Source organism: Salegentibacter maritimus (genome assembly GCF_016236975.1).
Taxonomy (GTDB): Bacteria; Bacteroidota; Bacteroidia; order Flavobacteriales; family Flavobacteriaceae; genus Salegentibacter; species Salegentibacter maritimus.
The window spans coordinates 42,025-157,367 of sequence record NZ_JAEHNY010000007.1 but is presented as its reverse complement, the minus strand read 5'-3'; the positions used below and the strand labels follow the sequence as shown (position 1 = coordinate 157,367).

General features: G+C 37.3%; 96 protein-coding genes, 1 tRNA gene and 1 riboswitch (1 of these 98 running past the window's edge). Of the genes, 52 read left to right on the top strand and 45 right to left on the bottom strand.

The features are described 5' to 3' along the window. The 6 genes from I6U50_RS09420 to I6U50_RS09395 all read left to right on the top strand — a co-directional run. Positions 1 to 958 carry the 3' portion of a sensor histidine kinase gene (locus I6U50_RS09420; protein ID WP_193711833.1) on the top strand. The gene continues 614 nt to the left of window position 1, outside the view, so 958 of the gene's 1,572 nt are visible here — the last part of the coding sequence; its start codon lies off the left edge, out of view; the stop codon is at positions 956 to 958. Between the two features lie 4 nt (positions 959 to 962). Next, a complete protein-coding gene (locus I6U50_RS09415) occupies positions 963 to 1,685 on the top strand; it encodes a response regulator transcription factor (protein ID WP_193711832.1) in 723 nt (240 codons plus the stop codon). A gap of 440 nt (positions 1,686 to 2,125) precedes the next feature. Next, positions 2,126 to 5,584 carry a T9SS type A sorting domain-containing protein gene (locus tag I6U50_RS09410; RefSeq protein ID WP_198638657.1) on the top strand — a complete coding sequence of 1,153 codons (3,459 nt, stop codon included), beginning with the start codon at positions 2,126 to 2,128 and terminating at the stop codon, positions 5,582 to 5,584. Between the two features lie 496 nt (positions 5,585 to 6,080). Beyond that, on the top strand, positions 6,081 to 6,989 hold the full coding sequence (locus I6U50_RS09405) for a L,D-transpeptidase (protein WP_232805911.1): 909 nt from the start codon (positions 6,081 to 6,083) through the stop codon (positions 6,987 to 6,989). 38 nt (positions 6,990 to 7,027) lie between these two features. Next, positions 7,028 to 7,792 (top strand): hypothetical protein, encoded by a 765-nt coding sequence (locus tag I6U50_RS09400; RefSeq protein WP_198638656.1) that lies wholly within the window; start codon positions 7,028 to 7,030, stop codon positions 7,790 to 7,792. Between the two features lie 176 nt (positions 7,793 to 7,968). After that, positions 7,969 to 8,355: a hypothetical protein gene (locus I6U50_RS09395; protein WP_198638655.1), complete on the top strand. Its 387-nt coding sequence runs from the start codon at positions 7,969 to 7,971 to the stop codon at positions 8,353 to 8,355. 546 nt (positions 8,356 to 8,901) lie between these two features. On the opposite strand, the gene I6U50_RS09390 is transcribed toward I6U50_RS09395, so the two are convergent. From I6U50_RS09390 to I6U50_RS09360, 7 genes are all read right to left on the bottom strand, one after another. Beyond that, a complete protein-coding gene (locus I6U50_RS09390; RefSeq protein ID WP_198638654.1) occupies positions 8,902 to 10,179 on the bottom strand; it encodes a hypothetical protein in 1,278 nt (425 codons plus the stop codon). A gap of 585 nt (positions 10,180 to 10,764) precedes the next feature. After that, the gene (locus I6U50_RS09385; RefSeq protein ID WP_198638653.1) at positions 10,765 to 11,166 is read right to left on the bottom strand and encodes a hypothetical protein; all 402 of its coding nucleotides are present in this window, start codon (positions 11,164 to 11,166) and stop codon (positions 10,765 to 10,767) included. A 48-nt stretch (positions 11,167 to 11,214) separates the two neighbouring features. Continuing rightward, the gene (locus I6U50_RS09380) at positions 11,215 to 11,649 is read right to left on the bottom strand and encodes an RDD family protein (RefSeq protein WP_193711826.1); all 435 of its coding nucleotides are present in this window, start codon (positions 11,647 to 11,649) and stop codon (positions 11,215 to 11,217) included. Between the two features lie 479 nt (positions 11,650 to 12,128). After that, positions 12,129 to 12,665 carry a 2'-5' RNA ligase family protein gene (locus I6U50_RS09375; protein WP_198638652.1) on the bottom strand — a complete coding sequence of 179 codons (537 nt, stop codon included), beginning with the start codon at positions 12,663 to 12,665 and terminating at the stop codon, positions 12,129 to 12,131. Between the two features lie 87 nt (positions 12,666 to 12,752). Next, a complete protein-coding gene (locus I6U50_RS09370; protein WP_198638651.1) occupies positions 12,753 to 13,130 on the bottom strand; it encodes a hypothetical protein in 378 nt (125 codons plus the stop codon). Between the two features lie 6 nt (positions 13,131 to 13,136). Then, positions 13,137 to 14,369 (bottom strand): diaminopimelate decarboxylase, encoded by a 1,233-nt coding sequence (gene lysA / locus I6U50_RS09365; RefSeq protein ID WP_193711823.1) that lies wholly within the window; start codon positions 14,367 to 14,369, stop codon positions 13,137 to 13,139. Between the two features lie 120 nt (positions 14,370 to 14,489). Further along, positions 14,490 to 15,662, bottom strand: a complete 1,173-nt coding sequence (locus tag I6U50_RS09360) for an MFS transporter (RefSeq protein WP_198638650.1) — start codon at positions 15,660 to 15,662, stop codon at positions 14,490 to 14,492. A 359-nt stretch (positions 15,663 to 16,021) separates the two neighbouring features. Between I6U50_RS09360 and sucC the strand changes: the two genes are divergently transcribed. Next, on the top strand, positions 16,022 to 17,215 hold the full coding sequence (gene sucC / locus I6U50_RS09355; RefSeq protein ID WP_193711821.1) for an ADP-forming succinate--CoA ligase subunit beta: 1,194 nt from the start codon (positions 16,022 to 16,024) through the stop codon (positions 17,213 to 17,215). Positions 17,216 to 17,543: 328 nt separating this feature from the next. Next, complete coding sequence (locus tag I6U50_RS09350; protein ID WP_198628112.1) at positions 17,544 to 17,876, top strand: hypothetical protein; 333 nt, start codon at positions 17,544 to 17,546, stop codon at positions 17,874 to 17,876. Positions 17,877 to 17,950: 74 nt separating this feature from the next. On the opposite strand, the gene I6U50_RS09345 is transcribed toward I6U50_RS09350, so the two are convergent. The 6 genes from I6U50_RS09345 to I6U50_RS09320 all read right to left on the bottom strand — a co-directional run bounded on the left by I6U50_RS09345 (position 17,951) and on the right by I6U50_RS09320 (position 24,054). Next, on the bottom strand, positions 17,951 to 18,760 hold the full coding sequence (locus tag I6U50_RS09345) for an MBL fold metallo-hydrolase (protein ID WP_198638649.1): 810 nt from the start codon (positions 18,758 to 18,760) through the stop codon (positions 17,951 to 17,953). A gap of 63 nt (positions 18,761 to 18,823) precedes the next feature. Continuing rightward, positions 18,824 to 19,282, bottom strand: coding sequence for a GNAT family N-acetyltransferase (locus tag I6U50_RS09340; protein ID WP_198638648.1), 459 nt, complete (start codon positions 19,280 to 19,282; stop codon positions 18,824 to 18,826). Between the two features lie 31 nt (positions 19,283 to 19,313). Beyond that, positions 19,314 to 20,321: a formimidoylglutamase gene (locus I6U50_RS09335; protein ID WP_198638647.1), complete on the bottom strand. Its 1,008-nt coding sequence runs from the start codon at positions 20,319 to 20,321 to the stop codon at positions 19,314 to 19,316. Further along, positions 20,321 to 21,559: an imidazolonepropionase gene (hutI, locus tag I6U50_RS09330; RefSeq protein WP_198638646.1), complete on the bottom strand. Its 1,239-nt coding sequence runs from the start codon at positions 21,557 to 21,559 to the stop codon at positions 20,321 to 20,323. The genes I6U50_RS09335 and hutI overlap by 1 nt, the downstream gene beginning before the upstream one ends. 425 nt (positions 21,560 to 21,984) lie before the next feature. After that, the gene (locus I6U50_RS09325) at positions 21,985 to 22,737 is read right to left on the bottom strand and encodes an SAM-dependent methyltransferase (RefSeq protein WP_198638645.1); all 753 of its coding nucleotides are present in this window, start codon (positions 22,735 to 22,737) and stop codon (positions 21,985 to 21,987) included. Between the two features lie 267 nt (positions 22,738 to 23,004). Further along, positions 23,005 to 24,054, bottom strand: coding sequence for an NAD(P)-dependent alcohol dehydrogenase (locus I6U50_RS09320; RefSeq protein ID WP_198638644.1), 1,050 nt, complete (start codon positions 24,052 to 24,054; stop codon positions 23,005 to 23,007). A gap of 181 nt (positions 24,055 to 24,235) precedes the next feature. Between I6U50_RS09320 and I6U50_RS09315 the strand changes: the two genes are divergently transcribed. From I6U50_RS09315 to mazG, 4 genes are all read left to right on the top strand, one after another. Then, positions 24,236 to 25,390, top strand: coding sequence for a trans-sulfuration enzyme family protein (locus I6U50_RS09315; protein ID WP_198638643.1), 1,155 nt, complete (start codon positions 24,236 to 24,238; stop codon positions 25,388 to 25,390). A gap of 76 nt (positions 25,391 to 25,466) precedes the next feature. Next, positions 25,467 to 26,183 carry a bacillithiol biosynthesis deacetylase BshB1 gene (gene bshB1 / locus I6U50_RS09310; RefSeq protein WP_198638642.1) on the top strand — a complete coding sequence of 239 codons (717 nt, stop codon included), beginning with the start codon at positions 25,467 to 25,469 and terminating at the stop codon, positions 26,181 to 26,183. A gap of 139 nt (positions 26,184 to 26,322) precedes the next feature. Then, positions 26,323 to 26,398, top strand: a tRNA-His gene (locus tag I6U50_RS09305). 317 nt (positions 26,399 to 26,715) lie between these two features. Then, the gene (mazG, locus tag I6U50_RS09300; protein WP_193711812.1) at positions 26,716 to 27,489 is read left to right on the top strand and encodes a nucleoside triphosphate pyrophosphohydrolase; all 774 of its coding nucleotides are present in this window, start codon (positions 26,716 to 26,718) and stop codon (positions 27,487 to 27,489) included. Between the two features lie 67 nt (positions 27,490 to 27,556). On the opposite strand, the gene I6U50_RS09295 is transcribed toward mazG, so the two are convergent. The 8 genes from I6U50_RS09295 to I6U50_RS09260 form a co-directional block, all read right to left on the bottom strand. Then, positions 27,557 to 28,183, bottom strand: coding sequence for a class I SAM-dependent methyltransferase (locus I6U50_RS09295; protein ID WP_198638641.1), 627 nt, complete (start codon positions 28,181 to 28,183; stop codon positions 27,557 to 27,559). Between the two features lie 11 nt (positions 28,184 to 28,194). Further along, positions 28,195 to 30,441 (bottom strand): DUF349 domain-containing protein, encoded by a 2,247-nt coding sequence (locus I6U50_RS09290; protein WP_198638640.1) that lies wholly within the window; start codon positions 30,439 to 30,441, stop codon positions 28,195 to 28,197. Positions 30,442 to 30,553: 112 nt separating this feature from the next. Continuing rightward, positions 30,554 to 31,282, bottom strand: coding sequence for a shikimate dehydrogenase family protein (locus I6U50_RS09285; protein WP_193711809.1), 729 nt, complete (start codon positions 31,280 to 31,282; stop codon positions 30,554 to 30,556). Next, positions 31,279 to 32,304, bottom strand: coding sequence for a DUF368 domain-containing protein (locus I6U50_RS09280; RefSeq protein ID WP_198638639.1), 1,026 nt, complete (start codon positions 32,302 to 32,304; stop codon positions 31,279 to 31,281). The genes I6U50_RS09285 and I6U50_RS09280 overlap by 4 nt, the downstream gene beginning before the upstream one ends. Continuing rightward, the gene (locus tag I6U50_RS09275; protein WP_193711807.1) at positions 32,291 to 33,229 is read right to left on the bottom strand and encodes a DUF368 domain-containing protein; all 939 of its coding nucleotides are present in this window, start codon (positions 33,227 to 33,229) and stop codon (positions 32,291 to 32,293) included. The genes I6U50_RS09280 and I6U50_RS09275 overlap by 14 nt, the downstream gene beginning before the upstream one ends. A gap of 40 nt (positions 33,230 to 33,269) precedes the next feature. Beyond that, positions 33,270 to 34,667, bottom strand: coding sequence for a tetratricopeptide repeat protein (locus tag I6U50_RS09270; RefSeq protein WP_193711806.1), 1,398 nt, complete (start codon positions 34,665 to 34,667; stop codon positions 33,270 to 33,272). A 179-nt stretch (positions 34,668 to 34,846) separates the two neighbouring features. After that, a complete protein-coding gene (locus tag I6U50_RS09265) occupies positions 34,847 to 36,046 on the bottom strand; it encodes an aspartate aminotransferase family protein (protein WP_198638695.1) in 1,200 nt (399 codons plus the stop codon). Beyond that, positions 36,042 to 37,904, bottom strand: a complete 1,863-nt coding sequence (locus tag I6U50_RS09260; protein WP_198638638.1) for an OstA-like protein — start codon at positions 37,902 to 37,904, stop codon at positions 36,042 to 36,044. The genes I6U50_RS09265 and I6U50_RS09260 overlap by 5 nt, the downstream gene beginning before the upstream one ends. A 272-nt stretch (positions 37,905 to 38,176) precedes the next feature. Here I6U50_RS09260 and I6U50_RS09255 point away from each other — a divergent pair, with 272 nt between their 5' ends. Beyond that, on the top strand, positions 38,177 to 38,917 hold the full coding sequence (locus tag I6U50_RS09255; RefSeq protein ID WP_193711805.1) for a ferritin-like domain-containing protein: 741 nt from the start codon (positions 38,177 to 38,179) through the stop codon (positions 38,915 to 38,917). Between the two features lie 27 nt (positions 38,918 to 38,944). Continuing rightward, on the top strand, positions 38,945 to 39,778 hold the full coding sequence (locus I6U50_RS09250) for a ferritin-like domain-containing protein (protein ID WP_198638637.1): 834 nt from the start codon (positions 38,945 to 38,947) through the stop codon (positions 39,776 to 39,778). Between the two features lie 111 nt (positions 39,779 to 39,889). On the opposite strand, the gene I6U50_RS09245 is transcribed toward I6U50_RS09250, so the two are convergent. The 8 genes from I6U50_RS09245 to I6U50_RS09210 all read right to left on the bottom strand — a co-directional run bounded on the left by I6U50_RS09245 (position 39,890) and on the right by I6U50_RS09210 (position 51,868). Continuing rightward, complete coding sequence (locus I6U50_RS09245) at positions 39,890 to 41,161, bottom strand: adenylosuccinate synthase (RefSeq protein ID WP_198638636.1); 1,272 nt, start codon at positions 41,159 to 41,161, stop codon at positions 39,890 to 39,892. A 12-nt stretch (positions 41,162 to 41,173) separates the two neighbouring features. Continuing rightward, positions 41,174 to 41,629, bottom strand: coding sequence for a Fur family transcriptional regulator (locus I6U50_RS09240; protein ID WP_057481434.1), 456 nt, complete (start codon positions 41,627 to 41,629; stop codon positions 41,174 to 41,176). A gap of 29 nt (positions 41,630 to 41,658) precedes the next feature. After that, positions 41,659 to 43,869, bottom strand: a complete 2,211-nt coding sequence (locus I6U50_RS09235; protein ID WP_198628123.1) for a RelA/SpoT family protein — start codon at positions 43,867 to 43,869, stop codon at positions 41,659 to 41,661. 35 nt (positions 43,870 to 43,904) lie between these two features. After that, a complete protein-coding gene (locus I6U50_RS09230; RefSeq protein ID WP_198638635.1) occupies positions 43,905 to 45,143 on the bottom strand; it encodes a M48 family metallopeptidase in 1,239 nt (412 codons plus the stop codon). A 49-nt stretch (positions 45,144 to 45,192) separates the two neighbouring features. Next, positions 45,193 to 45,987 (bottom strand): TrmH family RNA methyltransferase, encoded by a 795-nt coding sequence (locus I6U50_RS09225; protein WP_198638634.1) that lies wholly within the window; start codon positions 45,985 to 45,987, stop codon positions 45,193 to 45,195. Between the two features lie 106 nt (positions 45,988 to 46,093). Next, on the bottom strand, positions 46,094 to 47,401 hold the full coding sequence (locus tag I6U50_RS09220; protein ID WP_198638633.1) for an amidohydrolase family protein: 1,308 nt from the start codon (positions 47,399 to 47,401) through the stop codon (positions 46,094 to 46,096). An 11-nt stretch (positions 47,402 to 47,412) separates the two neighbouring features. Next, the gene (locus tag I6U50_RS09215; protein ID WP_198638632.1) at positions 47,413 to 50,409 is read right to left on the bottom strand and encodes an amidohydrolase family protein; all 2,997 of its coding nucleotides are present in this window, start codon (positions 50,407 to 50,409) and stop codon (positions 47,413 to 47,415) included. A gap of 385 nt (positions 50,410 to 50,794) precedes the next feature. Next, complete coding sequence (locus I6U50_RS09210) at positions 50,795 to 51,868, bottom strand: DUF3810 domain-containing protein (protein ID WP_198638631.1); 1,074 nt, start codon at positions 51,866 to 51,868, stop codon at positions 50,795 to 50,797. 145 nt (positions 51,869 to 52,013) lie between these two features. On the opposite strand from I6U50_RS09210, the gene I6U50_RS09205 reads away from it, so the two are divergent. Then, positions 52,014 to 53,474: an aminoacyl-histidine dipeptidase gene (locus I6U50_RS09205; protein WP_198638630.1), complete on the top strand. Its 1,461-nt coding sequence runs from the start codon at positions 52,014 to 52,016 to the stop codon at positions 53,472 to 53,474. Positions 53,475 to 53,683: 209 nt separating this feature from the next. Here the strand turns inward: I6U50_RS09205 and I6U50_RS09200 are convergent, their stop codons facing one another. From I6U50_RS09200 to I6U50_RS09190, 3 genes are read right to left on the bottom strand one after another with little or no spacing between them, the layout of a single operon-like run. Continuing rightward, the gene (locus I6U50_RS09200; RefSeq protein ID WP_198638629.1) at positions 53,684 to 54,805 is read right to left on the bottom strand and encodes a peptidylprolyl isomerase; all 1,122 of its coding nucleotides are present in this window, start codon (positions 54,803 to 54,805) and stop codon (positions 53,684 to 53,686) included. Between the two features lie 44 nt (positions 54,806 to 54,849). After that, a complete protein-coding gene (gldI, locus tag I6U50_RS09195; RefSeq protein WP_198628131.1) occupies positions 54,850 to 55,410 on the bottom strand; it encodes a gliding motility-associated peptidyl-prolyl isomerase GldI in 561 nt (186 codons plus the stop codon). Next, the gene (locus I6U50_RS09190) at positions 55,407 to 56,420 is read right to left on the bottom strand and encodes a DHH family phosphoesterase (protein ID WP_198628132.1); all 1,014 of its coding nucleotides are present in this window, start codon (positions 56,418 to 56,420) and stop codon (positions 55,407 to 55,409) included. Before I6U50_RS09190 ends, gldI begins: the two co-directional genes overlap by 4 nt. A 231-nt stretch (positions 56,421 to 56,651) precedes the next feature. Between I6U50_RS09190 and I6U50_RS09185 the strand changes: the two genes are divergently transcribed. Both I6U50_RS09185 and I6U50_RS09180 read left to right on the top strand, forming a co-directional pair. Further along, on the top strand, positions 56,652 to 57,692 hold the full coding sequence (locus I6U50_RS09185) for an alkaline phosphatase D family protein (RefSeq protein WP_198628133.1): 1,041 nt from the start codon (positions 56,652 to 56,654) through the stop codon (positions 57,690 to 57,692). A 115-nt stretch (positions 57,693 to 57,807) separates the two neighbouring features. Then, positions 57,808 to 58,227, top strand: coding sequence for a nucleoside-diphosphate kinase (locus tag I6U50_RS09180; RefSeq protein WP_193711791.1), 420 nt, complete (start codon positions 57,808 to 57,810; stop codon positions 58,225 to 58,227). Between the two features lie 148 nt (positions 58,228 to 58,375). Here I6U50_RS09180 and I6U50_RS09175 read toward each other — a convergent pair whose 3' ends face one another. Together I6U50_RS09175 and I6U50_RS09170 are read right to left on the bottom strand one after the other, a co-directional pair. Beyond that, complete coding sequence (locus tag I6U50_RS09175) at positions 58,376 to 59,194, bottom strand: hypothetical protein (RefSeq protein WP_198638628.1); 819 nt, start codon at positions 59,192 to 59,194, stop codon at positions 58,376 to 58,378. A 161-nt stretch (positions 59,195 to 59,355) separates the two neighbouring features. Next, positions 59,356 to 61,497, bottom strand: a complete 2,142-nt coding sequence (locus tag I6U50_RS09170; protein WP_198638627.1) for a M3 family metallopeptidase — start codon at positions 61,495 to 61,497, stop codon at positions 59,356 to 59,358. Between the two features lie 179 nt (positions 61,498 to 61,676). Here I6U50_RS09170 and azu point away from each other — a divergent pair, with 179 nt between their 5' ends. Next, on the top strand, positions 61,677 to 62,219 hold the full coding sequence (azu, locus tag I6U50_RS09165; protein ID WP_198638626.1) for an azurin: 543 nt from the start codon (positions 61,677 to 61,679) through the stop codon (positions 62,217 to 62,219). Between the two features lie 311 nt (positions 62,220 to 62,530). Then, positions 62,531 to 64,423, top strand: a complete 1,893-nt coding sequence (serA, locus tag I6U50_RS09160) for a phosphoglycerate dehydrogenase (protein WP_198638625.1) — start codon at positions 62,531 to 62,533, stop codon at positions 64,421 to 64,423. A 160-nt stretch (positions 64,424 to 64,583) separates the two neighbouring features. Here the strand turns inward: serA and I6U50_RS09155 are convergent, their stop codons facing one another. The 3 genes from I6U50_RS09155 to I6U50_RS09145 form a co-directional block, all read right to left on the bottom strand. Next, positions 64,584 to 65,078: a MepB family protein gene (locus tag I6U50_RS09155; RefSeq protein WP_198638624.1), complete on the bottom strand. Its 495-nt coding sequence runs from the start codon at positions 65,076 to 65,078 to the stop codon at positions 64,584 to 64,586. A gap of 330 nt (positions 65,079 to 65,408) precedes the next feature. After that, positions 65,409 to 66,092 carry an aspartate/glutamate racemase family protein gene (locus I6U50_RS09150; protein WP_198638623.1) on the bottom strand — a complete coding sequence of 228 codons (684 nt, stop codon included), beginning with the start codon at positions 66,090 to 66,092 and terminating at the stop codon, positions 65,409 to 65,411. Positions 66,093 to 66,113: 21 nt separating this feature from the next. Beyond that, a complete protein-coding gene (locus tag I6U50_RS09145) occupies positions 66,114 to 66,347 on the bottom strand; it encodes a cation transporter (RefSeq protein ID WP_198638622.1) in 234 nt (77 codons plus the stop codon). A gap of 299 nt (positions 66,348 to 66,646) precedes the next feature. Between I6U50_RS09145 and I6U50_RS09140 the strand changes: the two genes are divergently transcribed. Both I6U50_RS09140 and I6U50_RS09135 read left to right on the top strand, forming a co-directional pair. After that, positions 66,647 to 68,029 carry an MATE family efflux transporter gene (locus tag I6U50_RS09140; protein WP_198638621.1) on the top strand — a complete coding sequence of 461 codons (1,383 nt, stop codon included), beginning with the start codon at positions 66,647 to 66,649 and terminating at the stop codon, positions 68,027 to 68,029. A gap of 80 nt (positions 68,030 to 68,109) precedes the next feature. Continuing rightward, a complete protein-coding gene (locus I6U50_RS09135) occupies positions 68,110 to 69,258 on the top strand; it encodes an MFS transporter (RefSeq protein WP_198638620.1) in 1,149 nt (382 codons plus the stop codon). An 18-nt stretch (positions 69,259 to 69,276) separates the two neighbouring features. On the opposite strand, the gene I6U50_RS09130 is transcribed toward I6U50_RS09135, so the two are convergent. From I6U50_RS09130 to I6U50_RS09120, 3 genes are all read right to left on the bottom strand, one after another. After that, entirely contained in the window at positions 69,277 to 69,870 is a 594-nt protein-coding gene (locus I6U50_RS09130; RefSeq protein ID WP_198638619.1) for a hypothetical protein, read from the bottom strand. Positions 69,871 to 70,039: 169 nt separating this feature from the next. Then, positions 70,040 to 72,589 carry an ABC transporter permease gene (locus I6U50_RS09125; RefSeq protein WP_232805909.1) on the bottom strand — a complete coding sequence of 850 codons (2,550 nt, stop codon included), beginning with the start codon at positions 72,587 to 72,589 and terminating at the stop codon, positions 70,040 to 70,042. Next, complete coding sequence (locus I6U50_RS09120) at positions 72,589 to 73,275, bottom strand: ABC transporter ATP-binding protein (RefSeq protein WP_198628143.1); 687 nt, start codon at positions 73,273 to 73,275, stop codon at positions 72,589 to 72,591. Before I6U50_RS09120 ends, I6U50_RS09125 begins: the two co-directional genes overlap by 1 nt. A 72-nt stretch (positions 73,276 to 73,347) precedes the next feature. On the opposite strand from I6U50_RS09120, the gene I6U50_RS09115 reads away from it, so the two are divergent. Further along, positions 73,348 to 74,046 carry an arylesterase gene (locus I6U50_RS09115; RefSeq protein WP_193711779.1) on the top strand — a complete coding sequence of 233 codons (699 nt, stop codon included), beginning with the start codon at positions 73,348 to 73,350 and terminating at the stop codon, positions 74,044 to 74,046. Between the two features lie 11 nt (positions 74,047 to 74,057). Here the strand turns inward: I6U50_RS09115 and I6U50_RS09110 are convergent, their stop codons facing one another. Beyond that, positions 74,058 to 74,477, bottom strand: a complete 420-nt coding sequence (locus I6U50_RS09110) for a hypothetical protein (RefSeq protein ID WP_193711778.1) — start codon at positions 74,475 to 74,477, stop codon at positions 74,058 to 74,060. Then, positions 74,478 to 75,029, bottom strand: coding sequence for a hypothetical protein (locus I6U50_RS09105; RefSeq protein ID WP_193711777.1), 552 nt, complete (start codon positions 75,027 to 75,029; stop codon positions 74,478 to 74,480). 216 nt (positions 75,030 to 75,245) lie between these two features. On the opposite strand from I6U50_RS09105, the gene dinB reads away from it, so the two are divergent. Further along, positions 75,246 to 76,463 (top strand): DNA polymerase IV, encoded by a 1,218-nt coding sequence (gene dinB, locus I6U50_RS09100; protein ID WP_193711881.1) that lies wholly within the window; start codon positions 75,246 to 75,248, stop codon positions 76,461 to 76,463. Next, entirely contained in the window at positions 76,463 to 79,435 is a 2,973-nt protein-coding gene (locus tag I6U50_RS09095) for a DNA polymerase III subunit alpha (RefSeq protein ID WP_232805908.1), read from the top strand. Before dinB ends, I6U50_RS09095 begins: the two co-directional genes overlap by 1 nt. Positions 79,436 to 79,733: 298 nt before the next feature. Here I6U50_RS09095 and I6U50_RS09090 read toward each other — a convergent pair whose 3' ends face one another. Together I6U50_RS09090 and I6U50_RS09085 are read right to left on the bottom strand one after the other, a co-directional pair. Further along, on the bottom strand, positions 79,734 to 80,681 hold the full coding sequence (locus tag I6U50_RS09090; protein ID WP_198638618.1) for a phosphoribosylaminoimidazolesuccinocarboxamide synthase: 948 nt from the start codon (positions 80,679 to 80,681) through the stop codon (positions 79,734 to 79,736). Positions 80,682 to 80,735: 54 nt separating this feature from the next. Next, the gene (locus tag I6U50_RS09085; protein WP_193711773.1) at positions 80,736 to 81,689 is read right to left on the bottom strand and encodes a PhoH family protein; all 954 of its coding nucleotides are present in this window, start codon (positions 81,687 to 81,689) and stop codon (positions 80,736 to 80,738) included. A gap of 220 nt (positions 81,690 to 81,909) precedes the next feature. Here I6U50_RS09085 and I6U50_RS09080 point away from each other — a divergent pair, with 220 nt between their 5' ends. The 5 genes from I6U50_RS09080 to dnaN all read left to right on the top strand — a co-directional run bounded on the left by I6U50_RS09080 (position 81,910) and on the right by dnaN (position 86,888). Then, the gene (locus I6U50_RS09080) at positions 81,910 to 82,749 is read left to right on the top strand and encodes an SAM hydrolase/SAM-dependent halogenase family protein (protein WP_198628156.1); all 840 of its coding nucleotides are present in this window, start codon (positions 81,910 to 81,912) and stop codon (positions 82,747 to 82,749) included. After that, positions 82,746 to 83,042: a putative quinol monooxygenase gene (locus I6U50_RS09075; protein WP_198638617.1), complete on the top strand. Its 297-nt coding sequence runs from the start codon at positions 82,746 to 82,748 to the stop codon at positions 83,040 to 83,042. The genes I6U50_RS09080 and I6U50_RS09075 overlap by 4 nt, the downstream gene beginning before the upstream one ends. A gap of 116 nt (positions 83,043 to 83,158) precedes the next feature. Further along, positions 83,159 to 83,896 (top strand): gliding motility-associated ABC transporter permease subunit GldF, encoded by a 738-nt coding sequence (gene gldF / locus I6U50_RS15930; RefSeq protein WP_232805907.1) that lies wholly within the window; start codon positions 83,159 to 83,161, stop codon positions 83,894 to 83,896. A 3-nt stretch (positions 83,897 to 83,899) separates the two neighbouring features. Next, positions 83,900 to 85,570: a gliding motility-associated ABC transporter substrate-binding protein GldG gene (gene gldG / locus I6U50_RS09070; protein ID WP_317192022.1), complete on the top strand. Its 1,671-nt coding sequence runs from the start codon at positions 83,900 to 83,902 to the stop codon at positions 85,568 to 85,570. A gap of 199 nt (positions 85,571 to 85,769) precedes the next feature. Beyond that, positions 85,770 to 86,888 carry a DNA polymerase III subunit beta gene (dnaN, locus tag I6U50_RS09065; RefSeq protein WP_198628159.1) on the top strand — a complete coding sequence of 373 codons (1,119 nt, stop codon included), beginning with the start codon at positions 85,770 to 85,772 and terminating at the stop codon, positions 86,886 to 86,888. Between the two features lie 241 nt (positions 86,889 to 87,129). Here dnaN and I6U50_RS09060 read toward each other — a convergent pair whose 3' ends face one another. Further along, positions 87,130 to 87,468, bottom strand: coding sequence for a DUF4870 domain-containing protein (locus I6U50_RS09060; protein ID WP_198638692.1), 339 nt, complete (start codon positions 87,466 to 87,468; stop codon positions 87,130 to 87,132). Positions 87,469 to 87,807: 339 nt separating this feature from the next. Here I6U50_RS09060 and mnmE point away from each other — a divergent pair, with 339 nt between their 5' ends. From mnmE to I6U50_RS08945, 23 genes are all read left to right on the top strand, one after another. Then, positions 87,808 to 89,244, top strand: coding sequence for a tRNA uridine-5-carboxymethylaminomethyl(34) synthesis GTPase MnmE (mnmE, locus tag I6U50_RS09055; RefSeq protein ID WP_198638616.1), 1,437 nt, complete (start codon positions 87,808 to 87,810; stop codon positions 89,242 to 89,244). Between the two features lie 413 nt (positions 89,245 to 89,657). After that, positions 89,658 to 91,337, top strand: coding sequence for a S41 family peptidase (locus tag I6U50_RS09050; RefSeq protein WP_198638615.1), 1,680 nt, complete (start codon positions 89,658 to 89,660; stop codon positions 91,335 to 91,337). Between the two features lie 432 nt (positions 91,338 to 91,769). After that, a riboswitch (TPP riboswitch) is annotated at positions 91,770 to 91,869 on the top strand. A gap of 96 nt (positions 91,870 to 91,965) precedes the next feature. Further along, positions 91,966 to 92,169: a sulfur carrier protein ThiS gene (thiS, locus tag I6U50_RS09045; protein ID WP_198628162.1), complete on the top strand. Its 204-nt coding sequence runs from the start codon at positions 91,966 to 91,968 to the stop codon at positions 92,167 to 92,169. 59 nt (positions 92,170 to 92,228) lie between these two features. Then, complete coding sequence (gene thiC / locus I6U50_RS09040; RefSeq protein ID WP_198638614.1) at positions 92,229 to 94,085, top strand: phosphomethylpyrimidine synthase ThiC; 1,857 nt, start codon at positions 92,229 to 92,231, stop codon at positions 94,083 to 94,085. Positions 94,086 to 94,096: 11 nt separating this feature from the next. Then, complete coding sequence (locus I6U50_RS09035; protein WP_198638613.1) at positions 94,097 to 94,693, top strand: thiamine phosphate synthase; 597 nt, start codon at positions 94,097 to 94,099, stop codon at positions 94,691 to 94,693. After that, on the top strand, positions 94,656 to 95,441 hold the full coding sequence (locus I6U50_RS09030; protein WP_232805906.1) for a hydroxymethylpyrimidine/phosphomethylpyrimidine kinase: 786 nt from the start codon (positions 94,656 to 94,658) through the stop codon (positions 95,439 to 95,441). Before I6U50_RS09035 ends, I6U50_RS09030 begins: the two co-directional genes overlap by 38 nt. Further along, on the top strand, positions 95,438 to 96,073 hold the full coding sequence (thiE, locus tag I6U50_RS09025; protein WP_198628165.1) for a thiamine phosphate synthase: 636 nt from the start codon (positions 95,438 to 95,440) through the stop codon (positions 96,071 to 96,073). The genes I6U50_RS09030 and thiE overlap by 4 nt, the downstream gene beginning before the upstream one ends. Next, positions 96,070 to 96,849 (top strand): thiazole synthase, encoded by a 780-nt coding sequence (locus I6U50_RS09020; protein ID WP_198638612.1) that lies wholly within the window; start codon positions 96,070 to 96,072, stop codon positions 96,847 to 96,849. The genes thiE and I6U50_RS09020 overlap by 4 nt, the downstream gene beginning before the upstream one ends. Next, complete coding sequence (thiH, locus tag I6U50_RS09015; RefSeq protein ID WP_198638611.1) at positions 96,842 to 97,951, top strand: 2-iminoacetate synthase ThiH; 1,110 nt, start codon at positions 96,842 to 96,844, stop codon at positions 97,949 to 97,951. Before I6U50_RS09020 ends, thiH begins: the two co-directional genes overlap by 8 nt. A 3-nt stretch (positions 97,952 to 97,954) precedes the next feature. Continuing rightward, entirely contained in the window at positions 97,955 to 99,025 is a 1,071-nt protein-coding gene (gene moeB / locus I6U50_RS09010) for a HesA/MoeB/ThiF family protein (RefSeq protein ID WP_198638610.1), read from the top strand. Between the two features lie 398 nt (positions 99,026 to 99,423). Further along, on the top strand, positions 99,424 to 100,020 hold the full coding sequence (locus I6U50_RS09005) for a Crp/Fnr family transcriptional regulator (RefSeq protein WP_232805905.1): 597 nt from the start codon (positions 99,424 to 99,426) through the stop codon (positions 100,018 to 100,020). Between the two features lie 59 nt (positions 100,021 to 100,079). After that, positions 100,080 to 100,607 (top strand): DinB family protein, encoded by a 528-nt coding sequence (locus I6U50_RS09000; protein ID WP_198638609.1) that lies wholly within the window; start codon positions 100,080 to 100,082, stop codon positions 100,605 to 100,607. Between the two features lie 323 nt (positions 100,608 to 100,930). After that, positions 100,931 to 101,314: a VOC family protein gene (locus I6U50_RS08995; RefSeq protein WP_198638608.1), complete on the top strand. Its 384-nt coding sequence runs from the start codon at positions 100,931 to 100,933 to the stop codon at positions 101,312 to 101,314. 9 nt (positions 101,315 to 101,323) lie between these two features. Next, positions 101,324 to 101,719: an SRPBCC family protein gene (locus I6U50_RS08990; RefSeq protein WP_198638607.1), complete on the top strand. Its 396-nt coding sequence runs from the start codon at positions 101,324 to 101,326 to the stop codon at positions 101,717 to 101,719. Between the two features lie 71 nt (positions 101,720 to 101,790). Next, complete coding sequence (locus I6U50_RS08985; RefSeq protein ID WP_193711751.1) at positions 101,791 to 102,189, top strand: VOC family protein; 399 nt, start codon at positions 101,791 to 101,793, stop codon at positions 102,187 to 102,189. 32 nt (positions 102,190 to 102,221) lie between these two features. Further along, a complete protein-coding gene (locus tag I6U50_RS08980; protein WP_232805904.1) occupies positions 102,222 to 102,644 on the top strand; it encodes a VOC family protein in 423 nt (140 codons plus the stop codon). Positions 102,645 to 102,662: 18 nt separating this feature from the next. Continuing rightward, positions 102,663 to 103,040: a nuclear transport factor 2-like protein gene (locus tag I6U50_RS08975; RefSeq protein WP_198638606.1), complete on the top strand. Its 378-nt coding sequence runs from the start codon at positions 102,663 to 102,665 to the stop codon at positions 103,038 to 103,040. 49 nt (positions 103,041 to 103,089) lie between these two features. Next, positions 103,090 to 103,848: an alpha/beta fold hydrolase gene (locus I6U50_RS08970; protein ID WP_198638605.1), complete on the top strand. Its 759-nt coding sequence runs from the start codon at positions 103,090 to 103,092 to the stop codon at positions 103,846 to 103,848. Positions 103,849 to 104,064: 216 nt separating this feature from the next. Then, on the top strand, positions 104,065 to 106,197 hold the full coding sequence (locus tag I6U50_RS08965) for a sensor histidine kinase (RefSeq protein WP_198638604.1): 2,133 nt from the start codon (positions 104,065 to 104,067) through the stop codon (positions 106,195 to 106,197). Next, positions 106,185 to 106,838 (top strand): response regulator, encoded by a 654-nt coding sequence (locus I6U50_RS16085; RefSeq protein WP_193711746.1) that lies wholly within the window; start codon positions 106,185 to 106,187, stop codon positions 106,836 to 106,838. Before I6U50_RS08965 ends, I6U50_RS16085 begins: the two co-directional genes overlap by 13 nt. Positions 106,839 to 107,407: 569 nt before the next feature. Beyond that, on the top strand, positions 107,408 to 107,779 hold the full coding sequence (locus I6U50_RS08955; protein WP_193711745.1) for a hypothetical protein: 372 nt from the start codon (positions 107,408 to 107,410) through the stop codon (positions 107,777 to 107,779). Positions 107,780 to 107,783: 4 nt separating this feature from the next. Further along, a complete protein-coding gene (locus tag I6U50_RS08950; RefSeq protein ID WP_193711744.1) occupies positions 107,784 to 108,308 on the top strand; it encodes a phage tail protein in 525 nt (174 codons plus the stop codon). Between the two features lie 100 nt (positions 108,309 to 108,408). Continuing rightward, on the top strand, positions 108,409 to 115,343 hold a 6,935-nt coding region (locus tag I6U50_RS08945; protein ID WP_317192021.1), incomplete at its 3' end, for a beta strand repeat-containing protein.

The following is a 115,343-nucleotide window of genomic DNA, read 5'->3' as shown; positions in this document are numbered from 1 at the left end:
GTTTGAGTATGGGGTTTATAGCAATAGTATTTCTACAAATTTGCATAGCGATGATTTTTCGCTTAGCCACCCGGCCACCTATGGTGTGCCACTTTTTGCAGACGACCTTGGGAATAGCAATTACCAGTTGTTGGTTAATTTCACCGAAAAGAAAAAAGTAGTGCTCTCTTCGGTAACTTTAATGGCATCACTTTCTATAATTTTTACCCTAATTATTGTAGTTGCGTATTCCAGCGCATTATCGCAATTGATAAAACAACGGCAAATTTCCCAGATAAAAACCGATTTTATCAATAATATGACCCACGAATTTAAAACACCTATCGCCACGATTAACCTGGCTTTAGATGCGATAAAAAACCCTAAGATTAGCGAAGATGAAGAAAAGAAAAGGCGCTATCTTAAAATGATTCGTGACGAAAATAAACGTATGCACGCCCAGGTAGAAAATGTTTTGCGCATTTCCAAACTTGAAAAAAACGAGCTGGACCTTAAAAAAGAAAGGCTGCAGTTACATGAAATTGTGGAAGATGCCATTACCCACATAGAACTTATAGTAGAAGATCGCGGCGGTTATGTACAAACCCATTTTGGAGCCTTACGCTCTTCAATTTTGGCCAATCAGGATCATTTTACCAATGTAATGGTTAATATGCTGGACAATGCTGTAAAATACTCAGACGATCGCCCCAAAATTGATATTTATACCGAAAATGTTAAGAACTACATCATTCTAAAAATCCGCGATCAGGGAATAGGAATGTCTAAGTTGGTTCAAAAGAAAATATTTGAAAAATTTTATCGCGAACATACCGGAGATATCCATAATGTAAAAGGCCACGGCTTAGGTTTGGCGTATGCCAAGCGAATTATAGAAGACCATCATGGACAGGTTTGGGTGGAAAGCGAAAAAGGAAAAGGAAGCACATTTATAATTAAATTACCTCTAATATCTTAAATATATGGAAACTGAAGACAAGAAAATTTTGTTAGTAGAAGACGATCCAAACTTTGGAACGGTCTTAAAAGATTATTTGGCGATGAACGATTACGAAGTTACACACGCCAAAAACGGAATGGAAGGATTTGAAAAGTTTAAAAAAGACGATTTCGACCTTTGTATCCTGGATGTAATGATGCCTTACAAAGATGGTTTTACCCTGGCTAAGGAAATAAGGGAGAAAAACGAAGATATTCCAATTATTTTCCTAACCGCTAAAGCGATGAAGGAAGATGTACTTAAGGGTTATAAGGTAGGAGCAGACGATTACCTAAACAAACCTTTTGATAGTGAAGTATTGCTTATGAAGATTAAAGCCATTATGCAGCGTAAAGCTACAGATAGTGTGGCAGACTCTAAGCAGTTTGAATTTGAAATTGGTTCGTTTCATTTAAACTCTAAATTAAGGTTCTTAACTTTTAAAGAGGAAGAACCACAAAAACTATCTCCAAAAGAGAACGAGTTGTTGCGTTTGCTGGCCCTGCACGAAAACGATTTGATGCCAAGGGAGCTGGCACTTACCAAAATTTGGAGAGACGATAATTACTTTACTTCCAGAAGTATGGATGTATATATCGCCAAACTGCGTAAATACCTTAAAAAAGACGAGAATGTTGAAATTTTAAATATTCACGGCGAAGGATTTAGGTTGGTGGTAAAAAACCAGGAAAACGCCGAAGCATAAGGCAAGGCGGTTTTTTCAGTTTCCGGGAATAATGAGAGTGGCGTAAATGTATATTTTCGTCCATTTAAGATTTATCGTAATGCTGAGTTATTTCGGCGTCACATGTTTCGTTCTATCGTCATTCTGAATTTATTTCAGCATCTAAGTTGATAGGGATTCTAACATGTTAGATCGCCGAAAGAATTCGTGGCAGGCTCTGTAACTAGCACGCCTGAACGGATATGCAATTAAGCATGACGATATTTAGACGAAGAGTCTTAAGCAAAAAGGCTACTCTCATTGTTTTCCTCCCCGGGATTTTTTGTTAAGCTTTACGAGCTATGCCCGGAGAGCGGTTTTCGGCTGCTTTTAAATTACGGAAAGCCGTAGAATTAACGTTATTTTTTAAGCTTTCCCATTACAAGTTTTATCTTTACTGCCGGAGGTGCTAATACCCGGCTATGAAACACGATTACTTTACATTACCCGGCTTTTCTTTTCGGCTAAGGCCGTGCAGTCTTTCTATAGCACTTTTTTTACTTGTTTTTTTATTGAATTTTACGCTTGGGTTTGGGCAGGGAGTACCATTCTATGATTGGGAAAAAGTAGAGCCTATGGGGCAGGCAGATATCGGTAGTTTAGATCAAATAGTTATTGCGACTGCAACAGACACCGAAGATAATATATATGCTTTGAAATTTGGTGGCGATGTACTTGTTTTTGACAGTAATGGTAACCCGAATGGATCTTTTCAACTTGAAGGTTCTTTTGAAGGGTTAGTGGATATGGCTATAAGTTCTAATAATGAAATTTATGTAGCTCATTATGAAGGAAGAGAAGTTCGTGTATTTGATTTAAATGGAAATGAACTTCTGGCTAAAAGAAAAAGTTCAGGGTACTTTAAACCTTTGGGGTTAACATTTGATCAGAATGATAATTTATACATTTTAGATTATAATGATGGAACAGGAGCCGAAAGTAGTGTTAGTAGTAGGTTGAAAATTTATTATGACAATGGTACTGTTAGCTCTGATCTTTTAATAAATCAATTAACTCAGCCCTATAGAATTGCGGTTGCCGCCTCAGGAGATGTCTATATTAGTCACGCTGCTAATAACGGAGAAACATTAGTTTTTGATAAAAATTTTACTTTTTTACAAACTATGCCTAGTTTGGGATCACCTGGAAGTATTGAAATCGATGATGCTGGCTTTATTTACATAATAGATTATTCAGATAAAGTTGACTTTGCTAAAATTTTAGAGGCAGATCCAATTTATTTATTAAGTGCATTGGACGATATTAAAAACGGAATTCAGAATAGTGAATTCTCAATTAAATTATTCAATTCCAATAATTCTTTAGAAAAATCTTTGAGGGATAAAATTCAGTTGCCTTTGGATTTAACCTTTACTTATTGTACTAATAAAATGGGAGTTAATAATACTAATATAGAAGGACGGTTATTTTCAACTAAATTAGTTTTCGATTTAGAGTTGTATGACCGAACCCCATCACTTGATACTGAAGAACCAGAGGCTATTTGCAAAAGCGGATTAGAATTTACGTTAGAAAATGGAGAAGTTACGATTACAGCCGAAGAAATTGATGGCGGTTCTGCCGATAATTGCGAAATAAAAAGTTTAGAACTTTCACAATATACTTTCGAAAATACTGGAGATTTTCCAGTAACATTAACTGTTACAGATGCTGCTGGAAATTTTGATACGTGTGAAACTACAATTACGATTTTACCTGGAGATGAAGAACTTTTTATAGATTGTCCTGGCACTCAAACAGCAGATTTTCAAGGAAATTGTGAATTCGAACTTTTAGATTATACCGGTGATGCTGATTTTACTTCGGGAGCGAATGTTACACAATCTCCGGTGGCAGGAACTTTTATAACCGAAAATACAGAGATCACTTTAACGGCAGAACTGGATGGGGAAACTCAGGATTGTACTTTTATCGTTGAAGCTACCAATAAGCGTTCGGCATTAGCAGTTTCCTGTCCTGGAGACCAAACAGAGGAGGCTGACACTAATAATATTTTTGAAATACCTGACTATACCTATTTAGCCAATGTGACAAATAGTTGCGGTAATATTAATGTAACTCAGAGCCCAACTGCAGGTACTGTGGTAGAAGAAGATACGACTGTTACTCTTAGTGTAGTTGATGAACGGGGAGTCTCAATAGAATGTGAGTTTGAAGTGATTTTAAATTTTCAGGAAGAACTTTTTATAGATTGTCCTGGCACTCAAATAGCAGATTTTCAAGGGAATTGTGAATTCGAACTTTTAGATTATACCGGCAACGCTGATTTTACTTCGGGAGCGAATGTTACACAATCCCCGCTGGCAGGAGCTTTTATAACCGAAAATACAGAGGTCACTTTAACAGCTGAACTTGATGGTGAAACAAAAAGCTGTAGTTTTTTGCTAGAGGCCACGAATGTCCGACCAGCTTTGGCAATTTCCTGTCCCGGTGATCAACAAGAAAATGCAGACGTTAATGATATTTTTGAAATACCTGACTATACCAATTTAGTCAATATAGCAAATAGTTGCGGTAATATTAATGTAACTCAGAGCCCAATTGTGGGAACTGATGTTGGCGAAAACACAACTGTTACTCTTAGCGCAGTTGATGAGAGGGGAGTTTCGGTAGATTGTGAATTCGAAGTGATTTTAAACTTCATTGATCCCAACGCACCGGAAATAGATTGTGTAAACCACGAGCTTTTCCTTGATGAAAACGGACAGGCAGTTTTAAATCCCGGGGATCTTTTGGTTGGCGAGCCCGGTAACTTGTTAATAACTGCAGATAAAGTGAATTTTGACTGTACTAATTTAGGAGCAAATGATGTGATTTTAACAGCAACCGATCCTGAAACCGGTTTAAGCAGTACTTGTTCCGCCAGTATTTTTATAATAGATGAGATGTTTCCGGTAGCAAGCTGTAAAATAGATTATAAAGTGTATCTGGACAACAGCGGCAATGCCACTTTAGCTCCCGAAGACTTAAATAACAATTCTACCGATAATTGTGGGATTGTTTCCATGGCTTTAAGTCAGACTGAATTTACCCGCGCCGATCTTGGAGAAGTACCTATAACTTTAACCGTGCGCGACGAAGCCGGAAATATGGATTTCTGTGAAACTACCGTAGAAGTAGTAGAGGAAGCTTCGGGTAATTTTGAATGCCGCGAGAGCATAGTGGTTTATCTAGATGAAAACGGAGAGGCCGGCCTGGGCCTGGAAGAGCTTTATACCGGTAATGCAAGTGGAATAACCCTGGAAGCAAGTCAGTTAAGATTTAACTGTAACGATGTGGGGGAGGTTTCTGTTCAACTGGATTATTCTGGTGCGCAAACCGGGAGTTGTAGCATTAGTGTAGAAGTGCGGGATGAAATCGCCCCAGAGATTATTACAGACGTGGTAGAACTTAGTCTGGATGCTGAAGGTTTTGCTTATTTAGAAGAAAACGATGTTTTAGTGCAGGATAATTGTAGCCGGGAGTTTGTTTATCGTTTCGGGAAATCGGTTTTTAGCTGTGAAGATGTAGGCTCCAACACTATAAATGTTGAGGTGGAAGATATAAATGCTAATATCGCTACTAAAAATATTGAAGTGAGGGTAAATGGAGAAGCTTGCGAAACTCCAGACGATTTAAAGTTTTTATTTATCTATCCAAACCCCAATAACGGTATTTTTACCATTGTGACCCCCGATGGCATGACAGTAGAAAAGGTACGTGTTTTCGATTCCCGGGGGCGTTACATTCTACAGCAAAATTATAATGTGAGTGGCCGATTTTACCGAATGAGCATCGAAGCAGTGGCCGAATCGGTTTACACCCTGCAAATTTTCACCAACAAAGGCATTGTTGTAAAACGAGTGATTGTTAGTAGGTAGGGCTCGGTAAGCAGTAAGCAGTTGGTAGTTGCAGTTTGCAGAATTACCGTGATAGCGAACACGCTGTAACTTCGAGTAGCCCAGCGAGAGTCGGGATATATCGAGAAGTGTTTTTAGTTCCCACTTCAAAAGCTTCCCGACACGCCCTTATTTTCGTTTCCACTCCAATATCGCCACTCGAATTGACGCTCTCCACTTAGTAACAAACCTGGAATTATAAAAGCACAGCTTGCCACAATGGCTAACGCTGCTTCGCATTGAAGAAACAAAAAATTTTCGTGTATTCGTGGCGAAAAACAACAAACCCCAGACTTGACAAACCGTCAACCCATAACTCACAACCGACAACTCAAAACTAAGAACCACCAACTTATTTTACCAAACCAACAACAAACTCTTAACGCTTTTTTGGCAGTGAAAATTAAGCTTACTGCCTAATTTCGTTAAGTGTCCCAAAGAGATGTCCTACCGGGAACCTGAATTAAAACTATACGAATTGAAGCAAAAATACATAAAACCAAATTGGCTCTTTTTGGGCCTTTTTATCCTCATTGTTGCGGCCTGTAATCAACATAAACAAGAAAAAATAGAAGAAACGGCACCTGTTCAATTAGATACTATTTCTTTAGAACCACCGGTTTTTAAAATAACTTACAGTTTAGACTCTATTTCCGATAGGCAACATTTAGACAGTCTTAAATCTAGCCTGTCTAAAACAGAAAGAAAATTGGTGTATGCACTAAATAGAATTGATGAACACCGAATAAAGCCGGGTTCAAAATTAATAATTCCTGATTCGCTGGTAGCTGATATAAATTTGTATTCCCCATTTCCCTCAACTTTAAGTTTGCTGGATTCTATACAAAAAACGGTATTGATTTCGCAGCGTATACAAGCGTTTGCGCTTTACGAAAATGGCGATTTATTGCGATGGGGTCCGGTTAGTACCGGCAAACAAAGCACAGGTACACCTTCAGGTCTTTATTATGGAAATTATAAAGCAAAGCGAAAAATAAGTACCATAGACGAATCCTGGGTGTTGCCTTATTATTTTAATTTTATGAATTTTGAAGGTATAGGCACCCATGAGTATACACTTCCGGGGTATCCCGCCAGTCATGGATGTGTAAGAATGTACCGGGAGGATGCGCAAGCTATCTACCAATGGGCCAATATGTGGAAATTGGAAAGTGATGTGATTGTTCAAAACGGAACTCCCTTTATGGTAATAGGGGAATATAATTTTAAGGGGGAACTGCCCTGGTTAAAACTTGTAGAAGATAATACAGATAACGATTTAAATCTTCAGGAAATAGACACGATTAAAGTCTATGCTCAGCGTTATAAAAACGATCCTTTAAACTTGAAACTGGAAGATATGGGTGAAAAGGAAATAGTGCTTTAAGTTATTTTTCATTTTGTATTTTAGAGAAAAATAAATTTATGAAACTTAGATTAAGCTTTATTGGTTTGTTAAGTGTTTTTTTATGTAGTTTCGGAAGCCTGGTGGCACAAGAAGAAACCACAATTATGGTAAGAGCTTTGGCAAAAGATGCAAAATTTATAGGAAGCTCTATTGGCGGTGCTAAAATTATTGTGAGCAATGCTGAAACGGGCGAAATCCTGGATCAGGGTTTTACCACGGGAAGTACTGGAAATACAGAACTTATTCTTAAAACTCCCCATAAGCGTTACGATAATATTACCGATGAAAAGACCGCAGGCTTTAAAGCGGTGCTTTCTATCGAGGAACCTACATTTATAAACGTAGAAGCCCATGCTCCTTATAATAAAAAGCAGTCCAGGGTAGTTTCCAGTACACAACTTTGGGCAATACCAGGTAAAAATATAACAGGCGATGGGGTAGTACTGGATGTTCCGGGTTTTGTGGTAGATATTCTTGCCCCCCAAACCCACGAGCGAATTAAATCTTCAAGCAAAATAAACCTTAAAGCAAATATTGTAATGATGTGTGGTTGTCCCGTAACCGAAGGTGGTACATGGGATGCCAATCAATATGAAGTGAAAGCTATAATAAAAGGAGAAGGTCAGAAAGCCCAGGAAATCACATTGAAACCAACAGACAAGCCCAGTACTTTTGAAGCAGCAATAAACTTAGACAAAGCTTATTATACCATTACTGTTTATGCATTTGATCCGTTAACAGGCAACAGCGGAGTAGACAAAACCAATATTATTGTGAATTAACTCACTAAGTTAGATTTGATAATGGAGGGCCTTACCGTCATTTAGTGAATAAAATGAGCGCAGCAATCTTTTGTAGTGAAAAGTGGGTATTGATGAGTTAATAGTTAGAAGTGAAGAGTTAAGAGTGAATACCTTCCGTCATTTTTATTTCTATGTTACCAAACAGTTGAAACAAAATGAAAATAAAATTTACAAGAAAGCGACTTAAACATTATCTGATTTTTGGAATTATATGGTTGGCTTTAGGTACAACTGCTTTTTACTTTAATCCGGATAATATTTTCAATTACGGATATTTGATAATTGGTGTTTTATACTTTGGGACATTTTTATTTGAAAATACCAAGCAGTACTTGACTATTGAGAATGGAACACTAACAAAGCACCATCTGATCCCCAAAAAGATTAATTTGGAAGAAGTTAAGCGAATCAAAAAGTTTGCTGGTGATTTAACGTTAATATCGGACTCAACTCATTTAAAAATCAATACGGAGCTGATTGAGGAAAAGTCTCTTGCAAAACTCAATTATTTATTGGAAAATTTGGATATAAAACAAAAATAAACCGTTTGGTAACAATATATAAAAACAATGCTTAAACCTGTCTCAATTCGAAAGGTCGTGCTCGCTTGCCTAGCGGATTGTCCTGCGGAAAATTACGCTCACCCATTCGCACAGTTTTTATACGGGACGACAAAACAACTCATAACCCACAACCCATAACCGATAACTCATAACCGAGAACCGCTAATCGCCTCCTCGCAATGACGAAACAAAAAAAATTGTGTATTTGTGGCGAAAAACAACAAACCTCAAACAACAAACACCAGAGGCTACCAATACCGGATTTTCAGAAAATCATAACTCAAACTCATAACCCATAACCGATAACTCATAACCGAAAACCGCCAATCGCCTCCTTACAATGACGAAACAAAAAATATTCGGGTATTCGTGGCGAAAAACAACAAACCTCAAACAACAAACCTCAAACAATAAACACCAGAGGCTACCAATACCGGATTTTCAGAAAACCATAACTCAAACTCATAACTCACAACTCATAACCGATAACTGCTAATCGCCAATCGCCACTTCGCAATGACGTCACTAATTACTACACTCAAAACATTTCATTAATCCTGGACTTATTTTAATGTCTTCAGAGCCTTTAAGAGGTTTGTTTAGTAATTCTCTTTCGGTAATAATTCGGTGAAACTCTTTTGCATATTCCACTAAATTATCTCTACGGGATTTTATTTTTCCAGTGATCTCTTTGCTGCTTTGTTTAGCAATATTTTTTGGCCAAACTTTAAATGAATTGGCAATGGCTTCATCGGTTAATAGGTTCTGCAGATTTTTTGCTTCCGTAGTAAAGATTTTAACCGGGGTATTGGTAAGGAAATAAATATCGTTAGGATAAACCAACCCGGGCATATGCTCGATCTCTTTTTCAAAAGGTCTTACTTTTGGCTCAATATTTTTATTGGAAATGATCCCGGGAATTACACCGCCTAAATTAAAGAAAGCATTATCGCGATCTCCAGCCAAAGGTATAGCTTTAAAGTTTTTGTCTTCCTTTTGAACTACCCAACCCCATTGCTTGGTATGGCGGTCCCAATCGCCAATGAGCATATCGAATAAACGCGCTCTTACAAAGGCATTTTTATCTATGGAAACCTTTTTCGGATTTTCCTCTTTTAATTCTTGCAGGTTTTTGGTGTCTAAGATTTGATATACATTTTTATAGTCTGTCCAGTTCTCTTTGCCTTCGGTTTCGTATTCCAGCAGAAATAAACGATTTCCATATTTTTCATTGTATTGTTTTCCTAAAAACTCCTGTTTCGGCACAAAAACTACTTTGGGATGGGTGTGCAAAATTCCTGCTTTTTCAGAAAGAGATGCTGCCAGAATTGCGCCATAGGGATGCGAAGCCGAAATGGCGTCTATTACAATATTTTTAAGACCCAGGTTGCGAGCCCACTCTGGAACGTGGGTAGAGGGATCTTTGTTAACACTGCGTAGGGAATATAAAAATCCGTTTTTATCCTTTAAGCGAAGCGAGTGGGTTTGTGTGCCGCCACCTTCTTTTACGATCTTCATTCCCCCATACAGGCTGTCCAGAAAAAGTACCGGAACTTTTATCGGGCTGATCCAGGCTTCACGGTAATTCGCTCCCTGCATGATATTCTTAAGTTCATTTGCTTTGTATAAGCTACTGGCAGCAACTTCTACCGAATCATATCTTCGAAAATCTATGTTTTCCAGATCATCAAAATCCTGTATAGTGACCGTTTCAAATTCTTTATCTGTGCTGGAAACCGAAAAATATACCAGTGTTATAAACCCAATAATAAGTATAAAAACTAACCAAAGTAGTTTTTTCATTTTCTGTTATTTTAAATAGGTTTAAAAATACAGATTTATGAGTTATTCTAATGAGAAAAAAGGATTATACCTGTTGAGATTTTATTAGATAATCGTGATTATATAATCCTGGACTTGCTTTAAAATTGAAATTTTCCAGTGAATAGCAAAGGCTACTTTACCGGCAAACAAGCCAACAAAGAAATTTAGATATACAGATTTGAAATTACATTTACAGAAAAATTTTCCTGTAAACAGAAAAGCGCTTTAATAAGATTTTGTAAAAAGAAACGATAAGCCTAGCCTAAAACAATAGTTTTTAAGGCAAAATCCAGGAAGATAACAAGCATAAGGGCGGTAAAAATAATTCCAACTAATTTTAAGATATTAATACGATCTTTCATATTTTAAATATTGGTTATACATAGGTTTAAATAGAACATTCTGTAACCAAAGTAGGTTCTTTACAGAAATATAAACCTCTTTAAAATTGTGTTTTAATAGAACATTCTATTAAAATTAACTATAAATATAACTAAAATTAATTATTTTATCCAAATTAGATGTGAATCTTGTGGTTTTTTACACTGGATTGATGTGGTGTTTTTAGATGTTCTTTTCTTGTTCGAGTTTTAGTTCAATTTCTTCTAAAACCTTGTTGAGCTTATAAAAAGACTCCTCTTCAATTATATCTTTGTTGATTTTTATCTTCTTGCTTTTTGTTTCCAGGATATAACTTTTCTCAAGCTTTACAATAGTCTCAATTTCATTAAGTTTTACACTTTTTGGAAAGATAGAGTTTTTGGTTAGGTTATTCTTGTCTATGCTAAGGTATTGATGCTTCCTTTCATAATACCAAACGGCTAATTGTAGTAGGCCAAAAATAATCCAGCTAAAATAAATTAGCGAAAAATTGTTTAGGGGAACTAGAATAATTCCAATTGCTAAAAAGCCTATTCCAAAATAAAGTTGATAATTAAGCCTTTTCTTTTTATAATATATAATCACGGTTTAGGATATTTTTAAAGGTGAATTATTAAAATTTCTGTGGATAATTTAAACCTTCTCAACCACTAAAGTTTTGGATAGTTTATCATAAAGATTCTGTTTTTTATCATCCCAAAGCAACCAAATAAGAGGAATTAACAGGTAGCCCAATACATATTTAAGCATTTCTCTAATGGCACCTTCCTGCCCTTTATTTATATCTTTACCGGTTTCAGCAGAAATAACTTTTAGATCAAAAATACGATGGCCTAGATTTCCTGAGAAAATGGGATAGAAAATGGCGCCTACAATTAATCCCGTGACTGCTGAAATCGGGATGTCTATAAGCTCTAAATCCTGCTCCCAGTAATAGCTAAAAGATTTCCCAAATAGTAGGTAAATGCCAATTATTACAATTGTATATAATACCCCTTCTGTAATTGTGGCTGCCAGTCTTTTGCCTCTTGAGGCCAGTTTATAGCCGTGAACTTCTTCTTGTTTCATATATTATTATATAAATTACAAAGTAATTGTTACAGTTTTAAAAAAACAGCAAGCCAGACTTTGGAATAAAAATAAATTTAGTCCCAGGACGGTAGCTGCCAACTGTATTTTTTCTCAATAATAGAGATTTATACCGATAGGTGTGGCGATTGAGAGGCTTTCACCGCAATCGAAAACAGCTATCGACTTGATATGTTGTTGGCTTGCCACCAGGTCATTTACTTTTTATAGTAAGACTTTAAAAGGAATCGAGTAGGTAAATTATAATCATTATAATTTCGATGCCCCGGTAATTTTAGAAAAATAAATACTTTTTTGCAAGCTATGCCAAAGTTTCCCCAGTTTAAAAGTAAGCTACACTCAAATATTATTTTTTAGAATAAATGCTTTAGAGCAATTTATTGTCTTCATAATTGTTTTTGTAATAAGTGACCAAAAATAATAAAATGTTATACAAATAACTAAAATATAGAAATGGATCAATTAAAATAAATATCGATACAATTTTCCCAAACTTTGCCATTATGTTTTAAAAGGCTAAAGTTCTTAACCGAAAAGGAATCAGTGAATTTACGTGTTTTAAAATCTGCCCAGGCTTTGGGAAATTCTTTATAATGAAGATCGCGAGATGCGATGCTAATATGGGGGTGGATTTTAGAAAAAGTTTCGTGCTTTTTAAAGCTGAAATTTTTATGAAGAATTGCTTGTAAATCCTTGTGCAGGTTAATAAGTTCTTTATGGTCTTCAATATTTATAAAAATTACTTTTTGACTAAATCTTCCAAAATCTTTTAATTCCACCTGAAAATTGTTTTGGGTTTCGGCAAAACCCTGTAAAGCTTCTATGAGTTTTTCTTCTTCGGTTTCCGGAATCTTAAATGGAATTTGCAGCGTAATATGCGCCGGGAGTTTTAGTGCATGTTTTGCCTCATATTTTTCGGCAATCTCCAGCTTCAGCGATTTTATTCGCATACTTATTTCTTCCGGGAGTGTTATGGCTATAAAATACAGTGGCATTTCAGTTGAAATTGCGATTAAACCTGCTTTAATTTCCGAAGAAAATTTTAGAAAACACTTTAATTACCTGCAAAAACTCACACAGCTTTAAAACCGATTTTTTTCAGCAATAAAAACGCTTGTCTTATTACAATAATAGATAATCAAACCAAAGGTAAACAGCAGTAAATTTTGTGCCAGGCTGTTTACCATTAAATTTAAATCGTCTCCAGTGACTACTTTTATAAGTTTTCCAATTATGGAAAGTCCGGGGCCAATCATCATTATAATAGCCCAAAAGTGTATGGCCGTTTTTGCCAGTTTGTGCTTATTAAATAGTAGGTATAAAAGTGCTAATTCTATAACTACTGCAATTAGTCCCATGAGATTGCCGGTAACAACCATATAGGTGTTCCATATTAGTAAAAGAAAGATATAAGTAATTAGGAGCCAGTAAAACCACTTATTTTTGAAAACCGCTTCCACGAGGACTTATTTTGCAGCTTTTTTTGCTGGTACCTCTAAATCTATAATTTTTTGATGTCTTAATAAATCTTCAAAGCTTTCGCGTTCTCTAATTAAATGTGCTTTGCCGTTATACCATAATACTTCGGCAGGACGGTAGCGGGAATTAAAATTACTGGCCATAGAAAAAGAATAGGCGCCGGCATTGCTAAACGCCAAAATATCGCCTTCAGTAATTTCGGCAATCCTACGATTGTTTGCAAAAGTATCGGTTTCACAAATATAACCTACCACCGAGTAAAACCTGAATTTCCCATCGGGATTGGAAATATTGTGAATGTCGTGATGTGAGCCATAAAACATTGGGCGGATTAGATGATTAAAACCTGTGTCTACCCCGGCAAAAACGGTAGAAGTGGTTTGTTTTATCACGTTTACTTTAGTTAAAAACTTTCCTGCTTCACTAACCAAAAATTTTCCCGGTTCAAAAACAAGGGTTAACTCCCGGCCATATTCTTTACAGAAATTCTTAAAACGTTCGCTTAGTTTTTCTCCCAGTTCTTCTATATCAGTCTCAATGTCATTTTCGCGGTAAGGCACTTTAAATCCGCTTCCAAAATCAAGAAATTCAAGATTTTTAAAGTTTTTAGCCGAATCAAAAAGAATTTCAGAAGCACGCAGAAAAACTTCAATATCAAGAATATCACTTCCCGTGTGCATATGAATCCCATTTATGGTCATTCCTGTATTTTCAACTATGCGCAACAAAAGTGGCATTTGGTGAATAGAAATTCCAAACTTAGAATCTACGTGGCCTACCGAAATTTTAGAATTACCACCTGCTAAAATATGCGGATTTATACGTATACATACGGGAACCTCGGGGTGTTTGGCCCCAAATTGTTCTAAAATAGAAAGGTTATCTATGTTGATTTGTACACCCAGTCGTACCACCTGTTCAATCTCTTCCAGGGAAACCCCGTTTGGAGTGTAAATAATATCTTTTGGCGTAACCCCCGCTTCCAATGCAAGCCTAACCTCTTGTATAGAAACGGTATCCATACCGCTCCCCAGGGAGTTTAGATATTTTAAGATAGAAATATTAGAAAGAGCCTTCACTGCATAGTGAATACGTAAATCTTTAATTTCTGAAAATGCACTTTTTAGTCGGTTGTACTGAAAAGCAATCTTTTCAGCATCATACACATATACGGGGCTTCCAAATTCCCGGGCAACAGCTAGTAAATCTTGATTAGTCATAACAGCTAAAAAATTAGTTGGCAAAAAAGAGGAGAAATTTCAACTTCCACAAACACAAGCTCCAAAAATAACGAATTCTTTGAAATTGTTAAGATTATAGAAAAACATCTTTTATGGCTCTTAGCTCACTGCAGCTAGTTCAATTTTTCTTTTTCTTCTAATAAGAATAATAACTATAGCAATAAAAACTCCCATTCCTGCCATCACAGCTCCTACTAAAGAAGCAGCGGTGAAACTATATCCAAAAGCAATGGGGAGACCGGCAAAATAAGCTCCCGAAGCGTTTCCCATATTAAAAGCGCTTTGGTTCATAGAAGATCCAAGGCTTTCTGAACCTTTAGCCGAGTTGATCATAACCATTTGTATAGGCGTAGAAAGGCAAAAAGCGATCGTAGCAATAAGGAATGTCATTACTAAAATTGCGATTTGATTTTCGGCTACGTAGGCATTGGTAATTAATGCTAAAGCCATTAGAACCATGCTCATCAATACTGCGTAAATAGGAGAAAATCTTTCGGCGAGTTTGGCGCCAATAAGGTTACCTATTACCATGCCCAATCCTGCTAAAATCATAACATAGCTTACAATTCCTTCTGGATGGCCGGCCACTTTGGTAAGTAATGGCGCAATATAACTATACCAGGCAAAAAAGCCCCCGGTGCCAATAGTAGTAAGTAAAATAACCATCCATAGTTCACCGCGTTTTAGTACTTTAAGGTCTTTTTTTATTCCTTCAGAAGAAGATTTTGGTAATTCGGGCATCCATAATTTTATACTGGTAATAGCCATTAAGCCTACTACACCAACCAACATAAAGGAAAGGTTCCAACTAAAGTTTTGTCCCAAATAAGTGCCCAGGGGGACCCCAATAACATTCGCCATGGTTAAGCCCGTAAACATGGTAGCAATTGCCCTGGCAGCTTTGCCCGGTCTGGCCAATTGCCCGGCAACTACAGCACCAATTCCAAAGAATGCACCGTGGGGTAGACCAGATAAAAACCGGGAAACCAATAAAAGCTCATAAGAATTTGCAAAAGCCGAAAGCGAGTTAAATAGGGTAAACCACAGCATAAGAAGAAATAGGGTTTTATGTGCCGGCCATTTACTTCCAAAAGCGGTTAATAAAGGGGCGCCAATTACGACACCCAAAGCATAGGCTGAAATAAAATGCCCTGCCTGCGGAATACTAATATCTAATGCCGAAGCTACTTCCGGGAGGATTCCCATTATTACAAATTCTGTCATTCCAATACCAAAACCTCCAATGGCCAGGGCAAAAAGTGCTTTATTCATTTCTAGTTTCAGATTTTAACAAGCGGCAAAAGTAATGGGAGTAGTGCTAATAAAATATAAAATCACGCAAAATCTACGATAAGCTTATAGTGCTTACATACCAGTAATAGCTTGCTTTTTTAAAATGACTTCCTTAATAAAAAGCTAAATTTTACAGGATAAATGAAATTCTGTAGCTCGGGTTACCAACTTGAAATTCAAAACTTTCTTCAATTAGATAGCTTGTGAGCTCGTTGCGAGCGAGTTTAGCCGAAAAATAGATTATAGAAGAGTATGGGATATCCTAAAAAAGATTGGTACAATAGCTATACATTTGTTACTTTTGCTAACCATAAAAAATACTGAAGAAATAGCTGATTATGAACATACACGAATATCAAGGAAAGGAAATTTTAAGCAGTTTTGGCGTACGTATTCAACGTGGCCTGGTTGCGCATAATGCAAAAGAGGCTGTAGACGCTGCTAAGGAGTTAACCGAACAAACCGGTACCGGGTGGCACGTTATTAAGGCTCAGGTACACGCAGGTGGCCGTGGAAAAGGTGGAGGTGTAAAACTAGCCAAGAACCTAAAGGAAGTTGAAGAAGTTGCAGGAGACATTATTGGGATGAACCTGGTAACGCCGCAAACTTCTGCCGAGGGTAAAAAAGTACATCAGGTTTTAATTGCCGAAGATGTGTATTATCCAGGAGATAGCGAACCCGAAGAATATTATATGTCTGTATTGCTTAACCGTGCCACAGGACGTAACATGATTATGTATTCTACCGAAGGAGGAGTGGATATTGAAACTGTAGCCGAAGAAACTCCGCATTTGATTTTTACCGAAGAGATAGATCCTGCTACCGGATTAATGCCTTTTCAGGCTAGAAGAATAGCTTTTAACCTTAAGTTAAGCGGTGCTGCTTTTAAAGAGATGACCAAATTTGTGATGTCGCTTTACAAAGCATTTGAAAAATCTGATTCTTCACTTTTTGAAATCAACCCGGTTTTAAAAACAAGTGATGATAAAATTCTTGCAGTAGATGCAAAAGTAACCCTTGATGATAACGCGCTTTTCCGTCATAAAGACTATGCTGAAATGCGTGACATTCGTGAGGAAAATCAAACTGAAGTTGAAGCCAAAGAAGTTGGACTTAACTATGTAGACCTTGATGGTAATGTGGGCTGTATGGTAAATGGCGCCGGACTTGCCATGGCTACTATGGACCTTATTAAACAAGCGGGAGGAGAGCCGGCAAACTTCCTTGACGTTGGTGGTACAGCTGATGCGAAAAGAGTAGAAGAAGCTTTTCGTTTAATCTTAAAAGATGAGAAAGTAGAAGCTATCCTGGTAAATATCTTTGGAGGTATAGTTCGTTGTGACCGTGTGGCACAGGGAATTGTAGATGCATATAAGAATATGGGAGACGCGGTTAACGTGCCAATTATTGTACGTTTACAGGGTACCAATGCTGATATTGCCAAGAAATTAATTGACGATAGCGGATTTAAGATCCACTCGGCAGTGCAATTCCAGGAAGCAGCAGATAAAGTACAGGAAGTACTTAAATAATATATTTTTCAGGATTAGTTATCCTGATTAAATAAGGACTGTCTAAAGTTTGATTTTGACTGTCTGAGAAGTTTTACAATTCGTCATTCTGTCCCGAAAGCTTTCGGGACTATTTCAGAATCTAAGTTGATAAGAATTTTTAGAGGCTGAAATAGGTTTAGCTTGACGTATAAGAAAGTTTTTCCGGATAGTTATAACATATCAAACCTTAGACAGTTTTTTTTATGCCTAATTTTTATTTGTTAAAGTGTGTTAAAAATAATATAAGCCTGTAACATATAGAGTTTTAAGTTGGTCTTTAATATGTATAACCTTAAAATTTTATATTATGAAAACTTTAAAATTCGTATTATGTGCTTTAGCCATTAGCGCCGGAACTTTACTTCACGCTGCTCCTGAAAAATCAACTGAAACTTCTGTAGCTTTTAATAAGGAGATTCAGCAATTATTAAAAAATATTGATCTTGAAGTAAGTGAAGATGTGGAGGCTTATTTAATAGTTAGATTTAACTGTAAAAATGAAATGGAGGTGCTTTATGTAGGATCAAAAAACGCTGAGGCCCGTAAGAAAATCAAAAAATGTTTAAATAATAAAGAGATAAAAACTGTTTTAGATCCATCTGTAGAAAATTATAAGCTTCCTATAAGGCTGAAAGCTTAAAAGTTGCTTCAATCAAAAAATGAAAAAGAATAAAAAAACCCGGCTCATCACCGGGTTTTCGTTTTTTAGAATTTCTATTTTTCTTTGTCTGGATACCAATCCAACATTTCTACTTCAATTTCCGGGTTTCCTTTGTTCACCAGGGTTTTAAACTTTTCTATATCAGCAAAACCATCTTTACCTCTAAAATGATAAGGAATTACCTTTTTTGGGGCAAAAGCCAGCACTCCATCGGCGGCAGCTTCTACCGTCATGGTATAAGGTAAATTCATAGGAATTAAAGCCAAATCTATATTTTCCAGGTTTCGCATTTCAGGAATATCTTCGGTATCTCCGGCTATATAAAGCCGCTTACCATTCTTTTCCAGCACATATCCATTACCGCGCCCTTTGGTATGAAAAGCCTCAGGGTCTTCCGGTAAGTTATACATGGGAATGGCTTCAATATTAAAGTCCATCACTTTTGTGTTAGCTCCATTTTTCAAAGTCTCCAAAATTGTATCTAATTCCTTAGGTAGGTTTTCTTTTACAGCCTTTGGTACAATAACAGGAATCTCTTTAAGATTTAGAGCTTGCAAAGTCTCAGCACTCATATGGTCTCCGTGAATATCGGTTATAAGAATGAAATCTGGCTTTTCCATTCCTTTAAATGCCTCAGCACCTCCTACAGGGTCTATATAAAAAGTCGCGTCGCCCCAATTTATTACGGCAGTAGCGTGAGAGATGGGGGTAATGTTTATAGATGCTGTTTCCTCTTCATCTTGTTGCTGACTTATTTTAGAGGAATTTTCTGTTTCTGCTAAGGGGTTTTCGTCTTTTTTACCTTCATTTTTACAGCCGGAAAATAAAATTCCAAAGCTAATTAGTGTTAGTAAGTATTTCATATTTAGTTGTTTTCTATTAAAAATAAGGAACGACGACCAAAATAGCTTAAGATTTGTAAAACTTTAAGAAAGGTTCAGGCGCATTTTAATGTCTCCACGAGAATAGGGGTTGTTTTCTCCCATGGGAATTTCTTTAAATCCATATTTCTCATAAATATAGATTGCGTTTTCAAGCTTTCGGTTTGAAAATATAATAAGCTGATCCCAATTTTGTTTGGCTGCAAACTCTAAGGTATGCTCCATTAATTTCTGCCCTATTTTCTTTCCCTGGTGTTCAGGGCTAATTGCCATTTTAGTAAGCTCAAAAATTCCTTCCTCAATTTTCATAAGGGCCACACAGCCAATTATTTTTCCTTCTTCTTTTACTAAAAAAATTGTACCCCCTGGGTCTATAATGTGTTTTTGTGGATTTCCTAATACTTCTTGATCCTGAGGCTCTACCCAAAAATATTCTTCTAACCAGGCAATATTTAGAGCTTTAAAATCAGTAGCGTAAACTGGACTGTATGCGATTATTTTCATTTTTAAATTACATTTTTTATTTGGGCAGGGGTTAATTGTTTGTTTTCTCTATAAAGTCGGTAACAAAATATGATAGGGCTTTTCCTACTTGTGCCGGATTATGGGATCCAGGAGCAGCTTCACAAATGTGTAAATACTTGCAATTTTTTTCTTTAGAACTAAGTTGAAGAAAACTTCTAAGCGTATTTAGATCGAAGCCTGAAGGCGATTGTGCACTGCTTGGGAAGTTTATAATTGCATCGCAATCTACTTCTAAACCAAAGGCATCTTTATTTATAAACTCCAGCTGAGAACTAAAGGCTCTTAATATTTTCTGGCGGGATTGCGAAATAAGATCGTCAAAAAGACAAAATTTAATATGGGAGTTTGCTTTTAACTCGTTAAAAATATATTGAGGTGTATAGTTTTTATGTAAACCAAAAATTGCATATTTCTGCAGGAATCCATTGTGTTTGGCAAAGCTAAAACCGTTGCCACTATGTCTATGCTCTAATTTTCTAAGATCGGTATGTGCGTCTATGTTTAAAACATTAATCGGGTTTTTTAGAGCCCTGGAAGTGCCTTTTATATTTCCAAAAGCGTTGTTGTGGCCACCCCCTATAATTATGGGAGTTTTACCTGCAGCAACTATTTTTTCTACAAGCAAGCTTACTTTTTTATCTATTTCTGATACGAGGTCACCAAGTTTCACAAAATAATTAGGATCACTAGCATCTATATTGGCTGCTTTTTGCATTTCGCCTTTACACTCAATTTCACCAAGGAGTAAAATATTCTTAGCATTGGTAAAAACATTCTCCTGTATATTCAAAAAAGAACTTAAAAAAACTTCCCAGGCTTTGGAAGCACCGGGTTTTCCGTAATTAGCCCTAATCCCAATATCTTCCGGAATCCCAACAAGCACAAACTTAGCTTTGCTGTTTGTAATTTCTTCCAGATTTTCAATAAAAGCGATTTTTTCGCCTAAGCGCGTCTCGCCTTCTCTTCTGGAAATTAACTTTTCTATGGTTTTGTAAGCGTATAATTTCAAAACTTCCATTAGCCTACAATTTTCCCGTTAATAAAAACCGATTCTATAGCATTAGTGCCAAAGGCATAGGGCAGATAGGTATAAGACGGAATTTCTTTAGTAAGTATAAAATTGGCTTTTTTGCCCCTGGTAATGCTTCCGTGGGTTTTGCTGAGGTCCATTGCGTAAGCACCGTTTATAGTAGCTGCATTTATGGCCTCTTCGGGGGTCATTTTCATTTTTATGCATGCCAGGGAAACTACCAGGTTCATATTTCCGCTTGGGGTGCTTCCCGGATTAAAATCGCTTGCAAGTGCTAATGGCAATCCTGCATCCAGCATTTTACGCGCCGGGGTGTAGGGAATACTAAGAAATAATGAGCAAGAGGGAAGCGCAACCGGCATAGTATCAGTTCCTTTTAAACTTTCAATATCTTCAGGTCGCATTACCTCTAAATGGTCTACACTTAAAGCATCATACTCAATACCCGCCTGAATACCACCAATAGCATGAAATTGATTGACATGTATTTTGGGTTTTAAGCTAAATTTTTTCGCTGCTGAAAGTAGTTTATGTGTATCATCAACGCTGAAATATCCTTTTTCACAAAAAATATCTATATATTCTACCAGGTTTTCTTTGGCAACTTTTGGTAAGATTTTTTCAATTACCAGGTCCATATAAGCATCCGGGTTTTCTTTGTATTCCCTTGGGATAGCGTGTGCACCCAAAAATGTTGCTTTAATTGGAAGGGCGTAATTTTCCTGAAGCTTTTTTATTACCCGAAGCATTTTTAGCTCACCTTCTTCGGTTAATCCGTAACCCGATTTAATTTCAACCGCACCGGTACCCAGTTTTATTACTTCTTCCAGCCTTTTAGCAGATTGCCGGTAGACTTCTTCTTCTGAAGTTTCCTGTAGGGTTTTGGCAGAGTTTAAAATCCCGCCACCGCGATTAGCTATTTCTTCGTATGAAAGTCCGTTAATACGGTCTGCGAATTCCTGCTCCCTATTGCCGGCATAGACGATATGCGTGTGAGAATCGCACCATCCGGGCAGGATTATCTTTCCTTTGGCATCAATAGTTTTATCTACTTCAAGTTTAGGTAGTGAAGACATTTCACCATAATTGGCAATCGTATCATTTTCAATAAGCAACCAGGCATTTTTAATAGTTGGCAACTCTTTCATTTCGGCACCAGATAATTTGGTAATGTTGTCTTCCCTTATTTGAAGAAGTTCTTTTATGTTGATAAATAATTGTTTCATTGTGGTTTGTTTTTGTGTAGGTTTTATGCCGATTTTCGGCCTTAAACAAATATAAAAACTAAGCCGGGAAAACCGACTTTTAACTACAAACAAAAAAGCTTACAGAAAAATCTTTTTTAATTATAAAAGCGTTTTTAATTTCTTAGTTGACACAAGTAAAAATACTTGTCGAAAAAAAAATCGTCACCTTAAATTAAATCAGGGTGACGAATTATAAAAGTATACTAACGGTTAGTATATGGCAAGTAGGGCAGTAGAAAGCGATAAACTTTCAAGTTTGCACTGAGCCAAAACGTTGTATTTTGTTTTTAATTTATTCATTCTTAAAAGCCAAATCAACGATTTGGCGGTGTTTGTTAAGAGCACTGAACTTGCGTAAACCACCGAAAGCCCTATTTGCTATATACAGTGTTGTGTGCTGCCTTTTATTCATTTTTTCGAGCTATGTAAAACCCGTAACTGTAATAATCCTTGAATTTTTGATACAAGTCGATTTCAGCTTGATTATCTTCAACTACTTTTCTTGCAAGTTCTGAATTGTTGTGACGTTTCAGAAAGTTCTCAAATCTTGCTTGCATAGGCTTGTAATAGGTCTCAATCCAACTGTCTTGACTTAAATAAAAATACCCAACAAGGGAATAACCATTATTTTCCAATTGTTTGATTTTGTTTGAAGCAACATTGATTTCTGGATATTCAGATTTCCAAAATTCTTCAATTTCTTTTGGTCGAGTTTGGGTTATCCAAGTGATTTCACTTACAGCCAAATAGCCACCGACTTTCAAATAGTCCTTCCATTTTTTAAGTCCGTTTTCAAATCCAATGTTGTAAATCGCTCCTTCGGACCAAATGAGGTCAAATTCGCCTTCGGTAAATGGCAAATCGTCCATTGATTTTTCAAGCGTTAAGATTTTGTCTGTCAATCCTAAATTTTGAGATTTTTGGTTGAGTTCATTTAAAAACTCTGGAAACAAGTCAACTGCGGTTATTTGTCCGTTTAAGTTTTTGGCAAGTGAAATCGTCTGTCCACCTGAACCACAACCAATATCAGCCACTTTCAATTTTTGGTCAGACGGTAAATTCAAAATTTCAAGTGCTTTCAGCGTGTCGTTTTCGCTTCCTGGTCCTTGTCTCTCGGAATTTTTATGTAAGTCAATTATTAGTTCTAATTCTGTCACTTGTTCGTTTTTTTAGGTTGCACACAACTCGGGTTAAGCCCAAGAGACATTGCTTGGAAACAAATTTTAATTTTGAGCTAAGCCTTGGGCTATTATATCTTTTAGCGGTGCTAATAAAGTAATTTTTGATTCACACCTAATATAGAATTTGTTTTATAGCTTGCCCCGATTTCTATCGGAGATCTAAGTAGCATATTAGAAGCTGAAACCTACCGTACGTTTAGCCGGGCAGGTTTCAGCTTGATGCTACTAAAACTTTTGGAAACTCTAATTTTTTAGGGATTTCATATCTATTACGAAGCGATATTTAACATCAGATTTTACAACTCTGTCAAAAGCTTCATTTATATTTTGCATATCAATCATTTCAATATCTGAAACAATATTATGTTTCCCACAAAAATCCAGCATTTCCTGTGTTTCTTTAATTCCGCCAATTACCGAACCGGCAATACGTTTTCGCCCGGTAATTAATCCGCCTCCATGCACCGGGTCTAGCGGTTCAATGGCTCCTACCAGTACCATGGTGGCATCTCGTTTTAACAAAGCTACATAAGGATTCATATCATGACCAACCGGAACGGTATTCAACAGAAAATCGAAAGTACCGGCCTGTTTTTTCATGTCTTCTTCGTTTTTAGAGATCAGTACTTCATCGGCACCCAATTTTTTGGCGTCTTCAGATTTTGAAGGAGAAGTAGTAATCATAACTACGTGTGCTCCCATGGCATGGGCAAATTTTACTCCCATATGCCCAAGTCCGCCTAAGCCTATTACACCAACTTTATCTCCTTTTTTTACATTCCAATGCCGTAATGGAGAATAAGTAGTAATACCTGCACAAAGTAATGGGGCAGCAGCTTTAGCGTCTATATTTTCCGGTACTTTAAGTACAAATTCTTTATCCACTACAATTTGTTCGGCGTAACCTCCAAAGGTATGTCCTCCCAAATGTTTGTCTTTGCTATTGTAAGTTAAAGTAGCCCCGTTTTCACAAAATTGTTCCAGGTCTTCCTTACAGGAATCACATTCCTGGCAGGAATCTACCATACAACCAACCCCTACAAGGTCTCCCTCTTTAAAGTTGTTTACGTTTTCTCCAACCTGGGTAACACGGCCTATAATTTCGTGCCCGGGTACTACAGGGTATACAGAATTTTTCCAGTCGTTTCTAACCTGGTGTATATCACTATGGCAAACCCCACAGTAGTCTATTTCAATCTTTACATCGTTGGGGGTTATTTCCCTGCGCTCAATATCTAAGGCTTCTAAATTGGCATCGCTGGCTTGCGCACCAAATGCTTTTACTTTACTCATAATCATTCAATTTTTCTTAAAGATAAAGAATTGATGGCGCAATTATTAATAGGATAATTGCTTTAACTTTATTTAACTTTTGTTTTAAAAAATAATTCTTTCAACACAGGAAACAGCTTTAAAACCCGAAGTATTTAGATTATTTATTTTTACATTAGGGCGAATTTTGAATGTATTATAAATGACAAAGAAAAATCCGGGATTAAATACCATTTGTACCCATATTGGAGAATTGGAAGACAAGCAGTTTAAGGGTGCAGTTTCGCCCTTATATATGGCTACTTCTTATGCTTTTGAAGATGTAGAGGTAAAACGTTACCCGCGTTATTTTAACACGCCAAATCAGGTAGCTTTAGCTCAAAAAATGGCAGCTTTAGAGCACGCTGAAGCCGCTTTGATCTTTGGTAGCGGTATGGCTGCAGTAAGTACCGCTCTTTTGGCTTTTGCACAAAAGGGAGACCACGTGGTGTTTCAAAATACGCTTTACGGGGGAACCAGTAATTTAGTGACAGAAGAGTTTGAGAAATTCGGGATGGAATATTCTTTTACAAAAGACGCTACACCTGAATCTTTTGAAGCTGAAATAAAAGAGAATACCAGGGTGATTTATATTGAGACACCTTCAAATCCCTTACTTACCGTAACCGATATAAAAGCAATTGCCGAAATTGCTAAAAAACATAACCTGGTAAGTATGATAGATAATACTTTTGCTTCGCCGGTAAACCAGAACCCTATAGATTTTGGGATAGATATTGTTTTGCATTCGGCTACAAAATATATGGGTGGCCATAGCGATATTCTTGCGGGAACTGCCATAGGTTCAGAAAAGCATATAGACAGGGTTTTTCAATTGGCTAAGAATTTTGGCGGAAGTTTAAGTGATTTTACGGTTTGGATGTTAGAAAGAAGCTTAAAAACCATGGGCTTGCGCGTGCGTGCGCAAAATGAAAATGCGCTTGAATTAGCTAAGTTTCTTGAAGAGCATAAGGATATTTCCAGGGTTTATTATCCGGGATTAGCATCGCATCCAGATCATAACCTTGCTAAAGCCCAAATGAAAGGTTTTGGAGGGATGATGTCTTTTGAATTACGCGAAGGTTTGGATTATGATCTTTTTCAGAAAAAATTAAAACTTATAAAATCTTCTATGAGCCTTGCGGGTGTAGAATCAACTATACTTTTACCAGCAAAAACATCACACGGGTTGCTTTCTCCTGAAGAACGGGAAGCCCAGGGAATCAAAGATGGCTTAATGCGATTTTCTGTGGGAATAGAGGAGAAGGAAGATTTAATAGAAGACCTGGGACAGGCTTTAAAGGAAATACAAGCTTAGAAATACGAGATGTAAAGTTTGAAAGATTAACTTAAAATTAGATTTCCGCGGCAGCGGAAATGACAAAGTAAATATTATGAAATTAGATATATTGGCTATAGGTGCGCATCCAGATGATGTAGAGCTAAGTTGCGCCGGTACTATAGCAAAAGAAGTAGATAGAGGAAAGAAAGTAGGAATTTTAGATCTTACCCGTGGCGAGTTGGGCACCCGGGGCACAGCTGAGACCAGAGACCAGGAAGCTAAAAATGCGGCTAAAATTTTAGGCGTTTCTGTTCGGGAAAACCTTGAATTTAGTGATGCTTTTTTTATGAATAACGCTGCACATCAGCTGGAAATAATAAAAATATTAAGAAAATATCGTCCGGAAATTGTGTTGTGTAATGCGATAGATGATAGGCATATAGATCATGGAAAAGGAGCAAAACTAACCAGTGATGCGTGTTTTTTAAGCGGACTTCGTAAAATTGAAACCATATATGAGGGAGAAAGCCAGCAAGAATGGCGGCCAAAGCATGTATATCATTATATTCAATGGAAAAATCTAAAGCCCGATGTAGTAGTTGATATTTCGGGATATATCGATAGAAAGATGGCGTCGGTAAAAGCCTACAGAACCCAGTTTTACGATGAGGATTCCAAGGAGCCCGAAACGCCAATTTCCAGTAGTAACTTTTTAGAAAGTATTACTTACAGGGCAAGAGACCTGGGAAGGCTTATTAATACCGAACACGCCGAAGGCTATACGGTAGAACGCTACCCTGCTGTAGATTCTATTTTCGATTTAATTTAAAAAATACTTTTTAGCTAAATTGTTCGTTTAAAGCTTTTTATAATTGTTGCTCAAAAATAAACTTGAATTTCAATTTAATATTGATTTTTTTCTTTGGGAAATTGCTAAAATAGCTTACATTTGCAACCGCAATTAAAATGGTGGTTGTAGCTCAGCTGGTTAGAGCGCCGGATTGTGGTTCCGGAGGTCGCCGGTTCGAAACCGGTCTTCCACCCTTTATTCAGCCCTTCGGAAACGAAGGGCTTTTTTATTTTTTAGAGTTGAGGTTTTGAATATTACGGTTGAGAAGCCTGTCCCGATTGGAGTTCCTGGAACGGAATATCGTGAAAACCGGTCTTCCTCCCTTTATTCAAGCTTTCAGGTTGCTGACCAGAAGCTTCGGGATTGTTTTAGCATTTTTTAAGCCTTGAATTCGATGAGCTTATATTCTGAAATTAATTCAGAATGCCGATTTCAAGTATTTATTTCCCGCCTAAGATTCTAAAATCCTATTAGCAATCCTTATTTTTGCCAAAATCAAAATTCTTATTTCATGAACTCCAGAGAAGCACAGCTAAAAGCATTTGATCGTTTATTAACTATTATGGACGAGCTTAGGGAGCAATGCCCCTGGGACAGGAAGCAAACCATGGAGTCGCTAAGGCACCTTACTATTGAGGAGACTTACGAGCTTGGAGATGCGATTTTGGATAAAGATCTGGAAGAAGTTAGAAAAGAATTGGGCGACCTGTTGCTTCACCTGGTTTTTTATGCGAAAATAGGTAGCGAAAGCGAGGATTTTGATATTGCCGATGTAGCTAATGGTATTTGTGACAAACTAATAGACCGTCATCCGCATATTTATGGAGATGTTAAAGTAACCGATGAAGCCGAAGTTAAAAAGAACTGGGAAAACCTAAAGTTGAAGGAAGGTAAAAAAAGTGTATTGGAAGGCGTACCACGTTCCCTGCCGGCTGTAGTAAAAGCCAGTAGAATTCAGGAGAAAGTTGCCGGGGTAGGATTTGATTGGGAAAAGCCCGAGCAGGTTTTTGAAAAACTTCAGGAAGAATTAGGGGAATTACAGCACGAGATAAATACAGCCAATAAGGATAAAATGGAAGCCGAATTTGGCGATGTGATGTTCTCTATGATAAATTATGCCAGGTTTCTTGGAATAAACCCCGAAAATGCCCTGGAACGAACCAATAAAAAGTTTATAAACCGATTTCAATATCTGGAAGAGAAAGCCAAAGAACAAAATAAAGCTTTAAAAGATATGAGCTTGGCTGAAATGGATGTCTTTTGGAACGAGGCCAAGTTGAAGTAATTCTTCTTCAGTTTTATTCTTATTTTGCTCTAAATTTTGAGAAATAACTATCAAGGGCTTTCTTGGTCTATTTACTAAAAACAATAGAATCAGCCCTAATTTCCAGGCCTGAAAAACCTAAATTCTCTTTTATCCACTTCAAACTTTTTTCAGTATAGAAAAAGACGTGCGTGGCGTCGTTTTTATAATACCAGTTATTAAAATCAATTTTATCTGAATAGAGAGCGGTTTTACAGTAGAGTTTTCCTCCCGGTTTTAAAAGAGATGCCAGTGTTTTAAATTCTTCTTTCGGTTTATAGAAATGCTCCATCACTTCACAGCATATTATAAAGTGATATTGTGACTTTAGAGCCTCTTTGTTGGGGTGAAAATACGGGTCGTATAAAGTAGTTTTATAGCCTGCTTTTTCTAATTGAATACTAATTACGGGGCCTGTTCCACAACCATAATCAAGGCCGTTATCCTCTGGAGAAAAATCCTGAAGAATACGGGAAGTTATAGGTTTAACAAAATCCTGGTAACCGGTGTTTTCTACATCATTGTTATGGGTAAGGTAGCGTGCCTCTTCTGCTTTTTTGGAAATATAATATTCAGGTAATAGTTGAATGCTCCCACAATGGGTGCATTCAACAAATTCCCTGTTTTTATCTGACCAAGATTTTTTAGTTGCTCCCTTACAAAGAAGACAATTCATAGCTGCCGTGCTTAGTAGAGTGATTTGATTTTACGCAGCTTTTCTTTCCAAATCTCAAGCTGTTCTTTTTGGGCGGCTATATTTTTATGAACATCCTGTACCAGCGGGTTATCTTCATCTACATTAGAGAAAAACTGTAAGTTATTCTCCAACTGTCTAATTTCAGCCTTTGTTTCTTCTATTTTCTTAGTTAGGAAATAATGTTCGTTACGAAGTTTTTTATCGTCATCGGCATCGTTTAAAGCCTGTACCTTATTTTCATATTTAAGCATTTCGGCCTTGGTATGATCTACATCAAGCTTATTGAAAAGTTGATCTAAAGCCTTATTGAATTTTCCTTCAATAAAACGCTTGTTATAAGGTACTGATCCTAAATTTTTCCAGTCTTCGATAAACTGTTTTATTTTAGGCAGGTCTTCTTTTTTATCGCCACTAAGTTCAAAAGATTTAACCTGTTCCAGGAGGTCTTTTTTCTTGTCGAAAGCTTCAAATTCTTCTTTGTTCTCTTCTTTGCGCGTTTCGTGCAGGCGTTCAAAATAGTGATTACAGGCTGCTTTAAACTGTTTCCAAACCTTATCGCTATCTTTTCTTGGAACATGGCCTATTTTCTTCCAATCTGCCTGTATTTTTTTCATTAAAGGCGTCACGGTTTTAAAATCCTCACTATCCTTGTTGTCTTCAGCAATTTGAATAAGCTCTTTTTTCTTCTCGAGATTATCGTATTGTTGCTTTTTAAGGTTCTTATAGAAAGCATTTTTATTACGGTTAAATCGGCGAACACTTTGTTTAAAATCAGTCCAGGTTTCTTCATTCTTATTGCGTGGAACCTTACCTGCATTAAAGAACGCTTCCCTTAGTGCTTCAATCTCTTTAATCTTCTGTTGCCACTTGTTATGGCCTTTATATTCTTCAGCTGCAATTGCTTTTATCTTTTCGATAATAGCCTGCTTGGCTTTCCAGTTTTCTTCGTAACGCTCATCTAAGGTATTAAAATACTCCTGGCGTTTATCGTGGATTTGCTTGGTAGCATTGCTAAATCGGTTCCAGATATCTTCCCGAAATTCTTTGGCAACAGGTCCAAGTTCTTCTTTCCACATTTTATGAAGCATTTGCAGCTCCCTAAACGCACGGTTTATGTCATTTTCCTGTGCTAATTCCTCAGCGCGGTCAATAACCTTTAATTTTTGATCTAAATTGTGTTTAAAATCCAGATCCCTAAACTCGCGGTTTAAATGAAGAAAATCATAAAAATTCTCTACATGATGGTGATAAGTGTTCCAAACATCGTTGTATTTTTCTCTTGGAATTGGTCCCGCAACGCGCCAGCTGTCCTGAAGATCTTTAAAATGCTTGTAGGTGGTATTTATATTTTCTTCCACATCTATAAGCCCCTTTAACTCTTCAATAATTTCCAGGCGTTTGGAAAGATTTTTATTAAGGTCTTGTTTAAGTTGCTTATAATAATTATTGCGTTTCTCCCTATAATCAAAATAAAGGGAATTGAAACGCTTTTTAAGTGGGGTAGAGTAGTGGAAGTCTATAATATTACCGCCATCGGCAAGAAATTCTTCTTTCTTCTCCTCTTCCTCTTCATTAAACTTGGCATTAAATTCGGCACGAATTTCAATAACGTGATCTTTAATGGCCTGTACCTTTTCATTTTTAAGCAAAGTTTCAAATTCATCTACCAATTGCTCTTTGCTCATCGCATGGTAATCTTTCTTCGGAATATTGTGCCGTTCTGCCTTAGATTCATCTTCACTATCTTCGGCAACCGAGTTATCTATATGTTCCTGATGGTGTTTAGAGTCTCTTTCTTCCTCTTCAGAAGTTTTTTCATGATCATCATTATCATCTTCAAGAGTCTTATTTTCTACTTCAGATTCAGACTGATTTTCTTCTTGCGGCCGGGTTTGTTTTCGGCTTTCCTCCAGAATAGCATCATTATCATCATCTTCTTCGCTATTGGCTTTATTTTCTTCTGAAGTGTTCTTTTTATCACTGGCTTCTGCAATCATGGCATCTTCCAGTTTATCGTCTTCAGTTTTGATTTCAGAAGCAGTTTCTGCAGGTTCAACCACCGTATTATCTGTGGGCTTGGTTGTTTCGTTTTCAGACTTTTCAGAAAATGATTGTTCTGCTACATTTTCATCCCGGTTTTCTACCTGTTGCTTTTCGTTATTCCGAGTTTTTTCAGAATTTTTGGCAGCTTCATTAGAAAACTCCTCTTTATTTTTATCATCTTCTTGCTGAGACATATCTTTCAATGTTAAGGTTCTTGTAAATTAATTAGGCTGAAAGATAGTAACTCCAACAAAATTGGGCAAACAATTCGCTTTTTTTGTAAGATTTAAAATAAAAAAAAGGGCTTTATTTATTCCAAATGCGCCAGGCACTTTCAGCTTGTAATTCAAGCATTTCCAATCCGTTTTTAATTTTGGCTCCCTGTTCTTTTGCCAGGACCAGGAGTTGGGTGGTTTCGGGGTTGTAAATAAGGTCGTAAACCAGGTGTTTGTTGGTTAAATGCTCAATGGGGAATTTGGGATATTTTTCTACGTTGGGGAAGGTACCTACAGGAGTAGTGTTAATAATAATGTTGTGGTCATTAACTATTTCCTGTGAAAGATCCTGATAGCTTAATTTTAGCTCTCCCGAAGTTCTTGAAACAAATTTATAGGCAATTCCCATTTTTTTAAAGGCATATGCTATGGCTTTTGAAGCTCCACCGGTTCCCAGGATAAGGGCTTTTTTATGATGAGGTTTTAGCAAGGGTTTTATAGATTCAGAAAAGCCTATATAGTCTGTATTGTAGCCAATAAGTTTATTGCCATTTATTTTTATGGTATTTACTGCGCCAATTTCTTCAGCCTCAGGAGCCAGATCGTCCAAAAAATTAATGATTTCTTCTTTGTAAGGAATGGTGACATTCAGGCCTTGTAGGTTTGGTGTCTCTTTTATAACATCCCGAAATTGGTTTATATTTTGTAAATCGAAATTAAGATACTCGGCATCAATATTTTCTTTTTTAAATTTTTTGCTGAAATAAGTTCGGGAAAATGAGTAACTAATATTTTTACCTAATAAGCCAAAAGTTTTCATTTGATTGCGGGTTTTTGGTTTTTCTTTTCGTACCAGGCGAGTCCTAATACAATGAGTATTCCTATTAAGATAAAGAAAATTGCCAACCAGGTTTCAGCTGAAGAAAAAGTTGGAAAATAGCGGTCGTAATAATCTATTACCCCATTCCCCTGGCTATCCAGAATTATTTCCCCTTCTTTATCTAACTTAAAAATTTTTTCTTTCCATGGCCAAACCACTCCAAGTGATCCTGTAATAAAGCCAATTATGGCGGCAAAAGTATCTTTTTTATAATGTTTTAAAACAAAGCCAAGAACATGCGAGAGTGTTACCAGGCCGGCCAGAGAGCCTGCGCCAAATACCAGGAGTACTTCTAAAAGCCTTATTCTTTCCAGATCTTGTGTAAAGCTAAAATCAAGTAAAATTAGTTCAGACAGGGTGTCGTAAAGGGCATTTACCGAGTCTACGAGCAGTAATACATAATTTCCAAATAGAATAAGAATAAAAGATCCCGAAAGTCCCGGCAGCGTCATTCCCGATACGCCTACCATACCGCAAAAAAATACAAACCAAAGATTGTCGTTTTCTTTTGCAGGTTCAAGGAAACTAATGGCTACCCCGGCCAGTATTCCCAGGAAAACAAATATTAGGGAGCGTTTGCTCCATTCGTCAAAATCTTTACTTATGTAATATATAGAGCCTATAATCATGCCGAAGAATGAAGCCCAAACATATAATTCGTAATGAAGAATTAGGTAATCCAGTAATTTTGAAACACTAAAATAGCTAATAAGCATTCCTAAAATAAGTAAGCTTAGGAATCTCCCGTTAGTATAATGAAACAGACTTCTAAATCGCCCATTTATAAGCAATATAAAAGCCTTGTAATTTATTTTTTGAAGTGAATAAATAAATTCTTCGTAAAACCCGGCCACAAAAGCCACAACACCTCCAGAAACACCGGGAACTTTATTAGCAGCTCCCATGGCCAGACCTTTAAGGACTAAAAGTACTTTATCTGTAAAGGTTCTAGTTTGTTGCATGGGTGTTTTCTGAGCTTTTTGCGGCAAAAGTTTCTAAGCCTAGAATTAAGAAAAATCCTGCGAGCATCAAAATAATAGCAACTAATGTTTGTGGTTCTCCATTAAAATTCCATGGTAAAACTGATGCTTCTTTAAGAACAACTTCTTTGTCTCCATACATTTCGGTTTGCAACACATGCTTCCAGGGCCATATTTTATTGAGAGAACCGGCAATAAACCCGGTTAATACGGCAAGTGTAAGACTACTATAATGTACAAAAAGCCATTTAAGGATCTTAGAGAAACTAAGTAACCCAACTACGGCTCCTATAGCAAAAATGCCCAGGGTTTGAAAATCGAAATCGTGTACAGCATCGGTAAGCTTTTTATAGGCCCCCAGTAAAACCAGGATAAATGCACCCGAAATACCGGGAAGTATCATAGCACATATTGCGATAGCTCCAGAGAAAAAGATGTATATGTTACTATCTTTTGCGGCCATAGGGGGCAGGGATACAATATAGAATGCAATGGCTGCACCAATAACCAGGGCCAGTGCTATTTTAAAATTCCATTTGGGAATTTGCTTGCCTACATACCAAATACTGGCAAATACAAGGCCGAAGAAAAAAGACCATATCATTATGGGATGATTTTCCAGCATATATTTCGCAGCCCTCATAAGAGAGAAAAAACTGATAAGGATTCCAGTAAAAAGTGCTAAAATAAAAGGGCCGTTAAGCTGTTGCCACATGGCTTTAAAACCTTTTTCTTTCCAGGTAGTGACCAATGAAAAATTTACACCGCTTATGGTAGAAATTAATTCTTCATAAATTCCGGTAATAAAAGCAATGGTTCCTCCAGAGACCCCGGGAACAACGTCTGCCGCACCCATTGCCATACCTTTTAAAGTTACAGGTAGATAATCTTTAAACCTTTTTCGCATGTGAACAAATTAAAATTCCGGCTCAAAGTTAGCAAAATAACTAAGAGAGATTTATAAAGGAATTTATAATTTGCTTTACACTTTTTCGGTTAAAAACATTTGGAAATAATTCTTCGATAACAATATAATACTCGGCATCTAATTTTAATCCTCTATTCAAATGAAAATAAGCTTTTTCACCTTCATTTTCACTAAAATATAATCCTGCCAAACGAAATTCAATCTCTGCGGTATTCGGATAAAATTCCACTGCCTGGTTTAGGTTTTTAATAGCGGTATCAAATTCTCCAAGATCTATTAAAATATCACAACGTCTAATCCAGGTCTCCAATTCATAGTTCCCCAGGTCTAAACTTTTTTTATAGCCTTTTTCTGCTTCTTCAAAAAACTTTAGACGATTATTGATTTTGGCGTAGCGTTTCCAATACAGCACATTGTCTTCGTCAATATTTATGGCTTTGTTGATGTAGTACAGGGCTTTCTGGAAATTTTTCTTTTTTATGTAAAAATCGGTGATGGCAATCCAACCTTTATCCAAAAGCGGATCTTCATGTACGCAATCTTTGTAATGTTTAAGCGCAAGCTCATTTAAGCCCAGTTTTTCGAAGCATTTTCCAATTCGTAAATAAGTAAAAGACGTAGGGTCGTCTAATTCTAAGGTTAATCGGTAATTTTCTATAGCTTCGTGATAGCGGCCTAGCTTCTCCAGTACTTTTCCTTTTTCCAGGTAAGCGCCAATAAAATACTCATCGCTTATTATCGCAAAATCGAAAGCCGATAATGCTTTTTCATAATTTTTTAAATCAAAATACTGTTTGCCTACCTGGTGCCAGGCTACTTCACAATACGGATTTTTGTCTAAATACATGTTTAGATATGCGATGGCTTCTTTTTTTTGATCCAGAAAATCAAAACAATACATTACATTGTATAAAGCCGAATAATCTTCTTCATCGGCTTCTAAGCATTTCATAAAACTAAACTTGGCATTTTCAAAGTCTTCAAGGAAGAGATATTCCATTCCAATTAAAGAGTAGATCTCTGCCGGGTCCAGGGTTATATCAAGTGCCATCTTTAACACCTGTATGGCTTTAGCGTGAAGGTCGCGTTTAGAGAGAATTTGTGCTTTTTGAATATAAACTTCTTCGTTAGAAGATTCTAGTTGCTGTAATTCGCTTAGCATAGACTCGGCTATATCCAGCTTATCTTCAAAAACAAGAATTTCAATCTTAAAGAGTTTTAAATTGGTAGAAGTTGGATGTTGCGCCAGGCCTAATTTAACAGCCTTTTTGGCCAGGGCAAATTTCCCGTTCTCTAAATAGTAATTGATAATATCTTCAAATTCGGCCGAATCAAAGAATAAAACATCATTTGTTTTAAGCATAGATTCAAAGCGTGAAAGTGAGAATTTGTTTTCGTCGTTATGGCTTAACTGCATACGTGGGTAATTACGGGATTTCTACTTGCTCACTAAGTGAGACTTAAAATATTTCAACACTTAAATTGAAATTGCCTGATCTTTTAAACTTAATATCTTGAGACGAGCCCAAAGACATTTCTTAAAAATAAAAATGATTATGTTTTAAAAAATCAAAAATCAATATTCTTGTTAACAAATTAATGAACAGTTTGTTGCTGTCTCATTATTTCATCCAATACGTCAATAATGATGCCACAGCCTTCTTTTATCTCCTCTTCCGAAATGGTAAGCGGCGGTGTTATTCTTACTGCCTTTTTTTCGAATAACAACCAGAAAAGTATAAGTTCTTTTTCCTTGCACTTTAAGATTAAATGATTTGTTATTTCTTCAGAATTAGTAATAATAGCAAGCATTAAGCCCATTCCCCTAACTTCTGAAATAAGCGGATGCACCAGTAATTTTCTAAAAAGTTTTTCTTTTTTTAGACTTTCTGCCATTAAGTCTGAACTGGTAATTTCCTTTAAAGTAGCTAAAGCTGAAGCAGCAATTACAGGATTTCCCCCAAAGGTTGTAATATGTCCCATTTTAGGGTTGTCTGAAAGGCTATCCATAATTTGGGCAGATGCGGCAAATGCACCAATGGGCATTCCGCCACCCATTCCTTTTCCTAAAGCAACAATATCGGGAACCATATCAAAATTTTCAAATCCAAAAAGTTTTCCGGTTCGTCCAAATCCAGGTTGAATTTCATCTAAAATCAATAAAGCACCTACTTGTTCACAGCGTTGTTTTATCTTTTTTAAATAATCGTTCTTTGGAAGAATAAATCCGGCACCTCCCTGTATACTTTCCAGAATTACAGCTGCGGTTTTCCTGGTTATTTTTTCCAGATCTTTTTCCTCATTAAACCGAATAAAAGAAATATCTCCCAAAAGCGGCCTAAAAGGCTTTTGGCGTTCTTCGTAATCCATTAAGCTAAGCGATCCCATAGTATTGCCGTGATAGGCCTGCTGGGCAGCTATAATTTCGGATCTTCCTGTATAACGGCGTGCTAGTTTTAAAGCGCCTTCTATAGCTTCTGTTCCAGAATTTGTGAGATAGGTTTTTTCAAGTGGTTTAGGGTAATATTTGGCCAGTAAGCTTGCTAATTCTACGGCAGGTTCCTGGGCGTATTCCCCGTAAACCATTACATGTAGGTATTTTTCAGCTTGTGTTTTAATGGCATGAACCACTTTGGGGTGGCAGTGGCCTAAACTACAAGCCGAAACACCGGCTACAAAATCCAGGTGTTTTTTTCCGTCAGTAGTAAAAATATAGGAGCCTTTTGCCGATGCTACCTCTAAACCTAAGGGATGTGGAGTAGTTTGCGCCTGGTACTTTAAAAAGTCTTTATTAATTGCCTTCGTCATCTTCAGCTTCGTTCTTGTTGTCTTTTTGTGAGTTTTCTGGCTTTATCAAAGGTGTTGGTACTTTCTTTGAAATGCTATCTTTAACTGTCTTTTTTGCTTCTTCGGACTTTTCCTTAATTATTTGCGGGCTTTCTTTTAACTGCGGAATACTGTCTTTTACTTTGTTTTGTAAATCTTCCGGCTTTAGCCTGGACTTGTCATTTAGTAGCATCTCATCTCCTTCATCGCGTTCATCAAAGAATTCGCCTTCTTCTTCAGGTAAAGCTATTCCTTCAATTTTAACCAATTCGGGCTCTGGCTTTCCTTTAAATAAATCTTCCTTAGAAAGTAACCTTTCATCACCACGCCAATTAAAACCAATTAGTTCACGAACATTAAGGGGGAAGTCTTCTTCCGGAGTTAAATTTCCGTCTACGTTCTGGTAATAATAGATATCCTGGATTTCCCGATTTTCAAATAGAATTTTAATAGAACTGGACAGGGTTTTATTTATTCCTATAAGTTCCTGATCGTTATTACGGCTGTAGTAAAGGGTTTCGGTATTTTTGTTGATATCTACCTGGTACAATTCATTATCCTCAAATAAACCAACCAAATCCATTCCTTTTACCTGGTTATAGCCTTCTATAGTGTCTTTCTGAATCAAAAATGCATTATTAAATACCCGCATCGAATCCAATTGTTCTGTTTTGGTATTGCTTTGCAAATGAATAGTGTCCCCCGTCATTTGGCTAAGTCCGCTCCACAGCACCGGACTTCTTTTTTTATCTACAGAAGAAACCGGGCCGCTGTTTAAGTTAATCATTTTGGTAAGGCCGGTTTCCTGGTTAATATGAACCGAATCGCTTTTGCCACTCATATCGCTTTTAAATAAGCGCACGTCATAAAAACCACGAATAATACGTTTCTCGGGTTTCCCGGTAATCATTATGGTATCGCCATGAATAAAAAGCGAATCATTATCCTGAACGCTGGCTGCTACCGCCCTTTTTGTAATAAAAACAGAATCTTTATCTCGAAATACTTCGGCGTAGTGCCCGGTTACAACACTTTTGTTAATGGTATCAATAACCCGAATGTTATTGGTGGCCGAAGCAAAATTTGTATTCCTATTAAAATATAGGCTATCGCCTTTTACCGTTCTGTTATTGTAATCTATCCTGGAGTTTTTTACGAAATAGCCTGTATCGCCACGGGTATCATAAAAACCGCGTTCACAATACACCGTACTGGTTTCACTCTCAATGGTAGATGGACCATACAGGTATGCGTGCCCGGTTTTTCCATAAAAATCAAGTTGTTCTGAATTTATAACATACTCGGGATTGGTAAGCACTACATCTGAAACAAAAGAATATTTATCCTGCTCCATATAATACCTTCCAATATTACTGGTAATAACCCCACCGGTATCTATTACTTTACCACCACTTCGGTAGTAAGCCTGTTGTTTTAGTCTATCAAAAAAAAGACTGTCAGATTCCAGGGTGGTTTGGGGGCGTTTCATCACTACGTCGCCACTGGCAAATGCAAATTGGGAGTTTCCATTATACTCAGCATAGCTACTGTTTAGTTTTACAGTATCGCCTTGCTGCATTCTTACATTTCCGAAGGCTCTAAAAAAATTCTCTTCTTTATAATGAATGGCAAGATCGCACCACACTTCTATACCTTCGTGTTTAAAATACACCTGGTTTTCTACTTTGCTTAAAACAAAAGCTCCTGGATATTTTTCATCCTGGATATTTCTATCGGCACTATAATCAATCTCTTTGGCTTCCTGGGCCTTAACTAAAGAAGGAATGCACAAAGTTGCCAATACTAAGAAAAGAATGATTTTTTTCAAGTCTATAATTTTTTCAAAAGTAATTAAAATTTGGGGGAATAATCTTTTTAAGATAAGGAGGTGTACAATAAGGTGAACCTTGATTTTTTAATGAGTAACATTTTTTTTAGAAAACTTTAACTCTCTTATAAAAACCGTCATTGCTAAGCATACGTAAATATGGTAAATGATCTCTTGAACAATTCAATGAGGCATTGGATAGAATTTTTTTGGTTTCGAGATAAATCCCGGAGCACAATAGATTATCGAGTAAACAACTAAAAACTTAAATTATGGAAAAACCACGTATTAAGGTAGAAGCAGTAACTGCAAAACCTTCAAAAAACAGGAGTTCAAGACGAAAGTTTCTTAAAATGGGCGGACTCGCCATGGCAGGTTCAGGCTTATTGCTCTATGGATGTAGTGATGATGATATGACTCCAGACCCAACTCCCCCGGGAGAAGTTTTTGATCTTGGGAGTGGCGATGTAGGGATACTAAATTATGCATATGCGTTAGAGCAACTGGAAGCAGCATTTTATACAAAAGTCTTAGATGGCTCTTATTGGGCAGGAGCTACTGCTGAAGAAAAATTGATTTTAGAAGATTTATATGATCATGAGGTTATACATAGAGAGTTTTTTAAAGCTGCAATTAGTGCTAACGCTGAAGCCAGCCAGGTGCTGCCAGAGTTAGAATTTGATTTTAGCGGTGTAAATTTTGCAGATAGAGATTCTGTATTATCAACAGCCAGGGTATTGGAAGATACCGGTGTTGCCGCGTATAATGGAGCAGGTAAATTATTGCAAACTCCAGACTTTTTAGTGATTGCAGGTAAAATTGTTTCGGTAGAGGCAAGGCATGCTGCTGCTATTCGTTCTATTTATTTAGAAGATAATACGGCTTTTGCCGGAGACGATGTTATTGATGCTAATGGGCTGGATCTGGCTAAAGATCCGGAAACAATTCTTGGGGAAGTTGGCGCAACCGGCTTCGTGGTTACACCATTTACAGCCAATAATTTACCTAAATAATCATTTTTAACTTTAAAAAACAATATTATGGATATTATAAAATTTTTAGACGAATTTACTTCAGAAAGTCTTACTAAGAAAGCTTCTTCCAGGCGGGAAATGCTGGGTAACCTTGGAAATTTAGGTAAGAAGGCGGCTATGATAGCTGTTCCTTTTGGACTTGCTTCTACCTCTGGAAAAGCTTTTGCACAAAGTAGCGGAAACGATGCCATAGGTGCGTTACAGCTTGCCCTTACCCTGGAATATCTTGAAGCCGAATTTTATATAAAGGCCCTGGATTCTGGAGTATTACCAAGCGGTGGCAGGGCTGAAGCAGTTTATAACCAAATTTCTAAGCACGAAAGTGCCCACGTAGAATTTCTAAAAGCAGGCTTGGGAGATAACGCCGTAGATTCGCCTGAATTCGATTTTACCGCAGGAGGGGCTTTTGATCCTTTTAATAAGAATAATGATATGGCTTACGCCCAGTTATTGGCGTTGGCCCAGGCCTTTGAAGACACCGGTGTAAGAGCTTATAAAGGTCAGGCAGGAAATCTTATGGGAACCGATTTTCTTACTCCGGCATTGCAAATACATTCAGTTGAAGCAAGGCACGCCTCAGAGATTAGAAGGTTGAGAGCCGATGTTTTAAATGAAAACACCAATGAAAATGCACTAGGCTGGATAAACTTAAACAATAGGGGGCCGGGAATGCCGGAAGCTACCCAGGCTGTTTATGACGGGGAAGAAAATATTATGCAGGGAGGCGTAAACCTGGTAGATGCTACCGGCTTTAGTGCCGAAGCAGTATCACAATCTTACGATGAGCCTATGAGTGGACAGGTAGCTCAACAAATAGCCAGCTTATTCATCGTTTCCTAAGGATGAATAAATAATTTAATTCTAAGTTTTTGTTATAGAGGATTTTGTTATGAAAAAAGCCGTTTCAATTTGAAACGGCTTTTTGTTTTTTTTATCTAATAAGATTTTTGATTAACGTGTGATAGTTTGGGTTCTGTCTGGCCCAACTGAAACCAATTTAATCGGAATTTCCAGTTCTTTCTCCAAAAATGCAACATAGTCATTAAACTCTTTAGGAAGTTCCTCTACTTTTGTCATCCCGGTAAGATCGGCTTCCCAACCTTTAATTTCGGTATAAATGGGAGTGATATTTTCTGCTTCAATATTATAAGGCAAGTGGTCAATTTCCTCACCTTTGTAATTATAAGCGGTACATACTTTTAAGGTTTTAAAACCACTAAGTACATCGCCTTTCATCATAATTAACTGGGTGATTCCATTTACCTGTACGGCATATTTTAGAGCTACAAGGTCTAACCAACCACATCTACGCGCACGACCGGTTGTAGCACCAAATTCGTTTCCAACACGTCCCATAGTTTCACCGTCCTCATCAAAAAGTTCGGTAGGGAAGGGGCCGCTTCCAACTCTTGTGGTATATGCCTTGAAAATCCCATAGGCCTCACCAATTTTATTTGGTGCAACTCCAAGACCTGTACAAGCTCCAGCCGCAGTAGTGGTAGAAGAAGTTACAAACGGATAGGTTCCAAAATCTATGTCTAATAAAGATCCCTGAGCACCTTCAGCTAAAATAGTTTTACCTTCTTTTTGTGCCTGGTGCAAATAAGCTTCACTATCTATAAAAGTTAGTGATTTAAGAGTTTCTACCGCATTAAAAAATTCCTTCTCCAATTCAGCAAGATCGTATTGCACGTCTACATCGTAGAATTTGATCATTTTCTCATGCTTGTCGGCCAGGGTTCTGTATTTTTCTTTCCAGTTTTCCAGTTCCAGGTCACCTACACGAATTCCGTTTCTCCCGGTTTTGTCCATATAAGTTGGTCCAATTCCTTTAAGGGTAGAGCCAATTTTAGCCTTTCCTTTTGAAGCTTCAGAAGCTGCATCCAGAAGTCTGTGAGTAGGTAGGATTAAATGTGCTTTTCTGGAAATAAATAATTTAGACTTATAATCTATATTATTTTTACTAAGATTATCCAGTTCTTTTTTAAAAATTACGGGATCTATCACCACACCATTACCTACAAGGTTAATGGTTTGATCATGAAAAATTCCTGAAGGAATTGTATGTAAAACGTGTTTTTGCCCATCGAATTCGAGGGTGTGTCCTGCGTTTGGTCCTCCCTGAAATCTTGCAATGATATCGTATTTAGAGGTGAGTACATCAACAATTTTTCCTTTGCCTTCGTCACCCCACTGGAGACCGAGTAGTAAATCTACCGCCATTGAAATCTTAAGTTAATTGGTTGTTTTTTTGTTGCCGTAAAAATATAAAGAATGTTTGGTAATTTCTATATCAAACACCTCTTCAATTGTTTTTTTTATGGACTGAATGCGTGGATCGCAAAATTCTATAACCTCACCGGTATCGGTTAAAATAACGTGATCGTGTTGCCGGTCAAAATATGACTTTTCATATTGCGCCTGGTTTTGCCCAAACTGGTGCTTTCTAACCAAGCCGCATTCCAGCAATAATTCTATAGTATTATAGAGGGTTGCACGACTTACCCGGTATTTTTTGTTTTTCATTTTAATGTAGAGTGATTCTATATCAAAATGATCGTCGTTATTATATATTTCCTGAAGTATGGCAAAACGTTCGGGGGTTTTTCTATGCCCTTTTTCCTCCAAATACTTGGTGAACACGTTTTTAACTACTGCCTGATCGTTCTTATTTACAACTTTTTTGCTCATAATTCTTTGTAGCTTACAAAGGTATAGGATTATTCACGGCTAACCTTATCGATGCCGTTAATTTTTTTAAGGCGGTTAATAATAGTGGTGAGTATGGCATTGTTCTTTACTTTGAGCGTTATTTCACCGCTAAAGACGCCATCTACACTTTCAAAACCTACCTTTTGCATATTTACATTGAGGTTGCTCGAAATTTCTTTCGTTACCTCGCTCACCAAACCTAAGTTATCAATTCCGGTTAATTTTATAACAGCTTTAAAGTCTTGCTGAGAAGAATCTATCCATTTTGCAGGAATAATCCTGTAGGCATAATTACTTTGAAGCTGAAGTGCATTGGGACAATTTTTCTTATGTACTTTTATACCATCATTTACGGTTACAAAACCAAAGACCTGGTCTCCGGGTATTGGATTGCAACAATTGGCCAGTTTGTATTCTAAAGTTTCATCTTCGTCCCTTCCAAAAACAAGCTGGTCGAATTTAGAGGTAATTTCATCTTTATTGAGATCTTCAGCAATAACCGGTTTGGTGATTTTACGTTTAATATAGCTCACCAATGCGTTGCTCCTGGATGAAGCAAACTCCTTAAGTTTTTGATTGTCTATTTTACCAATTCCAACCCGATAAAATAAATCCAGACTGGTTTTTAAATTAAAATGAACGACTAACTCATTAATTACCTTTTCATTAAAAGGAATTTTTTGCGCGCGCAGTTTTCTGGTGAGAATAGCTTTGCCTTCTTCGGCTATTTCACGTTTTTCATCTTTTAAAGAAGATTTTATTTTAGCCCGTGCTCTTGCCGTAGTGGCATAGTCTAACCAGTTTACGTTTGGTTTTGCGTTTTCGGATGTTATTATTTCAACCTGGTCGCCGCTTTTTAACTGATGGCTTAAGGGGACCAATTTATTATTAACCCTTGCACCACGAGTTTTTAAACCAATTTCGGTATGAATGCTAAATGCAAAATCTAAGGGGGTAGCCCCTTTAGGCAGAGATTTTAGATCTCCTTGTGGTGTAAAGATAAATATCTCTTTAGAGTAGAGATTCAGCTTAAATTGCTCTACAAAATCTACTGCATTAACATCTGGGTTTTCAAGAGCCTCCTGTAGCCTGTTTAACCATTCTTCAATTCCGCGGTCTTCTTTCGTGTCCCCTTGCTTATATTTATAATGTGCAGCATAACCTTTTTCGGCAATTTCATTCATTCTATGACTCCTAATTTGCACTTCTACCCAACGGCCTTTTGGTCCCATTACTGTAATATGCAGGGCTTCGTAACCGGTAGATTTTGGAGAAGAGATCCAGTCTCGAAGACGGGTAGGATTAGGCCTAAAATGGTCGGTAACTATAGAGTAAATTTTCCAGGCAAGAAATTTTTCGTTGGCCTGGTCGCTTTTATAAATAATTCGGATAGCAAATTTATCGTAAACCTCATCATAACTCACATTTTGAGCCTTCATTTTACGATGTATAGAATAAATAGATTTAGGCCTTCCTTTTATATCGTAATCCAGCTCTTCCTGATTAAGGGAGTCTTCAATAATTTGTGAGAACTCTTTTATATAGGCATCCTGTTCCTCTTTGCTTTCTTTTATTTTTTTAAGAATATCCTGGTAAACTTCGGGTTCGGTATATTTTAAGGAGAGGTCTTCCAGTTCGGTTTTAATATTGTAAAGACCAATTCTATGTGCCAACGGAGCATAAATATATAGCGTTTCGGAGGCAATCTTTTCCTGTTTGTCACGTCTCATTGCATCCATGGTTTGCATATTATGCAACCTGTCGGCAATTTTGATAATGATTACCCGAATATCGTCGTTGAGCGTGAGTAGCATTTTCCGAAAATTCTCAGCTTGTAACGAAACATCTTTATCTTTCTTTAAGCTGGATATTTTTGTGAGTCCGTTAACGATGGTCGCCACCGTTTTTCCAAACATTTCTTCTATATCCTCAAGCGTATAAATTGTATCCTCAACAACATCGTGCAGGAGCGCCGCAACAATAGAAGTGGCGTCCAGGCCAATTTCGGAGGCTACAATTTTAGCCACAGTTATGGGATGGAAGATATAGGCTTCGCCAGATTTTCTTCGTTGATCTTTGTGTGCCTCAACAGCGGTATCAAAAGCTTTTCTAATTTGCTTTTTATCCTCGTCGTTTAGACTGCGATAGCTTATACGCAGTAGCTCTTTATACTGTCGGGCAATTTCTTTGTTTTCTTTTTCTATAGCAGCTTCTGTCATAATTTAAAAGTACGATTAAGATTATAAAGAAACAACTACAAACTGCGCTTTAGATTTTTAAATCTTTGCAACAGGGTAGGGTGTGAATAGTGCATAAAAACATAGGCCTTGTGTGGCGTAAGATTACTTAAGCTGTTTCGGCTAAGTTTTTTTAAACTTGAAATTAAGGGCTGGGCTGCATAGGTTTCTTTTGCAAAATTATCGGCCTGGTATTCAAATTTTCGTGATAAATAATTCATCAATAAACCGGTAATTTCTGAAATTGGACTATACAGTATTCCAAAGGCAATTAAACCAATATGAAAACTTGGTTCTTCTACGCCCAGGGCCTGGGATAGTACAGGGCTTCCTACAAATAAAGAAAGAAGCCATAAGGTAAAACCTGTGATTACAATAGAAGCAACTAAATTTACCAGGATATGGTTTTTTTTATAATGTCCAACTTCGTGAGCCAGTACTGCTACAATTTCTTCTTCTTCCAGGTCTTCTACTAAAGTATCAAAAAGTGTAATACGCTTTTCGCTGCCAAATCCTGAAAAATAAGCATTTGCTTTAGTGCTTCTTTTAGAACCGTCTATTATAAAAATATTATCTAATTTAAAACCTACACTTGCTGCATAGGTTTCGATTTTGGTTCGTAAAGATCCTTCCTCCAGGGGGCTTTGCTTATTAAATAAAGGCACAATGAGTTTTGCATAAAACATATTAAGAAATACAGAAAAAACAGCCACAAGTATCCAGGCATACCACCAGAAATCGCTACCGGCAAATTGATAAAACCAAACGATAAGTGCCAGAATTCCACCGCCAAGTACCGCCATCATTAGCCAGCCTTTTATCTTATCTAAAAAGAAGGTTTTTTTAGTTGTTTTATTAAAACCATATTTTTCTTCAATTACAAAAGTGCTGTACCAGGAAAAAGGCGTGGTAAGAATATCACTGCCTATCATTATAATTCCGAAGAAAATCAGGGCTACCAGGATATCATTATCGGTGAAATTCCGGGCAATCCCATCTACCCAGGCAAATCCATCAAAAACAATAAACCCCAAAGTGAGCAATACCGAAAAACTACCTGTTAAAATACCAAATCGGTACCGTTCTTTCTTATAAGCTTGCGATTTTTCGTACTCTTCCGGGGCGTAAACATCATCAAGTTCCTTTGGGATGGGATCATCAAAATGTTTTGCGTTAAGTGCATCCAAAATTTTATCGATGATAAAATCGATAATAATAATGCCAATAATAATATAAAATAGGGTTTGCGGATTCAAATGATTTTAGTTTTAATGCTGAATTATACAATACAACTCCGGTTTCTCTTTAAAAACCGCGTTGTCTTTTGGCTTCAAAAATAAGTATTCCTGCAGCAACAGAAACATTCATAGAATCAATTTCACCACTCATTGGAATAATTATGTTTTGCGTTGAATTTTCACGCCATTCTTCGCTTAAGCCTGTAGCTTCTGTACCAACTACAATGGCTGAAGCCCTGGTAAAGTCTATCGTATGATATGGCTTTGAGACTTGCAATGCCGCAGCATATATAGAAATGTTATGTTGCTTTAAAAAAGCAATGATCTCTGAAGTGCTTCCGGTAGCAATTTTATTGGTGAATACACAGCCAACACTAGAGCGAATTATATTGGGATTGTATAAATCGGTTTTTGGGTTTGCAATAAAAACAGCATCTACTTTTGCAGCATCGGCAGTTCTTAAAATTGCGCCAATGTTTCCGGGCTTTTCTGGTGCTTCTGCGATAAGGATTAAAGGATTTTTTGTTTTGAATGTAATATCCTGAAGCCTGTTTTCCTTTGTTTTGAAAATAGCTAAAATACCTTCAGTACTACCTCTATATGCTATTTTTTCATAAACTTCAGCAGAAATTTCAGTGATAGGAACCTGGGGTGAGTTTAGTTTTTCAACTTCCTTCAATTCAATTAAGCCGGGGCAAAAGTAAATAGCTTTTAAAGCTAAGTTTCCTTTTATAGCCAATGCTATCTCCCGTTGGCCTTCTACCAAAAAAACACCTTCTTTTCGCCGTAGCCTGGATTTTTCCTGCAATTGGAGTAGGTGCTTAACTTCCTTGTTCTGTGTGCTACTTATTTGCTTAATCATAGGCGTAAAAATAGGGAGTTTAAACCTATTGCAAAGAAAAGAGGTTAACAAAAATACCTTTACTGGTAAAACTGTTAACCTCTTAATAAATTTAGGGAAATGCAGATTACTTACTTGCGCTCTCGTACTTCTTTTTATAACGCTCGTAAAGTTCGGTTTGGTGCGTATCTAAACTTACCTGGCGGCCCTGTATAAAAGCGTGGGTAAGAATATTTCCGCGCATATCTAAAGCGTCTCCTTCACTAATAAATAGGGTTGCTGTTTTTCCTTTTTCTAAAGTCCCAACCATATTATCTATTCCAAGAATTTTGGCGGTATTTGAAGTGATTAATTTAAGGGCTTCTTCTTTTCCCAAACCATAAGCACCGGTGGTTCCGGCATAAAATGGAAGGTTTCGTGTGTTCATTCGTTCCATGCTACCGCTACTTTCGAGGGCAACCAAAACCCCCTGGTTATGCAAAATACCCGCTAATTTATAAGGGAAATCATAATCATGGTCGTCACTGTTTGGAGTATCATGAGGCCGTTGTACCAAAACAGGAATATTATTTTCTTTTAGATCTTCAATAGCCTTATGGGCTTCATAACCCCCAACAATAACTAAATGCTCCAGTTTCTGGTCTTTTTTAAAGTCTATAACATCCAGAATTTCCTTTTTTGCGTTTACGTGAACATATACTCTTTTATCTCCGGTAAAAACATTTTTCATCGCTTCATACGCCAGATTGGTTTTTTGGTTGTTCCCGGCTAAATATGCTTTAGCTGAAGCAAAAAACTCTTCCAGTTTTAAGATTTTTTCCTGGTAGTCTTCGCTTACTTTTATTCCGGGATCTTCACCCGCCCACCAGCGGCCTCTGGTAAAGCTATCTGGCCAGTTAATATGCAAACCATCATCTTCTTTAATAACGGCGTCTTCCCAATTCCAGGCATCAAACTGTACAATAGAAGAAGTTCCCGAGATGCTCCCACCACGCGGAACAATTTGCCCCATTAGCACTCCATTTGGTCGCATGCTTTCCACAATTTTACTTTCGGCATTATAGGCAATTATACTTCTAATGTGCGGAAGCATAGAGCCTATTTCGTCCTCATCGTCTGTAGCGCGTACTGCATCAATTTCTACCAAACCTAAAGTAGCGTTGGGTGCAATAAAACCGGGGTAAACGTGCTTGCCTTCGGCTTCAATAATTCTCCCACGGTATTGCATTTTTGTTTCAGTGGCATCCATTACCTGGGTGATTTTCCCATCTTCAAAAATTATTAAACTATTTTCAATTATTTCTCCATTTCCAAGATGGGCGGTAGCCCCCACAATAGTTACTGCTTCGGTTTGTTTTGAAGCAGGGGTTTGCTGGGCAAAAGAATTTCCTATGCAGGCAAATAATGCTAGTAATATTAAATATTTCATCTTCATTCGTTCTTTTATTAATGTACTTCTTCTAATAAGTTACAGTGGATGTGTTGTTCTTCCTTTTTAGTCACCGGTTGCGTTTCTAAACCTTTGTTTTTGGCCTGTAGCATTTGGGTGATAAGTTTGCTTCGTTGTTCCCGAATTTCTTCTCGTAATTCTTTGTCTTTCTCTATATCAAAGAAAACCTTTCCCTGAATAAGGGTTTTTTCAGCTTTAGCATATATAGATAATGGGTTGTCTGACCATAACACAAGATCGGCGTCTTTTCCTGTTTTTACACTTCCAACCCTATCGTCTATATGCAATAATTTTGCCGGGTTTAGGGTAACAAACTTCCAGGCATCTTCTTCAGAAACTCCGCCGTATTTTACAGATTTTGCGGCTTCCTGGTTGAGCCTTCTACTCATTTCGGCATCATCACTATTAATTGCTGTAACAATTCCCTGGCTGTGCATAATTGGTGCATTATACGGTATTGCATCATTCACTTCATATTTATAGGCCCACCAATCGGAAAAAGTAGAACCTCCCGCACCGTGTGCCTTCATTTTATCGGCTACTTTATAACCTTCCAGAATATGGGTGAAAGTATTGATTCTAAAATCAAAATTTTCGGCAACTTTCATCAACATATTAATCTCGCTTTGCACATAAGAGTGGGCTGATACAAAACGTTCGCTATTTAGAATTTCAACCAGCGTTTCCATTTCAAGATCTTTTCTAAAATCTTCGTCGTTATTTCTGGCTTCTTCATATTCTCTTGCCCTGGTAAAATAATCGGTAAAAACCTGTTCTACCCCCATACGGGTTTGCGGAAACCTGGATCGGCTTCCCCAATTAGATTGCTTTACATTTTCCCCTAATGCGAATTTTATAAATTTAGGAGAATCTTCAAAAATTAAGTCTTCAGCGTTTTCCCCCCATTTTAACCTTAAAATAGCAGAACGCCCCCCAATAGGGTTTGCCGAACCGTGTAAAAGCTGGACGGTAGTTACCCCACCGGCAAGATTTCGGTAAATATTGATATCTGTAGGGTCTACAACGTCTTCCATACTAACTTCGGCAGTAGAATTATGCCCAGCTTCGTTAATGGCAGATGCTGCAATATGGGAATGCTCGTCTATAATTCCAGAGGTTAGGTGTTTTCCAGTGGCATCAATTACACGGGCGTTACCCGCGCGAAGATTTTGACCTATTTTCGAAATTTTCCCGTTTTTTACCAATACATCGGTATTTTCTATAATCCCTTCTTTTTCATTGGTCCAAACCGTGGCATTTTGAAAAAGAATAATTTCTTCTTTTGGCATTTCTGAAAAACCGTATGCTTTATTAGGAAAACTTACCGGCATAATTTCACGAAGTTCTTCTTCTTTAGCTTCTTCGTCGTCATTTTCTTCTACCTCTTCTGCTTTAGCGGTTTTAGTTGAAACTTCCTTCGTTGCGGTAAACCTGGTTTCAGAGCCATCACTTAGGTAAGCGGTTCCGGAAATTTCATTAGCATTTTCTCCAATTTTAGCTACCAAACGGGTAAACGCTGTTTTTGTAGTATCGGGCGAAGAAAGTAATAAATTCATCCAGTTATTGGAAAAACTAAGCTTTGCGCCCAATTTAGTGTCGTTAGACTTTACACTGGCTTTTGGCGCTTCCGGTTTGCCGGTTATGTTAAGTTTATAGTCTTTTCCTTCTAATTTAAGCTGGTAATTACCGGTAATATCGTTGGTTTTTATTTTGTTGATCACTGTTCTTTTTCCCTGGGTCCAGTTTTCGTAGATACTTGTTTCTTTATCAAAATAATCGCCCGAGGTAATGATAAAGTTTGCCCAGGCACCTTCTTTTAGAGTTCCCAAACGATTTTCTTCTCCAAGTATTTTTGCCGGGGTTGTGGTTAAAGCGGCAAGTGCATCTTCCTTATTTAAGCCATATTTAACCGCTTTTAATAAGTTGCTTCTAAAATCTTTTTCAACATTCAGGTCGTGTGTGGTTATAGTAAACGGAATGTCATTTTCGGCAAGCATTTTAAGGTTTGCCGGGGCCTGGTTCCAGGTTTTCATTTCCTCTAAGCTGAGATGTTCTGCCAGAAAAGGGTCTTCTACATCGTAGGCTTTCGGGAAATTTAAGGGAACAATAAATGTGCTTCCGGTTTCTTTAATTTCCTGCATGCGCTGGTATTCTTTACCATCGCCTAAAATCACATAATTTATGTTAAATTCTTTCCCTATTCTCCCTGCTCTTAAAGCATCAAGAAGATTATCGGTGGCAAAAATTTGGGTAAGATTTTTATTTCTGTTTAAAGCTTCCAAAGCCAAGTCTTTGTTCTCAGACTTTTCCTTTTCGTACCAATTGGCATCCAAATATGCCTGCCTAATTAAAGCCATTGCCCCCATAGTAGAGGTAGGATAAGATTGGTGGGACAATTTACTTTTATCGAAAGAAAGGTATTGCGCCGAACGATCTTTTAAAATTCGTTCTCCTTCGCTGCCGGCAGGGTTTAGGGCTACCAACATTCCTGTTCCCCGAATAATACCATCTGGTACGTGAGTGTTTACTACTCCAAATCCGGCTTTATGCAGGGAAGTAGCAGCTTTATCATCATAACTAAAAACTTCTACGGCCTTAGTTTCTGGTCTAATATGGTCGTTCCAATAGTAGCCTTCACGACTAGCTTCGTATTGAGGCTGGCCATTACTTCTTTGAGCTGTTTTAGGCTCTTTTACGCCAAAACTGCTGTAAAGGTCAATAAACGAAGGATAGACTTCGTTTCCTTCCAGGTCTATCACAATACTGTTTGTAGGTTCTTTAACCGATTTACCGATGGCGGTGATTTTGCCATCTTTTACAACAAAACTTCCGTTTTCAATAATTTCCTGCGGACTTACGTGAATTTTTGCATTTTTAAATACGGTGTAATTGGTTTGAGGATTTTTCACCCCATCGTTTTTGGGGAAGTATTCCTGGGCTTTACTTTGCAAACTTGCCAGAAACACCAGACATAGTAAAAGTCTTAATTTCATAAATTTTAGTTGAATTAAATGTGGTTTTGCACTTAAGAGGGGGAAATTAAGAAAATTATAACTAAGCTGAAATTTGTTTTGAAAATTAGTTAAGATTTCATTGGCACCGCCAAAGGGTGTAATATCCCGAGGCTTGCCTCAAAATTAAAAATCTGTTTCCAACGAATGCCCCGTGGCCTTACCCCGAGGTAGTTTATTGATGCCTTTTTTTCTCAGTAAATCAAAATCATGAATAATTGGTCATGATAAACTTGTTTCAGCATTTAATACGAACAGTCTATGCTTTTAAGCCCACCGAATAAATTTCGGGGTTGAGGTTTAAATTTTAGAATATGACTGTTCGAGGATATTAAATTTATTTTCTCAATCCTAAATAATGAATAGGTTAAAGACTATTTTTTTCTTCTGAAAAATAATTAACCAGCAAGGCAACTACATAACTATAGCTTTTCATCCCGTCTGCCTGGTTATTAACTATTAAAAAACGATTGTAAAAAGCCTGAAACAAAGGTTCAAACGGGTTTTGATGGGCAAGCCAAAAATCTTCTACTTCCCGGTAATTTTCTAAAATCCCCACATTCATTTTTGCTTTTAAGGTTTCAAATTTATCGGGATCCCTACGGTAAAGTTCACTCAAACAGTAGCGTAAGGCAAAGGTGTAGCCCGAATACCTAAAATAAGCATCGGGGTGATTCATAGTGCTTAAACAGGCTATAAAATTGGCCTCATTTTCTTTTGCAAAACCTAATTGATGACCAATTTCGTGACTTGCGGTGGTAGGAATTTTATAAGCTACAATTTGCGTGTTTACCTGGGCTTCCCCGGTTAATGGATTCAGGTAGCCATTAAAGCCCATATACGAAAGCGGAATACTGTATAAGGAGCGTTTTAGGGATTCTCCTTTGTAGGTGAGTTCAGGATAAGTCTTGCTAATATTAGTAAAACCTGTTATTGTTTTTGCAAAGATTTCATCTTTAGAATAGGGAATCACTACACTTACAGAATCATTATCTGCAAGTTGTTGGTGAAGTTTGTTAGATTCGGTAATTAAAATTTCAGAAAGTGAATAAAGCTCTTCGGTAGTATAGTTATTTTCAATTTTTAAAGTTTTGTGAAGGGGCAATCGGTAGTAATTAAATCCCCAAAAAATATGAAAGCAGGCATACACTAAAGATAAAACTGCCATGGTATCTATTACCCAAAATCTAGGGTTTCTAAATTTTTGTTGAAAACGCCTAATAAGCCAGCGAATTATTAAAATTCCGAAGAAGGTATACAGAAGGTCACCAAGCGAAAAGGGTAAAAAGCCGTGCCCATATCGCATTAATTTAGAGATTTTAGGATAAAGAAGGTTGCTGTACCAGTTTTCAACCAACTCGGGATAGCCACCCAGGAAAAAGATAAAAATTACCTGTAGCGGAAGCAAAAATGCTAAAATATAAAGTCCTTTTTTCTTCACGATTTAAAAATACAATAATTACTCAGCCTGGTTTAAAAATCTTAATCAACTCAGCCTGTATTGGTTAAATTAGTTTTAAAAAGCCGGGAAATTTTCCTTCTTTGTTAATAACCAATACCTTTGTGAAAGACCAAAATATAAAACAATGAGCGAAGAAATAAGGGAATTAGAACCAAAAATCTTATGGAATAAATTTGCCGATCTAAACGAAGTGCCACGACCTTCAAAGAAAGAAGAGCGGGTTATTGAGTTTATGAAAAAATTTGGGAACAATCTTAGCCTGGAGACCCTGGTAGATGAAACCGGAAATGTAGTGATTAAAAAACCGGCCACTGCAGGGATGGAAGATAGAAAACCAATTGTTTTGCAGGCGCACTTAGATATGGTGCACCAAAAAAATAACGATACCGACTTTGATTTTGAAAACAACGGTATTAACATGTATGTAGATGGCGATTGGGTGAAAGCAAAGGGCACAACCCTGGGGGCCGATAATGGCCTGGGAGTTGCCAGTATGATGGCTATTTTAGAAAGTAAGGAGATTGAGCATCCGGCCATTGAAGCCTTGTTTACCATAGACGAGGAAACAGGGATGACGGGAGCTAAAGGTTTAGACCCTAATTTACTTGAAGGGGAAATCCTTTTAAACCTGGACACCGAAGAAGATGATGAAATAGGTATTGGATGTGCCGGGGGAGTAGATATTACCGCAGTTAGAGATTATGAAGAAGAGCATACCCCAGACAATTCGGTGGGGTACCTTATTAAAGTAAAAGGTTTACAAGGTGGGCACTCCGGAATGGATATTATAAAAGGCCTGGCCAATGCCAATAAAATTATGGCTCGTGTACTTTTTGATGCGAACCGCGATTTTGGTTTACGTGTGGCCGGGATTAATGGCGGGGGATTAAGAAATGCTATTCCGCGTGAAAGCGAGGCGGTTGTAGTGGTAGATAAATCTAATACCGAAACTTTTCTAACAGAAATTATACAACAGGTGCGGGAGATTAAAGCTGAATTTGCTTCTCTGGAACCTAATATGGATATTGAAATTTCTGAAACTGAAGTTCCTAACAAGGTTATGAAGGTAGAAGACCAGCAAGAAGTGGTTAAGGCGATTTCAGCCGCACATAATGGTGTTTATAGAATGAGCCCCGATATTGAAGGTTTGGTAGAAGCTTCTAATAACATTGCCAGCGTTAAGGTAGAATACGGAAAGGTGAAAATTAATTGCTTAACAAGATCATCGGTAGAATCTTCTAAAAACGATTTGGCCAATAGTTTGGAAGCTACGTTCGAGTTGGCGAAGTTTAAAGTAAAACTTTCAGGAGAATATCCCGGTTGGGCACCAAACCCTAATTCTGCTATTTTAAAAGTGGTAGACGAGTTATACCAAAAACTGCATAACGAAAAAGCAGATGTGGCAGCCTGTCACGCCGGACTTGAATGCGGAATAATTGGAAACCATTACCCCGGGATGGATATGATTTCCTTTGGGCCTACCATTAGAGGAGCACATTCACCCGATGAAAGGGCAAGTATTTCTTCAGCCCAGAAATATTGGAAATTTTTACTTGAAGTGTTAAAAAATATCCCGAAGAAATAATTCGTGATTACAGTAAATTACCTCCGGGGAGGTTTACGAGATAATAAATCTCGATTACTGAGTAAATAAAAAGGCTGTTTGATATTATTTCTTAGCGTCAAGCTGAATTTATTTCAGCTTCTAAGTTTCATTGAAACTAGATCCTGAAACCAGTTCAGGATGACGAAAGATTAATAATCAAACAGCCTTTTTTATATTCAATAAGGAAATTATTCCTTAATGCTTTCCAGCTTTACCCTAAATACAAGGTTGGTGTTAGGAGGAATTACTCCGCCGGCACCACGCTCACCGTAACCTAAATGGCTGGGGATGTAAAGCAAGGCCTGGTCTCCTACACTCATTTGTTGTACTCCTTCTTTAAATCCGGGGATCATAGGTGCATCGGGGCCATAAACGATAGCCATAGGGCCATAACCGCCCTGGGCCTCACGATTAGGGTTGAAAAGCCCCATTTCTTTGGCCAATTCTTTTTTACTGGTGTCAAAAATATCACCGTCTTCAAAATAGCCCTCGTATGAAACCATTACCATTTGGCCGGTTTCAGGTTTTTCGCCCTCTCCTTTTTCTTCAAAATAAATTTGAAGTCCGCTGTCTAAAGCTTTAGCTTCATCTTTATGGCTTTCAAAGGTTTTGGCCATTTCTTCTTTTGCTTCCTGGCGCTTTTTAGCTTCAGCGTCTTCTTTCTCTTTTATGGCTTGCAACTCATCTTCAAAGACTTTAGGTGCTTCAAAATTTTTGGCATCTTTACCTTTTCTAATGATATTAACCTCTTCCATAGTTACCGTTTTAATAGGTTTGTCCTGTGGGCCGGTTTCAACTTTACCAATAGAATCTACAACATCCTGGCTTTTCACAATTTTACCAAAAACGGTATGTCTTCCATCTAAGTTTTGGGTAGGGGCAAGAGTTACAAAAAACTGACTCCCATTGGTGCCGGGGCCTGCGTTGGCCATAGAAAGTATACCTTTAGAGTCGTGGCTTAAACTGTCTACAATTTCATCTGGAAATTTATAACCTGGGCCTCCGCTACCGGTTCCGGTTGGATCCCCACCCTGAATAACAAAGCCGTCTATAATTCTGTGAAATGTAAGTCCGTTGTAATAGTTTTTTCCTTTGTAGGTACTGTCTACCATTTTGTTGGTACCCTCGGCAAGGGAAACAAAACTGGAAACGGTAATAGGGGTATCCTCGTAAAAGAGTTCGGCTACAAAGGTGCCATAATTTGTTTTAAATTCAGCATACATCCCATCTTCTAGTTCGGGATATTCGTCGTTACAAGCAAACATGGTAAATACCATGGCAAAAAGTAGTAAAAATTTACTGGTTCTCATTTAGTATAAAAATTAAAAAGGCCACCTATGGCCCTGGGTTTAACTTATCTTTGATTTTGGTTTTCTTCTTTTTCTATAATTTTATTCAAGGTTACTTTAGTTTGTAAGGGCCAATTAGTACCTATCTTGTTTTTATCTCCATAATAACCATAAGCTTTATAGGAAGGGAAAAGAAACGTAATTGTTTCTCCTTCCTGCATCAGTTTAAGCCCCTGTCTTAAACCGCTAAATAGTTTTTCCTGATCTATGGCATAGGTTCTGGTAGCTTTTTCCCCTTCGGCATAAATTACCTGTCCGTCTAATGTTTTGATGCTATAATCGAAGCTTACAACATCCCCAAATTCAGGTTTTAGCGTATTGGCAGTATCTTTATTTTTTTTATTGTAGGTATACCAAAAACCATCGGGCGAAGATTGGTATTCCCGGGTAGAATCGGCAGCAATTACAGCCTCAATTTGTGCTACTTCCTTTTCCAGAAGTTCCTGGTTTTTAGCGATAGATTCACTAATGTGCGAGCCAGATTTTTGTATGACCGGATATCTTGCTTCCGGAGACTTACAGGCTGCCAGAGCTATAATAGTTATAAGAATTAAAGTTTTTTTCATCCTTGTAATTCTTTATAATCGGGCAGGATATTATTTAATTTGGTAATGGTGTCTTCCATAGAAAGTTCACTTTTACCACCTGCGGCATTGTTGTGCCCTCCGCCTTCAAAATGTGCGCGGGCAAATTCATTTACATTAAAATCGCCCTTAGACCTAAAGGAAATTTTAATGATGCCCTCTTGTTTATTTTCAATAAAAATAAGGGCAAAAATAACATCTTCTATCGCCAACCCATAATTTACAAAACCTTCTGTATCTCCCTTCTGAAAATTATGTTTATCCAGTTCTTCCTGAGATAAAGTGATATAAGCCGTTTTATAGTTGTGCTTTACACGAAGGTTCTGCAAAGCGGTTCCTAAAAGCTGAAGCCTACTTTCATTAAAAGTATCAAAAATATTATTGTGTATTTCGTGGTTAACGGCCCCTTTGTCTATAAGTTTAGCTATTACACGATGTGTCTCTGAACTGGTGGCACTAAACCTAAACGAACCGGTATCGGTCATAATCCCTGCATAGAGACAGGTGGCAATTTCAGGGGTGATTTTTTCTACAGCGCGTAGTTTATTTATAAAATGGTACACCATTTCGCAGGTAGAACTCATTTCGGCATCGCTGTAGGTATAGTTGGCAAAATCTGATGGTTCCCTATGATGGTCTATCATTATAAAAACCGCTTGTGAAGCAGTTAAAATATCCTGCATATCACCAGAGCGGTTTAAGTGATTAAAATCTAGCGCAAAAACAATATCTGCATCACTTATAAGCTTGTCTGCATTTTCTTTATCTTTTTCATAAATCATTACCTCTTCATTTCCCGGCAACCATTTTAAAAACTTCGGATATTCATTGGGCGCAATCACATCTACCTGGTGCCCTTTGTTTTTTAAAAAATGCATAAGCCCTAAAGACGAGCCTATGGCATCACCATCGGGGCCTTTATGGGGTACAATAACTATATTTCGCGCCTCTGAAAGTTCGGCGGTGATTTCTAAAATTGCTTGTTCTATCATAATTGTAAAATAAAATACCCTGAAACAATTCTACAAGGTATTAAGGAAAAAAAATAATCTTTCTTCAATAATGAAGGTTTAAATACTTTGTGGCTTACCAGGAAATCTAATTTTTTAGTACCTAATACGATTGCCACGAGGTGATTTTTTGTAATAGCCAATAAATATACAATTTATTAATACCGGCTTACTAAAGCAATCTTTATTTTTGCAATTCACAAATCAACAAAAATGAAAGGAATAATCTCAATCTTAATTAGCTTTTTTCTATTGGTTTCTTGCGGAAGCAATTCCAAATCTTCCCAAAATGGAAAGGAAAGCGCCACTGAAAGCTGCGATTATATAATTGCTTTTGGAAGTTGCAACCGGCAGGATAAACCACAGCCACTTTGGAACGCGATACTGCAGGAAAGTCCGGACCTGTTTCTTTGGGGCGGAGATAATATTTATGCTGATACCGAAGACATGACTAAAATGGAAGCCGATTATGAAAAGCAGAAAAATAATGAAGGCTACCAAAACTTAATTGAAACCACGCCGGTTTTAGGCACCTGGGACGATCACGACTATGGTAAAAACGATGGTGGCCGTGAATGGGAATATAAAAAGGAAAGTCAGCAGTTGTTTCTCGATTTCTTTGATGTATCAAAGAGTGATCCTCGTCGTGAAAGAGAAGGGGTGTATCACGCTAAAGATTTTAAGGAAGACGGCAAAACTATAAAAGTAATTGTTTTGGATACCCGGTATTTTAGGTCGCCCTTAGAAGCTAGTGAGAAACCGGGCCAACGCTATAAAATTAACTATGAAGGAACTATTTTGGGTGAAAAGCAATGGAATTGGTTGCAACAGGAATTGAATAACAGTACTGCCAATTATAATTTAATATTAGGATCTATTCAGGTGCTTTCTGGAGAACATGGCTTTGAGACCTGGGCTAATTTCCCGGCAGAAGTAGAAAAATTGGAAAAGCTTATAGAAACTTCTAAAGCTAAAAATGTAATTCTGCTTAGTGGCGACAGGCATATTTCAGAGTTTTCAGAAAAGAAAATAAACGGATTGGATTATCCGCTGGTAGATTTTACCTCTAGCGGGTTAACGCATTCTTATACTGATTTTAGTGGAGAGCCCAACCAATACAGAGTAGGAGAGGTGGTAAGCGATTTAAGTTATGGTTTGCTGAAGTTTAATTTTGCTTCAGGTGAAGTTAAGATGGAAATGCGCGGCGTTGGAAATAAACTTCAGCAAGAATATTTAGTAAAGTATAAAGATTAACAAACAATAACTTTAATGATGCAGCTGCCTGAAAGCTAAAAGCATATAAAATAGAAAGGAACTTGTAAATGCAGCTTATTTATTTATTTTTGCCAAAATTTTAAAAAACCAAACAATGGCAGGAAAAAGAACATTCACCATGATAAAGCCCGATGCAGTTGAAGCCGGGAATGTAGGTGCAATATTAGAACAAATAACCAGTTCAGGCTTTAGAATTGTAGCTTTGAAAATGACTCAAATGACTACCGCTGATGCTCAGGAGTTTTATGCAGTACATAACGAGCGTCCTTTCTTTGGGGAGTTGGTAGAGTTTATGACTCGCGGGCCAATCGTATCGGCTGTGTTAGAAAAAGAAAATGCCGTAGAAGATTTTAGAGCTTTAATAGGAGCGACAAATCCGGAAGATGCTGCTGAGGGAACTATAAGAAAAAAATACGCGAAATCTGTTGGTGAAAACGCTGTTCACGGAAGTGATAGCGACGAAAACGCACAGATTGAAGCTGCTTTCCACTTCTCTGGTAGAGAGATGTTCTAAGCAGAACTTTTTAAGTAACATAAAAAGCCATCAGTTATTCGCTGATGGCTTTTTTGTTAAATCTAAGTGAAAAAGATTTTATTGGCATCACCAATATGGTATAATACTCCGAGGTAGTTTACCAGTAATGCATTAAGTGGTTAAAAAATTATCTCGGTTGGGCATAAATTTGGTTATCTATTACAAAATTATTGCCAGTTTCTACCTCGTCTTTAAATAGCACAATTTTATTTTTTGCTGTCAGCCAAATATGTTGCGGTTTTTTATCTTCTAAAGGAACTGTAAAGTGTTTTTTGTAAATTTGTTTTAAATCTTGTGTCTCAGAATAAGAATATTGAGGGCTGGCGTATAGCTCTACCATGTACTTATATAAGTAGGTCTCCTTTTCGTTTTCTATAAGTTTTTTATTTACAAGATCATAATAATCTATATTTTCCCAGTAGTCATTTAAAACTACAAGCGGGAGAGAATCTTCAAGTTTTTGAAAAATACCTAGAGTGTTGTTGCTTAGTAAATTAATGTAACCCGTATTTGAAACCTGAGAAAAAGAATTCCAATTTACGTTTAAAAAATCCTTCTCATTTTTAACTTCTATAGGTATTGCTTTTTCAGTTATAATGCTTCCTTGCTTGTATCCAATTAGTGTTGCATCATATTGCTTAGGTAAATAGAAGCTATGAGACCACTTATAGGAGAGGCTATTTTTTTCAAAAACTGTAAAGCTGCCATATAATCCTTCAACTTTAAAAATTATGGAGTCATATTTTCTGGAGAAATCCAGTTTAGTAACTTCTTTGCTACTAACAGGAATTATTTCGAATGTAAATAGATCTAAAATATTACCCTTAGTCATATTGGCAGTAAACTTAAAGTCAAATTTATTATTTAAATCATCAGTCTCTTCTTCTTTGGTACACGAAATCACTAAGAGTATTAGGAGTGAAAATGTAATTCTTTTTAATATCATATAAGTTTTTATGAGGATAGACTAAAATTTTCTGTGGTTACTTACTACATTTTTTTAGCCTATTTTATTTAAGCTATTGAAAGCTTATATTAAATATTACGGTATAACAATAGAACATAATACTCCGGGTAACCCGAAGTATTATGTGGGAATATATAAGTTTAATTAGGAACCGGGAAACCACGATCACGCATTAATGCATCAATCTTTGCATCTCTACCTCTAAACTTTCGGTAAGCTTCAGCGGGGTCCATGGCGTTTCTTGGGGCAAAAAGATATTTCACCAATTTTTTGGCAAGGGTTGCATCATAAAATCCGCCGGGAGCTTCTGCAAAAGCTTCAGAAGCATCAGAGGTTAATACGTCTGCCCATAAATAGCCGTAATACCCGGTAGCATAACCTTCCCCTGAAAAAACGTGTCCAAAATGGGGGGAACGGTGTCTCATTACTATTTCATCTGGCATCCCCAATGCGTCAAGGGTTTCTTTTTCAAATTGTTTAGGTTCGATTTTTTCGGGATCTGTAGTATGATATTTCATATCCATTAAAGCCGAAGCCAAAAACTCGGTGGTCGCAAAGCCCTGGTTAAAAGTGGCTGCTTTTTTAATTTTAGCTACCAGTTCGTCTGGAATTACCTCTCCGGTTTCGTGATGTTTTAAATAACGATTTATCACTTTATCTGTAGATAACCAACGTTCTAACAACTGCGATTGAAATTCGGTATAATCACGAACGCCGCTGTTTAAGGTTGGATATTTAATATCTGCTGCTAAAAAGTGCAAGGCGTGTCCAAATTCGTGGAAAAACGTTTCGGCATCGTCCCAGGAAACCAAAACGGGTTCACCGGGAGCCGGTTTTATAAAGTTAGAATTGTTAGATGCCAATACGGGTTTTGCACCTTCTAATTCAGAATAGCTTCTATAAGTAGTTGCCCAGGCACCTGAACGTTTTCCCTGGCGGGCAAAAGGATCTAAATACCAAAGTCCAATAAGCTCCCCCGAATCTTTATCGGTCACTTCCCAAACTTTTACATCTTCGTGGAACACAGGAACACTTCCTTCTTCCACAGGTTTAAAATCAAAATTAAAAAGTTCTCCTGCGGTAAAGAATAAAGCCTGGGTAAGGTTACCCAATTCAAGGTATTGTTTTACTTCTTCACTGTCCAGGTCGTATTTCTCTTTCCTTACTTTCTCGGCATAATAGCGATAATCCCAGGGCTTAATGGTAATATTAGCGCCTTCACGATCGGCAACCGCTTGCATATCTTTTACTTCCTCTTCAACACGGGCAAGAGCGGCCGGCCAAACCGCTTCCATAAGCTCCATCGCATTTTCAGGGTTTTTTGCCATGCGGTTTTGTAAACGCCATTGGGCAAAATTATCGTAGCCTAACAACTCTACACGTTCGTCACGAAGTTTCAGGATCTTTTTTATAACTTCATTATTATCAAATTCATCATTATTGTCTCCACGCGAATAATAATTACGCCATACTTGTTCCCTTAATTCACGTTCATCTGAATAGGTTAAAAAAGGATCCATAGAAGAGCGCGTGTTGGTTACGGCATATTTTCCGCTTTCACCATTGGCTTCAGCCGTGCTGGCCGCAGCTTTAATATAAGATTCCGTAAGTCCGCTAAGTTGATCTTCGGTTAAATAAACAATGTAATTTTCCTCTTCGGCAAGAACATTATTAGAGAACTTGGTATAAAGTCCAGACAGCTCTTTGTTTATTTCAGCATAACGCGCTTTGTCTTCTTTATTTAAATTGGCACCTTCCATGGCAAACTCTTCGTAAATAAGGTCAATTACACGTTGATCGGGAGCCGGTAGCGGATTTTCCTGTGAATTTTCATAAACTGTTTTAATCCTTTCAAATAGGGCGGTGTTTTGAGAAATCTTAGAACTGTATTCAGAAATTTTGGGAGAGAGTTCCCGTTGTACTTCCCTGAATTCGGGACTGGAAATATTGCTGCTAAAAATCCCATAGTAGGTGAATACCCGGCTTAAAAGATCGCCAGAATCTTCAAACGGTACAATGGTATTTGCAAAAGTTGCCGGCTCGGGATTTTGGGTAATTTTATCAATTTCGGCAAGATGTGCGTCCATGGCTTTAAGCATTGCCGGTTTTACCAGCTCTACCTTCATTTTATCGAAAGCCGGAACCCCTGCATAGGGGCCGCTCCACTCAGCAAGTAAAATATTATCCATAGTGTTTGTTGCTTGATTTTGTTCCTGAGAATTAGCCTGAAGTCCTGCAACCAAAGCAAATACTCCCAGGCTTTTTATAATTCTTTTTTTCATGGATTGTGGTTTTAATTTTAATGTATGAAGATAAGTGATTTTGATAAAATAATGACTCCTGTAATCCCGGTATTTCTTATTGATTTCATAAAAAACCTGAATGTTTATATTAGCTACTAAAATTAAATTATCTTTGAAGTAGAACATAAAAACGAAATACAAATATTAAAAAATTAGGAATGAGATTTTTAAGCAAAACTGTTTTGATTTTAGGAGCCGTGGCAATGATTGCATGTGGCGATAAAAAAGAAGAAAAAGAAGATAAAATAACTATTGGAGATGGTAACAGCCCAAAAACTGAAACTACTACCAAAGAGGCTTCATCAAGCAGTGATGCTGCTGATGCTGATGTAGTAGAGGTAAGTATAGAAGGGAACGACCAGATGCGATTTAATAAAGATGAGATTAAAGTAAAAGCCGGGCAAACCGTTAGGCTTACTTTAAAGCACGTGGGAGAGATGGAGAAAAGCGTTATGGGGCATAACTGGGTATTGTTAACTCAGGGAACGGTAATTAACGAATTTGGACAGAAAGCGGTTCAGGCCAAGGATAACGATTATATTCCTGAAGGAACAGACGCTGTTATTGCTCATACCAAAATGATTGGAGGAGGGGAAGAAGTAACCATTGAGTTTGAAGCTCCTGCAGCCGGTGAATACGATTTTATTTGTAGTTTTCCTGGTCACTATTCTGTAATGAAAGGTAAATTTATTGTAGAGTAACAATACTTCTATAAAGTTCTTGAAATGCCTTTACTATGGAAGAAATTCCTGGGTAAAGGCATTTTTTTGTGCCCTGATTTTTAATTTTTCGGTTTTGTATTAAATCTTTTTGTTTTAAAAATCAATAAAAATTCAATTTTATAAGCTAAAATTCTCTGGATTTTAACAGCTTTTTATTTTATTCTGATGCATATTATGAAATATTAAAATCTATAGATCACCAGGTTTTTCCCTTCGTATTTTTCCTGAAATAAGTATAATAAGACTACTAAAAATAGTAGTTTTAGGGTTCATTTTACAGCACCTTTAATATGAGTGAAAATAAGCACTTTGTAATAGATTTTGATAGCACCTTTACCCAGGTTGAAGCCCTTGATGTTTTAGGCGAGATTTCCCTGGCAAACGATCCTGATAAAAATAAAAACCTTGCCGAGGTTGAAGCCTTAACAGATAAGGGAATGAAAGGCGAGATGTCTTTTAGGGAATCTCTTGTAGAACGCCTGCGTTTACTAAAAGCCAATAAGAGTCATTTACCAGATTTGGTAGAAAATCTAAAAGAAAGGGTATCTTCTTCTTTTGTTAGAAACCGGGAGTTTTTTAATGATTATCACGAAAACATTTATATTCTCTCAAATGGTTTTAAAGAATTTATCGTGCCTATTGTAGCACCTTACGGTGTTAAGCCCGAAAATGTATTTGCCAATACTTTTGAATATGATGAACAGGGCAATATTATAAGTTTTGATCACAATAATGTTCTATCTTCTAATAACGGGAAAGTAGAACAACTTAAAAAATTAAACCTAAAAGGTGATGTTTATGTAATTGGAGATGGTTATACCGATTACGAAATTAAAGCTGCAGGTCTTGCTAATAAGTTTTATGCTTTTACCGAAAATGTGGAAAGAGCAAATATTCTTGAAAAAGCAGACCATATCACACCAAGTTTAGACGAATTTTTATTTGTACACAATATGAACAAAGCAATCTCTTATCCTAAAAACAGAATTAATGTCTTACTTCTTGAAAACGTACATCAAGACGCGGTAGATATTATGAAAAAAGAGGGTTACAATGTAACGGTACATCCCGGTGCCATGGATGAAGATGAACTTTGTGAGAAGATAAAAGATGTTTCGATTATAGGAATTAGATCTAAAACCCATTTAACCGAAAAAGTTCTGGCCCATGCAAACCGTTTAATTGCGGTAGGAGCATTTTGTATAGGAACTAACCAAATAGATCTTCAGGCTTGTTTAAAGAAAGGAGTTGCGGTATTTAATGCACCTTACAGTAATACAAGATCGGTTGTAGAGCTGGCTATAGGAGAGATTATTTTGCTAATGCGTAACCTTCCAGATAAGATGAGGTTAATGCATGAAGGTAAATGGGATAAATCGGCTAATAATAGTTTTGAAACCCGCGGAAAGAAACTTGGAATTATAGGTTATGGTAATATTGGGGCACAACTTTCTGTAATGGCAGAATCTGTTGGTTTCGACGTATATTACTATGATGTTGAAGAAAAGTTGCCAATGGGTAATGTTACCAAGTGCAATTCCTTAAAAGAACTTTTAGAGACCGTAGATGTTGTATCGCTTCACGTAGACGGAAGAAAAGAAAATAAAAACTTAATTGGGGAAAAGGAATTTGGTTACATGAAGAATAATGTGACCTTCATAAACCTAAGCCGTGGGCATGTAGTAGATATTAAGGCGCTTAAAAAGAATATAGAGTCCGGTAAAATTATGGGGGCCGGTATCGATGTTTATCCGCAAGAGCCCAAAACCAATAATGAAGAATTTGTTTCAGAATTAAGGAATTTACCTAATGTAATTTTAACGCCACACATTGGAGGTAGTACATTAGAAGCCCAGGAAAATATTGGAAATTTTGTTCCGGGAAAAATTATTGAATATATCAATACCGGAAGTACTACTAACTCTGTGAACTTCCCTAATTTACAGTTGCCTGTATTGCAGAATGCACATAGGCTTATACATATTCACGAAAACAGGCCTGGCATTTTAGCGGAAATCAATAGAATTCTTGCCGGGCACGATATTAATATTGAAGGTCAATATTTAAAAACCAATGAGACCATTGGTTATGTAATTACAGATATTGACAAACGTTACGATAAAGCGGTTATAAAAGACTTAAAAGGTCTTAAAGGAACCATACGTTTCAGAGTTCTATATTAGAAATCTTTTAAATAGATTAGATCCCGGGGGTTATTTTTTAAAAATCAAAGAAATAAGTCTCGGGATTTCTTTTTGGTCTTCACTGGGTGATCCAAATTTCGTTCTCAGGCTTTGCTTCGAATTCAAAAAAAGCTTTTTTAAAATAATGAACCAGCATATTTTATTTTCCGCAGTACAATTGTTCCGCTTTTTTTAGATTAGTGTTGCTGTTTATTTCATAGAAATAATCTAATTGCCATTTTTGGGTTTTTTCGGCTTGTTTACTCCTTACAAGATCCCATTTAGGATACACTCTAAAAGCTCTCTTTCCTTCTTTTGTTTTGGTTGAGATGATACCCTTTTTTATCAAAATAGACCTAGGGAATACAAACTGTCCAAACCTTTTAGCGGTTCGACTGTTCACTACAAAAAAGTCAATATTGTCATCATGGTTAAATGGCTCAATTGGTCCCTTACCAATTCTTTTCCAAAATGTCACAAATTGTCCCGCTTTTTTAGGGGTAATTTTCGCGTTTCTGCTTAGTATATGTAGATCGTTTAATTTAAATTGACAGGCATCGTATTCTTTGCTTTCTAATTCAGTTTTAAACTCAGAAATTTTAAGATTGCACCTGTCATAAATTTCTTTCTTTATTTGAGTGAGATTTTGGTCCATTTGATTTAAATAGGGGTGTTCACTGTATATTTAAAATAATCAGTTTTATAGAAGAACCAAAAGTAAGTCTATTTTAAAAAAGAAAATATACCCTTATTAGGGTATTGTGTCCAGGCTCTTTTCTGGATAAATTTGGAATAATATTTTGTTTGGGATAAGAAGGTCGTGATCTGGTTTAGGTAGGGATAAATCAGGTTGGGGCCTTTTTTATTGGCAGTACCAAAAGTATATTACCTCGAGGTTCCCTCGAAATTAAAAATTTGTTTCCAACAAATACCTCGTGGGCCTGGCCCGAGGTAGTTTACCCGATGGCTTCAGGTTTAAAAACATTTAATCTTTTAAAATAAATTCGGTAGCCATTTTTGCGTGAAGACTGGTAGTGTCTAAAAGGGGAATTTCAGTATCATTTTCTTTAATAAGCATGGGGAGCTCGGTACAGCCCAATATTATTGCTTCAGCGCCTTGCTCTTTTAGTATTTGCATTTGCTCTAAATAGAAGTTTTTGGCCTTATCGGTGAATTTTCCCTGGGTAAGTTCTTCTGAAATAAACCTATGGGTTTTATCAATATAACTATCGCCAGGGATTAAAGTTTCTATTTGGTGCTCTTCTCTTAATCTGCCCGATAAAAAATTACCAAGCATTGTTGGTTTTGTGCCTAAAAGCCCTAGTTTTTTAAACCCTTTTTGTTTAGCTTCTTTGGCTATAGCATCGGCAATATGAAGTATTGGAATATTGAGTTTAGGTTGTACAAAATCAAAAACCATATGCGGTGTATTAGCACAAATAATTACAGCTTTAACCCCTGCCGTTTCAAGTTTTTTAGCAATACCTAAATAAGCGTTTTTAATTTTTTCAGCATCATTTTCACGCATTAACTGAACATTGAGACTGTATAGAAGTAAAGGCGGATTTTGTTGTGTGCCAATCTTTGCACCAACAAGTTCATTTAAAAGCCTGTAATATTCTATAGTAGAGTGCCAGGAGGTACCCCCAATCATTCCCAGTAAATTCATAATGCATGGTTTTTGCTGAATTTAAGCAATTTTTAGGTCTTTGTCACATTGATCTTCAATTTCTGACTTTCGAAAAGAATTTAAAATACCTACAGCCTCCAATGCGGCAAATTCAGTTTTATAAATAAAGGAAACCCTGGCTTCTTTCTCGTTAGCCGAGATATCATAAATATCTTTAATTTTAGACAATCTTTGGGTAATGTATGTTATACAGTTTCTGCAATTGAGTTCTTTTAGTGAGATTGTAGCTTTCATAATAATTCATTTTTTTGCTTTTCCATACTATGGTAAACTTACTGTGTATATAGTAGGTTTTGTATGAGCAATGTCAGTTTACCACATATTTGGAGTATAAAAAGTTTTTTGTTGGGTGTTTTTAAAATGCTCGTGCTAAGCTTACGGGATTTTCTTAAAAAATGAAGGTAGAAAACGGCTACAAAATCATTAATTCTCTTGTATCGAGTAAAATACTTTTAAGAAATGGTTAAAAGCAAATTGAAGTATTAAGTTGGGAGATATTTTTCTTTACTTGCAAGGCTTAAATTTTCAGGAAATTGCGAAAGAAAAAACAACCCATAAAATATACCGAAGGTAAGATTTTTAGCTCTCTGGCTAATTTGGCCTGGCCTATTATATTGGCAAATATATTACAAACCGCATACCAGTTAATAGATACATTTTGGTTGGGGAGATTAGGAGCCGATGCCGTTGCAGCGGTAAGTATAAGTTTTCCTATCCTTTTTTTAATCCTTTCGTTGGGTGCCGGCTTAACATTGGCAGGAACCGTGATTGTTTCGCAACATAAAGGAGCCGAAAACCAGGCTGAGGTAAATTACAGTTCTTCGCAAACGGTTTTTGTAATCTTTTTTATATCGGTTTTGTTGGCTATTGTTGGCTATTTTTCTTCAACACCACTAATGAAACTTATAGGTGCCGGCCCCGAAATACTTAGTGATTCGGTAAGCTACTTTCAGGTTTCTTCTTTGGGTTTCATCTTTCTGTTTATGTTTTATGTGTTCCAATCTTTAATGCGGGGAATTGGAAATGTGCTCTTACCCATGTATGTAGTTTTGGCTACGGTATTTTTAAATTTAGTATTAGATCCGCTATTTATTTTTGGATTTGGCCCTATTCCTGGGTTTGGGGTGGCCGGGGCTGCGGTAGCCAGTGTTGTAACCCAGGGTTTATCGGCATTAGCCGGTTTACTTATTCTTTTTAGGGGTAAAAGAGGGATTAAGATTAATTTTAGCGAGATGAAATTCGATTTCCCCTGGACACGAAGAATGTTCAATATAGGCATTCCTTCCAGTATGGAGATGTCTACCAGGGCAGCGGGAATGACGGTTATGGTGATGTTGGTGACCAGTTTTGGGAGTGAAGTTGTGGCAGCTTACGGTATTGGAAGTAGAATATTAAGTCTTATTGTAGTACCGGCACTTGGTTTTGCGATGGCCACTACTACCTTAGTAGGTCAAAATATAGGAGCTGGAAAAATAAAGCGCGCCGAAAGAATAGGGAACTTAAGTACTAAAATTGGTTTTTTTGGATTAACTGCCGTTGGTTTAATTCTTTTCTTTTTAGCTGAACCTATTACTGCATTTTTTGTTCCCAACGACTCCGGTGTAATTAGGGACGGATCTTTATTTATTAAAATTATGGCACCCAGTTTTGGTGTGCTTGGCGTCCAGCAGGTGTTAAATGGGGTGTTTAATGGTGCCGGCTTTACAAAAGCCTCTTTGTTAATTTCGGTTTTTGCCCTCTGGATTATTCGTTTCCCTATGGCTTTTGTTTTATCCAATAATACCAGTCTTTCTTTTGAAGGTATCTGGTGGGCTTTTCCTATCTCTAATCTTATTGCTGCTATTGTGGCTTTTTCTTATTATAAAATGGGGCATTGGAAGTTAAGGACTATTCGTTATCGCCACAGGCAACTTTAATTTGTTGTGAGCTAAAACAAGTTTTATTTCTTTTGCTGAAATATAATATCCGACAATTTTTATATCTGAAAATTTTAAAAATGAAAGTCGAAATTCAACAACGAATTGCTTTAAGTACCTATTTTTTCTTATCTGGGTTCTGTTTTTCTACCTGGGCCTCCCGAATTCCTACTATTAAAATGGCTTTCGACCTTAACGAAGCAGAATTAGGAAACTTACTAATGGTGATGCCCATTAGCTCTCTTATTGGGCTTCCGGTTTCAGGATGGCTGGTGTCGCGTTTTGAAAGTAGATATCCCTTAATGGTATCCTATATTTTTTTGGCCATTTCGCTTGTTCTTATTGGGTTGGCTCATAAACTTGTTCTGCTTATCGCGGGGATCTTTTTCTTCGCTTTTTCAATGAGGATTTTTAATATTGCCATCAATACTCAATCTATCACCTTACAAAAATCTTTTAAAAGAAAAATTATAGGTTCTTTTCATGGGCTTTGGAGTAGTGGCGGACTTTTAGGAGTTGCGCTTTCTACTTTACTGGTGAAATTGGAGGTTCCTATTTATAAACATTTACCTGCTGTAGCTATTTTTACGCTTCTTCTTGCTTTTGCAGCTTTCTCATTTTTACTGAAAAAAGATAGGTCTAGCCAGGGAAATAAACTCCGACTTGGAAAACCGGATAAGCCTACCATGTATCTTGGCTTTATAGTTTTTCTTGCCGCAATTACCGAAGGTGGAATGTTTGATTGGAGCGGTGTTTACTTTAAAGAAGTGGTAAAAGAAGATGTGTTTACCCTTGGTTATTTAATATTTATGGTTTTTATGGCTCTTTCCCGTTTTTTTTCTGATAGGATTGTGGAAAAAATAGGAATGAAAAAGAATTATTTAATAAGTGCCAGCCTGGTCTGCCTGGGGGTTTTGCTTATGGTAGTATTTCCTTATTTTTGGCCCGCAATAATCGGATTTTGTTTAGTTGGTATAGGAGTTGCCTCAGTAATCCCCATGACCTTTCTCCTGGCCGGCACCTCTAAAAAATATTCGCCGGGAATGGCTATTTCTATTATTAGTACGTATGCTATTGTGGGAATGCTTTTAGGCCCACCACTTGTGGGTTATTTGGCACATATTTTTAACTTAAAAATATCTTTTATCCTATTCTTTACTTCAGCATTAATGCTTATTCCTATTTCGCGGCTCTTTTTTAAATATAAAGAGGCGAATATTCAGGAATAAGTTTTTCAATAGAAATGTTTAATTTTTATCTGCCGGGGTAATCATAATATGAGCGCGGTGGGTTCCTGGGTCCATAAGCCATGGCATTCCGGGAGTGTGTGGCTTATCTGGTAGCCCTGTCTCTTCTGTGGTAGCATAAGGCATATAAATTACATAGCGTAATTTTGCATCTTTAAGTTCCCCGGTTTCGCGATTTAAATTCGCCTCCTTTCCGGTAAGTATATAAGTCATACTTGGCGCATCGGGCATTTTTAGTTTGCCGCTCTCTACTTCTTTTTGTCGTATAGCACGACGCTCCATCATATCTTTTCCTTCAGCCTTTAATTCTCTACCGCGAGACATAAACGGCTCAAGTTTTTTATTATAACAACTTACTGAAATACCATTCATGCCAGGGTCGTCTGCAATGCAAACCAGGTTGTTGCTTCCTTCTTTTAGTAAAACTACTTTTCCTTCTTTATCATATCCGTAAACAGTAATATTAGCCCTATCTTCTTCGGGCGCAGCCAAACCTGCCATTTTTATTTGAATTTCTTTAGAAAGATATTTTTCCTGGGCTATTCCCTGAAAACCGAAAGCCAGACCTAGTAGGGCAAAAAGTAGATTCTTCATAGTAAACAGATTTTAATTTATATTTTTTATGGTGTTATGCCGAATTTTTTTCAGCGTCTAAGGTGTAAAATATTCACTTGTAGACTATTTATAATTCCCTTCTTTATATTCCATTCAGCTAAAGATATAAATTTTACTCGATAATTTTAATGTAATGCTTCCAGGTAGCTTAGGTTACTTCTTTTCTTAAAACTTCTAAAGGTGGTTTTCTAATTACGCTCAAACTATTACTTAAACCAATAATTAATACCAATAAAACAATTCCCGGAAATAAGACTAAAAATGGAAATAACGACGGCGTAAATGCTGATTCAAAGACCAACCACGCCAGTAGCTGACTGCCAAGTAGCGACAAGAGTACTCCGGAAAGCCCCCCAAGCACGCCCAAATAAATATATTCTAAAGCATTAATATTCAGGATTTGTTTGCTTTTTGAACCTAGCGTACGCAACAGCACACTTTCCCGAATACGCTGATATTTACTGGTCCTTATCGCACCCAAAAGCACAATAACACCTGTGAGAATACTAAAAAATGCCATAAAATTAATGATCCATGAAATTCTGCCTAAAATATCTTCTATAACACTTAGCACCTGCCGAAGATCTATAATGGAAACATTGGGGAACTTTTTAACCAATTCCTGCTGTAATTGAGCCGATTCTTCTTCTCCGGGGACTTTGGTGGTTAGCACGTGAAATTGTGGGGCATCTTCTAATACACCTTCGGGAAATACCAGGGAGAAATTCAATTGCATTCGTGACCAGTCAACTGTTCTAACGCTTCCTACAACCGTATTTAGCAAAACACCCTGCACATTAAAGACCAGCTCATCTCCAACGCCAACTTTAGCATCTTCGGCAAAATTATTGCTTATGGAAATCGGCACAGGATTAATATCACCTGCTTCTGTCGTCCATTTTCCACTTTCAATACTTTCAGAAGTAATTAGAGAATCACGGTAGGTAACGCGGAATTCGTGGTTTAAAACCCATCTGTTAATTTGAGAACTAGTGTCTTTCCTTATCTCATTAACCGGTTTCCCTGCGATGTTCTGTACACGCATAGTCACAATAGGAATATTGTTTAAAACCGGTAATTCCTGAGCCTTTATTGTTTGGGCTACTGCTTCCTGCTGATCACTTTGTACATCTAAAAGAATCATATTAGGACTGTTGGCCTGGGATTCTATAGAAGCCTGGGCCAGTAAAAGATCTTTAGTAAAATATAAGGTACTTATTAAAAAAGTACCTACTCCAATGGCCAGTACGAGGGTTAGGGTTTGGTTTTGGGGTCTAAAGAGGTTTAGCAAACTTTGTCTTGCTACAAACCCCCATTTATGTGGGAAATATTTGCGTAGTGCTTGCATAAATAAGTAAGCTACCCCGGCAAGTATAGAAAAGGTGATTAAAATACCACCTACAAAACTCAGGGAATATTTCCAGTCTTCTAATAACCAAAGCGAAAACAAAAAGATGAATAAAAAGATGCCTAAAGAAACAAGGATAATTGCCCTACGCGATTTTTTGGTCTCCTCTTTTACCACACGTAATGCCTGTAAGGGCGAGATATAAAGCGTCCCGATTAAAGGGTAAAGAGCAAATAAAACCGACATAAAGACGCCAAGTAAAATCCCCATGATAATCACCGGAAAAGAAAAGTTAATCGCTACATCTATTGGAAGTAATCCTTCTAAAAGCCAAGGGAATAATTGCTGGAGTACAAGGCCTAGTATTGTTCCTAAAACCCCACCAATGAAGCCTATAAAAGCTACTTGTAAAAGATAAATTAGAAAAGTTTGCTTTTTACTGGCTCCCAAACATTTTAAGACGGCTACAGCGCGTAATTTTTCTTTTATATAAATATGTATAGCGCTTGCAATTCCTACACACCCCAGTAGCAATGCTATAAAAGCCACCAGGTTAAGGAATTTTCCAAAGTTTGCGTATCGTCTTCCCAGCCTGTCACTTGTTGAGGTATGTGTATCTAAATCGGCGTCCTGGGCATCGAGCATGGGGTCCAGGGTTTCATCCAATTTTTCCATATCGGTAGTGGGAGGCGCTGTAAAATAGAATTCATAATCTATACGGCTACCGGTTTGTACCAGGCCCGATGCTTCAATAAATTTATAGGGAATAAGCACCGGTGGCGCTACCGAGCTAAAAATAGCCGCACTTCCGGGTACTTTATTTAAAGCCCCGGCAATAGGTAGAGTTATTTTACCAATCTTTATACTATCGCCCGGTTTTATGCCTAATTGAAGCATTACGGTAGCATCAACCAAAGCAGCTTCTTTTTCCTGATAAGTTTTTGCGGCATCTACGGGCCGGGTTTCCAGTTCGCCATAAAAAGGAAAACCGCCTTCAATGCCTCTAACCTGCATTAATTTTGTGGCTTCGCTTTGCGGAAAAGCGGCCATAGAAGCAAATTTGATCTCACGGGCTTTGGGGCCTCCCAGAGAATCCATAATTTGTATAACTCGTTCATTGGGTAGTTTATCGCTATCTATTTTATAATCGGCACCCATTAGCGCTTTAGACTGTAGGGCGATATTGTCTTTTAAGTTTTCACCAAAAGATTGAATTGAAACTACCGCAGCGATTCCCAGGACGATAGAAGCCATAAAAAGAGATAACTTTCTGGCACTGGCTTTACCATCGCGCCAAGCCATTTTTATGAGCCAGGGAAAACCCGGTTTATAAGTTTTGTTGTTGCTCATTACACGTGTTTTTCCCGGTTTTCAATAATTCTGCCTCCTTTAAGTCTAATAATATGCTGGGTTTTCTCTGCCAGCTCAAGATCGTGGGTAACTATAATTAGCGTAGTTCCTGCTTCCTTGTTGAGGTCAAAAAGTAATTGCTCTACTTTTTCACCTGTTTCAGCATCAAGGTTTCCGGTAGGTTCATCTGCAAATAAAATAGAAGGTCGGGTAGAAAAAGCGCGTGCCAAAGCCACTCTTTGTTGTTCTCCGCCCGAGAGTTGGGAGGGATAGTGGTGTATGCGATCGCCCAGACCTACTTTTCTCAATAACTCCTTTCCTGTTTTAGAAGCATTTTTGTTGCCTTGCAGTTCTAGTGGCACGGCCACATTCTCTAATGCCGTAAGCGTAGGAAGTAATTGAAAATCCTGAAATACAAATCCAATATGTTGGTTGCGCAAAAGCGCTCTTTTATCTTCACCCAGGGTGCTAAGTTCGCTTCCGCATAAATTAATAGAACCGGCATCGGGACTGTCTAAGCCGGCACAAAGCCCAAGAAGGGTGGTTTTGCCGCTTCCAGAAGGTCCAACAATAGCAAAGGTTTTTTGTTCTTCAACTTCAAAGTTGATATCCTGTAATACTTTTAGTTTTTTAGATCCGCTGGAATAGCTTTTCTCCAGGTTGCGAACGTTTAATATCTTTGCCATCTTAGAACTTATTATTGTCTTTTTTGAATTAAGGCAAAATAAGGAAATCATTTGATTATAAAGACTGTTGCTATGAGAAAATTGGTTCGTTACTACTTGATTTTATCGGTATTTATTCTGTCTTCATGCGGAGAAAATACCGATAAAAAATCAGGTGAAAATACTGCTGAAGAAGTTCAAACTGAAACTGAAGTTCAGACAAGTGAAAAAAACGTGATTCTTTTCTTTGGAAACAGCCTAACAGCAGGAATGGGTTTAGAGCCTTCTGAGGCTTTTCCGGCCCTTATTCAAAACAGGTTGGATTCGCTGGATTATGATTTTGAGGTGATAAACGCAGGATTAAGTGGGGAAACTACTGCTAGTGGGAAAAACAGGATCAATTGGGTTTTAAATCAGGATGTAGATGTTTTTGTTTTAGAACTTGGAGCCAATGATGGTTTACGCGGAATTCCTTTAGAAGAAACCCGTAAGAATCTTCAGGATATTATAAACACCGTAAAAGAGAAAAATCCTGATACTAAAATTGTGTTGGCCGGAATGCAAATTCCTCCAAATATGGGAGAAGAGTATACTTCAGAATTTAGAAACATTTTCCCCGAACTGGCCCAAAAAAACAATGTAGCACTTATTCCGTTTCTTCTTGAAGGGGTGGCCGGAGACCCAAAGTTAAACCAGCAAGATGGGATTCACCCAACGGCTGAAGGTTATAAGGTTGTGGCTAAAAATGTGTGGAGCGTTTTGGAGAAAGTAATTAAGAAAAAACAAGTTTAGATATTAAATTTTTATTGTTGTTTTTTATTCCTGCGCCAGGGTAGCTTCTCACTTCTTGAAACCACTGCCAGGCTTAAAGAAACCAATACAGAAATAGATGCGGTAGTGCCCAATGCACCTCCATATCCTTTAAAAAACGGACTTGCATTTAAATAGATTATTGAAAAAATAAAACCAGAAAATCCTACCAATAAATAACTGGGCAGTATTTTAGAAGAAACCATTCCTATAAAAGTGGCGCCAATAAAAACAATAGGGATATTTTTAGTTAAATACGGACTGAAAATTTCAGGAAAGAAATAGAAAAATAACCCCACAAGTAGTGATAATCCTGCTGAAGCTCTTACTGCACCCTGCCTGTGTTTATTATTTACAATATATGTAAGAAGGGCAGAGATAATACCGGTGATAAAGAGAATGAGTATTTCCATCTAAAATAAGAGATATAAAATAACAGAGGTAATGGCAATACTACCAAAAGCGATGGTCCCTAATTTACCTCCCAAACCGTTAAAAATGTTTTTAGAAAGAATAAGAATACTACCCGCAATAATCCCTGCCAGTAAAATAAATTTTAGATTAGGGGCTACACTTGTAGAAGTCATTCCCACAAAAGCACCACAATAAACGGCTGCAGGAGCCTCTTTTAAGAGATTTGACTTGCGGTTTATTACTGGTATAAAAGAAGCTATGGTTCCTATAAATCCGGCGGCGATCACCGGCCCAAACTTAAGTCCGGTGTTTATAAAAAATGTACTTACAGCACCAGATACGGCAAAAATGATAAGGTAAAGGTCTTTTGTTAAATACCTTTCTTCTTCGCGTGGTGCTTTAAAATAAGCAAGACTTATTAATACCGAAATTATCCCAAGAAAAAGGAGTATCAAGGGCGCATTCATCTTATCAAAAAATATAGCAGACAAAAATGCAAACTGCATCAATATTAGAATAAAGAAAGATAATCTTCGGAATATTCTCGTCATACCTCAGACTTTAGCTTAAATTTTTAAGTTGCCAAACTTAGTAAATATGTAAGATTTAGTTTGTTAGATTTTGATAATAAAAGTGCTTTTGTTTTGATTTATTTAGAATTATAAGGGCTAAAAATTCTTTTTTAAAATTTAACGTAAGCTAGTTATTTTGAGTCTAAATATTTTATAATTTTGGAAAATATCCTATTAAAAGGAAATAATCCAAATATGAAAAATAAGTCTATTTTACATCTGGACCTTGATACATTTTTTGTTTCGGTAGAGCGTTTACAACATTCTGAACTAAAAAACAAACCTCTTATTGTTGGTGGAATGGGAGACCGTGGGGTAGTGGCCGCGTGTAGTTATGAAACCCGAAAATTTGGAGTACATTCCGGGATGGCTATGAAGGTAGCCCGACAACTTTGCCCACAGGCTACAGTAATTAAGGGGAATGCAAGTACCTATACCAAATACTCTAAAGAAGTAACGGAAATTATTAAAAGTAAAGTGCCCAGTTTTGAAAAAGCCAGCGTAGATGAATTTTATGCCGATTTAAGTGGGATGGATAAGTTTTTCGGTATTAATCAATTTGCTCACGAATTAAGACAAACTATTATAAAGGAAAGTGGACTGCCAATTTCGTTTGGGCTTTCACAAAACAAAGTGGTTTCCAAGATTGCCACGGGAGAAGCCAAACCCAATGCAGAAATTGTTATTCCGCATGGAAATGAAAAGACCTTTCTTGCACCATTAAGCGTAAATAAAATTCCCATGGTTGGTAATAAAACCTTTCAAAAACTATTGAATTTAGGGGTTAGGGAGATAAAAACCATACAGGAAATGCCGGTACAAATGCTAGAAAGTGTTCTGGGGAAAGCCGGGCGAACTATTTGGAAACGTGCTAATGGCCTTGACAATACACCTATTATTCCATATCACGAAAGGAAATCTATTTCTACCGAGCGCACTTTTGGGCGGGACACTATAGATATGGTACGCCTACATGCAACTTTGGTGGCAATGGCAGAGAGTTTGGCGTACCAATTAAGACGCGGTAATAAGCTTACCAGTTTAATAAGTGTAAAGATTAGGTATTCAGATTATCAAACACATTCCAAACAGGCAAAAATAGCTTATACCAGTGCCGACCATATTCTAATTCCTAAAGTCGAAATGCTTTTTAAACAACTCTATTCGCGTAGGTTATTGATTAGGTTAATAGGTGTGAAATTTAGCGGTCTCGCGGGTGGGAATTACCAAATTAACCTGTTTGATGATTCGGAAGAGATGTTGAATTTATATAATTCTTTAGATAAAATTAGAGAGCGCTTTGGCGAACACAGCGTGATGCGAGCGGTTACCATGGGTACAAAAACCATTGGGCGTATGGGAAATCCGTTTAACGGCGAGCCGCCAATTGTGCTGGCCCACAGAAAACAATAATGATTTATCTAAATTGCCATACCTGGTATTCGTTACGCTACGGGACTTTTTCGGTAGAAAAGCTCTGTGAGTTGGGTTGTAAATTTAAAGTTGAAGCTATAGCCCTTACCGATATCAACAATACTTCAGCCTGCCTTAATTTTATAAAAATTGCTTCAGGATATGGCATAAAGCCAATATTGGGAATAGATTTTAGAAATGCAGCCCAACAACAATATATAGGCCTTGCCAAAAACAATGAAGGTTTCAGGCAGTTAAACGAACATTTGTCGAAGCAACTTCATTCAAAAAAAGAGTTTAAACCTGAAGCCCCTAAACTGCCTGATTGTTTTATTATTTATCCTTTCGAAAAAGTAGTGGCAAACAAAAAGACAAGTTTCAGAAATAATGAGTTTATAGGTATTTCTGTAGAAAGCCTGCGGAAGCTAAAATTCTCAAAATACCTGGAATATCAAGATAAACTTGTCTTACAACAAAGTGTGAGTTTTAGAAATAAGCAAGATTATAACGCGCATAGATTGTTGCGTGCCATAGATAATAATATATTGCTTAGCCGGCTTCCCAAAAGCGAACAGGGTTCTTTTTCTCACCAAATGATGCCTTCGGAAGTTATCGCTTCAGAATTTGAAGATTTTCAGCATATTTTAGAGAACACACGAGAATTGGTGAATGCCTGCCGGGTAGATTTTAAATTCGGAAAAACCCAAAATCGAAATTTACGGGTTTCAGGAGAAAGCCTTGAAGCTGATGTGGCCAGACTAAGAGAATTATGTGATAAAAATTTACCAAAACGATATCCCGCTGCCAATGAAAAGGTCTTACAACGAATAGAAAAGGAGCTGAGTGCTATTATTAAATTAGGTTTTGTTTCTTATTTCTTAATTAACTATGACATTGTAGGTTACGCCCGGTCACAGAATTTTCCGTTTATAGGGCGGGGGAGTGGTGCCAATTCTATTATAGCCTACATTATTGGAATCACCAATGTAGATCCTATTGAGCTGGATCTTTATTTTGAACGCTTTATTAATGAAAACAGGAGTTCGCCGCCCGACTTTGATATAGATTTCTCCTGGAAAGACCGCAATGAAGTTACCCGGTTTATCTTTAAAAGATATGAATTCACAGCTCTTATGGGAACCTACGTGACCTTTAAACGTAAAGCTGTTGCTCGGGAACTGGGGAAGGTTTTTGGTTTGCCTAAAGAAAATATTGATAAACTTTCGGCAGGTTTTTTTAGTCCAGGTGAGTTAGATGAATTAGAGAAATTGGTACTTCGCTATAGTACTTTAATTGAGGGTTTTCCTAATTACTTAAGTGTGCATTCCGGTGGAATTTTAATCTTGAATGACAGTATTTATAATTATGCCGCCACTTTTTTACCACCCAAAGGTTTTGAAACCATTCAGATAGATATGAATATCGCAGAAGAAGTGGGGATTCATAAATTTGATATTCTTGCCCAACGCGGTCTCTCGAAGATTACTGATGCTATTGAAATTATAAAGGAGAATCAACCAAATGCTGAAATTGAGGATATTGAGAATGTTGATGCTTTTAAAGAAGATCCTGAAATTAATAGACTATTAAAAACCGGGGATTGTATGGGGGTTTTTTATGTTGAATCCCCTGCAATGCGTGGCTTACTTACCAAACTGCAAACCGATAATTATCTGAATCTGGTGGCTGCCAGTTCTATTATCAGGCCCGGGATTTCCAGTGGTGGTATGAAAGAAGAATATATAAAACGGCATCGCGATCCTAAACGTAGAAAACAGGGACACCCCGTAATGTTGGAAATTATGGAAGATACTTATGGGATTATGGTCTACCAGGAAGATGTGATGAAAGTAGCGCATAAATTCGCCGGACTTAGTTTTGAAGATGCCGATGTTTTGCGCCGGGGAATGAGCGGGAAGAAAACTTCTAAAGGCCAGATGCAGCGAATAGAAGCAAAATTTAGGAATAACTGCAAGCAAAAGGGCTACGATAAAAAAATTATTGATGAGGTTTGGGAACAAATCTCCTCCTTTGCCGGGTATGCATTTCCCAAGGGACATTCGGCTTCTTATGCGGTAGAAAGCTACCAAAGTTTATATTTAAAAAAGTATTTTCCGCTGGAATTTATGGTGTCTGCACTTAATAATGGCGGTGGATTTTATGATGTAGAAACTTATATCCAGGAAATTAGAAAATGCGGTGGGAGAGTGCATCCCCCTTGTATCAATAAAAGCGATCACCCCAACAGTATTTTTGGAAAAGATATTTATTTAGGATTAGGCTATATCAAAGAGTTGGAGACTAAAACCGTACAGCAAATCCTGGAGAACCGACAGTTTTTTGGTGCTTTTAAATCGTTTGATGACTTTATAGACCGGGTTTCTATTTCTATAGAACAGCTTAGTATTTTGTTAAAAATAGATGCATTTAGGTTTACAAAAACAGATAAGCATCATTTACTGTGGAAAGCTCATTTTAAGTTGAATGCTTCTAAACCGATGATTAAACAAGAAAAGTTATTTAATATTTCCCATCGGGATTTTGAGCTTCCGAAGTTTGAATATTCAGCATTAATAGAAGCTTTTGACCAGATGGAATTATTGGGTTTTCCGCTTTGTTCTCATTTTAAATTGCTTAAAAACCCTATAGAGAAATCGGTAAGGGCAAAAGATTTAAAGTATTGTGTAGGTAAAGAAATATTGATTTATGGTGCGCTAATCACTGCTAAAAAAACCGGGACTTCTAACGGGAAATATATGTATTTCGGGACTTTTTTTGATATAGAGGGCAATGTTTTTGATACGGTTCAATTTCCGACTACTGCAGAAAAATATCCATTGCGAAGCAAAGGAATTTATAAATGCTACGGCAGGGTAAATAACGATCTTGACTATATTTCTATCAGCATAAAATGGCTGCAACGACAGGACACCTTAACCGATCCCAGGTTGGTGGGGTATCAGTTTTCTTAGAGATTAACCTAAACGTCATCCTGAAATAAGTTCAGGTTGACAAATACCACCTCATGCTTTTCAGAAAGCTTTCGGGACAGGATGACTAGAATTACGTCAAGCTGAATTTATTTCAGCATCTAATGTGGATAGAACGTTTAAGAACTTCCTTTTAATGTAGACCACGAAATAAATTCGGGGTGACGTAAAAAACCAAAAATCTTTATTGGCACCGCCAAAGGGTGTAATACCCCAAGGCTTGCCTCGAAATTAAAAATTTGTGTCCAACGAATGCCTCGTGGGCTTGCCCCGAGGTAGTTTACTTCAAATACTCCAGAACATTATCTTTAATACGCGTTTCAATATTACTGATGTCGCTTTTTACAAAAGCTTCCCCGGTAATTTTTTCATAGAGCTCTATATAACGTTCAGAAACAGACTCGATATACTCATCGCTCATCTCTGGAAGAACCTGGCCTTCTTTTCCCTGGAAGTTATTTTCTATAAGCCATTGTCTCACAAATTCTTTAGATAATTGTTTTTGTGGTTCATTTTTATCCTGGCGTTCTTTATAACCATCGGCATAAAAATAGCGGGAAGAATCCGGGGTATGAATTTCATCTATTAGTACAATTTTTCCCTCAGCATTTTTTCCGAATTCATATTTGGTGTCCACCAATATCAATCCTCTTTTGGCAGCGATTTCGCTTCCACGTTTAAAAAGGTTTAAGGTGTATTCTTCTAAAATTTTATAATCTTCGGGAGAAACAATTCCCTGTTTTAAAATTTCTTCTTTCGAAATATCTTCATCGTGATCGCCCTGTTCGGCTTTGGTGGCGGGCGTAATTATTGGCTCGGGGAATTTATCGTTTTCCTTCATTCCGTTAGGCATTTCTACACCACAAAGCATACGTTTTCCTGCTTTATACTCTCTGGCAGCATGGCCGGCCAGGTAGCCGCGAATAACCATCTCAACTTTAAAAGGTTCACAAGCCTGCCCAATAGCCACGTTAGGGTCTGGGGTTGCCTCCAGCCAATTAGGTACAATGTCTTGTGTTGCCTGCATCATTTTTGTGGCAATTTGGTTAAGGATTTGGCCTTTGTATGGGATGCCCTTTGGCATCACTACATCAAAAGCCGAAAGCCTATCTGTAGCTACAATTACGAGCTTGTTATCTTTTAAGGTGTAAACATCCCTTACTTTACCTTTGTAAACATCGGTTTGCCCCGGAAAATTAAAATCGGTTTTTATAATGGTATTATTCATTAGAATTTATTCTGAATTTTTGGAATTGAATTAAATATAAATTGAAGCATTACTTTAATCGGTATGTTCAATTTCTTTGTAAGCAGAGATGATTTTTTTAACCAGTTTATGGCGAATTACATCTTTATCGTCCAGGTAGATCATTCCTACTCCTTTAACTTCTTTAAGTACAAGAAGAGCTTCTTTTAGACCTGAAATTACCCTGCGTGGCAAATCTATTTGTCCCGGGTCTCCGGTAATCATAAACTTGGCGCTTTTCCCCATACGGGTAAGGAACATTTTCATTTGCGCGTGGGTGGTATTTTGGGCTTCATCTAAAATAACAAAAGCATTATCCAGGGTGCGGCCACGCATAAAGGCGAGCGGTGCAATTTGAATGATGCCTTTTTCTATAAATGAATCCAGTTTTTCATGCGGAATCATATCCCGAAGGGCATCGTATAAGGGCTGCATATACGGATCTAATTTTTCTTTAAGATCTCCGGGAAGAAAACCCAGGTTTTCACCGGCCTCTACGGCGGGACGGGTAAGGATAATTCTTTTTACCTGTTTTTCTTTTAAAGCTTTCACGGCAAGTGCCACCCCGGTGTAGGTTTTCCCGGTACCGGCCGGGCCAATGGCAAATACCATATCGTTTTTACGCATTAGTTCTACCAACTTTCTCTGGTTGGCAGTTTGCGCTTTTACCAATCGGCCGCCAACTCCATGAACCAAAACTTCACCACTTTCTTCTGAAGTTTGATAATCTGAACTTTTCTCACTGGTAAGCACTCTTTCAATTACATTCTCATCAAGTTTATTATACTTTGCAAAATGATCCATAAGCATCGTAATGCGTTCATCAAATTCTTCCAGCATTTCTTCGTCCCCAAAAACTTTAATCCTATTTCCTCTTGCTACAATTTTTAATTTTGGGAAATATTTTTTTAAAAGTTCTATATGTTCATTTCCCTGCCCAAAAAATTCGCGGGGATTAATCTCTGAAAGTTCAATGACAATTTCGTTCAAAAGCTTATGGTTTTAGTTGAAAAGAGATGTTTAAAACATTTTTATTTATACTGGCTCTTTATTTGTTGCTACTAAGTTTTAATGCTAATTTTGACTGCCTAATTTTAAGTTTATTCTCATTGATTTTTTGAATGAAAATTTAATTAAAATTATCTTTGCTTACTATACAAACTTACATAAAATAAGCGCTTACAAGCTAAAAAAATATTAACAATTACCTATGGCAATTATTACTTTAACTACCGATTTTGGAGAGAAAGATTACTTTGTGGGCGCGGTTAAAGGAGCTATTTATAATGAGTTGCCCGATGTGAGGATTGTTGATATTTCACATTCGGTTTCGCCATTTCATATTAGCGAGGCTGCCTATATTATTAAAAATGCCTACAATAGTTTTCCAAAAGGTAGTATTCATATTATTGGGATAGACTCAGAATTTACTCCAGAGAATAAGCATTTAGCGGTATTGTTGGACGATCATTATTTCATTTGTGCCAATAATGGAATTTTATCTTTATTGGCATCAGAAATTAAGCCGGCAAAAATTGTTGAAATTAACATTCATGGGGCTATACAAACAAATTTTCCGGTTTTAGATGTCTTTGTGAGAGTGGCCTGCCATTTGGCCCGCGGTGGGACGCTGGAAGTAATTGGCAAGAATATTAATGATATAAAATATTTAAAGCAGTTTGAACCCATTATAAATTCAGAAAGAAACCAAATTGTTGGGCACGTTTTATATATTGATAACTATGGAAACGTGGTAACCAATATTAATCGTAAGCTTTTTGAAAGCGTTGGAAAAGGAAGAAAGTACCTAATAAGTGCGAGAATGGTTACCTTTCCAAAAATATATGAAACCTATTCAGACTGGATAAACTTTGAAGTTGAAAAGGAAAAAAGGGGAGAAGAAGATGGTAAAAAACTTGCACTCTTTAATTCGGCCGGTTATATAGAATTAGCTATTTATAAAAGTAATCCCTCTACGGTAGGTAGTGCATCTACACTTTTTGGGTTGCAACACCGGGATACGGTAACCATTAATTTTGAAGAGAAATGATACACAGAATAGTGAAAATGGAGTTCGATCCTTCAAAATTACAGGAATTTCTGACTAATTTTGAAGAGAATAAGTCTAAAATAAGAGCATTTGAAGGCTGTAAGAAATTAGAACTATTACAAGATAAACACAATACAAATATCTTTTTTACGTATAGTTATTGGGTAGATGAGCCTTCTTTAGAACATTACCGAAATTCAGAATTATTTAAAGGCGTTTGGGCAAAAACTAAAGTGCTTTTTAATGCAAAACCGGTGGCCTGGAGCACTAAAGTAGTGAAGAGTGAAGAGTAAAAGGCGAGGAGTGAAGTGAGAAGGAGATGTTAATAGAATTTCGATTAAAAAAAGTTTAAAAAAACACACCAAACCAAATATGAAACAAACCGACAACCGATAACCGATAACTGATAATGCTGGCCATACTACATAAGGAAATAAATTCTTTTTTTTCATCTCCCACAGGTTACCTGGTAATAGGGATCTTTTTAGTAGTATGTGGTTTGTTCTTATTTGTTTTTACGGGCGATTATAATATTCTGGATAATGGCTTTGCCGATGTAAAACCTTTTTTTGACCTTGCCCCCTGGATCTTTATTTTTCTTATCCCGGCCATAAGCATGAAAAGCTTTTCTGAAGAAAAACGCCAGGGTACTATGGAGCTGCTTCTAACCCGGCCTATTGATTTTACGCAGCTTATATTAGGGAAATATTTTGGGGCTTTAACATTAGTTATTTTAGCAATTTCACCCAGTATTTTATATGTAATTACCATTCATCAATTAGGTAAACCGGTAGGGAATTTTGACTTTGGGGCCACGCTTGGTTCTTATCTGGGGTTAATTTTTCTTGGCGGCTGTTATACCGCCATTGGGATTTTTGCTTCTTCGCTTTCCCAAAACCAGATCATTGCATTTATTATCTCGGTTTTTTTATGCTTTCTAAGTTATTTTGCTTTTGAAGGGCTGGGTAACTTAGATCTTTTTGGTAGTACCAGCTATGGTGCAGAATATCTGGGTATAAGTTTTCACTACCAAAGTATAAGTAGGGGAGTAATAGACACTAGGGACGTGATCTATTTTTTAAGTTTTATAGTTTTCTTTTTAAAACTTACGCATTTAAGATTAATTGCAATTCAGAATAAATCTTAGGCTGTGAAAAACTATACTATTTATAAAACCTTATTTCTGTGGCTTATTGGCATTGTGGCCATAAATTTTATTGCTGCCAACTTTTTTGAACGTATAGATTTAACTCAAGACCAGCGATACACACTTTCTCCGGCAGCGATGGAAATTGTTTCAGATGCCGATTCTCCTGTTGTTATAGAAGTTTTCCTGGAAGGGAATTTCCCCTCAGAATTTAGGCGACTTCGAAATGAAACCAGGCAAATGCTGGAAGAGTTTTCGGCTTACAATTCAAATATTAAATTCACTTTTATCAATCCTTTAGAAGAAAGCAACGATGCCGAAGCTGTTGCCCAGAAATTTTACCAGCAGGGAATGGCGCCGGCAAGAGTGAGCGTTCAGGAAAATGGTAAAAGCTCTGAAGCTCTGGTTTTTCCCTGGGCGGTGGCCAGGATGGGAGATCAAAAAGTGCAAATTCCATTATTAAAAAATAAACTGGGTGCTACAGAGGAAGAGCGTGTATCCAGCTCGGTACAACAACTGGAGTATGCCTTTGCCAACGCACTTAACAAATTGGTATATCCGCGTAAAAAGAAAATAGCGGTAATGCGAGGCAATGGGGAATTACCAGATGCCCAAATAGCAAGCTTTATAAAAACCTTACAGGATTATTATTTTATGGCGCCGTTTACTTTAGATTCGGTGGCGATAAACCCTCAAAAAACACTGCAACAATTAAGCGAATTCGATTTAATTATTGAAGCAAAACCTACCCAGGCTTTTACCGAGAAAGAAAAATATGTGTTAGATCAATATATGATGCAGGGAGGGAAGTCCCTTTGGTTAACTGAAGCCGTTGCTATGGAAACCGATAGCTTGTTAAACCCTTCGGGCAGGGCTTTTGCCTTACCGCGCGACCTTAATTTAGGCGATTTTTTCTTTTCTTACGGCATTAGGATAAACCCTGTTTTGATCAACGATATTTATTCAGCACCAATTATTTTGGCTTCGGGGCAGGGAAACAATACCCGGTTTAATCCTTACCCATGGTTTTACAGTCCGTTAACCACTTCGCCAAACAACCACCCAATTATCAATAATATTGAAGCGGTTAAATTTGAATATGCCAATCAAATTGATACGCTCCAAAATACTCTTGAAAAAACAGTTTTGCTAAGCAGTTCCCCCCAAACCAAGGTTGAAGGTACGCCCCGTGAAATTAGTCTTGATATGGTGAGTAGGGAGCCTAATCTAGCTGCCTATAAAGATGGTGAGCAACCATTGGCAGTTTTGCTGGAAGGTAATTTTACTTCGGTTTATAAAAACAGGATTAAACCTTTTGAAATTGAAAATCCTTTGCAGGAAAGTGAAGGCACAAAAATGCTGGTAATAGCGGACGGCGATGTTATTAAAAACCAGGTTCAACGTGGTAAACCCCTGGAGCTTGGCTTTGAGCCTTATACGGGAAATACCTATGGCAATAAAGAATTTTTGCTGAATGCGGTTAATTATATGCTTGACGACAACGGACTTATAGATATACGAAGTAAAGAAATAAGTATTGCCTTTCTGGACGATCAAAAAACTTTAGCAGAACGCGAAAAGTGGCAGGTAATCAATATTGTTCTTCCCTTAATTGTTTTGGGATTATTCGCCTTTGGCTTTAATTACTTCCGAAAAAAGAAATATCTGAAATAGCATTTCTGTACTTTACATTTATAGAAATGAAATCGACATATTAACAATTTCAAACCTATTATTTGGTTTAAGTGTTTGTTTTCTAATGTTTTGTGTAATATTTTATTGTTTATGATGTTAATAAAAACTCCCCGTCGCAAGCTTAACTTTTAATCAATTAAAATATATTTGTATTGATTTCTAATTAATCACAAAGCCGATGAAATTTATTGTATCCAGCAGTTATTTGCTGAAACAGCTTCAGATATTGGGTGGGGTTATAAACAACACCAACACCCTTCCAATTTTAGACAATTTTTTATTCGATCTTAAGCAAGATGAGCTTACGGTTTCTGCTTCAGATCTTGAAACTACCATGTCTGCAAAACTTAAGGTAGAATCAGATTCCGAAGGAAAAATAGCAGTTCCTGCTAAATTGCTTTTAGACACGCTAAAAACCTTTCCGGAACAGCCATTAACCTTTGTAGCCGAAGATAATAATACTATTGAATTAAGTTCTAACCACGGTAAATACGCGCTTGCTTATGCCGATGGCGAGGAGTTTCCTAACCCTGTGGAATTGGAAGACCCGAGCAGTACTGTATTAGAAGGAGATATTTTAGCAACCGCTATTAGTAAAACTATTTTTGCTTCAGGTAACGACGATCTTCGTCCGGTAATGAGTGGGGTTTTCTTTCAGTTTACGGGAGAAGGCTTAACTTTTGTAGCTACCGATGCACATAAATTGGTAAAATATCAACGCGAAGATGTTACTGCTTCGCAGGCTTCAGAATTTATAATGCCTAAAAAACCGCTAAATCTTTTAAAAGGAATTTTGGCCGGTAGTGAAAGTGAAGTTCTAATAGAATATAACGATGCCAATGCGAAATTCACTTTTGATGATACGCAACTGGTTTGCCGTTTAATAGACGGGAAATATCCAAATTACGAAGCGGTAATTCCAAAAGAAAACCCGAATAAACTAAGCATAGAACGCAACCAGTTTTTGAGTTCGGTGAGAAGGGTTTCTATTTTCTCTAATAAAACCACACACCAGGTAAGATTAAAAATTGCCGGTGCCGAATTAAATATTTCTGCTGAAGATGTAGATTACAGCAACAAGGCAGAAGAGCGTTTAACCTGTTCTTACCAGGGAGACGATATGCAAATTGGTTTCAACTCTCGTTTCCTTACCGAAATGTTGAACAATTTAACTTCAGATGAAGTACAACTGGAAATGAGTTTGCCAAATCGCGCGGGAATTCTAACGCCTGTAGATGGTTTAGATCCGGGAGAAAAAATTACAATGCTGGTGATGCCGGTAATGCTTAATAATTAGTATTGAGTATATAGTATCGATTATTTATTAAAAAGCAGCCAATTGGCTGCTTTTTTATTGGTATTTTAGAAGGTAAACTGCTCCGAGGTAGTCTACCGAATAGAGCTTCTGGCGAACTTTGAAACCTGTAAGGTTTTTTACCTTAAATGTGTGCAATAAAAATATAGTAAAAAGGCAGCCAAATAGGCTGCCTTTCTGGTTTTCGAAATTATTTATGATGAAGATTTAAATAACGAATCTTCTACTTTATTATTTGAATGCTTAAAGGATAATTGGGAGTTTCTCCATTCCCCACTTTTATGGCATTTAAAATAGGGAGGATGAGCATAATAAGGGCAATGCCAATAAGCCCAATAATGCCAAGCCCGAACAAAAAGATTAGCGGAATACATATTAGGCTGTATATAAACATACTTATTTGAAAGTTAAGAATCATTTTTCCGTGAAAATTCATTCCTAAAACTTTATCTTTTTGTGTAAGCCATAAAATTAAGGGAACAATAAAACCGCCAATTCCTGTAATAAGGTCCAGTAACTGACTTAAATGGGTAATAACAAGCATTTGGTTGTCTTCTCTCATAGCGTTCTCTCGGCTTCCCTCAATAGTGGATGAGGCTGTATTTTGATTCATAACGTATTAATTCAATAAAAATATTTTACAGTAAAGATATCCTATTTTCTTCTAACTTGGAATAGGTTTTAGATTGATTATAATGTACCTTTTATTAATAGACGAGTTCTTAAGTACTTTGTTACATTTTTAAACGATTCAATTTTCCTCCCCTATTATTGAAGAATTTTGATTTTATGTTACGATTTTATTGGCACCGCCAAAGGCTGTAATACCCCGAGGTAGTTTATTTTAGACAACTGCTGACTAAAACCTGCATACTGCAAACTGATTTTTTATCTTTGCAGTATGAAATTAAACGATACCATTGTAGCCCTTGCCACACCTTCAGGTGCCGGGGCTATTGCTATTATTAGGGTTTCCGGTCCCAAAGCATTGAACATTGTTTCTCCACTTTTTAGGGCTAAGAGTAAAAAAAAGCTAAGTGATCAGGCCAGTCATACCTTACATTTGGGGAATTTGATGGATGAGGATCGTACCCTAGATGAAGTGCTGATTTCGGTGTTTCGAGCCCCTAAATCTTATACAGGGGAAGAAACGGTAGAAATCTCCTGTCACGGAAGTCCCTATATTCAGCAGGAAATTATTCAGTTAATGATAAGAAAAGGATGTAGATCGGCCGAAGCCGGTGAATTTACCATGCGTGCTTTTTTAAACGGAAAAATGGATTTAAGCCAGGCTGAAGCGGTAGCCGATTTAATTTCTTCTGAAAACCAGGCTTCCCACCAAATGGCCATGCAACAAATGCGAGGCGGATTTTCGAATGAAATTCATAGGTTACGACAGGAATTACTGGATTTTGCTTCTTTAATTGAGTTAGAATTAGACTTCTCAGAAGAAGATGTAGAGTTTGCAAATAGAGATCAGTTTAAAGAATTGGTTGCCAGAATTCAACAGGTTTTAAAACGTTTAATAGATTCTTTTGCCACCGGGAATGTACTTAAAAATGGAATTCCTGTAGCGATTGTTGGCGAACCAAATGTTGGAAAATCTACATTATTAAATTCCCTCTTAAATGAAGAACGAGCTATCGTTTCTGAAGTAGCCGGGACCACAAGGGATTCTATTGAAGACGAAATGAGTATTGGCGGTGTTGGATTTAGGTTTATTGATACTGCTGGAATACGTGAAACTGAAGATATTGTAGAAAGTATTGGTATTAAGCGAACTTTTGAGAAAATTGGGCAGGCGCAGGTAGTAATGTATTTGTTTGATACGTCTAGATTAGAAGAAATTTCTCAGGAAAAATCTTCTCAGGATAACATTAGTTTATCGAAGTTAATTGTTGAAATCGAAAAAATAAAAAATCAATTTCCTCAGAAACCTTTAATCATTGTTCCTAACAAAATAGACCAGCTTTCTGAAGATGCTTTGTTACGGTTAAAAGAAAGCCTGGGCACTATTTCCGGAACCAGTTTACAGTTATTGTCGGCTAAAACCGGAGTTGGAGTAGAGGAGCTAAAAGAAAAATTACTTGAGTTTGTAAACACAGGAGCTTTGAGAAATAATAATACCATTGTAACCAATAGTCGTCATTACAATGCACTTTTAAAAGCTTTGGAAGAAATCAACAAAGTAGAAGAAGGTCTAAACACCGGTTTATCAGGCGATTTATTGGCCATAGATATTCGCGAAGCTTTGGAATATTTTGGAGAAATCACCGGCCAGGTCACCAATGATGAATTATTGGGAAATATTTTTTCTAATTTCTGTATCGGAAAGTAAATAAGCGATTGTTTTATCTGGTATTTCAAATGCTATTAAAGATTAGTTTACAATACTGAGAAAATGTGCCCAACATCAAATGATTTAATAGGTTGGAGGGATGGTAATGAAATATTTATTTCAAGGATACTTTTATGCAATAATGATGGAATATCCCTGACTCAAGAAGAAATTAAAGTACTTCGGGTTATTTTATCCCAAGAAATATTAGATCCACAAGTTCTTAAAAGGAAATTGTAACCTGCGATCTAACCAGGGAAATAAAGAATCCTGAGTAGAATAGCTTAACGCAACAAACCAATTCTAATTAAAGGTGATTACAGTTTAATATGAGTCTATCCATAAATGTCAAAAATCTTTTAGTTAGTAAACCTTATTGCTATTTTAAAAACTTAGATTGAATTAAAAACATCATGAAGATATTTACACTGTTAGTATTTTTAACCTGTTCCCAATTTTGTTTTTCACAAGCTAAACTTTCTGAAGAAACAAAAACTGAAAAGCTTATTCAGGTATGGGGATTATTAAAATATCATCATCCTGAAGTAAGTAGGGGTGAATTCAATATCAATGCTGAGTTCCTTACGCAGTTAGAAAAAATGAAGAGGATAGATAGTCGCAAGGAATTTAATGCAAAACTCCTGGACTGGGTAGAAGGCTTTGATTCAAGAAAACTAAAGCCGAAAAAGAATTGGAAAAAGAGAGATAGACTCTTTAGTGGAAATGCTGACTTTGATTGGATAGCAAAGTCATATTTTAGTAAAAATTTACAGGCACTTCTGGAGAATATTCAATTCAATAAAAACTATAAAGATCATTATGCATCGGTCCACAGTTTAGCCAGTTTTGTTGAATTTGAGAATGATAAACCACTGGAGGATTTTGATGCAACCAACAAAGCTCACCGGCTACTATTTTTGGCGCACTTCTGGAATGCCATGAAATACTGGAACGTTAATATTTATCTTACTGAAACACCCTGGAATCAAGTGTTACCTGAAATGATCAAGGAATTTAGCAAGGACGGTTCAGGGACCTTTGAGTTGGCTAAAGAGAAACTTTTCAGTAAACTAAACGATTCCCACGCAAATTACTACTCAAGTCATACACTAAAGTCGCTTACTCATTTTCCAAACTTTGGAGGGAGAATAATCAATGATTCCCTTCTAGTCACAAGGATCTTTAATAAAGATTCAATAAAGAGGAATAAAATTTCTGTTGGAGATATTATCTATTCCGTAGAAGGTGTGAAACTCGGGAAGTATTACACTGATAAATTTTCATCAGTTATTAGTGTTTCCAATGAAAACTACCTTAAAAATGAAATTCAAAATAATTATTTACTGGCATCTGATAGAGACTCCATTAAGGTAGGTCTCTTAAAAAAGAATGGAGATAGGGTGAAGCAATATATTCATTTATATGCATTGAAGAATTCGTATGAAAAGTATCGACGAAAGCACCCTGAAAGAACTGAAAACTGGAAAATGTTGAGTGAACAAATTGGTTATATGAATTTGTATGAGATTACCAAAGATGAAGTAGATGTTGCATTTGAGAAATTTGAAGGAACAAAGGGAATTGTTATAGATCTTCGTAATTATCCACAAAATATTTCTACAGGTACTCTTCCGAAGCATTTGTATCCACGTCGAAAGAAATTCGTAAAGGCACTTGCTCCTAATTTGCCGGCGTATGGGAAGCCTGATTATAAATCACCTCTAAGGTGGATTATGAACCCTTTTGCTGCCGGAAAGCGGAATAAAAGTTATTATAAAGGAACAGTTGTTCTGCTTGTAGACAGATCTACTTTAAGTAAAGCAGAATGGATAGGAATGGCAATACAAGCTGCTCCGAATGTTATTACGCTTGGAGAACAAACCGGAGGTGCTGTTCTCAACAGAAATGAACTAATTTTAATGGATGGTACATCCATAGATTTTACTAAAATGACCGCATTTTATCCAGAGGGAATGGAGGTGCAACGTAATGGCTTACAATTGGATCATGAAATTCAAGAAAGTGCCAAAAATTATAATAAAAATCTTTATCTGGAAAAGGCAATAGAAGTAATCGAGCAGTCCTGGAATTGAAAGAAATTGGAGCTTAAAAAAAGCACTTTGAGAGGTTTAAAAAATATACCTTCAGAAAGATAGATAGTACTAGATTTTATGAGATACATAATTTTATATATTTCAGATTTTAATATATGAATAATGTTCAAAATTAATCAGCATTAAATACCTGATAATATTTTTATAAATGTTAAAAATAACATTTGTACCCATTTTACACCTCATCATTCCATAGCCCCAATTTTTTAGGGAATAGGGGACTTATCCTTAGTAATATTTAAAACAGACTTTGTTGATTATAATTAATCGAAAACTTAAAAAGGGATTTAAATACCCTTACTTAATAAAAGATTTGATGAGTTTGCACTAATATTTGGTTTTGAAACTGCAAAATAAACTAAAGCGAGTAAAAGCTTTTATTTCCCCAAAAAAATCCTTTACATTTGAAAACGTAAACTTTAGGGGTGCTAATTGTTAGCAATTGGCTGAGATAAAACCCTTTGAACCTGATCCGGTTAATACCCGCGAAGGGAAAAGTGTTATCTACATATTTTCTATCATGATTCCATTCTGGAGGAATCCTGGTTTGTATTTACTTTTTTTTGGGGAACCTCCCTACAGTTTACAGCTATAAAATATTAAACAAATGATAACTGTAAACGTAAACAACACCGCCCACACCTTTAAATCACCATACAGCCTTCAGGACCTTCTGATAAAGCTTGCTATTTCTGAAAAAGGGATTGCTGTAGCCGTTAATAACCAGATTATTTCTAAGAGCAATTGGAAGCAGCACGAATTAGCCGAAGGTGAAAACATACTTATTATTAGGGCCACTCAGGGAGGATAAATATACCTCGGAAGAGTTTTCCGAAAGTTAAAATATATAACCACTAAACAGAAGTAATTATGAAAAAGGAGCAAACTCCAAAGCAGCAAACCATTAGCCGGGAACCTTTTCCCAATTCCGAAAAGATTTATGTAAACGGAAAAATTCACTCTAATGTTAAAGTTCCAATGCGAATGATCTCCCTTAGTGATACCGTAGATAAATTTAATGGAACAACAGAAAAAAACGATCCTGTTTTAATCTATGACACCAGTGGTCCATACACCGATCCCTCTATAGAGATAGATGTACGAAAAGGACTGCGGCCTATTCGCAACAGTTGGATTGCCGGCCGGGAAGATGTAGAGCAACTCCAGGGACCTTCTTCGGCCTATGGGCGTGAAAGAGGGAATAATGAAAAGTTGGAGGAATTTCGTTTTAAAAGGAATCGAAAGCCGCTTAAAGCAAAACCCGGAAAAAATGTAACCCAGATGCACTATGCCAGGAAAGGCATTATCACTCCAGAAATGGAATTTATAGCCATTCGTGAAAACCAAAAGATGGAGGAGATAAATCATATTTCAAAACAACATCCGGGTAATAGTTTTGGTGCCAGTATTCCTAAAGTAATTACTCCTGAATTTGTACGAGATGAGGTTGCCCGCGGAAGAGCAATTATTCCTTCCAATATTAATCATCCAGAAAATGAACCTATGATCATTGGCAGAAACTTTCTGGTAAAAATCAATGCCAACATTGGAAATTCAGCAGTGTCCTCTTCCATTGAAGAAGAAGTTGAAAAAGCGGTCTGGGCCTGCCGTTGGGGAGCAGACACTATTATGGATCTTTCCACCGGAAAAAATATTCATGAAACTCGGGAGTGGATACTTAGGAATTCTCCGGTGCCCATAGGGACAGTACCAATTTACCAGGCCCTGGAAAAAGTAAACGGCAAAGCCGAAGATCTTACTTGGGAAATCTTCAGGGATACACTTATCGAGCAGGCTGAGCAGGGAGTGGATTATTTTACTATTCATGCCGGAGTGCGGTTAGCTTACATCCCACATACTGCTAAAAGAGTAACAGGTCTTGTTTCTCGTGGAGGATCTATTATGGCAAAATGGTGCTTGGCACATCATAAAGAGAGCTTCCTGTACACCCATTTTGAGGATATCTGTGAGATTATGAAAGCTTACGATGTTTCTTTCTCTCTTGGAGATGGCCTGCGCCCTGGAAGTATTGCTGATGCTAACGATTATGCACAATTCGCCGAACTTGAAACTTTGGGTGAACTTACAAAAATTGCCTGGAAGCATGATGTGCAATGCATTATAGAGGGCCCCGGACATATACCCATGCACATGATAAAGGAGAATATGGATAAACAATTGGAAGTTTGTGGGGAAGCACCTTTTTATACTTTAGGACCATTAACCACAGATATTGCTCCCGGTTACGACCACATTACCAGTGGAATTGGTGCCGCAATGATCGGTTGGTTCGGCTGTGCTATGCTCTGTTACGTGACTCCAAAAGAACATCTGGGATTGCCCAACAGGGATGATGTAAAGGAAGGAGTAATAACCTACAAAATAGCAGCCCATGCTGCCGATCTGGCAAAAGGACATCCCGGAGCACAGCACAGGGATGATGCTTTGAGTAAAGCGCGATTCGAGTTCCGTTGGGAAGATCAGTTTAACCTTGCTCTTGATCCAGATACCGCAAGGTCTTATCATGATGAGACCCTACCTTCTGAAAATGCCAAAGTAGCTCACTTCTGTTCTATGTGTGGCCCGAATTTCTGTTCAATGAAAATAACTCAGGACGTTCGAAAATTCGCTAATGAAAACGGAATGGATACGGAAGAAGCGATCGAGGAAGGGATGAAGAAAAAATCGGAAGAATTTAAAGCAAAAGGAAGTCAGGTTTATCTCTAAAAGCGATTCTAATGTTAATTCTTTTTACGCCGGAAGAAAACAAAAGTACAGAAAAGGAGCAGCTCATTTATTTTTTGGAGAATGAGCTGTCAGTTTTGCACGTTCGCAAACCTAAAATAACAGAATTAGAATTGAGATCTTGGTTATCTCAATTTGAAGAAAAATATCTTCGGAAAATGGTACTTCATCAGCATCACGGTTTAGCTGAAGCTTTCCCTGTGAAGGGGATTCATTTAAAAGAAAATATCAGGAGAAAACAAGAGAACCTGGAGCTATATATAGAGCATTACAAATTAAATGGCTTTACTATTAGTTCCTCATTTCACGATTTTGAAAATATGAAAACCGGAGCTCTGTTATTTGACTACGTTATTCTGAGTCCTGTTTTTACTTCTGTTTCAAAAGAAGGATATCAAGGAAAAGAATTTAATGTAGAAAAATTTCCTCACAAAGTGGTCGCGTTAGGGGGAATTGAAGCCGATAAAATACCTAGAGTAAAGTATCTCGGATACGAGGGAGTAGCAGTAATGGGAGCCATATGGCTGGCTGAAAACAAGCAACAGGCTTTTAATGAAATCTATAATAAATACAGAAATGTTTATAAATAGCAAGCCCTTTGTATTGAGTATAGCTGGATTCGACCCCTCAGGGGGAGCCGGATTACTGGCAGATGTCAAGACCTTTGAAAGTCTGGGGTGTTATGGACTTGGGGTAAACACAGCAAATACTATCCAGAATGATGTCAAATTTGAAGCTTGTTACTGGACTTCTGAAGCTATTATTCTTCAGCAACTCGAACTCTTATTGGAAAGATTCCCGGTGGAAGTTGTAAAGATAGGAATCATTCAAAACCTTCAGACCCTAGACCTGGTCATCAATAAATTACTGTTAAAAAATAAAGACATTAGGATTATTTGGGATCCGGTTTTAAAATCCAGTAGCGGATTTTCTTTTCAAAATTCACGAGAATTCCAGGAAGATATTGACTCAATTCTGGAGAAAATATTTGTTGTTACTCCCAATTTCTATGAATTAAAAATGTTCTACCCTGAATTAGATATAGAAGAAACTATCGGGAGAATAACTAGCAAAAGCAATTTATATCTTAAAGGGGGGCACAGAATTGCAAATACCGGGCGCGACGAACTATTTACCACAAAAGGTGGGTGTCTTGGTTTAGAACCCCTTAGAACAGATTGTTCAGAAAAACACGGTAGCGGATGTGTTTTTGCATCAGCATTGGCAGCGCATTTAGTTTTGGGTGAATCTCTTCCGGGAGCTGCCCGAAAAGCAAAAATATATATTGAAAAAATATTAGCATCAAATAACACATTACTAGCATACCATAACCTATGATTTCGAACTTACATTATATATCGCAGGGAAAAACTCCTGAAGAACATTTGAAAAATATACATAAGATGTGTGTGGCTGGAGCCAACTGGGTTCAATTACGGCTTAAAGATGAAACTTTTGAAACAGTTTTGAAAACAGCAAAAGCAGGAAAGGACATTTGTGATGAATTCCAGGTGAAATTAATAATTAATGATTTTCCGGAAATAGCACACAAAGTTGATGCCCATGGTGTTCATTTGGGAAAAGAAGATGAGTGTCCTTTGGAAGCCAGAAAATTACTGGGGCCAGATAAAATTATTGGAGGAACCGCTAATACATTGAAGGATTGTGAAGGCTTGTGTGAAAAGCAGGTAGATTATATTGGCCTTGGTCCATTTCGTTTTACAACTACCAAAAAGAAGCTTAGCCCTATATTGGGGGCGGAAGGATACCAAAAACTGTTGAGTAACCTTCGTGCCGGCGGAAAATTCATTCCAGTGATTGCTATTGGAGGGATAACTCTGGAGGATATTCCGATTTTAGCAAAAAGTGGAGTACAGGGAGTAGCTATTTCGGGCCACCTAAATGCACAGGCAGAACCTGAAAAAATACTTCAGAAAATCAAACAACAATTTTCAGAAAAACAATTATGAGTAAAATAGATCAATTAAACATTGCAGATAGAACCTTTTCTTCTCGGTTATTCACGGGGACAGGAAAATTTAGCTCTTCCCAGGTGATGCAGCAAGCAATATTAGCTTCAGAAAGTGAACTGGTCACGGTGGCTTTGAAACGAGTAGAGCCTGGGAATGATGACGATGAAATGTTCTCATCTTTGAAAAATCCTGGCATCAGTCTACTTCCTAACACATCAGGAGTGCGCAATGCAAAGGAAGCGGTATTTGCCGCGCAAATGGCCAGAGAAGCACTTGAAACGAATTGGGTGAAAGTAGAGATCCATCCCGACCCTAAATATTTACTGCCCGACCCCGTAGAAACTTTAAAAGCTTGTGAGGAGCTTGTAAAATTGGGGTTTGTAGTGATGCCATACATTCATGCAGATCCTGTTTTGTGCAAACGGTTGGAAGAAGTTGGGGTACAATGTGTAATGCCTCTGGGCGCGCCCATTGGTAGCAATAAAGGACTCAAAACGCTTGACTTTCTGGAAATTATAATCGACCAAAGCAATGTGCCGGTAATTATAGACGCGGGAATTGGAAGCCCATCTCACGCTGCGCACGCGATGGAAATTGGAGCCGATGCTGTTTTGGTGAATACTGCCATTGCGGTTTCGCAAAATCCGGTAGCTATAGCAAAAGCATTTAAAATGGCCGTAGAAGCCGGTAGGATAGCTTATACCTCAAAACTAGCTCCACAAAGATCACAAGCCCAGGCAAGCAGCCCATTAACACAATTTCTATATGAGTAGTTTTAAACATACTTTGAATAAGTATTCCTGGGGTGATGTGCAGCAAAGTATTTCTGCCAAAACAGAAGCAGATGTGCTTACTGCACTGCAGAATGGGAAAAGGGATCTTGAGGATTTTAAAGCCCTTATTTCTCCTGCCGCAAAGCCTTTTCTCGAACAAATGGCGCAACAAAGCAGAATTATTACCAAAAAGCGCTTTGGGAATACCATGCAAATGTACGCCCCTATGTATTTAAGCAATGAATGCCAAAATATTTGTACCTATTGTGGGTTTAGCATGACGAACAAAATCCCCAGAAAGACCTTAAGCGATTCAGAGATAATTAAAGAAGCCGAATTTTTAAAATCTAAAGGTTATGATCATATTTTACTGGTAACGGGAGAAGCGAACAAAACTGTGGGAGTTGATTATATGTGCAATGCTGTAAAGGTGTTAAGACCATATTTCTCCAATATTTCGATTGAAATACAGCCTTTAGATCAGGATGAATATGAAACACTGATTGAAAACGGACTTTATGCAACATTGGTTTACCAGGAGACTTACCATCGGGAGACTTATAAGATTCATCACCCAAAAGGAAAAAAATCAAATTTTGATTATCGCCTGGAAACTGCAGACAGGTTGGGAAAAGCAGGCATCCATAAGATAGGTATAGGGGCTTTGCTGGGGCTGGAAGACTGGAGAGTAGACAGTTTTTTTACCGCTTTACACCTTAAATATTTACAAAAAACCTACTGGAAAACGAGATATTCTATTTCCTTTCCGCGATTGCGTCCCTTCAGCGGCGGGCTGGAACCTAAAGTGGAAATGACAGACTCTGATCTACTTCAGGTAATTTGCGCATATAGGCTACTGGATGAAGAGGTAGAATTATCTATTTCTACTCGGGAAAATGAAGTTTTCAGGAATAATATAGTCCACCTTGGCATTACTTCAATGAGTGCTGAATCTAAAACAAATCCAGGTGGTTATGTGGTAGAATCACAGTCTTTGGAGCAATTCGAAATTTCTGATGAAAGAAGTACAGAGGTTATTGCACAAATGCTTTCCGGATCGGGTATAGAGCCTGTCTGGAAAGATTGGGAGAAAAGCTGGTAAATTATGTTGACAAGAAAAGAAAAACAGCGGTACAATCGGCATACCTTGTTGGATGAAATAGGAGAAGTTGGGCAGTCAAAATTAAAAGATGCTAAAGTACTGGTAATTGGAGCAGGTGGTTTGGGTTGCCCTGTTTTACAGTATTTAGCTGCTGCCGGAGTTGGGAAAATAGGGATCATAGATGATGACGTGGTAGATATTTCTAATTTACAGCGGCAGATTCTTTATGTTGAAAAAAATGTAGGTGAACCAAAAGTGATTGCTGCCAAAAATAGGCTTCAGAAGATGAATTCTGCTATAGATATCGTGGTTTATAATGAGAGGCTAACGGCAAATAATGCACAGGAGCTTTTCTTAATGTATGATATCGTCGTGGAAGGAAGTGATAATTTCACCACTAAATATCTGGCAAATGATGCTGCAGTTTTAACAAATAAACCATTGGTGTTCGGTTCTATTTATAAATTTGATGGGCAGGTTTCGGTATTTAATTATAAAAATGGACCTACTTACCGTTGCCTGTTTCCAGCAGTAGGTTCTGCAGAAGAAATGCCTTCCTGCAGCCAAGTTGGCGTTTTAGGAATACTTCCGGGAATTATCGGAAACCTGCAGGCGAACGAAGTGCTAAAAATAATTTTAGGGATAGGCGAGGTTTTATCAGGAAAACTTCTGCTTTTTGATGCCCTTCAAATGCAAACCCAATTAATACCTTTCTCCAGAGATCCCGAAGCGAAAATAACGGAATTGAAAGAAGTTAATTCTTTATGTGCAACTGCTATTTCAGACTCAGTCACCTACGATGAGTACCTTAAGTCTCCCGAATGTTTCAATTTGCTGGATGTAAGGAATGCTGAAGAGCGAATAGCATTTAGCATCGGAGGACTACACATTCCACTTTCACAGTTAGAAAGCAGGTATAGCGAATTAACTTCCAAAGATAATCTGCTGGTTTATTGTGCCTCTGGTATAAGAAGTTTGAAAGCAATTACTGTACTTAAAAAGATATTTAATAGGAAGAAGATATTTAACCTTGCAGGTGGGATACAAAAGTTAAAATTTGATTCTGAAAGATAAAGTTTAAAGGAATAGGACAAAAAACTGTATAATGAAATTGTATGAAAGGCACTTTTATTGAATTGCTTATCTTTCATTTGTAAAAGTACTATAATATTGAAATTACGTTCTTTAAATTGTCTCTGGCTTGTTAAACAAAGCTAACGGGCTTGTAACAAAAAAATTAAACTTTAAGCTGAATAACTAAACGTAAAAGCGAGGAAGGTAAAAGTATTTATTGTGATGGTGGAGCTGAGTTAATTAACGAACTACCTAAAAATGATCTCATAAATGAACCTGACATTTCGGTTATACCATTTTTGCTGAAAATGATACAAGGTTATGACTTTCATCTACATTTTCACCTCTTCTCAAAAACTAATCATGAATAATTTTCTTATTTTTAAACAAACTCTAAAATGATGGAAGACTCCTTTTTTAAAAAAATATACAACCATACCAATATTAAAAAGGACGACTACAATACCATTATTAATGCCCATACCAAAGTTGATTTTTCAAAAAATGATATTGTACTAAATGAAAACCAAATCAATAATGCTTACTATTTAGTAAAAAGCGGATTGTTCCGATCGTATGTTGTTGATTATAAAGGCAACGAAATTACAACCGGATTTTTTGGCCCTTATGATATTTTAATTGAAGTCGCTTCATTGTTTCTCCGCATTCCTTCAAAAGAAACTATCCAGGCGCTAACAGACTGTGAAGTTTATAAAATTAAGTTTAACGATTTCCAGAATCTTTACAGCAACATAGAAGGTTTCACAGAATGGGGCCGTAATTGGATGTCTCACCAACTTTTTATGGCAAAAAAAAGAGCGGTTACTATGCATACGCAAAGTGCTTCCCAAAGGTATTTAAGTTTAGTTAAGGAAAAACCGCAAATCATTAAAGAAGTGCCGTTAAAATATATTGCTACTTATTTAGGGGTTACCGATACTTCTTTGAGTAGGATTAGAAAAGAAGTGCTTTCTCAAACAGAGAAGTTGCCATAGGACAAGATTTTATTGAGTTCTTTTTTTGAAGTTTGTAAGTATCTTATTTAGAAATAGAAATGACAGGGATAGAAGAAAATACATTCAATGAATTTCATAAAATAACGTTGAGATTATTGAAAATTCTTGCTGCTTTATCTGAGGAACAAATAAATTCTTCTCCCAATAAAGGCTGGTCTCCAGGGCAATTAGGAGAACATCTATTAAAATCTTATGCATCTGTTGATACATTGAACGGCAAAACGAAAAGAACAAATCGGCCTATGGGCCAAAAATTGGGGCCAGTTAAAACCTTATTTTTGGATATTTCGATTAAAATGGATTCTCCGGAGGCTATTCTCCCAACCCAGGAAAGAATAATCAAAAAAGATTTAATAGAGGCCTTAAAAAATAGGGTTGAGCAAATAAAAGAAGTGATAAAAAACAAAGATTTGTCTTTAACCTGTACGGATTTTTCAATTCCCGAGTATGGCGAATTCACAAGGTATGAATGGATATGGTTCAATATTTACCATACCCACAGGCATATTCTTCAACTGGAAAATATGAGGGTATTGAGTAGTAATAAAGATGTTGAATCAAAATGAAAATTTTAAAGGTAATTCAGGCTTATTTTCTTGGTTTTAAATAAGTGGTAATGCAATTTTTGGATATCTTCTCGATGATAGGTTTAAATTCAGTCGTCCCCAAATCTCCAGCACAAAAAATAGAAGGGATATCCTATTTCAAAAAGGTATTAGTAGAAGAGTGTAAGAGTATCAAATTCTATAAGTTCATCGAGTATAAAACTGTTTTTTAAAATTATAAAGCAATAATATGTTGTCCTAAATAGAGAACTTGCCATATGGAAAGTTCTTTTTTGTTTTCTTTTTTAACTTTTGTAGTAATAACTGTTTAAAATATTCAAAATATGAAAAGAATTAATCCCGTGGTATGGTTCGAAATTTATGTAAGTGATATAAGTAGGGCTACAAAATTTTACGAAAAAGTACTTCAAGTAGTTATGGAAGATATGAGCGACCCAACAAATCCATCCATCCAAATGAAATGTTTTCCCAGTGATATGGAAAATTATGGGGCTGCTGGCGCTTTGGTGAAAATGGAATCAGTAAAGCCCTCTACCAATGGAAGCCTTGTTTATTTTGGTTGTGAGGATTGTAAAATTTTAGAAAATCGGGCGGCAGAAAATGGAGCTGAAATTATTCAACCCAAAATGGCTATTGGTGAGCATGGTTTTATTTCTATAATTAAAGATACTGAAGGTAACTCTATTGGATTCCATTCTATAAATTAAGTGTGTGTTATGGAAAGCATTGAACATGTTAATTATATAAAGGCACCAATCGCAAAGGTCTATAAAACACTAACCACTAAAGAAGGTTTAGGGAACGTTTGGACGAAGAAACTCAAAGTGAAACCTGAAATTGGCTTTGTCAATGAGTTTGATTTTGATGAAGGTTACATCACGAAGTTTAAGGTTATTGAACTTATAGAGAACAATAAAATCGTTTGGGAATGTATCGCTTCTGATGAAGAGTGGGTAGGCACGAAAGTTTCTTTTGGACTATCGGAAAAAGATAATGTCACAACCGTAACCCTTAAACATTACTATTGGAGGGAGCGCACAGGCTTTTATCGTTGGTGCAATTACAATTGGGCTATGTTTCTCTATCGATTGAAGACTTATATTGAAAACTAAAACTGCTTATGATTGAAGGTATAAAGTGTGATTTAATAAATACAACACTGGTTTATTTAAAAGATTAATAGATGAAACAACAGATAACATCCTTTTTGACTTTCCAAAAAAGCAATGCAGAACAGGCTATGAACTTTTACGTGGATATATTCAATAATTCGAAAGTGATTGAGGTACAACGTTACGGAAATGATGGGGCAGGTAAAGAGGGAACGCTTATGAGAGGTGTTTTTGAGTTAAACGGTAAACAGTTTATATGTAGCGACAGTTTTATTCAACATAAATGGGACTTTACACCTGCAGTATCAAATTGGGTAGAATGCGAAACGAAAGAAGAGCTTAATCGACTCTATAAAACCCTCTCGGAGAGCGGTGATGTCAAGATGCCCTTAGATAATTACGGTTTTAGTAAGCTATTTGCTTTTGTAGAAGATAAATTTGGGCTTTCGTGGCAATTAAATTTGGAATAAGTATCATTCTATTGGGAACAAATTAAAGTTTAATGAAAATGAAAGTAAATCAAATTTGGGCAAATCTTGGCGTAGAAAATATTGAGCGAACTAAATCTTTTTATAAGTCGTTGGGGTTTCAGTTAAATGGAGAGCCTTCAGAAGACTTGGTCAGTTTCTTTTTTGGTCCTGAAGATTTTGTGATTCATTTCTTCAAAAAAGAAAAGTTGGAAGCAAGTTTAGAAGGAAGTTGTGCCAATTTAAGTAGCGGTAACGAAGTACTGTTTTCTTTAGCTGTTGAAACCAAGGGAGAATATGACCAATTCGTAACAGACATAAAGAATGCAGGAGGCAGAATTTTATTCGACTCAAACAAGAATAAAAAAGAATTATATGATAAAAATGGATTTATCGTCTGTGTCTTTTCAGATCTTGATGGTCATAAATTTAACTTGCTCTACACTGCAAATATGTAAACTTAAAAGCTTTAAATAATGACCAAAATGATATCCAGGACAGATTGCGGCAACTCCCCTAAAATGGAGTTTTTAAAAGAAATTAATATTGCCTTTGCCGAAGGGAACGTCATATTCTTAAAAGAGGGTGTTACAGATGATATTGTATGGAACATAATTGGGGATAGGAAAATTGAGGGCAGAGCAAATTTTGTGAAAGCATTAGAAGAACTACAATCCTTGAAAGCATCGGAATTGATGATAGACCAAATCCTGTCCCATGGAAAAGAAGGGGCAGTTAATGGATGGATGATAATGGAAAACGGAAAAAAATATGCCTTTTCAGATTTTTATTTCTTTCAAGATGCCAAAGGTGAAAAAATTAAAGCTATAACATCTTACTGTATAGAAGTATAAATCCTTCACATAATTATTTGAAAAAGTGTGATTTTAAAACAATGTTATTATGAAATATTGTAGATTTTTATTGATTTATGCCATAGTAACAATATCATTTCAAACTTCACATTCCCAAACGAACAATAAATCAGTTTTTGTGCTTGTTCATGGAACTTGGGGTGGTGGATGGGCTTTTAAGCAAGTGGACTCATTACTTACTGAAAATGGTAACGTAGTTTATAGGCCAACACTTACCGGGCAAGGTGAGAGAGTTCATTTATCTTCACCTGAAATTGGATTAAAAACACATATTACAGATATTGTAAATACAATTCTTTATGAAGACCTTCATGATGTTATTTTGGTTGGTCATAGCTATGGCGGAATGATTATTACCGGAGTATCTGATACTATTCCAGAGAGAATAAAGAAACTTATATATGTTGATGCAGTAGTTCCTGAGAATGGCGAGAATATGCTATCCATTTTAAAAATAAACAATGAAGTTCTTTTTAGAAATGTAAATGGATACTTAATTCCATCTTGGGTTCAAGGCGGACAAAAACCACCAAAAGATGTACCCCATCCGTATAAAACTTATACAGATACTATCTTTCTAAAAAATCCCTTGAGGATAAAACTTCCAACAACCTATATTCTTACGGTAGACAAAGGGAAAGAACCTAAAAATGATGATTTTATCTTTCATGCTGAACGTGCTAAAGAAAAGGGATGGCATATTTTACGTTTAGAAGCAGACCACAACCCTCAATGGTCTTCTCCAGAGCAATTCGTTAAATTACTTCAGGAAGACATCAAAAACTAATAAAACGCACCCACAGCACTGTGTGTTTAATGTGCTGGCTTTTATGTTTTATTATAATCCTGTTGGATTATTTGTTCGATTTTTATTTGCTGAATAAAGAATATTAATCATTCAACCTGGTATCTAGTTTAGTTTAGTAATTCTACCAGGTTTTTTAATTTATTTATAACAATTTGTTGTTATCTTTCAGTTTCTGTATCAACCATAGTATTTTTAATGACAATTACCGGTTCTAGTTTATCTTTTCATATTAACAGTAAGAATAAAAAGGATGAAAATAAATTAAGAAGTAGATTTCATAACATTCAAAGCCTTTTTAAAAAGAAGCTTATTTTATATTGTGTATTAATGGTATCGGGTATTATCTCTGGCCAGGATACCATAAACAATATTCAGCTTGAAAAAAAATTACAGCTTGTTGAGGGTAATTCTAAAAAATTACAGGTATTAGATAAAATATTAAAGAATAATACTGTAATTAAAGATAGTCTATCGGCGAATCTCGTAGCACATTATAGGGAGATAGCTATCCGGGAACAAAATTGGGACAGTGCTTTATTATATACCAATAAACTTGCCGATTATTTTATTCTAACTCAGTTGAAGTCTAAAAAAGCATTTTCAGTATGTAAGACTTTTATGCCATATATAAGTGAATGTAAGAGCACAAAAGATATAGGGGAATATTATATTTTGTATGCACAAGCGGCTACTTTCTTACAAGAATTTGATGAATCGCTAAAGATAATTGATGAGGGGATTGCCTATTTAGAAAAGCATAATGAGATGGATAGCCCTGTTTATGCAAGAATACATCTTATTGCAGGAGAAAATAGCTCTAAAACAAACAATCTTATTAAAAGTGTGACTTATTTTGAAAAAGCTTCGGCACTTTTTTTACAGCAACAAGATACGGTATCTTTTTTATGGTCTCAGAATGGATTAAGTCGTTTGTTAGGAAATAATGGCTTGTACGAAGAAGCTGAGGAAGCTCGAGAATCTATTTTTTTATGGCAAGACAAAATAGAGACAAAAGATGTTGTTGTTATGGCACACGTTACCGCTTCTATTGAAGGAGCAATGCAAGGCAATCGTGTAAAAGAATTGTATCATGCAAAACAGGCACTTTTGTTAAAAGACGAAATGTCTTCAAATATTAAACATGTTATAGAGATACTCACAAGGGCTTGTGCTACCTATGTCTTTGCTCGGTACGATTACTTAGAAGAGTCTGATGAAAATTTAAATTATTTAAAAGCCTTAATGCAAGACCTAAAAGGCAATGCTTTTTTGAATACTTATTACACTCTGGCGGTCGGTCAAAACGCCTATGCGCATGGGCATTATAATACAGCTAAAAATATACTATTAAAAGGCCTCGAGGCTGTTAAGGATTCTGAAGAGCCTGAAAATATTTTAGATTATGAGCGTTTGTTAGCGCAGACTTATCATAAAATGGGTGATGCAGAACAATCGCTCGGGCATTATATAAATTATTCTGACCTAAAAGATTCTATTCAAAGAAGTACGGCCAGAAAACGATTTGCCTATGTTCAAAACCAGTTTGAAGTTGAAAAGAAAGACTTACAAATTTCTAAACAGAAAAATGACATTGAATTATTAGCAGCTCAAAATAGGGTAAAAAAGCAGGGGCTGATTTTTGGAGGTATAGGTTTGGTAAGCTTGTTTGTGCTTATTTATCTATATCGCTCAAGGGAATTCGTAAGGCGAAAACAGAAATTACAAAAAGTCTTTTCTCAAAAGTTATTGTTGAAACAGGAAAATGAACGTACCAGGCTGGCACGTGAGCTCCACGACGGCGTAGGGCAACAACTTACCCTTATTAAAAAGAAAACCCAACAGAATAAACAAGCACAGCTTACCGAACTAACCCATCAGGTATTGGAAGAAGTAAGGGCTATCTCGCGAGGGCTTTACCCACCAATGCTGGATAAGTTAGGGCTTACATCGGCGATTAATCAATTAATATATGACCTTGATAGCGATACAAATCTTTTTGTAACACAAGAAATAGCGAATATAGATGAATGCCTTCAAAGAGAGCAAAACGTAAATTTATATAGGTTTGTTCAGGAGTCATTAACCAATATCATAAAACATTCTGAAGCTACTTCGGTATTTATTACTGTAAAATTAAAAGAAAGCACTATTTTTATCATCATAGAAGATAATGGGAAAGGATTTAATTCTGCCGATTTAAAAACATCAAAAAGCTTAGGATTAAAAACATTGAGGGAGAGAGTTAAAATTCTAAGAGGAAACATTCAGATAGAAAGTAAAGAAAATAAAGGAACGCTTATAAAAGCCATTATACCGTGTGCCCAGTAAAAAAAAGTCCTACTATTCTTGTTGCAGATGATCATCCATTACTTTTAAAAGGGCTTGTAGAAGAGTTGGAAACCAAAGCCTATCAAGTAATTGGTCAGGCCAAAAATGGTTCCAATGCCCTTAGTATGATTATTGAAAATGAGCCCGATATTGCTATTCTAGATGTAGAAATGCCTTTGTTGTCAGGAATAGAAGTGATTCAAAAGGTCAAAGAAAATCAAGAAGTAACAAAGTTTATTATTTTAACATCTCACAAAGAGAACAGTATTATTATACAGGCCAAAAATCTTCATATTAGCGGATATTTACTAAAAGATGAGCCTTTTGAAGAACTCGAAAATTGTATACAGGCCGTGATTAGAGGAGAAATGTATTTTAGCAAGACTTTTTCTGAAGTTTTGGAAGAGAAGGTTAATCCACAATTAAAAAAGATAAAATACCTAACACCTTCAGAACGCACCATTCTACGAATGATAGCACAAGATAATTCATCAAAGAAAATTGCCCTAAAACTTAGTATCTCAATAAGAACGGTAGAAAAACACCGCAGTAATATTATAAATAAATTAGACCTTTCTTTCTCTGAAGCTTCCCTCTCTTCATGGGTAAGAGATAATAAAGAGCTTATTTTAAGTTTGTGAAACAGGAAGCCTTTAAGTTGCCTGGAATAAGGATTTGAGTTATAGAATTAAAATATGGTAGCCCTTTATCGAATAATCAAGATTTGAATATTCCGAGGTATGCTTCAAATTGTGAATTATTTCAAATCGGATATCTAGTGTGTATCGAGGGTTATTTACTGGTAATTCTTGTTTTTTAGAATTAATCGAAAGTTTCCATTTCTGGGACGAAATTAAAAATATCTTCGTTTAAAGCACCTGGTATTCTTTCTCCAGGATATTTTGCGAGATATATAGTAAGTTAAACTTGCACAGGCTCTCGCGATTTTTTCGAAATTCCCGCGGTATGTAGGTTTGTAAGCCTATTGCTAATTAATTCTTAGGGAATGTTGCAAGCATCCATTATATATAAAAAGCAATAAATAACAGGAGATTTTCACACTAGCCTTCTGTTTTTGCTAAATGCTAACAAAACTCTTCTACGTACCCCTACGTAAAATATGTAGACAGGTACGTATTTTATTTAGGCATATGCCTATTTAATTTGCACTTCCTAAATGCCACCTGAATATTTATCAAATACATATACCATGTTTAACCTAAAAATTGTGAATAAATTCCGGTATTCCGGAACTCTACGGAAAACCGACGAAAGCGGAGAGTGGGTTATAAACCATAACCATACCGCTGAAGTAAAAGATTTAAAATCTGCTTTGCTTCAAATTTATACAATCGGCGATGTTGCCTTTCTCGATCTGGGAGAAAAGAAAATAGAAGGCTTTCCTTACCCGACAGAAAAATACGGAGTTCTGGTTCGTTGTCATAGCACAGAAGTATACTATCGCTACCAGGAAAAAGGAGATATTATTCTTACCATAGATGAATTGGGCTATTATAGTCTGGAAGTCAATAATGGTGCTGTAATTCAAATTAAATTACCCGAATTATCAATTAAAAACTAAAATTATGGATGCTTATATAGGAGAAATCAGGTTTTTTGGCGGCAATTTCGCCCCAAGAGGATGGGCTTTTTGTCATGGACAAGAGATATCAATATCACAATGTCAGTCCTTATACTCTTTGTTAGGGACTATGTATGGAGGCGATGGCCGTTCCTTCTTTAAATTACCCGATCTAAGAGGCAGAATGCCGATTGGAGCAGGAACCGGTTCAGGACTGTCTGCTTATAGGGAAGGGGAACAGGGGGGGATAGAAACAGTTCCATTAACAGTCAACCAAATGCCTAAGCACTCTCATACTACTATTATCAACGCATCGGACGCTGATGGTATTGGCGGGACTACCCAGGAGGTGACAAAAAACTACTGGGCCAAAGGAGGTACGTATGCTGCCTCAAAAAGTACCACTATGGCAGAAGATGCTGTTGTTATTGAAAACGCCGGAGAAGGACAGCCCCATGAAAATAGGCCCCCTTATACAGCCTTGAATTTTATAATATGTATGCAGGGAATTTATCCTCAAAGGAATTAATAAGAATAATATAAAATGCAGCATCCTGAGAGCTAAGTCAATTATGGGTTTCAGGTTGCTTTGTTAATAGAGCATAATCAATCTAAAAACGGTAGCCAGAATGGAATGTGATACGACTTTAAGGAATAAAAGACCATGGTTCTTTTTTTTAAGTATAATTCTTACAGGTGGTATATATGGTCAAACCCTTAATTTTGATATGGACGATGCTATCTTATATGATAGTAACGATGCTATTATCTCGGGTGAAAATGACCCTGGAGAATACATCTATCAATCAGTAACTTCCGGGGCCGACACTTATACCGTTCAGGTACGGCATGCCAACTATACAGACAGAACCCTCTTAACCGATTTAGGAGGGGGGAACGAGGTTTTCTATTTCCAGGCTGGAGGCGACACTAACCCATGGGTTATTAGTTTTACCAAAAATGGGAACCCTACCGACTTTACGTTAAACAGCATACGTTATTATGCTTATAACAACGATAAAATAAGCCTGGTAAACCAGGATAACAATATTATTTCAGCTGCTAATGCCTATGGGGCAGGAGCTAATGGCACTGTGAATATTACCAATACCGCTAATGCAACCGATATTAGCAGTTTTAAAATTCTTCCTGAAACTAGTATTACGCTCAATAATTATGGTTTCGACAATATTAACGTTAGCTTTCCGTCTACGGGTTTAACACCCTATACACCAGATGTCAACAACATTCTTTATGTAGATAAAAACGTAAGCGGTGGGAATGGTAACGGCTCAAACTGGACCAATGCAGTACCCGAGTTAGCCGATGCTCTGTTGTGGGCCGCCAACGATTGGGACGGTTCCGGTGCACCCCTGCAAATTTGGGTGGCTGAAGGGGTCTATTACCCTGATGAAGGAGATAGACAGACCAATAACGATCGTAACGCCACGTTTCAGCTTATAACCGGCGTAGAAATTTATGGCGGATTTGAAGGAAACGAGAGCAATTCTAACGATCGAAACCTGGAAGAAAATATCACCATACTTAGTGGTGATATTGATGGGAATGATACTACTAATAGTAGTGGGATAGTGACAGATCCATCTAATATTTCAGGAGCTAATAGTTATTCAGTGGTTACTGGTTCGGGTACTAATAACACCGCTAGATTAGATGGCTTTATAATTACAGCTGGTAGTGCCGACGTTGATGGAGGTGGTGCTCATAGGGACAAGGGAGGAGGAATGTATAACTTGAATGGTGATCCCACATTAACAAATATTACTTTTTCTGGTAACAGTGCTTTAAACACAGGTGGAGGCATGTACAACTATGATAGCTTTCCCGTACTGTTAAACGTAAGCTTCTCCCATAATAACGCCGGTGATGGCGGTGGTGGTGGAATGTTCAACCGATATAGTTCTCCTACACTAACTGATGTCATCTTTAGAGGAAACAGCACAAGTTTTCCCGGCGGTGGTGGCGGGATGCACAATTCTTATGAAAGCTCTCCTGTTCTTACAAATACAACCTTTAGCGGTAACACTGCTACAAGTGGCGGAGGTATGTACAACTTCGTCGATAGTTCCCCTGTTCTTACAAATGCTATCTTCACAGACAACAATGCAAGCAATTATGGCGGTGGGATGATGAATGATAATGAAAGCGATCCCATGCTAACAGGTGTAACTTTTACCGGAAATAACGCTACCCACGACGGCGGTGCAATATACAGTAGTAGCCAAAGCAATCTCACATTAACAAACGTGATAATTTGGCAAAACCAAGCAGATGGGAATAGTTCAACGACATCCGCCTCTATCTACAATACCAATTTGGCGAGCGCGAATATTTCCTTCAGCCTAATTGCCAACTCTGGGGGTAGTGGGTTAGACTGGGATAATGCTATCGGTACAGATAACAATAATAATATTGATGCCGATCCACAGTTTGTAAATCGATCAGACCCTAACGGCTTGGATAATATTTTTGGCACGAACGATGACGGGCTCACTTTAGAAGCCACCAGCCCGGCAATTAATGCAGGGGATAACAGTGCTATTCCATCTGGTTTAACCACCGATTTGGCCGGTAATAACCGAATATTTAATCTTGATGTTGTGGACATGGGCGCTTACGAATACCAGGGAGAAAAAGAAGAACCAATCTCTCCAGATGAAAATAAAATTCTCTATGTAAAAAAAGGTGGAGCAGGTAATCGAAGTGGAGACTCTTGGAGCAACGCCATTCCCGAGTTACGGGAAGCATTAAATTGGGCAGTGGGAAATTGGAGTACTGAAGATGGTAATCTTCAGGTTTGGGTGGCTGAAGGGACTTACCTTCCCACTTCTGAAACGACGCCCTTTCGCCTGATAGAAAACCTGAGCCTCATTGGTGGGTTTGAAGGTACTGAAGAGGATCCTTCCGAGCGGGACATATCCGGTCATCCAAGCATTTTGAGCGGTGACGTGAATGAGTCAGGAACAGCCGATGCAGGAGATGCCCACATTATCGTTTTAATTCCCGGAATAACGAATGGTGTTACCATCGACGGGTTTATTTTTGAGTCCGGTTATGCAGATGGTGGAAGTACTGGTGATCGAACGGGTGCTGCAATAGACAATAATGGAAGCAACACTATCTTAAATAGCATCTTCAGGGATAATCATGCAGTGGGAAATGCTTCCAATGGAATAGGTGGGGCAGTTATAAGTTTTGGGGGCGAGTTAAGCTTTATTAATACACTTTTTTATAACAATACTTCTACTAGTGGTGGCGGAGCTATTTCTGCTGAGAATGGAACTGTGCGATTTATAAATTCTACCTTAGCTAATAATGAAAGCCCTAAAGGAGGAGCTATTAATATTTGGGCAGGAAATGTAATAGCCATCAACTCCATTTTTTATAATAACTCCGGAACAAACGGAAATATGAATGATGACGGTGGTTCTGGAACGGGAAGTGCTGAACACAGCTTGTTTTTTAATGAAACAGACGGTAATACCGGAGATATCCCTGACGGAATTACAGACGGCGGCAACAACCTGTTTAACACTAATCCGGTGTTTACAAACGAAGAAAATGGAAATTACTCCTTGTTGAATACAAGTTCGGCTATCAATGCAGGCTCTAATAGCCATTTTGGGATGGGAGAACCTGCTGAAGGTATTATTATAGATTTGGCCGGCAACGACCGGATCTACAACTCCGGCACAGTGGATATGGGCGTCTATGAATTCCAAGGAGAACCTATAATAGTTCCCACACCGGATGAGGACAATATCCTTTATATAAATAAAAACGTAAGTAGTGGGAATGGCTCTGGAGATTCCTGGGAGAATGCTATTCCACAACTGGAAGATGCCCTATTTTGGGCAAGTCAAACCAATGATCCTGCCTGGGCAACAACTCCTTTACAAATTTGGGTGGCCGAAGGCATCTATTATCCAGACGAAGGAAGAAATTCGATGGATAATGACCGAAATACAACCTTCCAGCTGATTACAGGTGTACAAATTTATGGCGGATTTCAAGGAAACGAAGATAAGCTTTCCGATCGTGACTGGCAGGGCAATGAAACCATATTAAGCGGTAATATTGATGGTGACAATACCATTACAGGTAACAGCTATCATGTTGTGAATGGTACCGGTGCCGATAATACTGCCATACTCGACGGGTTTACGATAACCGGTGGAAATGCTGATAGCTCTTATCCAGACAATGGAGGAGGTGGGGTTTTTATTAATAACAGTTCTCAAAGCAGTTCGCCAAGATTATCTCATCTACAAATTGTTAAAAATGAAGCAGATAATATTGGTGGCGGAATCTACAGTTATAATTCATCCTTCACTTTGTTCAATGTAGAAGTTAGCGAAAATAAGGCTTTTTATGGTGGTGGAATTTATCTAACGGTTGGTCACCCTAAATTACTCAATGTTGGTATCTATGGTAATTCAGCCCGGAGAGATGGGGGCGGAATCAATAATACCGATGAAATAACACTTACCAATGTAAGTATCTATAGCAATTCATCTGGTGGTGATGGCGGCGGGTTCTATAACACCGGAGATACAAACATCCAAAATTCCATACTTTGGGGCAACACTGCTGGAGGAACTGGAAATCAAATTCATACCGATACTTTTTATGGAAGTGTACCAATTTATACTAACAGTTTAGTTCAGGACAACGACCTTACAGGCACGGGTATCGGCAACTTAGATGGTTCGGCTTATACAAGCGAAATGATTTTTGCTAATTTTTCAAGTGGTGATTACACCCTGGCTGCAGGAAGCTCTGCTATTAATGCGGGCGGTAACCAGGTCTACACAGATGCCGGAGGTGACCTTCAAAACGATAAGGATCTGGCGGGAAGTTCACGCCTGGATGCCGTTATTATTGATTTAGGAGCCTATGAATTACAGGGTGCCAGCATACCTCCTACACCTAACGGAGGTACTCTCTACGTAAATAAAAATGTAAGCGGTGGCAACGGAAGTGGTGACAGCTGGGTCAATGCCATTCCGGAGTTGGCTGATGCGCTGAAATGGGCGTACCAGGAACACCAGATAGGCACTCCCTGGAGTGAGTCCAACCCGCTTGAAATTTGGGTGGCAAAGGCTACCTATTACCCAGATGCTGGAGACCGTGCAACTAATAATGACAGGAACGAAACTTTTCAGCTAATTAGCGGTGTGAGGGTTTACGGTGGATTTGAAGGAGTTGAAGATAACCTCACCGATCGTGACTGGCAAGAACATATTACTGTATTAAGTGGAGATATTGATGGGAATGATGCTTCAGATAGTAATGGAATAGTAGTAGATCCCGTTAATATTTCAGGAGCTAATAGCTATACAGTAGTGACCGGTTCAGATGCTGATGACACCGCTATTTTGGATGGCTTTACAATTACCGCCGGTAGCGCAGATGATGAAAGTGTAGACACTGATGCTCCCGAGAGAAATGGAGGTGGGATTTACAATTATGAAGGCTCACCTACACTAACCAATCTTATTATTACCGGAAATATAACGGAATATAGGGGAGGGGGTGTCTTTAATTTTAATAGCTCACCGGTACTTACGAATGTTAATATAGAGGGAAATCGTACAATAGTAGGAAGTAGCTCAGCTCATTATGGTGGAGGAATTGCCAATATATCTGGAAGTTTTGCAGTATTAATAAATTCAAAAATTGTTGGAAACAGCGCGCAAGCAGGAGGAGGAGTTTATAATGATGGAAGTCCAACTACAATCATTAATACTCTTATCGTTCAAAATACAGCTATAAGCAGTAACGGTGGAGGAATATTTAACTTTTTAAGCACTCCAACCGAACTAATAAATGTTACTATTAGTGGCAATGATGCAGGTAACCTGGGTGGAGGAGTATTTAATGCTTTTGCCTCTCTGAATTTAAAGAATACAATAGTTTGGGGCAATACTGCTGATAGCGGAAATGAAATTGCTACCCAAATTGTTCCTGTAATCCTTCAAAATAGTCTATATGGCAACAATACCGGAGATATCGTTGGAAATTTAAGTGCTACGCTAACATTAAATGATGAGCCTCAATTTAAATCTGTAGATCAACAAGATTATAGCTTAAAAGCTAACAGTCCTGCCATAAACAAGGGAGATAATAGCTTATACCCTGGCGATTTAAATATCGATCTGGATATAGCCGGTAACCCCCGCTTATTTAATGGCACCATAGATATAGGAGCGTTTGAAAGTCAAAATGCTGCTCCAATTGCTATTTGCCAGGATATTACGGTTAACTTAAATGCGAATGGAGAGGTAAACATTACCGCAGCTGATATCGACAAAGGTTCTTCAGACATTGAAGGAGAGGTTACACTCAGTATAGATATAACCAGTTTTGATTGTGATGATATAGGCAAAAATACTGTTATACTATCTGTAGAAGATGAAGATGGAAGTACCGCTACCTGCGAGGCCACCGTAACTATAAAAGATAATCTTGCTCCTGTGCCAGGCACCCCAACATTAGACGATTTTACCGCTGAATGTGAGGTGCTGGAAAGTGATATTGCTACACCCACAGCTACCGATAATTGCGGTGGAACAGTAACGATAACCAACGATGCCACTTTCCCAATCACTTCACCAGGAACTACGGTAATCACGTGGACTTACGAAGATGAAAACGGAAACACTTCAAGCCAGACGCAAAATGTGATTATTAAAGATGTCACCGCTCCGGTAGCCGATCAGACAATTTTGGCTGATATCACTGCAGAATGTGAGGTGCTGGCCGGTGATGTGCCTACACCGACAGCTACTGATAATTGCGGCGGAACAGTAACGATAACCAACGATGCAATCTTCCCAATCACTTCACCAGGAACTACGGTAATCACGTGGGCTTACGAAGATGAAAACGGAAACACTTCAACGCAAACGCAAAATGTGATTATTGAGGATAACAGCGCTCCGGTAGGCGATCAAACAACTTTGGTGGATATCACTGCAGAATGTGAAGTTCTGGCCGGCGATGTGCCTACACCGACGGCCACCGACAATTGCGGTGGAACAGTAAGGGTTACCAACGATGCCACGTTCCCAATCAGCACGCAAGGAACTACAGTAATCACGTGGACTTACGAAGATGAAAACGGAAACACTTCAACGCAAACGCAAAATGTGATTATTGAAGATGTCACCGCCCCGGTAGCCGATGAGGCAATTCTAGCCGATATCACTGCTGAATGTGAAGTATTATCAAGCGATGTAACCGAGCCATCTGCTACGGATAATTGCGGTGGAACAGTAACGATAACCAACGATGCGACCTTCCCAATCATCACGCAAGGAACTACGGTAATCACCTGGACCTATGAAGATGAAAACGGAAACACTTCAAGCCAGACACAAAATGTGATTATTAAAGATGTAACCGCCCCGGTAGCCGATCAAACGATTTTAGCAGATATCACTGCTGAATGTGAAGTTCTGGCCGGTGATGTGCCTACACCAGGCGCTACCGACAATTGTGGAGAAGTGGTTAAGGTCACCAACAATGCAACCTTCCCAAT

What these genes read in the sequence shown, in the direction of transcription:
- I6U50_RS09375 (WP_198638652.1), bottom strand. Translation starts at nt 12,665, where the DNA reads ATGCCACTGTATTTTATAGCCATAACACTCCCGGAAGAAATAAGTATG.
- I6U50_RS09400 (WP_198638656.1), top strand. Translation starts at nt 7,028, where the DNA reads ATGAAACTTAGATTAAGCTTTATTGGTTTGTTAAGTGTTTTTTTATGT.
- dnaN (WP_198628159.1), top strand. Translation starts at nt 85,770, where the DNA reads ATGAAATTTATTGTATCCAGCAGTTATTTGCTGAAACAGCTTCAGATA.
- I6U50_RS09220 (WP_198638633.1), bottom strand. Translation starts at nt 47,401, where the DNA reads ATGAAGATGAAATATTTAATATTACTAGCATTATTTGCCTGCATAGGA.
- I6U50_RS09135 (WP_198638620.1), top strand. Translation starts at nt 68,110, where the DNA reads ATGAAAGTCGAAATTCAACAACGAATTGCTTTAAGTACCTATTTTTTC.
- I6U50_RS09110 (WP_193711778.1), bottom strand. Translation starts at nt 74,477, where the DNA reads ATGGAAATACTCATTCTCTTTATCACCGGTATTATCTCTGCCCTTCTT.
- I6U50_RS09285 (WP_193711809.1), bottom strand. Translation starts at nt 31,282, where the DNA reads ATGAAAACTTTTGGCTTATTAGGTAAAAATATTAGTTACTCATTTTCC.
- I6U50_RS09130 (WP_198638619.1), bottom strand. Translation starts at nt 69,870, where the DNA reads ATGAAGAATCTACTTTTTGCCCTACTAGGTCTGGCTTTCGGTTTTCAG.
- I6U50_RS09090 (WP_198638618.1), bottom strand. Translation starts at nt 80,681, where the DNA reads ATGAATAATACCATTATAAAAACCGATTTTAATTTTCCGGGGCAAACC.
- thiE (WP_198628165.1), top strand. Translation starts at nt 95,438, where the DNA reads ATGATTTCGAACTTACATTATATATCGCAGGGAAAAACTCCTGAAGAA.
- I6U50_RS09315 (WP_198638643.1), top strand. Translation starts at nt 24,236, where the DNA reads ATGACAAAGAAAAATCCGGGATTAAATACCATTTGTACCCATATTGGA.
- I6U50_RS09205 (WP_198638630.1), top strand. Translation starts at nt 52,014, where the DNA reads ATGAGCGAAGAAATAAGGGAATTAGAACCAAAAATCTTATGGAATAAA.
- I6U50_RS08955 (WP_193711745.1), top strand. Translation starts at nt 107,408, where the DNA reads ATGTTTAACCTAAAAATTGTGAATAAATTCCGGTATTCCGGAACTCTA.
- I6U50_RS09170 (WP_198638627.1), bottom strand. Translation starts at nt 61,497, where the DNA reads ATGAAAAAAAGAATTATAAAAAGCCTGGGAGTATTTGCTTTGGTTGCA.
- I6U50_RS09005 (WP_232805905.1), top strand. Translation starts at nt 99,424, where the DNA reads ATGATGGAAGACTCCTTTTTTAAAAAAATATACAACCATACCAATATT.
- I6U50_RS09155 (WP_198638624.1), bottom strand. Translation starts at nt 65,078, where the DNA reads ATGGACCAAAATCTCACTCAAATAAAGAAAGAAATTTATGACAGGTGC.
- I6U50_RS09185 (WP_198628133.1), top strand. Translation starts at nt 56,652, where the DNA reads ATGAAAGGAATAATCTCAATCTTAATTAGCTTTTTTCTATTGGTTTCT.
- gldF (WP_232805907.1), top strand. Translation starts at nt 83,159, where the DNA reads ATGCTGGCCATACTACATAAGGAAATAAATTCTTTTTTTTCATCTCCC.
- I6U50_RS09410 (WP_198638657.1), top strand. Translation starts at nt 2,126, where the DNA reads ATGAAACACGATTACTTTACATTACCCGGCTTTTCTTTTCGGCTAAGG.
- I6U50_RS09295 (WP_198638641.1), bottom strand. Translation starts at nt 28,183, where the DNA reads ATGAATTGTCTTCTTTGTAAGGGAGCAACTAAAAAATCTTGGTCAGAT.
- thiS (WP_198628162.1), top strand. Translation starts at nt 91,966, where the DNA reads ATGATAACTGTAAACGTAAACAACACCGCCCACACCTTTAAATCACCA.
- mnmE (WP_198638616.1), top strand. Translation starts at nt 87,808, where the DNA reads ATGAAATTAAACGATACCATTGTAGCCCTTGCCACACCTTCAGGTGCC.
- I6U50_RS09270 (WP_193711806.1), bottom strand. Translation starts at nt 34,667, where the DNA reads ATGCAGTTAAGCCATAACGACGAAAACAAATTCTCACTTTCACGCTTT.
- I6U50_RS09150 (WP_198638623.1), bottom strand. Translation starts at nt 66,092, where the DNA reads ATGAATTTACTGGGAATGATTGGGGGTACCTCCTGGCACTCTACTATA.
- I6U50_RS09235 (WP_198628123.1), bottom strand. Translation starts at nt 43,869, where the DNA reads ATGACAGAAGCTGCTATAGAAAAAGAAAACAAAGAAATTGCCCGACAG.
- I6U50_RS08965 (WP_198638604.1), top strand. Translation starts at nt 104,065, where the DNA reads ATGACAATTACCGGTTCTAGTTTATCTTTTCATATTAACAGTAAGAAT.
- I6U50_RS09115 (WP_193711779.1), top strand. Translation starts at nt 73,348, where the DNA reads ATGAGAAAATTGGTTCGTTACTACTTGATTTTATCGGTATTTATTCTG.
- I6U50_RS09255 (WP_193711805.1), top strand. Translation starts at nt 38,177, where the DNA reads ATGGAAAAACCACGTATTAAGGTAGAAGCAGTAACTGCAAAACCTTCA.
- I6U50_RS09350 (WP_198628112.1), top strand. Translation starts at nt 17,544, where the DNA reads ATGAAAACTTTAAAATTCGTATTATGTGCTTTAGCCATTAGCGCCGGA.
- thiH (WP_198638611.1), top strand. Translation starts at nt 96,842, where the DNA reads ATGAGTAGTTTTAAACATACTTTGAATAAGTATTCCTGGGGTGATGTG.
- I6U50_RS09095 (WP_232805908.1), top strand. Translation starts at nt 76,463, where the DNA reads ATGATTTATCTAAATTGCCATACCTGGTATTCGTTACGCTACGGGACT.
- I6U50_RS09215 (WP_198638632.1), bottom strand. Translation starts at nt 50,409, where the DNA reads ATGAAATTAAGACTTTTACTATGTCTGGTGTTTCTGGCAAGTTTGCAA.
- I6U50_RS09020 (WP_198638612.1), top strand. Translation starts at nt 96,070, where the DNA reads ATGAGTAAAATAGATCAATTAAACATTGCAGATAGAACCTTTTCTTCT.
- I6U50_RS09280 (WP_198638639.1), bottom strand. Translation starts at nt 32,304, where the DNA reads ATGCAACAAACTAGAACCTTTACAGATAAAGTACTTTTAGTCCTTAAA.
- I6U50_RS08995 (WP_198638608.1), top strand. Translation starts at nt 100,931, where the DNA reads ATGAAAAGAATTAATCCCGTGGTATGGTTCGAAATTTATGTAAGTGAT.
- I6U50_RS09250 (WP_198638637.1), top strand. Translation starts at nt 38,945, where the DNA reads ATGGATATTATAAAATTTTTAGACGAATTTACTTCAGAAAGTCTTACT.
- bshB1 (WP_198638642.1), top strand. Translation starts at nt 25,467, where the DNA reads ATGAAATTAGATATATTGGCTATAGGTGCGCATCCAGATGATGTAGAG.
- I6U50_RS09030 (WP_232805906.1), top strand. Translation starts at nt 94,656, where the DNA reads ATGAAATCTATAATAAATACAGAAATGTTTATAAATAGCAAGCCCTTT.
- I6U50_RS09395 (WP_198638655.1), top strand. Translation starts at nt 7,969, where the DNA reads ATGAAAATAAAATTTACAAGAAAGCGACTTAAACATTATCTGATTTTT.
- I6U50_RS09000 (WP_198638609.1), top strand. Translation starts at nt 100,080, where the DNA reads ATGACAGGGATAGAAGAAAATACATTCAATGAATTTCATAAAATAACG.
- I6U50_RS09390 (WP_198638654.1), bottom strand. Translation starts at nt 10,179, where the DNA reads ATGAAAAAACTACTTTGGTTAGTTTTTATACTTATTATTGGGTTTATA.
- lysA (WP_193711823.1), bottom strand. Translation starts at nt 14,369, where the DNA reads ATGACTAATCAAGATTTACTAGCTGTTGCCCGGGAATTTGGAAGCCCC.
- I6U50_RS08975 (WP_198638606.1), top strand. Translation starts at nt 102,663, where the DNA reads ATGACCAAAATGATATCCAGGACAGATTGCGGCAACTCCCCTAAAATG.
- azu (WP_198638626.1), top strand. Translation starts at nt 61,677, where the DNA reads ATGAGATTTTTAAGCAAAACTGTTTTGATTTTAGGAGCCGTGGCAATG.
- I6U50_RS09175 (WP_198638628.1), bottom strand. Translation starts at nt 59,194, where the DNA reads ATGATATTAAAAAGAATTACATTTTCACTCCTAATACTCTTAGTGATT.
- I6U50_RS08990 (WP_198638607.1), top strand. Translation starts at nt 101,324, where the DNA reads ATGGAAAGCATTGAACATGTTAATTATATAAAGGCACCAATCGCAAAG.
- I6U50_RS09035 (WP_198638613.1), top strand. Translation starts at nt 94,097, where the DNA reads ATGTTAATTCTTTTTACGCCGGAAGAAAACAAAAGTACAGAAAAGGAG.
- I6U50_RS08985 (WP_193711751.1), top strand. Translation starts at nt 101,791, where the DNA reads ATGAAACAACAGATAACATCCTTTTTGACTTTCCAAAAAAGCAATGCA.
- I6U50_RS09190 (WP_198628132.1), bottom strand. Translation starts at nt 56,420, where the DNA reads ATGATAGAACAAGCAATTTTAGAAATCACCGCCGAACTTTCAGAGGCG.
- I6U50_RS09275 (WP_193711807.1), bottom strand. Translation starts at nt 33,229, where the DNA reads ATGCGAAAAAGGTTTAAAGATTATCTACCTGTAACTTTAAAAGGTATG.
- I6U50_RS09380 (WP_193711826.1), bottom strand. Translation starts at nt 11,649, where the DNA reads ATGAAACAAGAAGAAGTTCACGGCTATAAACTGGCCTCAAGAGGCAAA.
- I6U50_RS09050 (WP_198638615.1), top strand. Translation starts at nt 89,658, where the DNA reads ATGAAGATATTTACACTGTTAGTATTTTTAACCTGTTCCCAATTTTGT.
- I6U50_RS09290 (WP_198638640.1), bottom strand. Translation starts at nt 30,441, where the DNA reads ATGTCTCAGCAAGAAGATGATAAAAATAAAGAGGAGTTTTCTAATGAA.
- hutI (WP_198638646.1), bottom strand. Translation starts at nt 21,559, where the DNA reads ATGAAACAATTATTTATCAACATAAAAGAACTTCTTCAAATAAGGGAA.
- I6U50_RS08980 (WP_232805904.1), top strand. Translation starts at nt 102,222, where the DNA reads ATGAAAATGAAAGTAAATCAAATTTGGGCAAATCTTGGCGTAGAAAAT.
- I6U50_RS09345 (WP_198638649.1), bottom strand. Translation starts at nt 18,760, where the DNA reads ATGAAATACTTACTAACACTAATTAGCTTTGGAATTTTATTTTCCGGC.
- sucC (WP_193711821.1), top strand. Translation starts at nt 16,022, where the DNA reads ATGAACATACACGAATATCAAGGAAAGGAAATTTTAAGCAGTTTTGGC.
- I6U50_RS09060 (WP_198638692.1), bottom strand. Translation starts at nt 87,468, where the DNA reads ATGAGAGAAGACAACCAAATGCTTGTTATTACCCATTTAAGTCAGTTA.
- dinB (WP_193711881.1), top strand. Translation starts at nt 75,246, where the DNA reads ATGAAAAATAAGTCTATTTTACATCTGGACCTTGATACATTTTTTGTT.
- gldI (WP_198628131.1), bottom strand. Translation starts at nt 55,410, where the DNA reads ATGAAAAAAACTTTAATTCTTATAACTATTATAGCTCTGGCAGCCTGT.
- I6U50_RS09240 (WP_057481434.1), bottom strand. Translation starts at nt 41,629, where the DNA reads ATGAGCAAAAAAGTTGTAAATAAGAACGATCAGGCAGTAGTTAAAAAC.
- I6U50_RS09180 (WP_193711791.1), top strand. Translation starts at nt 57,808, where the DNA reads ATGGCAGGAAAAAGAACATTCACCATGATAAAGCCCGATGCAGTTGAA.
- serA (WP_198638625.1), top strand. Translation starts at nt 62,531, where the DNA reads ATGAGTGAAAATAAGCACTTTGTAATAGATTTTGATAGCACCTTTACC.
- I6U50_RS08950 (WP_193711744.1), top strand. Translation starts at nt 107,784, where the DNA reads ATGGATGCTTATATAGGAGAAATCAGGTTTTTTGGCGGCAATTTCGCC.
- I6U50_RS09120 (WP_198628143.1), bottom strand. Translation starts at nt 73,275, where the DNA reads ATGGCAAAGATATTAAACGTTCGCAACCTGGAGAAAAGCTATTCCAGC.
- I6U50_RS09360 (WP_198638650.1), bottom strand. Translation starts at nt 15,662, where the DNA reads ATGAATAAAGCACTTTTTGCCCTGGCCATTGGAGGTTTTGGTATTGGA.
- I6U50_RS09340 (WP_198638648.1), bottom strand. Translation starts at nt 19,282, where the DNA reads ATGAAAATAATCGCATACAGTCCAGTTTACGCTACTGATTTTAAAGCT.
- I6U50_RS09105 (WP_193711777.1), bottom strand. Translation starts at nt 75,029, where the DNA reads ATGACGAGAATATTCCGAAGATTATCTTTCTTTATTCTAATATTGATG.
- I6U50_RS09075 (WP_198638617.1), top strand. Translation starts at nt 82,746, where the DNA reads ATGATACACAGAATAGTGAAAATGGAGTTCGATCCTTCAAAATTACAG.
- thiC (WP_198638614.1), top strand. Translation starts at nt 92,229, where the DNA reads ATGAAAAAGGAGCAAACTCCAAAGCAGCAAACCATTAGCCGGGAACCT.
- I6U50_RS09200 (WP_198638629.1), bottom strand. Translation starts at nt 54,805, where the DNA reads ATGAGAACCAGTAAATTTTTACTACTTTTTGCCATGGTATTTACCATG.
- I6U50_RS09245 (WP_198638636.1), bottom strand. Translation starts at nt 41,161, where the DNA reads ATGGCGGTAGATTTACTACTCGGTCTCCAGTGGGGTGACGAAGGCAAA.
- I6U50_RS09080 (WP_198628156.1), top strand. Translation starts at nt 81,910, where the DNA reads ATGGCAATTATTACTTTAACTACCGATTTTGGAGAGAAAGATTACTTT.
- I6U50_RS09320 (WP_198638644.1), bottom strand. Translation starts at nt 24,054, where the DNA reads ATGAGTAAAGTAAAAGCATTTGGTGCGCAAGCCAGCGATGCCAATTTA.
- I6U50_RS09225 (WP_198638634.1), bottom strand. Translation starts at nt 45,987, where the DNA reads ATGATTAAGCAAATAAGTAGCACACAGAACAAGGAAGTTAAGCACCTA.
- I6U50_RS09335 (WP_198638647.1), bottom strand. Translation starts at nt 20,321, where the DNA reads ATGGAAGTTTTGAAATTATACGCTTACAAAACCATAGAAAAGTTAATT.
- I6U50_RS09125 (WP_232805909.1), bottom strand. Translation starts at nt 72,589, where the DNA reads ATGAGCAACAACAAAACTTATAAACCGGGTTTTCCCTGGCTCATAAAA.
- I6U50_RS08970 (WP_198638605.1), top strand. Translation starts at nt 103,090, where the DNA reads ATGAAATATTGTAGATTTTTATTGATTTATGCCATAGTAACAATATCA.
- mazG (WP_193711812.1), top strand. Translation starts at nt 26,716, where the DNA reads ATGAACTCCAGAGAAGCACAGCTAAAAGCATTTGATCGTTTATTAACT.
- I6U50_RS09415 (WP_193711832.1), top strand. Translation starts at nt 963, where the DNA reads ATGGAAACTGAAGACAAGAAAATTTTGTTAGTAGAAGACGATCCAAAC.
- I6U50_RS09145 (WP_198638622.1), bottom strand. Translation starts at nt 66,347, where the DNA reads ATGAAAGCTACAATCTCACTAAAAGAACTCAATTGCAGAAACTGTATA.
- moeB (WP_198638610.1), top strand. Translation starts at nt 97,955, where the DNA reads ATGTTGACAAGAAAAGAAAAACAGCGGTACAATCGGCATACCTTGTTG.